Here is a 115343-nt window from a genome sequence, read left to right on the forward strand (position 1 = left end):
CGCCGAGGATCGTGTCGAGGGTGTTGCTCATGGTGATACTCCTTCGTGAAGTGTGGTGATTCGCTCGGTGAGAAACTGCCAGGACTGCCAGAACTCCTCGAGGTAGCCGCGGCCTGCCGTGTTCACGGAGTAGACCTTGCGGGGCGGCCCTTTCTCGGAGGGGGTCTTGACGACGTCAACGAGGCCGCGTTGTTCGACGCGCACCAGCAGCGCGTAGATGGTGCCCTCAGCGATGTCGGCGAAGCCTAGTTCTTGGAGCCGCGACCGGATTTCGTAGCCGTAGCTGGGATGCTCGGCGATGATGGCGAGCACCATGCCTTCCAAGACTCCCTTGAGCATCTCGGTCATGTGTTTTGCCATCGCATCGCTCCTTGCTACCTAGTGTTACACGGTACTGCTACAACGTAACACTAAGTAGCTCGCTGCACCACCCCTCAATCCGAGCGCCAGCTAAGATCGACGAGTGCGCGCAACCACCAGGCCCCGCCTCCCCTTCGAGGTCTGGGCCCTTGTCGCCGGCGGCTTCACAGTCGCGCTCGGCTATGGAGTGGTGGCACCAGCGATCCCCCAGTTCGCCCTCGAATTCGGCGTGTCGGCCTTTGCAGCCTCTGCGATCGTCAGCGCCTTCGCGCTCATGCGACTGCTCTCAGCACCCCTGGCCGGTTGGGTGGTGGGGCGATTCGGCGAACGGCGCAGCTACACCACAGGCATCCTCATCGTCGCACTCTCCACTGGCGCCGCCGCATTCGCAGCCGACTACACCCAGTTCGTCGTGCTGCGCGGCCTGGGCGGCATCGGCTCGACAATGTTCACGGTCGCCGCAACGGCGCTGCTCGTCAAAGTTAGCCCGCCCGCTGCCCGCGGCCGCGTCGCAAGCCTCAACGCCGCCGGATTCCTGCTGGGCGGCCTACTCGGCCCCGTCTTCGGCGGCATCGTCGCAACGTTCGGTCTGCGCGCCCCCTTCGTGTTCTACTTCGTGACCCTCGTCGCCGCGGCCACAGTCGTGGCCATCGCGCTGCGACGGTCGCAGGCCGCGGGCGCCCCCGCACCGCTCAGCGGCACCAATGCCGAGCCCCCGGCAACGGTGCGACTGCGCGAAGCCCTGCGCGTGCCGCAGTATCGCGCACTGCTGCTGTCGGTGTTCACCTTCGGCTGGGCCTCATACGGTGTGCGCGTCTCGGTGCTGCCGATCTTCGTCGCGGTCGCATTCAGCGGCGACGCCACGGTCGCCGCCTGGGTGCTCGCCGCTTACGCCGCCGGCAACGCCATCCTCATCTTCCCCTCGGGCCGCTGGAACGACTCCCTCGGCCGCAAACCGGTGCTCATCGCGGGCATGGCGGTGCTCGCCATCACCTACGCGGCCGTGCCGGCAAGCCCCGGCATCTGGACCACCGCGGCCGTGATGTTTGTCGCCGGAGCGGGATCCGCACTCGTCAACCCCGGCCAACAGGCGGTGCTCGCCGATGTGCTCTCGCAGCGTCGTGGCGGCCAGGTTGTGGCAGGCTATTCGATGATGAGCGACCTCGGCGGCGTGCTCGGCCCCGCTATCGCCGGGGCCGTTGTCGACTTCGCAGGCTTCGGCTGGGCGTTCGGAATCACGGCCGCGCTGCTCGCAGCGGCTTCCATCATCTGGTCGCTGATCCCTGACTCACGCGGCCTGAGCTTGGCGGATCCGGCCCGCTGACGCGGCCCGCAGGGCGCACCCATCAGGAGCCTGTTGCGGCTCTGCGCCCCCAGCTGCGGGGCTCAGCCCTCGAGATCGTCAACGCCGGGCAACCAGCTCAGCCCTGGCCTACCCCAGCCGTTCTTGCGCTGCGCCTTCTGCGCGCCACGGTTCTCGGGGTGCACCAAGCGGTCCACGTAGAGCAAGCCATTCAGGTGGTCGAACTCGTGCTGCAGAATACGCGCAAACCAGCCGCTCGCCTGCACTTCGAAGGGCTTCCCGTCGATGTCTTGAGCGCGCAGCAGCGCGCGGGGCGAGCGGCGCAGTGCGAAGCGCTCACCGGGGAAAGAAAGGCAGCCTTCAACCTCGTCCTCATCGGGAAGGCCGGGCTCGAGCGGCGCAATCCACAGCTCAGGATTGATGGCGACACCCTCTGCCGGAGCTTCATCCTGATCCTCATACATCCATACGAACACCCGCTGACCCACACCCACCTGGGGGGCCGCAAGACCCACACCGGGAGCGGCAACCGTCGTCTCGAACATGTCGTCGACGAGGGTGCGCAGCGCGGAATCGAATTCAGTCACGGGCGCCGCCGGACGGTGGAGAACCGGCTCGCCGGAGATCACAATAGGAAGAACTGCCATGCGCACCAGTGTAGAGGCGAGCCTTCAGCACCGGCGCTAGACTGAGGCGGTTCGAGGTGCGGGATCCGCGATCCCGACCATACAGAGCAGCAAGCAACGGGAACGAGGAACGACAGTGTCGAACGCCCCAGCAGATCAGATCGTCTGGATCGATTGCGAGATGACGGGTCTCGACGTAGACCGCGACGGCCTCTGCGAGATCGCCGTCATCGTCACCGACTTCGACCTCACTCCCCTCGACCCCGGCTTCGAGATCGTCATCAATCCGGGCGCGGAGGCACTCGCGCAGATGAATGACTTCGTGCGCAAGATGCACACCGAGTCGGGCCTGCTCCCCCGCATCGAACACGGTGCCTCCCTAGAAGAGGCCGAACAGCAGGTGCTCGACTACCTCAGCAAGCTCGTCACCCCCGGGCGCCGCCCCCTCGTCGCAGGCAACACGATCGGCATGGATCGCCGCTTCATCTCAAAGTACCTCCCGAAGCTCGACGCGCGACTGCACTACCGCAGCATCGACGTCTCCACCATCAAAGAACTGAGCCGCCGCTGGTATCCGGCCGCCTACTTCGGCGCGCCCGAGAAACGTGGCGGGCACCGCGCACTCGCCGACATCGCCGAGTCCATCCAAGAGCTCGCCTACTTCCGTAGCGCCGTCATGACACCCGCTCCCGGCCCTGACAAGGCAGCGTCCGAAGCACTCGCCCAAACCGCGAGCGCCACCTACTCGACACTCATCGACGGGCTCGTGCAATCCGCCGAGAACAGCGCTGACTGACACTCAGTTCCAGACGCGGCGCGCCGAAACAACGGCGTGCCCACCCACAGCAGCAACCGTCGATTCGCCCGCGATCACAGGCAGCAGCGGGGACACACCTCGCGCACCTCGCAGAAAGCCACCGGTGCGGGCCTGACACATGCCATGATTGACCTTGCGAAACCGCAACGCACCGCGCCTCGATGACTGCGCACAATCAGCGGAGACTCAGAGGAGGGACCGTGCTCAGGCCTTTGGACACGACGAAGCGGGGCACCCTCTTCGCAGCACCATTCGCCCTGCTGGCTCTCGGTGTCATCGGGTTCGGCCTGGCCGAGCTGACGCGCTCCACGCCGGAATCCTGGACGCTCGTCATCACTGTCATCGTAGGAGTGATGATCTGCGGCTCACTGCAGCTGCAGGTGGGGCGCCGCCCCGGCTTCCCGCTCGTTGGCATCGCGATCGTGATGATCGCCATTCCCCCAATGCCGGGCTTCCCGCTGTTCAACGTCGCCGTCTGGGCGCTCGGGCTGCTGATCTCGCAGACCTTCCTGCACCGCAACGTGAGGCATGCCCTCTACCTGACAGGGCTGGGTGCGGTGAGCGCGCTGGCATTTGTGCTCACCCAGAGCTGGCTTGCGAACCTCGGTGTCTGGGTGCCACTGAGCTACCTGGCAGCGACCTCGGCCTACTACGCACTCTTTTTGATGGGCGAGTTCTTGCGGCAGTGGAGCAACACCGAGTCCGACCGCGACCTCGGCCTGTCGGCCATCGACCCTCTCAAGCTCACCCTTGTCGTTCTCATCGTCGGGGCCACCTCAACGGCGATGAACTACGCCGACACCCAACTGATCCCCTGGCTCGAACAAGACCCGCGAGCAGATCTCACCCCGCTCGTGGTGCTGCTCGCAGCATCGCTCTTCTACATGTTCGCGCAGCACAGTCGCTTCTCGCACATCGAACGCCGTCTCAGCGCCCTCGTCAACGCCGCCGTCGAGCTGCCGCGCATCACCGCGCAGGGCGGCCTGGCTCCCGCATTGCTCAGCCGCACCCAAACCATCGTGCAGGCGAAGCACGTCGAACTACGAGAGGCACCACCCGAGCGTCACGAGATCGGCGCCCCGGTGCGACTCGACGCCGCACGCAACGAATACCTCGTCGCCTCCCGCAAGACCGGCGGGGTGCCCTTCGAACGCGAAGACGAGCGCGCACTCACCACGCTCGCCCACGTTGCCAGCGAGACGACACGCGCGCAGCACGAAGTCGAAGATCTCGAGCGCCGCGCGAACACTGACGATCTGACAGGCCTACCCAACTACGGCGCCTTCCAGAAAGCGCTCATCGAAGCCAACGAAAACCGCTCGTACCACGCGGGCATCGCTCTGCTCTTCGTCGATCTCGACAACTTCAAGAAACTCAATGACGCCCACGGCCACCGCATCGGCGACGAGTTGTTGAAGACCGTCGCCCAGCGCCTGCTCGAGGCGTCCGGCGGCGGAGACTTCGTCTCCCGTGTCGGCGGCGACGAGTTCGTGATCATCTTCTCCGATCTCGACTCACTCGACCAGGCGAAGGCCTCAGCCGACCGCATTGTCGAGATTGCCAGCCAGGCGGTCTTCATCGAGGGCCACCAGCTTCGCCCCACCCTCAGCGCAGGCCTCGCGTTTTCTGGGCATCGCGAACTCGACCCCCAGGCCCTCGTCGAAGACGCCGATCGCGCCATGCTGCACGTCAAACGTTCGCGGCGGCGCGGCGGCGCGGCCACCGGTAGCGGGGTCAGCGTCTCCTCCCATCGTGCTTCCCGCACCAACGACATCGTCGCGCGGGCGATCCGCGAAGACCGGCTGCTCGTCGCTTTCCAACCGATCGTCAGCCTGGAGCGGGGCGAGATCTGGGCCTTCGAAGCTCTCGTGCGCTACGTTGATCCCGAGCTCGGCCCCATCTCCCCGCCCTCGCTCGTGGCCCGCGCGAAAAGCCTGGGCCTCATGAATGAGCTCACCAAGCAGGTCATCAGCAAAGCGCTCGACGCGGCCGACGAGTTCCATCGGCTCGAGCCCGGAATCGAGTGCATGACGGTCAACCTCGAGGTCGGTCAGATCACCGACTCGGAGCTCGGCTCGTTCGTGCGCGAGGCGGCCCGCACGCACCCCGACGTCTCCCTCTGCATCGAACTCAACGAGCGCTCGCTGCACGGTGTCACCGACGAGCTGCGCCGCGACGCGGAGGCACTGCAGCAGGACGGCGTGTTGCTCGCCCTCGACGATTACGGCTCCGATGCCTCGTCTGTGGGCGCGCTCGTGCACTTTCCGATGAACATCCTCAAGGTCGATAAGAGCCTCATCGACGATCTGGGAGATGCGCGTCAGCGCGAGGTTGTGAAGGCGCTGCAGGGGTTCGGCGACCGCCTTGGCTATACGGTCATCGTCGAGGGCGTGGAGACGAGCGAGATGGCCGATGTGCTCACGAGCCTCGGCGTGCGCAGTGTGCAGGGGTATTACTTCGGCAGGCCGCTCTCGTTTGCGCAGACGATGAGCCGCCTACGCGGCTCAGGCACACGCGCACTGTTCGAGCGCTGAGCAGACGGTCGGTCACCGCGGCTCCCTGAGCCGCAGCACTCCGGTTCGACGAGCCGCAACACTGCGCTTCCGGCCCGCAGAGCAGGCAGCCGGAAGATTCAGTATCCGTCGTCGGAATCAGAGCCGGCCGCGAGGTCGACTCCGCCGCTGAGCCGGGCGATTGCTTCGTCTGCCTGAAAATCAGGATCGGGTTCGATGAAGGCATCGACCACGCCCACGAAGGCGAGCGATGCAACCGACCATACCTCGGGTTCTGATTCGCCGTCGACGGGGAAGTCGAAGTGGGCTTCAACAAGGGCAGGCACGGTGGCGCGCACGATCCCGAGCCCCTCGATGACGGAGGCCGCCGCCACAACGAACGGCTGCAGATCGCCGTGGAACTCGGGTTTCAGCCGGTAGCCGACAGTCGGCAGCACGTTGCGGTAGAAGCTCTCCATCGTCTCCACGAAGGCGAGCTCGCTCGCTCGCAGCGCGTCGGTGATCCGGGCTCCGGCCGCGGGGTCGGCCCACGATTCGATCGTTGTGGAGAGCGCAGCGTAGGTGCGCCACTTGTTCGAGGCTGTCACCACCTCGAAGTTGTACTGTGCGGCAGTGCGGATGATGTCGATGAGCACCCGCCGCCTCCCGATGCTCGACCGCAGCTCGTCGACGCGCATGCTGAGGTACTGCCAGGTGGAGAGCAGGGTTTGGCTGTCGGCGCGGTCGATCCGCGCCTGATTAGCCAGATCGCAGAAGAGATCCGCGAGGAAAGCGTCGTGGCTGGGCCACACTCGCGAGAACTGCTTGGGAGTGATGCCGGCATTCGCCGCGATCCGCTCGATGAGCGGCCCGCTGACTCCTAACGACAGACCGACGGTATCGACGTACTGGGTTGCGCTCAGCAACATGCGGGCTCGTACATCGTCGTTTCCCGACGGGTCGTACAGGCCACCCGTCGAATGCGTTTCGTCCTCGGACACGGCAGCGTCCTCTCCTTGGCTGTCAATTTCCCTCATCGTACCAATGCGGGCGACGATCTCGGGTTTTTCGGAGTGGCAGTTCTCCGGTGAGAGGCCTTCCTGGTGCAGAATAGAGGTTCGACCGAGCCGTGCGCGCTCGGAGTGCGGGGGAAGCGTGGACGGTATGTTGCAGGGGATTTACAGCACGCAGGGGGTCAGCTCAGTTGTCTCGCATTGATCGCGACATTACGAATCATGAGGTGATTCCCGTCGTCGCGTCGGGCTTGTTCGCCGCTGACTCCGCTGCGCGGCTCGCGTGTGGCATCATTGCCGTCGATGGTGTGGCGGTGCCGGGGCTCGAAGCGGAATATCGCGCGCACTTCGATCTGCGCAGGCGCGTCTACGTCGACCAGACCGGCCAGCTCGATGTCAGCGATCTGCACGAGGATGGCACTGATCGCGATGCTGACGACGCCCGCTCGGTGACGTTCGGCGTGTTCGAGAATCACCGTTCCGGGGTGCGCGTGCTGGGCGTCTCGCGGCTCATTGTGCGGGGCGATGTCCTGGCACTTCCCGTCGAGGAGTTCTGTCCGGATTCCTTCGCCGACGAGGCGCTCGCCGCGCACAGTGTCGAGGTGTCTCGCGTGATCGCGCGCCACGAGTCTGCAGCAATGCAAGACCTGGTGCAGTGGCATCTGTTCACGATGATGCTCGCCTACGTGGCGAACCACGAGCTCGGTCGCACCTTCGCGATTATCGAGCCGTGGCTTGAGCGTCATCTGCGGGGCATCATCTCCATCGAGTCCATCGGTGAGGCGAGGTATGTCGAGCACTACCTCGACTACAACATGCCCATCGAGATCGATATTGCCGCATCCACTGTGTTGGCGAATGCCCGCAATGGCGATTTTGTCGATCGCTATCGGCAGGCGGAACCAGACATGACCTTCTTCGGTCGCGTCGCCGGCGCTTCCCGAGATCGGGCAGCCTGATGGCGCGTCGTATCTCGTCACCCGAGTTCTCGCGCAACTACGGGTTCTGGAGCGAGCCGGAACAGCAGGCGCTCATGTCGGCGAGCGTTGCGATCGCGGGGGTCGGTGGCGACGGTTTCCAGTTGGGTTTGAAGCTTGCGCGCATGGGGGTTTCGCGGTTCAGCATTGCGGATCCCGAGGTGTTCGAGCCCGAGAACGTCAACCGGGTGGAGGGTGCGAGCACGTCGACGTTCGGGCGGCGCAAGGCGGAGGTGTTCCGTGATCGGGTGCTCGACATCAACCCGGACGCCGAGGTTGAGGTGTTCTTCGACGGCGTCACCCCTGACAACGTCGAGGCGTTCATGCGCGGCGCCTCGCTGGTGCTTGATGAATCGGAGCTCACGAAGCCCGAGATCGGATCTCTCATTGCTCGGCGGGCGCGGTCGCAGGGCATTCCCGATCTGCTGGTGATGAACGTGGGCTTCGCCGCGCAGGTGACCTCGTTCGCACCGCGTTCGTCGTGGACCTTCGAGCGTTTCATGGGTTTCAGCTCTGACGCTCCGCTCGATGAGATCGCTGAGGCCGGTGTCGATCTCAGTCGTTGCCTGCCTTACATTCCGGGCTACACCGATCTGCGATCGTTGCAGGCTGTGATGGGATCTGACGACGCGGCACCGGCCCCGCTGCCGTCAATCTCGATCGGCGTCGATGCGGCTTCCGCTATCGGCACCGCGCAGGCGTTTCTGCACCTGACGGCGGGGATCTCCAACCGTCGCCGTTCCCCCATCTGGGCGCCGCGCGTGGCCTACACCGACGCGTATCTGCTGCGCACCCGCGTGCTGCGGGCGGGGCGGGCCTCGCACCTGCGGCATTTGATGTTCGCGGCGGCACGGCAGCAGCTGGGCTTCAATCCGCGCGCGGAGTACACGCCAGCGGATATCGCCCGCCGCTCTGAGGAGTGCAGGGTGCCGGGCACCGGGTCTCGCGGGCTCGGGTTTGGTTCCCCCGAAGCATCCCGTCCTTGAGCACACCAAAGCCTCCCGCCCCCTTCGACAACCTCAGGGGGCGGGAGGCTTCTGCGTGCTGCCGGGGTTAGGCGGCTGCGGGGGTGTGCTCGGTGTCGCGCTTGCGGCGGCCGAAGACGGCGAAGAGCAGGCCACCGGCGATGAGGATCGCGCCCCCGATACCGATGGCGGTCATCCCGGCCCCGCCGAGCACGGGGAGGGCGCCGGCCTGGCGCATCTGGTTGGGCACGTGCACCGCGGCAGCACCCGTAGGGGTAGCACTCGGGGTGACAGTGAACTCGGTCGGGGTGGTCGAAGCGACATAGCCCGCAGGAGCCTTCGTCTCGACAGCCCAATACTTGATACCGGCCTGCGAGGCCTTGAGGCCAGGAACGGTGACAATGCCGTTCGCGTCGGAGGTGAGGGTTTGGGTTCGAGTCGGAATCCAGGAGTAAGCGTCGGGGTTGAACGTCGATGTCTCGAATGTGAGGCCGGTGGTCACCGGCTGGCCCGCAGCAACCCGTGCTGCTGCAGCGTCGGCTGCGGCCTTGTCGGCGAAGATCTGGAACTCGGCACCCGCAAGCACCTTCGAGGTGTCACCTACAGCGTGCTTCGTGAACTGCGCTTTGCCCCACAGCGTTTGCGACTCAGACGTCATGTTCGTTTCATTCACTCCGACTTCCGCTTGATTGCGCACGACACCATTTGCTGGAAGCTCGTTCACTTTCGTCTCGTACACGAGCTCGATCAATGTGCCCGGCTTGATCCCCTCACCAGAGCAAAAGAACGCAGGACCGCCCGGAGAGCCACACTGCGAAGAACCGTCGGTGCGGACCCCACCGGGCTCAGTAAAATAGATGAGATCTGGCTTGGCCTCTGGACCGCTCCAGGCCTTCCCGACACCGGTCCGCAGCAGGTACGGCCGATTGTATTCTCCCCAGGTCCACCCCTCCGGCCTATCCAAAAAATCAACCGAGTCGACCACATACCCCTGGCTGTTCGGAATCTGAATGGATACTGTCCAGGTCACCGTGTCGCCCACCGCATGCGCGGAGCGATCGTCAACGGTTTTCACCATGTACGGCTGATCACCGAGGGTGTTCTTCGGATACGCGTGCACGTCGTAGCGGAACACACCGGGGTCCTTGGTGGGCATCGGCAACGTCACGAGGAACGGCTGCGCGGGTGCCTTGATCGAGTTCGGCCCCGGGTTCGTCTCGGTCACGTAGAACAACCCCACCGGCAGCGTGTTGAACACTGCCAGGCCACCGTTCGCGGTCACCTGCTTCACCGGCGCACCCAGGGTCGCATTGCCCGGCACGAAGGGAGTGGTGCCGTTGAGGTACGGCTGGATCGTGGCCCACCCTGCGTCAGTGTTCAGATCGACAGACTTGCCACCCACAGCGGTCACTTGCTGCACCGTGAACTCAACCCCGTTCAGAGGAAGCGCATCAGCCGGCAGGCTCTCCGGCGCGAGCTCCGAACCATCACCAGCAACGCCAGCCGTGGCGGGCTGTGACAGCTTGTGAATGGTGAGCGACCGCGGCGTGCTCGGGTCGATATTCGACGGCGCAGCCGAAGCAGCCGATACCGCCACCCCCATTAGCGCGGTCGCACCCAACGCGACAGCAGCTACCGCGGCGCTCAGCCGCCGGCCATACCTGGGCGCACGCATCCGCGCACCCCGAACTTCTTCATGCATAGCAGCACCCCCAAGGTCGATCTAACTCCCCCGTTGCCGCGTCGTTCCCCTCAACGCACCGATCGACCCGGGTTTCCCGTCAACGCTACAGGCACCCCAAACGCACAAGCCCCAAACGCATCAACATTTCACCCTCACTTTCACCCCCACCCGAACTGCGATCCCCACCCTGAACCGCGGCACAGGGTCGCAGTGGTGCAGGCTCGGAGAGGGGCAGGGCAGAGCAGAGCAGAGCAGAGCAGAGCAGAGCAGAGCAGAGCAGAGCACCCCGAGAGTGCGTGACCCCGCACAGCGCAGGCGATCCGCACCACACAAAAAATCGGCCCCGACGCGAACGTCGGGGCCGATTTATCAGGGTGGCTAACGGGACTTGAACCCGCGACCACCGGCACCACAAGCCGGTGCTCTACCAACTGAGCTATAGCCACCATGCTGACCACACTCGCCGGGGGCGAACGAGGCAACCCCACGATCATAGCCCACAACTCCCCCGCTTCGCCAAACCGACACACACGCCGGGGGCGGCGCACCCGCACCACCCCTCGCCCGGGCAACTTTCACCCCGAAACTCCCACGCGCACGTCAGCGCATCTGTGTAGGGTGAAAACATGCTCGAGATGTCGCACGAGGAGTTCGAATCGCTGGTCGCTGAAGGCCTCGATTCGCTGCACGACGACATGCTCGCCCAGCTCGACAACGTGATCTTCCTGGTCGAAGATCGCCCCGCCGATGGCAGCGACATCCTCGGCGTCTACGAGGGCTTCTCCCTCGCCGAGCGAGACGTGTACGGCTACGGCGAAGAACCCGACCGCATCATCCTGTTCCGCGAGACACTGCTTGAGCACTGCGGCGACCGCGAAGAGCTGGTGCGTGAGATCCGTGTCACCCTCGTGCACGAAATCGCGCACTTCTACGGCATTTCCGAGGAGCGCATCCACGAACTCGGGTGGGGGTAATGCGGTGGTCACTATAAGCGCAACGAGAACGGGCACTCAACGACACGAGACACCCCAGGCCACCACCGACCCAGTGTGGCAGACGGTCGTATGGGACGATCCCGTGAATCTGATGTCGTACGTCGCATACGTGTTTCAAACCCACTTCGGTTTTGCGCGGGATCAGGCAGAGGAGCTGATGCTGCGGGTGCACCATCGCGGCAGCGCGGTCGTGGCCGAGGGTGGCCGCGAGGCGATGGAGATGCACGTTGAGGCGATGCACGGATACGGTTTGTGGGCCACGGTGCGGCAGGCGGGCGAGGCATGAGACTGCTGCCGCTGCAGAACGGCGGGCTGCGACTGCTCTTGGAGCATGACGAGGCCGCGATGCTGGATCAATTGGTGACGCAACTGATCCAGTTGCTGCAGAGCCACAGCAGCACCGCACTCGACCCGGATCCGCTGTTCGCGAGCCTTGAGGTCGGGGGCTCCGATGAGGCACCGCATGATCCCGCGCTCGCGAGGCTCTTCCCCGACGCGTACGCGGGTGACGAAGAGGCCGGTGCGTTCCGGCGCGTCACCGAGCAGGGGCTACTCAACCGCAAGATGCAAGACGCGATGCAGCTCACCTCAGCGCTCGGCTTGGGCGGTGGCATGCCGAACGAGGAGCGCACGGTCGAGGTCGACATCGTGGCCACCGAACTACCCGCCTGGGCACGCACGCTGACGGCGCTGCGACTCGCGATAGCGGCTCGCATCGGCCTGGACGCCGCCGAAGATCACGCCGCACTGCTCGACGACGATGAGACGCGCGGCACGGTGATGGTGTTCGATTGGCTCGCCGCGATCCTCGAATCGGTGCTCGCAATCATGGCGGCGGATCGCGGCGACGAGAGCGACGACTCGTTCGGGCCGGGCAGTTTCAGCGTTTAGGCAGGCGGCTGCAGAGAGCGGGGATCGACAATCTCGTCGCGCTCCCGCAGCAAACTCGCGGGGCGCACACCGGAGGCGCCAAATCGGTCGCGCACCTCATCGACGGCCTGGTCAACGGCACGCCAGTCTTCGTCATCGCTCCAGAGCGCGGCGGCTTCGCTGCCAGCCGCTAGCAGTTGCTCTGCACGCACGCCGATGAGTCGCACTGGGCGCCCTGCGGCACCCAGAGCTTCGAAGAGTTCGACGGCGGTGCGATAGATGCGCTGAGACGAGTTCGTGGCCTCGGGCAGCGTGCGCGAACGTGTGACGGTGTCGAAGTTCTCCCATCGCACCTTGATCGACACGGTGCGGGCTTCGACGTCGGCTGCGCGCAGCCGCTCCCCTGTGCGGGTGGCGAGGCGCAGCAGTTCACGGTGCAGCACGCGGGCGTCGCGTTCGTCGTTGGCGAAGGTTTCTTCGTGGCCGATGCTCTTCTCGACGCGCGAGGTTTCGATGCGTCTCGCGTCGCGTCCGTTCGCGAGCTCGTGCAGCCTGCGTGCGTTCGCGGGCCCCACGATCCGTTCGAGCGATGGCAGCGGCTCGCGTGCAAGATCTGCAACGGTGCGGATCGCGCGGGCCTGCAGCGCTCCTGCTGTGGCGCGCCCCACACCCCACATCGCCTCGACGGGCAGCGGGTGCAAGAATTCGAGTGTGCGGGCCGGCGGGATTTCGAGCACACCGTCGGGCTTGGCGCGCTGCGACGCAAGCTTGGCCACGAACTTCGTGCCGGCGAGCCCCACCGAGGCCGGCAGCCCGGTGCGTTCGCGTATCCGCTCGCGCAGGCGCCTGGCGATCTCGCCAGGCTCGCCGAAAAGGCGCACAGAGCCGGCAACATCGAGGAACGCTTCGTCGATGCTGAGCGGCTCGACGAGCGGGGTGAACTCCTCGAAGATCGCCATCACCTCGCGGGAGGCGCGCCTGTATTTTTCGAAGGTGGGCGGCACGAGCACCAGTTGGGGGCAGAGCTGTTTGGCGCGGGCCACGGGCATGGCGGATCGCACCCCGAAGCGGCGGGCTTCGTAGCTCGCGCTCGACACCACTGAGCGCACGGTGTCGTGGGCTGCGGCGACGGGAAGCCCCCGCAGCTCTGGGCGGTCGAGCAGTTCGACAGACACGAAGAAGGAATCCATGTCGACGTGCAGGATCGAGGCCGAGGTGCGAACGCCAGCGGAAACTCCCGCAGCGGTGTCGCCCGGGCCGTCGCTCATACCCGTCATTCTCTCACGGGGTTCACGTGGCAGGGCTGTCGACTGCGAGCACCTGCCTGGCGAGGCTTTCGTCGACGACGAGGTCGGTGATGATGCCGGCAGCGAGCGCACCGCGCAGGCTGTCGCGCTTCGCGGCGCCCGAGACCACGCAGAGTCGCTGCGGGATGCGCCTCACCACGTCGAAGCGGGGCCCGCTCGAACGTTCGTTCATCGCGATTCCCTCAGTGCTGCCATCGGCCTTGTAAAAAACTGTGGCGCAGTCGCCCACGACGCTCTGCTCGACCAGGGAGCGCAGATCTTCTGCGCCGAGGTAGCCGCCAGAGTAGATGTGGGAGCGCGGATCGCCGATGCGGGATCCGAGGCCGAAGACGAACAGGTTGACCGAGGCTTGCAGGTCGATCACGCGGCTTACGGCCCGCTCTCGCCAGAGCGCGGTGCGGGTAGCGGGGTCGTCGAAGATGGCGGGCACCGGAAACTCGTAGATCTCGGCTGAGAATGCGCCGGCGAAGCCTCCGAGCAGGCCTGTGGCGTAGGAGACTCCCGTCGTGCGCCCGTTCGCGGCACCGTTCATCTGCACGACTCGGGTTTCGGCTGTCGGTTTTCGTGGCAGGCTGCGGGCGACGGCGCTCACCGTCGACCCCCATGCCACGCCAATCGTGGTGCGCGGCGCCACGGCACCGGCGATGAGTTGGGCCGCGGCCTGCGCCGTGCGCTCCAGCCGTTCGTGCTCGGACTGTCTGTCGGATCCTGGCACAACATGCGCGGTGACGCCGAAGCGCTCTGAAAAGCGCTGTTCAATGCGGGAGCGCGCCTCCTGCGGCGAGTGGATGCGGATCTCGACGAGCCCCGTGGAACGGGCGTGGGTGAGCAGGCGAGAGACGGATGAGCGCGATACCCGCAGGTCTTCGGCGATCGCCTCCATGGTGAGGTTCTGCTGGTAGTAGAGCTGGGCTGCGCGCAGTGCGTCGCGCGTTTTCGCAGGACTCTGCCGTTCGGCCATGGTGTGAAGCCTCCGATCACGCACCATTCTGCACATATGTGCAACAACTTTGCAATTCGGTTCAGATGTGGAGCATTCTGGCCGAAACAGTCTCGAAAGGTTCTGGAAATGAACGAGCGCCCAGCAGCAGCATCACGCCCATCGGTCGAGCAGCTTCGCGCGCGCCCCCACGCGGACGTGCTCATCATCGGCGGCGGCATCAACGGCATCGCCACCTTCCGCGATCTCGCCCTGCAGGGCATCGACGTTGCGCTCGTCGAGCGCGCCGATTTTGTCTCGGGTGCATCATCTGCGTCGAGCCACATGGTGCACGGCGGCATTCGCTACCTCGAGAACGGCGAGTTCCGGCTCGTCAAAGAGTCGGTTACCGAGCGCAACAGGCTCGTACGCAACGCACCCCACTACGTGCGCCCGTTGAAGACCACGATCCCGATCTACTCCACATTCTCGGGCATTCTCTCGGCACCCTTCCGGCTGCTCGTCACCCACGGTCGGGGTAAGCCGAACGAACGCGGCGCTGCACTCATCAAAATCGGCCTCATGATCTACGACACCTTCTCGCGCGCAGGCGGCCAGGTGCCCCGCCACCGCTTCCTGGGCAAAGCGCAGTCGCTGAAGGAGCTGCCGCAGCTCAACTCCAATCTCAAGTACACGGCCACTTACTTCGACGCCTCAATGCACGACCCCGAGCGCCTCGCGCTCGACGTGCTCAACGACGGCCTCCTCGCGGGCGGCGACCGCGCCCGCGCCGCGAACTACCTCCCGGCAGTAGGCAGCTCCGAGCACGGCGTACGCCTGCGCGACGAGGTCACCGGCGAGGAGTTCGACTTCTCAGCACGCCTCATTCTCAACACCAGCGGCCCCTGGACCGACATCACCAACGAGGCCCTCGGCGACACCACCCGCTACATGGGAGGCACGAAGGGCTCGCACATCGTGCTCGACCACCCCGAGCTCCTCGCCGCAACCGGTGGCAGGGAGATCTTCTTCGAGCACTCCGACGGGCGCATCGTGCTGATCTACCCGCTCAAGAACCGCGTACTCGTCGGCACCACCGACATCGACGCCGACCCCGCAAAGCCCGTCGTCTGCACCGACGACGAGGTCGACTACTTCTTCGATCTCGTGCACCATGTCTTCCCCAAGATCGCCGTCGACCGCTCGCACATCGTCTACTCCTTCTCCGGCATCCGGCCGCTCCCCCGCCACGACGACACCGCACCCGGCTTCGTCTCCCGCGACTACCGCATCGTTGCCACCGAGCACCGCTCCACTCCCGTGCTCAGCCTCGTCGGCGGCAAGTGGACCACCTTCCGCGCGCTCGCAGAACACCTCGCCGATGAGGCGATGGGTCAGCTCGGCAAGCAGCGCCGGGTGAGCACCGAGAAACTCGCCGTCGGTGGTGGCGACGGCTACCCCGTCGATGCTGCCTCCCGGCTGCGCTGGCTCGCCGCCCACGCAGACGGGCGCGACCGCGGTCGTGTTTCAGTGCTGCTCGACCGCTACGGTACCCGCGCCACTGAGGTGATGGCAGCAACGCCCGAGCAAGACCCCGAACTGCCAGAGCTGCCCGGCTACACCGCCGCCGAGCTCGCTCACCTCGCAGCCACCGAGCAGGTGGTGCACCTCGACGACCTTCTGCTGCGCCGCACCTCCATCGCGTTCGTTGGCGGGCTCACCGAGCCGCGCATCCGAGCCGCCGCGGCAGCGATCGCTCCCGCACTCGGCTGGGATGAGGGTACGATCACGGCAGAGGTAGACCGCACCATCGAGCTGCTGCGCAACGCGCACCGCATCGATCCCTCGAAGGGAGGCTCATTCACCGCAGGGTGAGCGATCAGCTCCCCTCCGAGCCGCATCCGGCTCGCGAATCCACCGCTTCTTATGCACCCTGACCCGCCACGGTGGCGCGTCAGGAGTCACCCGAAAGGTCAATGGAGACAACTATGGACATCAATCTGGGACTCTACTTCCTCTCCGAAATGGTCGGCACCGCCATGCTGGTGCTGCTCGGCTGCGGCGTCGTCGCCAACGTGGCCCTCGCAAAGACGAAGGGCAACGCGGGAGGCTTCCTGATGGTCAACTGGGGCTGGGGGCTCGCGGTCTTCGCCGGCGTTCTCGCCTCCGCCTACTCCGGCGCGATCCTGAACCCCGCGGTCGGCATCGGCCTGCTCATCGCAGGCACCATCACCGCCCCCATGTTCTTCGTCGCATTCGCCGCTGAGCTGGTCGGCGCGATCATCGGCGCGATCCTCTGCTGGGCCGCCTACAAGCAGCACTTCGATGATGAGCCCGAGGCCGCGAACAAGCTCGGCGTATTCTCGACCGGCCCGGCGATCCGCTCCTACGGCGCCAACTTCATCACCGAGGTCATCGGCACCTTCGTGCTCGTCTTCGTGATCCTTGCCTTCGCTGACTACGGCGACGTCAACGTCGGCGTTCCCGGCGGCCTCGGACCGCTCACCGCTCTGCCCGTCGCCCTGCTCGTCGTGGGCATCGGCGCCTCGCTCGGTGGCCCCACGGGCTACGCCATCAACCCTGCCCGCGACCTCGGCCCCCGCATCGCGCACGCAATCCTCCCGATCAAGGGCAAGGGCGGCAGCGACTGGGGCTACGCGTGGGTGCCGGTCTTCGGCCCGCTCGTGGGCGGCGCGATTGCAGCATTCGCCGCTCCCGCACTGCTCTCCCTGGCATAACTCGTCACGCGGGATACCCCCGCCGCACCGATCATCTGCGGAGGGGGCCGGCCCCAAAGGCCGCCCCCTCCCCACACCCCGGCGAAGCACCGCCGCCTCGCCGCATCGAAAGGAATCCCATGTCCAAGTACGTCATCGCCATCGACCAGGGCACCACCTCGAGCCGCGCCATCATCTTCGACCGCTCGGGATCCATCATCTCCGTCGGCCAGAAGGAGCACGAGCAGATCATGCCGCAGGCCGGCTGGGTCGAGCACGACGCCGCGGAGATCTGGCAGAACGTGCAAGAGGTGATCGGCATCGCGCTCGGCCGCGCCGACCTCACCCGCCACGACATCGCCGCGATCGGTATCACCAACCAGCGCGAGACCGCCGTGGTCTGGAACAAGAAAACCGGCCAGCCCGTCTACAACGCGATCGTCTGGCAGGACACCCGCACCCAGGACATCGTAGACCGCCTCGCAGCCGACGGCGGCACCGACAGGTTCAAGCAGATCGTGGGCTTGCCGCTCGCGACCTACTTCTCCGGCACGAAGATCGCGTGGATCCTCGAGAACGTCGAGGGCGCCCGCGAAGCCGCCGAAGCCGGCGATCTGCTCTTCGGCACCACCGACTGCTGGGTGCTCTGGAACCTGACCGGCGGTGCCGAGGGCGGCGTGCACGCCACCGATGTCACCAACGCCTCGCGCACCCTCTTCATGGACCTCGAAACGCTTGAGTGGCGCGACGACATCCTCGAAGCCTTCGGTGTGCCGCGCTCAATGCTGCCCGAGATCCGCTCCTCCTCCGAGGTCTATGGCCACGCCGAAGACTCGTCGCTGCTGCGCGAAACCCCCATCGCCGGCATTCTCGGCGATCAGCAGGCAGCCACCTTCGGCCAGGCCGCATTCGAGGCCGGCGAGTCGAAGAACACCTATGGCACCGGCTGTTTCCTCATCTTCAACACCGGCGAAGAGATCGTCCACTCGAAGAACGGCCTGCTCACTACCGTCGGCTACAAGCTGGGCGACGCCCCCACCCACTACGCACTCGAAGGCTCGATCGCAGTGACGGGCTCGCTCATCCAGTGGCTGCGCGACCAGCTCGGCATCATCGAGTCGGCGCCGCAGGTCGAAGAGCTGTCGGCGAGCGTGCCCGACAACGGCGGCGTGTACATCGTTCCCGCGTTCTCCGGCCTGTTCGCCCCCTACTGGCGCCCGGACGCCCGCGGCGCGATCGTGGGCCTCACCCGCTACGCCAACAAGGGCCACATCGCACGGGCAGCGCTCGAGGCCGTCGCGTTCCAGACGCGCGATGTGCTCGACGCCGTCAACGCGGATGCAGGCGTCGACCTCACCGAGCTCAAGGTCGACGGTGGCATGGTGGCGAACAACGCGCTCATGCAGTTCCAAGCCGATGTGCTCGGGGTTCCGGTGGTGCGCCCGGTCGTCGCTGAGACCACCGCCCTCGGCGCGGCCTACGCGGCCGGCCTCGCGGTCGGGTTCTGGAACGGCCTCGACGATCTCTCGGCCAACTGGCAGGAGGATCGCCGTTGGGAGCCCGAGATGGACGAAGCCGAGCGCGACCGTCAGCTGCGCAACTGGCGCAAGGCCGTCACCAAGTCGATGGACTGGGTCGACGAAGACGTGAAGTAAGCGTATCGCAGCAGTGAGGCCGGGGCGGCGGGAGGAGATCCCACCGCCCCGGCCTCACTGCTGCGCGTGGTCGCCGCTGCTGCGCCGGGTCGTTCCGGCCGACCGTCGCCGCTGCCGCCGATCGCTACTCCGCTTCGAGCGGATACAGGGGGTTGTGTCCGGCAGCGATCCGCTCCCCCTCGGGCACCGGCCCGGGTGGGGTGCCGTCACCGAACGGCTCACCACCGAGCCGCGCACGATCGTGAGGTTCAAGCCAGCCGGCGAGATCTGGCCCCACCGGCACGATGCCCGTGGGGTTCACGTCTTCGTGCGTGATGTAGTAGTGCTGCTTGATCTGCACGAAGTCGATCGTGTCGCCAAAGCCGGGCGTCTGAAACAGATCCCGGGCATACCCCCACAGGTGATCCATCTCGGCGAGCTTACTGCGGTTCGTCTTGAAGTGCCCGTGATAGACGGGGTCGAAGCGGGCGAGCGTGGTGAAGAGGCGAACATCTGCCTCCGTGATCGTGCCGCCCATCAGATAGCGCCGCGTCGAAAGCCGCTCCTCAAGCCAATCCATCGCCTCCCAGAGGCGCACGTAGGCCGCCTCGTACGCCTCCTGGCTGCCCGCGAAGCCGCAGCGGTAGACGCCATTGTTCACCTCGGTGAACACCCGCTCGATCACGGGCCACATCTCGTGCCGCAGCGCATCGGGCAGCAGATCGGGTGCGCCCTCGCGGTGATATTCGCGCCACTGGGTTGAGAAGTCGAGTGTGATCTGAGGGTAGTCGTTCGTGACGACCCCGCCTGAGGGGATATCGACGATGGCAGGCACCGTGATGCCCCGCGGATAGCCCGGAAAGCGGGCGAAGTAGTTCTGCTGCAGACGCTCGGTGCCAAGCACCGGGTCACGTCCCCCGGGATCGAGATCGAAGGTCCAGGATCGCGCATCGTGCGTGGGGCCGGGCCGGGCGAGCGAGATCGCTTCTTCGAGCCCCAGCAGCCGCCGCACGATCACGGTGCGATTCGCCCACGGGCAGGCGTTGGCCGCGACGAGCCTGTAGCGGCTCGGTTCGACCGGCCACGCCTCGGCCCCCTCGCTCAGCCCGAAGCCGAGCGAGCCGATCTTGGAGGGCGGCGGTGCGGGCAGCCCCCGGATCGCCGCCGGATCCGCCACGATCCGATCCTCGATGTAGTGCGTGTCGCGCGTGAACTCGGCACCGCTGGTGACGTAGGCACCTCGTGTCGAGTGCTCGTTCTCGGGCGCAGCGCTGACTGGGTGGGCTGCAGGTGCGTCGTTCGACATGCGGGGCCTCCTCGGTGCGGCCGGCGAAAACCGGATGCGGGCGATTCTAGAGCGGAATTCTTCACGGCCTCCCAGCCGACTCCCGTTCCGGTGCATCGGCACCACGGTTCTGCGCGGTCAGGGGTGCCCACGCAGCAGAATACCCCGGGAGCGGCGAACGCTCCCGGGGCATCCTGTCGAACACACGCGCGGTGCTACTCCTGGCCGGCGCGCTCCAACACCAGCTCACGCACACGGGCCGCGTCGGCCTGCCCGCGCATCGCCTTCATGACGGCGCCAATGATCGCGCCGGCGGCTTGCACCTTGCCGTCGCGAATCTTTGCGAGCACATCCGGCTGCTCGGCGAGCGCCGCATCGACTGCCGCGATGAGCGCGCCATCGTCGGAGACGATCGCGAGCCCACGTGCCTCAACGATCTCAGCGGCGGTGCCCTCACCGTCGATGATGCCGGCGATGACCTGACGCGCCAGCTTGTCATTGAGGGTGCCGGCATCGACGAGCTCGACGACGGAAACGATCTGCTGCGGAGTGATGAGATCGGCGGGCGCAACCGAGCGCTCGTTCGCGATGCGCGCGACCTCGCCGGTCCACCACTTGCGCGCCGTCTGCGGCGGCACGCCGGCCGCAACAGTGGCCTCGATGGTCGAGAGCAGGCCGGCGTTCACCACGTCCTGGAACTCGAGCGCGCTGTACTGCCACTCCTGCTTCAAACGGCGGGTGCGCAGAGTCGGGTGCTCGGGCAGCTGGGCCCGCAGCCCCTCGACAAGCTCACGCGACGGGGTGAGCGGCGCGAGATCGGGCTCAGGGAAGTAGCGGTAGTCGTCGGCGTCGCTCTTCGGGCGGCCGGGCGACGTCTCTCCCGTGTCTTCATGCCAGTGGCGGGTCTCCTGCGTGATGGAGCCGCCGTCGGCGAGAATCTGAGCCTGCCGCTGAATCTCGAAGCGCACCGCGCGCTCGATCGAACGCAGCGAGTTCACGTTCTTCGTCTCGGTGCGGGTGCCAAGCACGGACATGCCGGCACCCTCGTTGCCGCGGGGGCGCAGCGACACATTCGCGTCGCAACGCAGGTTGCCACGCTCCATGCGGGCGTCCGAGATGCCGAGCGCGATCACGATCTCGCGGATGGTCGCCACGTAGGCGGCCGCGATCTCAGGGGTGTCGGCCTCGCCGCCGAAAACGGGGCGGGTCACGATCTCCACGAGCGGCACGCCGGCGCGGTTGTAGTCGACAAGAGAGTACTCAGCGCCCTGGATACGGCCCGTCGAACCGCCAACGTGGTTGAGTTTACCTGCGTCTTCCTCCATGTGGGCGCGCTCGATGGGCACGTGCACAACACGCCCCGATGCGAGCTCGATCTCCACGGAGCCGTCGTACGCGATGGGGTCGTCGTACTGGGAGATCTGGTAGTTCTTCGCCATGTCGGGGTAGAAGTAGTTCTTCCGAGCGAAGCCCGAAACCTCGGCGATCTCGCATCCGAGCGCGAGGCCGAGGCTGATCGATCCGCGCACCGCCTGCTCGTTGACCACGGGCAGCGAACCGGGCAGGCCGAGGCACACCGGGGTGAGGTTCGTGTTCGGTTCAGCACCGAAGGTGTTGGGTGCCGAAGAGAACATCTTGGTCTTCGTGTTGAGCTCGACGTGCACTTCGAGGCCGATCACCGGCTCGAACAGTTCGAGGGCCCGCTCGAAGTCCATCAGCTTGGTCTTGGCCATCAGTTCGCCGCCTCTCCAGTCGAAGCACCTGCAAGGGAGGGCGCCTGCGCCCAGAACGGAGATCCGTCGCGCTCGGTGATGAGGCTTTCGATGGCGGATCCCGCGCGGTACAGGCGGGCATCCTCGAAAGCGGGAGCCATGAGCTGCAGGCCCACGGGCAGGCCGTCCTCGCTCGCAGTGCCGATCGGCAGGCTGAGTCCGGGGATTCCCGCGAGGTTCGCGGGGATCGTGGTGGCGTCGTTGAGGTAATCCTGCAGCGGATCGCCGCCGTGGGCACCGAGCTGCCACGCTGTCGTGGGCGCGGTGGGCGAGGCGATCACGTCAACCTTGTCGAAGGCGCTGGCGAAGTCGCGCTGAATGAGGGTGCGCACCTTCTGCGCACTGCCGTAGTAGGCATCGTAGTAGCCGGCCGAGAGGGCATAGGTGCCGAGAATGATGCGTCGCTTCACCTCGGTGCCGAACCCTGCGGCGCGGGTCTCGCTCATCACGCTCTCGACGGTGCCGCCGCCCTTGGGGGTGACGCGCAGGCCGAAACGCACGGAGTCGTACTTGGCCAGGTTGCTGGAAGCCTCGGCGGGCAGGATCAGGTAGTACGCTGCGACGGCGTACTCGAAGTGAGGGGCGTCGATCTCCACGATCTCGGCGCCCTGCGCTGCGAGCAGTGCCAGTGCCTCATCGAAGCGGGCCTTCACACCCGGCTGCAGGCCGTCAACCATGAGCTGCTTCACCACGCCGACGCGCAGCCCCTTGAGGCTTGCCGGATCGGCACCGCCTCTGGCGGCCTCCGCCATCGACGGCCAAGCGAAATCGAGCGAGGTCGAATCGTGGTGGTCGTGACCTGCGATGACGTCGTGCAGCAGCGCCGTGTCGAGCACGGTGCGGGCGCACGGGCCGATCTGGTCGAGCGATGAGGCGAGCGCGATGGCCCCGTAGCGGCTGACACCGCCGTAGGTGGGCTTGACGCCAACAGTGCCGGTGAGCGCGGCGGGCTGGCGGATCGAGCCGCCCGTGTCAGAACCCAGCGCAAGCGGCGCCTCGAATGCGCCAACAGCCACGGCCGAACCGCCGCCGGAGCCGCCGGGCACCCGGTCGGCCGCCCACTGGTTGCGGGTGGGGCCGTAGGCGGAGTTCTCGGTGGAGGAGCCCATCGCGAACTCGTCCATATTGGTCTTGCCGATGCTGATGAGCCCGGCCGCGCGGGCCTTGGCAACGGCGGTCGCATCGTAGGGTGAGCGGTAGCCCTCGAGAATCTTGGAGCCCGAGGTGGAGGGCATGTCGGTGGTGACGAGCACATCTTTCACGGCGAGAGGCACGCCGGCGAGCTCGCCAAGGGCCTCACCGGCAGCGCGGCGGGCGTCGATGTCGCGGGCCGCCGCGAGCGATGCCTCGGCATCGGTCGCGAGGAAGGCGTTCAGGGCACCATCAACGGCCGCAATGCGGTCGAGGTGGGCGCGCGTGGCCTCCTCGGAGGAGACCTCGCCAGAGGAGAGCTTCGCGGCGAGCTCCGCCGCGGTCAGTCTGATCAGTTCACTCATGCCGTTCGCCTTACTGCTCTTCACCGAGGATCGAGGAAACGCGGAACATGCCGTCGCTCGTCTCGGGTGCGTTTGCCAGCGCCTGCTCGCGTGTGAGCACGTCGGCTACCTCATCGGCCCGGGTGACGTTGCTCAGCGGAATCGGGTGGCTCGTGGCCGGCACGTCGGCGCGTGCGACCTCGCTCACCTTGGCGATGTTGGCGAGGATCGAGTCGAGCTCAGTGGTGAGCGAATCGATCTCCGCGTCGGTGAGGGCGATCCGGGCGAGTCCGGCGAGATGCTGCACGGTCTGCGCCGTGATCTCGCCGCTCGCCCCAGCGCGTTCTGCCGCAGGGGTGTCAGGCATGCTGCTCCATCGTGACGTTATGAAAAGTTCGGTGAACCACACCATCCTACCGAGGAGAGGGTGGGGCGAAGCTCTGCATGCCGCGCCCGCGTGAGCGCAGGCCACCGACCGCCTCAGCGTTCAGACGACCTCGCTGCTGAAGAGCTGAGCGCTGATGCTGGTGAGGGCTGCTTCTCTGCCGATCTCGCGCCCGAGCAGCCACCGACCTCCGCCGAAGCGCTCGGCGGTGCGATGCGGGTCGAAACTCTCGAAGTACTGCAGCGTTCCCCTGGGCGGGATCTGCATACCGCCGAACGAGCCGATGGCCCAGAAATTCGCGGTTCCCACAAGCATCTGCGGGTCTCTCGCCGTGACGAATGACGTCGGCAGGCAATCGGTCGTGGCTCGCTGCCACATGGTGACGCCGGCGCGTCCCCGGCGGTGCTCGATCACGAGCCACATCGCCGATCCGGTGCCCCGAAGGTACGCTTCAAGCCACCCATCTTTCGCGTCCTGGCAAGAAACCAGGCCCGCAACGCGCATTTCCTGATCCTGGAGTCGCAGTGGCGCACCAGGCAGCAGGCGCGAAGCCAGCACCTCAAGGCTGGACGGAGAATCAAGACTGAGCCGATTCACGATGCGCCACGCCACCCTTTCATGGGCTTCGAACGCCCCCTCGTTCCAGCGATCCGATCCGCTGAACCGACATGCCCAGCCCGCGTTTCGAAACGTACCAGCGACCCGCACCAACAAATAACTGGAACGATCGCTTTACTTATCGTATCGTGGCCTGAGCCCAAAACATCACCAGACCCGAGCACACTCGGGCCGACCGCCACAGAATCGATCACGACTAAGCTGGGGCGGGGGCAGTCGCGACGGGAGAGGGTGCAGGGTGACGCAGCGCAGAACGGCAGCGCAGGATCGTGGGCGGGATACGCAGATTCGCATTCTCGATGGTGCCGCTTCCGAGTTCATGAAACACGGCTACGGCACCGTGAGCATTCGCAGCATCGCAGAAGAGTCGGGGATCTCCATCGGATCCATCTACTTCCACTTCCGCACGAAGGAGAGCATCGCCAAGGCGATCACCGAAGAGCAGCACCATCGCTCATTGCGGCTCATCGAAGAGATCACCAAGCCACTCGACGGCACCCTGCAGAAACTCGTGCACGTGTCTCGCGCACTTGCCGAGCAAATCGCATCCGACCCGATCGTGCGCGCAGGCATGGCCCTCTCCTTCGAAAAAGAAGAGTTCACCGGAGACGTCTCCGGGTTCTACGCCGACTGGATCCAGGCCGTCACCGAAGATCTCCGCGCCTCCTTTGCAACTGGCGAACTCGAAAGCCGCCTCACCCCGAGCCAGCACGCCGAATACCTCGTCGCGCACTTCGCAGGCATCCTGTCACTCGCGATGGCCCGACAGAACATCGACCGACTCGGCGAATCACTCGCAACGATGTGGCTCGGCTCGGTCGACGGGCTCGTACCCGCCAAGCTCCGCGAAGATGCCGTCACCATGATCCGCAGCGTCTACGCCGACGCCCACGCTCCGACAGGCGACGCAGACACCACCTCCTAGCCAACGGCGGCACCGCCGCCCCAATCCGCCAACGTGTCGTTTTGAAGCAAGACGAACGTACGAGTTAAGCTAAGCCCGCGAGACCGGGGATCCACCCCTCGTGCTCCCCCACCACTCACCCCGCTCAGTGCTGAGCACAGCAAGATCTCGAGGAGACCGCGTGCCCGCAGATGTTCAAGAACTGTCGCTCGAGCATTGGCTCGGCGCTGCCGGGGAACGCTACTTCGGTGCTGGCTACAAAGACGTCACCTACCAGATGCGCGCAGCCCGCCCCGGCCTCGCAGACTTCGCCGTGCACTACCCCGAGGCCTGGTCGCTCGACGCTGCAGGGCAACCACGAGAAACCCACCTCAGCTCGGTCGATGCCGTGGTGCTCACACTGATGGCGACCCAAGCCCAAGTCACGGTCGGCCGCACAAACGAGACCGCCCGCGTCTCAAGCGTCGAACTGAGATCCGGCCGAACACCCTGGCTCGACCTCACCCGGGTGCCACTCGCGTTTTCCACACAAGCCGGCAACGGCAACGGCGAAGACGTTGTCATCGAGGCGACCGCCGGCAACATCCGCACGCGCATCGGCCTGCGCGAAGGTGGGCGACACGGAGACACCCCGTCCCTTCGCATTCCACCCGGATCCGCCCCCACGTACCCGGCAGCGCTGCGTGCAGTGAGCTCCCAAACCCGCATCTCCCAGGTGGACAGGGCCGCTTCGAGCATCAGCGCAGAACACGAGTTCACAGAGAACGAGTCGTCGATCGGCTGCTACGGCGGCATCGAAGGGGCACGGTGGCCATCGATCACCGTCATCGACTACCTCGTCACCATGGGGCAGATGAGCCAGGCAGTGGTCTGCCTTGCGAAAGGCATTACCCGCGCAGGAATGGGCAACCTCTGGATGCGCACCATGAACATTCGCGCCACCGGCCGTTCAACGCCGCTCGGCGCTCGGATCACCACTGAGACGCGCCTCGTCCACGACCGCGCCTGGGTGCGCGACGGCACGAAGGTGCACGACCTGCAGGTGGAATCGCGCTCCAGCGACGGCATTGTCGCAAGCGCGAAACTCGCATTCTTCGACGAGCAGACGCCAGCTTCGACTGGGCGGTAGGGGGCAACCGATATGACCAGGATTGACGACACCATGCTGCTTGCGGCAGCAGAAGAGTTCGCGCTGCGCGGGTACCACAGCGCTCAGCTCAACTGGATGCTCGCGGGTGACGTCGACGCGCTCGCGGGCCGACCGCCCACCAGGCACGAGTTGGGCGTCGCCGTGCTCAACGCCGAGGGCACCGCAATGCGCGGTGCTCAGGCAGCCGCAGCCCGACGCGCTTCAAGCCCCCTCGAACGCCTCTATTGCGCCTTCGACGAGGTGGGCGAGTTGATGGCAGGCAATGTGCTGGTGCGCGCCGGCATGCGCCTCGCTGCAGAATCACGCACGGAGTTTCCTGAGCGGCGGATCGACCCCTACGCGACCTGGCACACCTTTTTGACGGGTGCGCTCACAGAAGCCGCCGCAGCCGGAGAACTCCGCCCCGACACGAACATCGATGAGGTCGCCTGGACCCTGGTAGCCGTGGGCTTCGGCACGAAAGATCTCGTCGGCTTTCACGGCCGCTGGGAAGAGGTCGGGCCGCGCCTGCACGCCGCCCTCCACTACGTGCTCGGGAGCGTCGTCCCGCAGCGTTGAGCAACGGGCGGGCTCGCCTGTCGAGCCGAGAAACCGGTGAGTCAGCCTTCCGGGCCGAGCTCGAAGCTCAGCCCCTCGTTGGCGAAGCGCTCACGGGTGCTGGGCGAGGACCCGATCAGCACCAGGCGCTTCGCGAGCCGCGCCGTGGGAAGGTCTGCGGCAGAATCGGTGGCGAACTCCGCCGCAGCCATCGGCACCGCATGCTCAATCAAGGCATCGGCCTTGCGCTGCCCCATCCGATGATCCACGAACCGCATACCATCAGGGGCCGCCGCGAGCAATGAAGCACAGAGCATGTCGTAGGGCACCCCGGCCGCCCGCAGCAGCGATTCCGCGAGCCGCTGCTCCGTCGCGGTCGCAATCACTATCTGCGCGCCAGATTCGTGCTGTGCCCTGATGCGCTGCACCGTGCTCTGCCTGATCCACGCAGGATCCACGCCGACGCGGGCACCGAAGCCTTGGGCAAGCTGCGCGTACGCCTCCTCCGACAGCCCTCGCAGCGCCACCCGTGTGATGCGCTGGGCGAAGGCCGATCGACTCGCAGTGGTGCGGCTCGCAGCCCACCCCGCGATCAGCGGAAGCGCTCGCGCATATCGAAGCCGAGAGGCGCGCAGACGCCCGAGCAGCAGTGCGACGAAGGTGTCACGCGTGGTGATCACCCCGTCGAGGTCGTAAACGTACAGCTCTGAGGGAGCCTCGGCGTCACTGTGCATGATGCGATCATCGTAGCGCGGCCGGGGTGCCGTGCTGCTGCGTCCGACTGCGAAACCCTGCCAAACGGTGAGCCGTCACTCCCCGCGGCTCACTTCAGTGCTATCTGAACCTGTTTCAGGCCTCAGATGCTTCGGTCTCGCCCGCTGCCAGCGCCAGGGCCGCAGGGCCCTCGGTGACAAGCACCGCGAACTGCGCGGCGTCGAGCACCGGAATATTCAACTCCTCAGCTTTGGCGAGTTTCGAGCCTGCCCCGGGGCCGGCGGCCACGAAGTCGGTCTTCTTCGAAACGCTTGACGCCGCCTTGCCGCCGGCCTGGATGATCGCCTCCTTGGCGCCGTCTCGCGTGAACCCTTCGAGGCTGCCTGTAGCGACCACCGTAAGCCCAGCGAGCACCCCGCCCTCGGCAACCGCGGCACCGGGTCCAGGGTGGCCTGGCGTCGCCCACTGCACCCCTGCAGCGGCCCAGCGATCGACGATCTCACGATGCCAGTCGACTTCGAACCACTCCTTGAGCGACTCGGCGATGATGCTGCCCACGCCATCTACCTCGGAGAGTTCTTCGACGGAGGCCTGGCGGATCGCATCGAGCGAACCGAACCACTCCGCGAGCGCTCGTGCCGCAACCGGCCCGACGTGGCGGATGTTCAGGGAGACCAGCAGACGCCACAGCGGCTTCGTCTTCGCCTTCTCAAGCTCGGTGAGGAAGGTCTCGGCGTCTTTCGAGGGGAGCACCACACGGTGGTTTTTGCGGAAACCTGCCTTGCGCCGTGCCGCGGCATCGAGCCCGGCAGCGGCGGGCGGATACTCGAGCACGACGCGCTGGAACGGTGAGCGTCGCCGCGGCTCACCGGTCTCTTCATCGATCACAGGCTCGCCTGTTTCGCTGTCGCGCACGACGACAGTGATCGGAACGAGCTCATCGAGGCTCAGGTCGAAAAGCCCTGCCTCGGTTTCGAGTGGTGGAACGGCGGGAATCTCGGGTTGGGTGAGAGCGGCCGCGGTGATCTCGCCGAGCACCTCGATATCGAGTGCGCCCCGTGATCCGATGTGTTCGACACGGCCGCGCACCTGTGCAGGGCAGGCACGTGCGTTCGGGCAGCGCAGGTCGATGTCGCCCTCCTTCATGGGGCGCAGGGGTGTGCCGCACTCGGGGCAGTGCTCGGGCATGCGCCACTCGACCTCGCTGCCGTCTCGCAGTTCGATCACGGCTCCGAGCACCTCGGGGATCACGTCTCCGGCTTTGCGGAGCACCACGGTGTCGCCGATAAGCACGCCCTTTGCCTGCACCACTTGCTGGTTGTGCAGCGTGGCCTGACGCACCGTCGATCCCGCAACTTTCACAGGTTCCATTACCGCGTAGGGGGTGGCCCGGCCAGTGCGACCCACGCCGACGCGGATGTCGAGGAGGCGGGTGTGCACCTCTTCTGGCGGGTATTTGTAGGCGATGGCCCAGCGCGGGGCTCGGCTGGTCTCGCCGAGCTCAGCGTGCAGCTCGAGTTCGTCGATCTTCACCACGATGCCATCGATCTCATGTTCGACGTCGTGGCGGTGCTCGCCGCGGTCGGCGATGAACTCGACAACCTCGTCGACAGTGTCGAAGACCCGCGAGTGGGGTGAAACCGGCAGCCCCCACTCGGCGAGCAGCCCGTAGACCTCTGATTGGTTCTCGATGCCGGGCTGCTGCCAGGCACCGATGCCGTGCACGTAGAGCGACAGCCGCCCGAGCCTGTCGCGCATGAGCGCCAGATCGGTCTCGTTCTTCTTCTCGGCTCGCTGGCGCAGGGTGCCGGCTGCAGTGTTGCGGGCGTTCGCGAACTCTGGGTAGCGGATCGCGATCCGCTCCTCTGGGATTCCTTTTGCCCGCTGCTCTGCGGCCGATTGAGCCTGGAGTTCGTGCTGGCGGCGGTTGAGAGCTTCGAAATCTTCGCTGCTCAAGAACACCTCGCCGCGCGCCTCGAAGAACTCGGGGATGCCCTCACCGTGCAGCTCGCGGGGGATGACAGGGATGAGATCGATATTTTCGGTGATGTCTTCGCCCACACGCCCATCGCCGCGAGTGGTTGCGGTTTCGAGCACTCCATCGCGGTAGGCGAGGCTGATCGCGAGTCCGTCGATTTTGAGCTCGGTGAGCCAGCGCACCTTGCGGCCGGCGGCCGCCTGGGTTTTCTCGGCCCATTCGCGGAACTCGTCGAGCGAGAAGACGTTGTCGAGGCTGAGCATGCGTTCCGCGTGCTCGTGCTCGGGGAAGCCTGCGGAGACAACGGCGGCGCCCACCTCACGGGTGGGACTGTCTTGGCCCGCGAGTTCGGGGAAGGCGCGTTCGAGAGCTTCGAGCCTGTGGAACATCTCGTCGTACTCGGCGTCTGAGACCAGGCTCGTCGCCTCGGAGTAGTAGGCGCGGCGCAGACGCTCGATCTCGACGGTCAGCTGCTCGGCTTCAGCACGAGCCTCATCGAAGGTTTCGGGGATCGGCGGGTTCTCGTTCACCTCTTCAGTCTAGAAGCGACCGCTGACATTCGCGCCCCTCAGCCCGCCACGCACTGTGAGGTCACCTGCGTGGTCGTTTCGCCGGGGCTCAAACTGCCCACCGACGACCTCAGTGAGCAGTGACGACGGTGGGCGCAGCGGGCGCAGCAGCAGGCGTAGCAGCAGCCACGGCCCTGTCGATCGTGAACTGGCCGAGCACCCGCGTGCCGATGTAGACCACCGCGGTCTGGCCAGGCGCCACCCCCAGCAGAGGCTCTGCGCGCGCGAGATCGATGTCGACCACGATCTCGTGCGTCGCATCGGCCCGATGCTGCTCGGTGCGCTCTGACTCGAGGATCGGCTCGAGCCTGGCCCGTGCCGGCACAGGGTCGGCGTGCGCCCGAATCTGCACCTCGCAGTCGAAAGTCTCGCTCACATCGAAGCCGGGCTCGCCGGCCCAGCTGAAGCGCCCGCCCGCAATGCGTCCGATGGCAAGGCTCTGCTTCGGGCCGACCACCACCTGGTTCGAAACCGGGCGGATCGAGAGCACGTAGCGCGGCTGACCGTCGGGTGCCGGCCGACCCAGCTGCAGGCCGCGCCGCTGCCCCACGGTGTAGCCGTGGGCGCCGTCGTGGCGCCCGACGACCTCACCTGACTCATCCAGGATCTCCCCCGGTTCGCGCGCCAGGTGATCCGAGAGCCACCCGCGCGTGTCGCCGTCGGGGATGAAGCAGATGTCGTGGCTGTCGGGCTTCTGGGCTACCTGCAGCCCGCGATCCTCGGCCTCTGCCCGGATCAGCTCTTTCGAAGGGGTGTCACCGAGCGGAAAGTAACAGTGCGCGAGCTGCCGCTCGGTAAGCACGCCGAGTACGTACGACTGGTCTTTCGCCCAGGCACTTGCGCGGTGCAGTTCACGGCCGTTCGGGCCGTCTTCGAGCGTCGCGTAGTGCCCGGTGGCCACGGCGTCGAAGCCGAGGGCGATCGCCTTGTCGAGCAGCGCGGCAAACTTGATCTTCTCGTTGCAGCGCATGCACGGGTTGGGTGTGCGACCTGCCGCGTACTCCGCGATGAAGTCGTCAACAACGTCTTCTTTGAAGCGCTCGCTGAGATCCCATACATAGAAAGGAATCCCCAGCATCCCGGCGGCACGGCGCGCATCCATTGCGTCTTCAATGGTGCAGCAGCCACGGGAACCGGTGCGCAGTGTGCCGGGCATCCGGCTGAGCGCCAAATGCACACCCACGACATCGTGCCCCGCCTCGACAGCGCGTGCTGCCGCCACGGCGGAGTCCACTCCCCCACTCATCGCCGCCAGAATCTTCATCCGAAACAGTTTACGCGTTCATCGCAGAACACCCCAGTAGGAGAAATCCTTCGCGAGCGACGAGCGCTCAGGAGAGGCCCGCTGCTCTCGCTCGTTCGAGTGCGGCCGGCAGGGCTTGGAGCAGCGCGTCAACCTCATCGTCTCGGGTGTCGGGGCCGAGGGTGAAGCGCAGGGCTCCCGCCGCTTCGGCCGCAGGCACCCCCATTGCGAGAAGCACATGTGAGATCTCGGCGACGCCGGCACGACATGCTGAGCCGACCGAGACCGAAACTCCGACGGTATCGAGCAGGAACACGAGCGAGTCACCCTGGCAACCAGGAAAAGTGAAGTGAGCATTGCCCGGCAGTCGCGGCGCAACAGCGGGCTCAGCAGCGGGCTCCGGCCCGCGCAGCACAGCGCCCGGGTCAACCGCGCGCACCCCTGCGACCAGCCGGTCACGCAGCGCCGCGAGGCGCGCCGTGCGTTCAGGATCGGGGCGCGCCTCGGCGTCGAGCGCGATGTCGAGGGCAGCAGCGAAAGCGACGGCCCCGGCAACATCCTGGGTGCCCGAGCGTGCACGCTGCTGCGTGCCGCCGTGCATCAGCGCATCCGCGGAGGTGCGCCGCCCCAGCACGAGGGCCCCCACGCCCACTGGCCCGCCGATCTTGTGCGCCGAAACTGACACGGCAGCGGCACCAGACGCAGCGAAGTCGATCGGGATCTGGCCCAAAGCCGATACGGCATCGACGTGGGCGGGAACGCCGACCTCCGCCGCGATCCGGCACAGTTCCGCAACCGGCTGCACCGTACCCACCTCGTTGTTCGCCCACAAGAAGGAGACGAGCGCGACCCGTTCAGCGCCCTCCTCGGCGAGCGCGGCCGCAAGCACGTGTGGCTGCAGCACCCCTTCGGCATCGACGGGCAACCACCGCAGCCGAGCGCCCTGGGCGTCGCGCAGCCACTCAGCGGCTTCCACAGTGGCGTGGTGCTCGCCCTCGGCCACAAGGATCACCGGATCCGACCCCAGCACGGCACGGCGCGCCCAATAGATGCCTTTGATCGCCAGATTGATCGATTCGGTGCCGCCGCTGGTGAGGATCAGCTCGGCCGCATCGCAGCCGAGACCCCGCGCGATGCGTTCGCGGGCCTGCTCAAGCACCTCGCTGGCGCGCTGACCGTGCCCGTGGGTGGATGCGGGATTGCCGACCACGCGCAGCGCGTCGCTGTAGGCGGCGAGCACCGCCTCGGGCATCGGAGAGGTCGCCGCGTGGTCGAGATAGGCGCGCACGTTACTCAGGACAGGTCATGCCTGCTCAGTAGAGCAGGCTCGCGAGACGGCCGCGGGCGGCGGCGACCCGCGGATCCGCAATCCCCACGACCTCGAAGAGTTCGAGCAGGCGTTCGCGGATCGCGGCGCGATCATCGCTCTCAGCGCTTTCGGCGAAGAGTTCGAGCAGACGCAGGAAGGCGTCCTCAACATGCCCACCCGAGACGTCGAGGTCGGCGACCCGCATCTGCGCCGCAACATCGCGCGGAGCCGCCGCAGCCGCGCTTCGGATCTCATCGACGGTGAGCCCCTGCAGCCGCTGCAGCAAGCGCATCTGCACGAGCGCGGCACGGGCTTCGGCGTCGGCTGGGGCCTTCGCAAGCACCGCTTCCCACTCCGCTACCGCCGCGGCGTAGTCGCCCCGCTCGGCAGCCTCTACCGCAGCACGGTGCGCCTCAGGAATCTCGGGTTCCACAGGACCAGCGGGCGTCTGCTCGCCTTCAACGCCGCCTTGATCCGGCGCACTCACGCGACCGACCACCCCATGCTGCTCGGCCAGCTGCACCAGCTGCACGAAGAACTCGCGCACCTGCGCCTCGGGCACGGCTCCCTGGAACAGGGGCACCGGGCGGCCCGCAACGAGCGCCACCACAGTGGGAATCGACTGCGCCTGGAAGGCCTGCGCCAGGCCGGGATTCGCGTCGACATCAACCTTCGCGAGCAGCACCCGACCTTCGAGTTCGCGCGTGATCTTCTCGATCACGGGGCTCAGCGTCTTGCAGGGCTGGCACCATTCGGCCCACAGGTCGAACACCACAGGTACCACCGACGACAGCTGCGCGATCTGCTCGAACGTGGCGTCGGTGACGTCGAGCACGAGCGAAGGCACGTCGACGGTCTGGGCCGCCGCCTGAGGCTGGCCCGCTGCCGCCGCGCCTGGCTGACCACCGGGCGCAGCCTGGCCGCGAGCTGCGAGATGGCTCAGGTCGACTCCGCCACCGGGAATGCGGGCGGGCATCTGCTGGGTCATGTCTAGTTCCTTACTCCTACGAGTTCGCTGGTCACACCGAGCAGCTGGATTTTGCTTCCATCGGTTTTGCTGGGTACGAAGAAGAGCAGCTGGTGGGCGACCTCTTGCACCAGGCGCCCCTGCTCACCCGACAGGCCGGAGAGGGCGGTGACCGCCCCGTTGGCCTGCGGCTTGTAACGGCCACCCGCAGCGTCGACGATCTGCTCTTCGATTACCGTGGTCGCGACGAGGGCCCCGCCCACGCCTGTCGAAAGCGCGACAGGCTCTTCGTCGCCCTGACGGGCCGCAACCGAATAGGCCATGGTCTGGCCCTTCGCGTCCGACTGCGCCTGAGCCTGCTCGGCGAGGGTCTTGCCATAGTGCTGCAGCAGGGGGTCATCGGCAATGTCGAAGGCCTCCGCCTCTGGCACATCGGGGCCTCCCTGCAACACGGCCGCGAACTGCGCGCCGACCTCGCCCGGAGGCAGCACCAGCGACTCGATATCGTTCGCGAGCAGCGCGGTGCCCTCCTCAGCCGGGGCGGCCTGCGGCATCGAGATGCCGCCGCGCAACGCAATCACACGCGAAACCTGGTAGTTCTGCTGCGGAGTCTCCTGCGTGAGCACGAGGGCAAGCGAGGGTGACGCCGCCGGGGTCTCACCGTCGGCATTCTCAGCGCCCTGCTTGTTTGCGTCTTCGCGCGAGGAGGCCACGGTAACGAACAGGGTGCGGGGCCACGACTCAGTGCTCTGCACGAGCTCGTAGTCGAGCTCTTGGTCGGTGATGCGCGGGGGCACCACGCTGTAGTCGGGCATGCTGGCCCTGATCTTGTAGTTCGCAGTGCGCTGGGCCAGGGCGTCTCCGGTGAAGCGTTCACTGAGGATGTCGGCGCTGAGAGCGTCGTCGGCTTCGTTCGCCACGGCCGACACACGCTCCACGATACGGTCGAGCTGACCGTCTGTGACAGGAACAGGCGCAGCCGAAGACGGCGTGGGAGCCACCGTTTCTTGCTCACTCGAGTTCGAGCCGGGCTGCGGCCAGTAGCTGGGCGAGCAGCCGGTGAGACCCACCAATGCCGCGAGCCCGAGAGCCGGAATCGCGAAGCCACGCCGCAGCCGCGAGCGGCGCAAGGAGCGCATCGACGCGGTGCCGCTTTCGGGCTTTGCTGGATCAGAGGAGGCGGATCCGCCACCCTCATGAAGCTGCGCCTCACCGCTGTCACGACCATCCGGGGCAGCGGCAGCGCCGCGAGCGGGCCTGCCGAATGCATTGCGAATGCCCTGCAGCGGCCCACGACGGCCACGCCGCGGGCCGAGACCGCGACGGTTGTGATCAATCGCGAGCAGGTAGAGCACGCCTCCGAGCACCGCAAACAGCGCACCGCCCACGAGCAACGGGCCAGCCCAGGGAGTGTTGCGATCCTGCACCCACACGAGCGAAACGTCAGAAGGCACAGGATCCTCCCCATTCGAGGCGATCAGCACAGAATGGTCGGCGTCGAGCGCGACCGGCACCCGCAGCGTGCTGGCATCGGCGCTCTGCCCGTCATCGTCGATGGAGCGCTCTTCGAGCCACAGATCGCTGCCGCGCGGATCGATCGGCTCGGGTGCAACAGCCTCGCCACCCTCTTCCGGAGCGTCAACCACGGCCGGCGCGATGAGCGCACTCAGCAGGCGCTTCTGCTTCGTATCGACGCTGAGTTCGGCGTGCAGGTAGGGTTCGACCCAGCCCTCGACGTCGCGAGTCTGACCGGTGGCAACAAATCCCTGCCCACCCTTCAACACGATATTCGCTTGCCCCGGCACCTTCGCAAGCTCGGAACCGTCGACAAAGGCATAACCGGCCTCGGAATTGGTCTCGATTGGAAAGCTGATCTCGGACGGGCCTGCAAGAAACGTGCGCTGGCCGATGCCCAGCAGCAGCAGAACACCGGAGATCACCAGCGCTGCGATCGCGAGCACATATCGCACGGGGGCTCCTATCCACGGATGACGGCGCTCGACCACCCACCGCAGACGGCGACGGGCGTATCGAGCGCGACTCTTCACCACAACGCTACCGGAGCTTCCTCGAAGCGGCATGGGTGCGACCCGAGCAGCTCAGAAGTTGGGGGGCTGCGACCGCGGGCAGCAAGCGAAACCGATCGGCCGGTTTCTCAATTCGACTCAATGTTCATCCGACTCCACCCGAGGGTGATTTTTCCCGGTTCTCGGTTCACCCTGCCGGTGGGTGCGATAATCTGGACCTCATTCTCCGTGCCGACCCAGCCGCCCCGTCGGGCCCGCACGATCTCGTACGATTCCCGGAGGCCACGTGTCCGAATCAGCTCAGCAGTTCTCCCCTGCCTTCCGCGGTTACAACCGCGAAGAGGTAGACGAGCGCATCGGCTCACTCACCGGCCACATCACCACGCTGCAGTCGCACCTCGAATCGCTGCAGTCGGCGCACCAGCAGGCCACGCATGTCGGCCAGGAGCAGCGACAGCTGATCGCCGAGCTGCAAGACCAGGTCGCCGAACTCGGCGCCACCGGCTACTCCGGGCTCGGGCTGCGCGTCGAGAAGAGCCTCAAGATCGCCGAGGATCACGCCCAACGCCTCATGGCACAGGCCGACCTCGACGCCGAGAAACTGCGTCGCTCCTCAGAAGAAGAAGCCAAGCGGGTGCTCACCCAAGCGCAGAGCCGGGCCGACGAGCTGCTCGCCTCCGCCTCCGAGCAGGCCGAGATCATCATCACAGGTGCGCGCACCGACCTCGCCGAGCAGACCGCCGCTGCCAATGCTGAGCGTGAACGCCTCGTGGCAGAGGCGCGCCGCGACTCAGAGCTCACCCTCAGCTCAGCCGCTCGCGAAGCCGAAACCCAACGAGAAACCGCTCACCGTGACGCGCAAGCCGAACTCGCGGCAGCCCGCGCAGAAGCGGAGCGGCTCACCGCAGACGCGCGAGCCGCAGCGAATGAGCTGCGCGCCGAGACGGAGCGCCACGCTGAGGCATTCGACAGGCAGAAGGCCGAGAGCGAGCGCGAGGCAGAACTCGAGCGCGCCAGGCTCGTGCAGGAAGCCGAGCGCGCCCGCGCCGAGTTCGAAGCCAAGCGCCAGCGCGAAGAGGCAGAACTCGAAGAGCGCTACACCGAGCGTCAGCGCGAGCTGGAAGGCCGCCTCGACGCTGAACGACGCGCCCTCACCACCGAGATGGAGACGCTGCGGGGTCGCATCGCCCAGGAGCGCGCGGAGCACGACGAAGCCATCGCAGCTGAGCGCGAAGCGCACGAGCGCCGCATCGCCTCAGAGCAGCAGACCCACGCCGAGCGCATCACGCAAGAGCGCGCCCAGCACGACGCCGCCATCGCGCGCGGCCTCGAAGCACAGCAGGCTGAGCTGACAACGCTCGCCGAACAGGGCGCACGCGAGCGCGCCCGCGCCGATGAGAGCGCTGCTCTCGACCGCGCAGAGGCCCAGCAGCGCCTCGAAGCGGAACTTGCAGCGGCGAGCGAGCGGCAGGAACAGCAACTGCGGCAAGATCTTGAAGCCCACCAGGCACGGATCACCGCCGAGCGCGAGGCTCACGAGCAGTCGGTGCGCGAGGAGCGCGACGCTCACGACGAGTCGATGCGTGCCGAGATCGTCTCGCATGAGGCCCGACTGAAGAACGAGCGCGATGCCCAGGAGGAGCGTCTGTCGGCAGAGCTCTCGGCTCACGTTTCCCGTCTCGCTCGGGAACGCGAGACGCACGAGCAGGCCATCACGCAGGAACGTGAGACCCACGATCGTGAGCTCGCCGGTGAGCGCGAAGAGCACGAGACCCGCATCAACCGCGAGTCGGACGCCCACGCGAACCGCATCGCCCAGGAGCGCGCCGAGCACGAGGCCCGCATCGCCCAGGAGCGCGCCGAGCACGAGGCCCGCATCGCCCAGGAGCGCGAAGAGCACGACGCCGCCATCGCGCAGGAGCGTGAAGAGCACGAAAGCCGCATCGCCCGCGAGCGTGAAGAGCACGAGGCCCGCATCAACCGCGAGTCGGAGGCTCAGGCAGGCCGCCTCGCCGATGAGCGGGAGCTGCAGGACCGCGAGCTCGCGGCTCAGCGCACCTCGCAGCAGAACCTTCTCGCGACCGAGCTCGAAGCGCATCAGGCCCGGATCACCCGCGAGCGTGAAGCCCACGAGAACCGCATCGGCAGCGAACTCGCCGGCCATCAGGACCGCCTGATCGCCGAGTGGGAAGATCACCGCGGCCGCATCGATGCTGAACGTCAGGCGCACGAGACCGAACTCGCAGACGAGCGCGCGCAGCAGGAGAAGCAGCTGGCTCGCCAGCACGAGGAGCACCGTGCACAACTGGCCGATGAGGCCACCGTGCACGCTGAACGGCTTGCCTCGCAGCTGCGCGAGCACGAGCAGCGCATCGCCGATGAGACCACCGCGGCAGAGGAACGGCTGCGGATCCAGCGCGAAGAAGCTGCCGAAAGCCTGGGGCTGCAGCGCGAGGAGCTTGAGCTGCAGGTGGAGCGCGAGCGGGCGAAGCTTGCGGCCGACATTGCGCGCGAACGCGAGGAGCTCGATCGAGCACTGGCGGCGGCCCGCGCTCAGCACGAGGACGACCTGCGCCGCGAGCGCGAGGCTCAGGCTGCCGCGATCGAGCGCGAGATCGCGGCGAAGCGGGCCGAGGTCACCGAGGAGACCGACCTGCTGCGCACCGACACCGTCGCTGAGCTCGCTGAGCACCGCGCCACGGAGGAGGCGCGTCTCGCGCAGCTGCGCAGCGAAACCGAGGACGCGGTGCGCGCCCTGCGCGAGCAGATCGACGCAGACACCCTCGAATTCAGCACATCTGCGACACAGCAGCGCGAAGCTCTCGAACAGGATCTCGCTGCACGCCAGCAGGAGGCCGCCGAGGCGTCTCGCCGAGAGATCGAGGCCACCCGCGCCGAGCTGTCGGCACTGCGCGAGCAGCTTGAGGTGGGACGCGCCGAGTACGAGCGCATCACCACTGAAGCCGCCCAGGACGCGCGCAACGTGCGTGCCGAGGCAGAGCGTCACGCCGCTGAGATCATCGTCGAGGCCGAGCAGCGCGCTCAGACCACCTTCGCAGCCGCCGAAGACCGCGCGACGAAGGTGCTCGCCGCTGCCGAGGACCGCATGACCCAGCTGAAGGTCGAGCGCGGCGCCGTGGCCCGCTACTTCGAGAGCCTGGGTGAGGTGCTCACCAACGCGCAGAAGATGAGCAGCGTCGCGGGCCGCGTGGTTGAGCAGCCGCTCACGCCCGCCACCGATGAGGCTCCCCAGCAGGGCGCAACCGGGGGCGAGCAGGCGTGACGCTCACCGCTGCGGCTGACGGTTCAGCCCTCGGCAATCCGGGACCTGCCGGCTGGGCTTGGGTGATCGACGGTGAGCAGTGGCGGGCTGGCGGATGGCCGCGCGCCACAAACAATCAGGGCGAGCTCATGGCCGTGCTCGATCTGCTGCACGCCACCGCTGAACGCGCCGACGAGCCGCTCCTGGTGCTCTGCGACAGCCAGTACGTCATCAATTCGCTGACGCAGTGGATGGCGGGCTGGAAGCGGCGCGGCTGGCGCAAGGCCGATGGCAAGCCGGTGCTCAATCGTGAACTGCTCGAACAGCTCGACGCTGCGCTCACGGGGCGTGACGTGCGCTTCGAGTGGGTGAAGGGCCACGCCGGTCACCCACTCAATGAGGCGGCGGATCAGCGCGCTCGTGCTGCGGCGCTCGCGTTCCAGGCGGGCAGGCAACCCGACCACGGGCCGGGCCTCGGCGGTGCGTCGAAGCCGACGCCTGAGGTCGATGTGGAGGCGCCGCCCGCTCCCCCGACACTGTTCTGAGCGGGGCTTACGAGGGCTCGCTCAGGCCGACTGCCAGCAGTAGCTGTGGTAGTGGCGTCTGTCGCGCACGGCTGCTTCGTCGCCGAAGAAGTGTTCGGCGTTCCAGGCGACGATGTGCGCCTGCCCCGGGGGCACCTCATTGGCGCAGATCGGGCAACGGTAGCTTTTCTCCGCACGGTGCGCCGGAATCTCCCGCACGAACCATTCCTCGCCGCGGCGAGTTTCTCGTCGAGCGCCGCCGTACGCGAGGCGGGTGACATCGCGGGGCGGAGTTGCGGCTGCGCGAGCGTACTTGTTGACGCGCCTGCTACGCGCCACGCTGCGATCCTGCTCGCCGCCCCAGCTTCACCGGTGACTCACCACCAGTGGTTGGAGGTCCAGAAGGCGTAGGCCCCAGCCCAGCTGCCGTACCGCCCCACCGCGTACCCGTTCGCCCATCGCAGGTTGTCGACGGGGTTGTAGCCGCTGCCGGGCACCTTGCTGCACGGGTTGGCCTGGATCAGACCGCAGGCACCCGAGCTGGCGTTGGTGGCGTTGGGGTTCCAGCCACTCTCCTTGGAGGCGATGTAGTCGACGTAGCCCCAGTCGCTCTCGGCGATCCCGGCGGCCGCCATCCACTCGGCCGGCGAGCCGCCGCCGGTGTACCGGGGTGGGGCTCCCGCTGCCGTCTTTGCAGGCGACGATGCTTCTGCGGCCTTCTTCGCAGCGGCGGCTGCTTCTTCAGCTTTCACACGCTGCTGCTCATCCTGGGAGAGCTCGGCCGGCACCTCGGCGTAGACGAGATCGGCTTCAGGAGCATCGCTCGGCACAAACTCCTGGTGGATCCGCTGTTGGAAGGCCATAGATTCTGCATCGGCGGGGGCACTCGGCATTGCCAGCGGAGCCACGACGGCTCCCCCGAAGATGCCGGCAACCGCGATCACCGCGACGGGAACCTTCAGACGGGACCAGCGGGACACAGAGGCGGAGGCGGAGTTCACGGCAGACACAATGTAACGATTCTATCTCAGACTGTCGGGTCGTTCAATGAAAATGGCGGATCCGGTGGCACAGACCGTGCATCACCGCGTGGCGAGAATCAGTTCGACAACCGCATCGAGCAGGGCGTCTACCTGATCTTCGTCATAGCCGCGCCACTGAGAATGAAAGACGACATCCCGCACTTCAGCGGGAGACAGACCGAGCTCACGCCGCTCAAACATGTCGAAGACCCTGTCGAGAAACGCATCGACCTGTGAGCGCCGATATCCCGTGGCGAACAGGCCGCGCCGGCGGAATCGCTTGCCGCGGGGCCGCTGCATGCGGCCCCGCACCTCGGAGAGCAGCTGGCGGGTCTCATCCCACCAGGCCTCCTCACCATCGGCGCGCACCCGAGCCCGGCGTTCACGCTCGAAGAAGACCTCTTCAAGGCGATCCATGGCTGCGTCGACGTAGCGCGAGGCGTAGCCGCCGCGTTTCACAGCGAAGGCGGTACGACGCACCTCGTCAGCCGTCAGAGGCTCTTCGCCTGCGCCCTCGTAGGTTGCGCGAGCCCTGTCGAGAAATGCGTCGACCTGCTCAGGCTGATAGCCGAGCTGGGATCCGGTGGCAGTGGGGAATGACGCGTGCACCGCACCATTCTTGCGGACCGAGCGCGCGGGCTGCTGTGAAGGCTCTGTCATCACACCACCCCCAGCGCCAGTGCCACGCCGTAGACTCCGACAGCCGATGGCAGCAGGGAGTCGAGACGATCGAGGAAGCCTCCGTGCCCCGGAATCCACGAACTCATATCTTTCACTCCCAGGTTGCGTTTGATGAGCGACTCCGTCAGATCACCCATCGTCGCGGTAAGCAGCACCACCACGCCGAGAATGATTCCGACCCACCAGGGCTGCTGCAGCGCGAACACGGACACCCCGACACCCGCGGCCGCAGCGACGATCGCTGCGCCGGCGAAACCTTCCCAGGTCTTGTTCGGGCTGATCCTCGGCGTCATCTTGTGCTTGCCAAGGGTCACACCGGCGGCATACGCACCGACGTCGACCGAGACGACCACGAGCACGAGCGCGAACACCCACCACTCTCCCCCGTCGGCGGCCACGAGCAGCACCGCAAAGGACGCGAGAAAGCCGACATAGACCAGGGTGAACAGGCCAGAGAAGACATCGCGCACCAGCGTTCGCGGCGGAGTCTCCCAGGCGGGCACCAGACCTTCGATCAGGCGCCACACGGTAAGCAGGGCCGAGCCGGCGAACAGCCCCAGCAGCATGCCCTCGGCACCCCAGAAGAAGGCACCGCCCACCACTACGAGCCCGCCGAGCACCACGCCGATCCGCGGCACTCTACGACCAGAAATTCGGAAGGCCGCAGCAAGCTCAACGAGAGCCACAGCCACAATCGCCGCGACGAGGAGCACGAACACCTGCTTCACCAGCAGCAGGCTCGCAAGGAAAATCCCAGCGAACACAAGGCCGGAAAGCACCGCGAAGAACAGGTTGCGGCCGGCCCGCGCCTCGATTCTGGCATTCGTCGCTTCGAGCTGCGCGCGCTTGCTCTCGAGCGCGCTGCGCAGCTCGTCGCGTCGGTCAGAGCCGGTCATGGAGACTAGACCTCGAGCAGTTCGGCTTCTTTGCGCTTGAGCGCCTCATCGACCTGATCGATGAACTGCTTCGTCACCGATTCGAGCTCCTTCTCAGCGCGAGCCACCTCGTCTTCACCGATCTCGCTCTTCAGCGCATCGAGATCGTCTTTGCCGCTGCGGCGCACGTTGCGGATCGCCACACGCGCATCCTCGGCACGCCCCTTGACGATCTTGACGAACTCCTTGCGGCGCTCCTCGGTCAGCTCGGGCAGCGACACACGGATCACGGTGCCGTCGTTGTTCGGGTTCGCGCCAAGGTTCGGCATGTCGCGGATCGCCTGCTCGATATCCTTCATTGCACCCTTGTCATAGGGGGTGATGATCAGACTGCGGGCGTCCTGATTCTGCACCGACGCGAGCTGCGACAGCGGGGTGGGCGTGCCGTAGTAATCGACCTGCACGTTCTGCAGCAGCGAGGGATTGGCGCGGCCGGTGCGCACCGTGGCGAAGCCCTCCTTCGCGGCCTCGACAGCCCGGGTCATGCGGTCCTTGACATCGACGAAGACCTCTTCGATCACGGTGCTCTCCTTCTGAAACCTTCTGAAAACGCTCTGATACCAGCTTAGCGGTGCACCAGGGTGCCGAGCTGCTTGCCGCGGATCGCCTCGGTCACATTGCCAGCCGGCTCCATACCGAACACGCGCATCGGCATCCCGTTGTCCATGCACAGGCTGAACGACGTCGAATCGACCACCTTGAGACCGCGCACGAGCGCGTCGTTGTAGCTGATCTCCTCGATGAGCGTCGCGTTGGGATCCTTGTTCGGATCTGCGGTGTACACACCGTCAACGCCGTTCTTCGCCACCAGCACCTCATCGGCGTGGATTTCGAGGGCACGCTGCGCAGCAACGGTATCCGTTGAGAAGTAGGGCAGGCCGGCACCCGCACCAAAGATCACCACGCGCCCCTTCTCAAGGTGGCGGATCGCGCGCAGCGGGATGTACGTTTCGGCAACCTGCGTCATGGTGATGGCCGACTGCACCCGGCTCGACACGCCGGCCTGTTCGAGGAAGTCCTGCAGAGCGAGCGCGTTCATCACCGTGCCGAGCATGCCCATATAGTCTGCGCGGGCGCGGTCCATGCCGCGCTGCGAGAGCTCTGCCCCGCGGAAGAAGTTGCCACCGCCGACAACGACAGCCACCTCGGCGTCGTCCATCGCAGCAGCGATCTCGCGGGCGATCTGACTGACTACATCGGGGTTCACCCCGAGCGTGCCACCACCGAAGGCCTCCCCCGACAGCTTCAGCAGCACTCGGCGCTTGCGTGCGGTCTCAGTCATAGGGGTTCTCCTTCGCTCGGTGGTCTGGTAGGTAGCTTATGGGGTGGCTGCTGGACGCAGCATAAGGGCCCGGGTCGCAATTGCGACCCGGGCCCAGGAAGACGCTTAGGCGCCGACCTTGCTGCGGGCGAAGCCGGTGACGGTGATGCCGGCGGCGTCAGCCACCTTCTTGACCTCGCGCTTGTCGGCGTCGAGAGCGTGCACCTGCTCGTTGAGCGCAACCTGCTTGAAGAACGCGGTGAGGCGACCCTCAACGATCTTCGGCAGAGCAGCCTCGGGCTTGCCCTCGTTCTTCGAGATCTCGGTGACGATCTCGCGCTCCTTCTCTACGTCGGCCTCGGGCACGTCTTCACGGCTGAGGTAGACGGGATCGGCGAACGAGATGTGACGCGCGATGCTGAGAGCGGTCTCTGCGTCGTCGCCCTCGTACCCTACGACCACGCCGATCTGCGGGGGCAGATCCTTCGAGGTCTGGTGCAGGTAGATGGAGGTGGCGGGTGCCTCGACACGCGAGACCTTGCGCAGCTCGATGCGCTCACCGATAACGGCAGCCTCATCGGTGATCAGCTCGGCAACAGTCTGGTCGCCGGCGGGAGCCGCAAGGGCTTCCTCGGCGTTCTTCGCACCGGCGGCGACCACGGCGTCGAGCACGCGGTCGGCAAGCGCGAGGAACTTCTCGTTCTTCGCAACGAAGTCGGTCTCGCAGACGAGCTCGATCATCGTGGCAGCGCCTTCGCTCTGCTTGGCAGCGACGAGGCCCTCGCTCGCTTCGCGGTCGCCGCGCTTGGCGACGCCCTTGAGGCCCTTGAGACGCAGGATCTCGATCGCCTTCTCGATGTCGCCTTCAGCTTCGACGAGCGCGTTCTTGCTGTCGACCATGCCGGCGCCGAGACGGTCGCGCAGTTCCTTCACAGCGGCCATGCTCACTGCAGCCATGTGTGACTCCTTCTTCTGTCATCCTGCGCCCCGCGAGAGAACGCGGGGCGCAGGAACATCAAACGTTGTGGTGTGGGCTTACTCGGCGGCGGGGGCCTCGGCGGCGGGAGCCTCCTCGGCGGGCGCCTCAGCAGCGGGAGCCTCCTCGGCAGCAGCCTCGGTGGTCTCGGCGGCAGCGTCGGTGTTCAGCAGCGCGACCTCCCACTCAGCGAGGGGCTCAGCAGCAGCCTCAGCGCCCTCGGCGGGCTTCTGGTGGCGCTCCATGAGGCCCTCGGCCACGGCGTCGGCAATCACGCGGGTGAGCAGAGCCACCGAGCGGATCGCGTCGTCGTTGCCCGGGATCGGGTAGGTGACCTCGTCGGGATCGCAGTTGGTGTCGAGGATCGCGATGACGGGGATGCCAAGCTTCTGCGCCTCGTCGATGGCGAGGTGCTCCTTCTTGGTGTCGACGACCCACAGAGCGGAGGGGGTCTTGCCCATGTTGCGGATGCCGCCGAGCGACTTCTGCAGCTTCTCGAGCTCGCGCTTCTTGAGCAGCAGCTCCTTCTTGGTGAAGCCGCTGGTGGTGCCCTCGAAGTCGAGCTGCTCGAGCTCCTTCATGCGCTCGAGGCGACCGGTGACGGTCTGGAAGTTGGTAAGGAGGCCGCCGAGCCAGCGCTGGTTCACGTAGGGCTGGTTCACGCGGGTCGCCTGCTCGGCGATCGCTTCCTGTGCCTGCTTCTTGGTGCCGACGAAGAGCACGTTGCCGCCGCGGGCGACGGTGTTCTTCACGAAGTCGTAGGCGGCATCGATGTAGCCGAGCGACTGCTGCAGGTCGATGATGTAGATGCCCGAGCGCTCGGTGAAGATGAAGCGCTTCATCTTCGGGTTCCAGCGGCGGGTCTGGTGCCCGAAGTGGACACCGCTGTCGAGCAGCTGACGCATGGTAACGACGGCCATTGCCGTTCTCCTGTTCTGCGCACCCTAGGGGCACGCGCTTGCGGTTGTTATCGGTCGCGGATGCGACCAGATCCTGGTGCCCCGGGCTCAGCCGCCCCGTGACGTGTGAAACACACGAACGGAGACCGTCGGCTTCGCTCCGCTGTGCGGGCACGCGAAGTCACCTCTTCCGAGATGCATCGTCAAGTGTAGCATCCGCGCTCCGGCATACTCCGCTCACAGCCCGCCGAATACATCGAATTTTCGGCTTCTATCCACAATCTGCCCATTCCGCCTCCGTCGCCCCGCGCTCTCCCGCAGGCTGAGGGCAGGAGGCACCCCATGAACACTTCGACACACAACCAAACACTCGGCGCTCACGGCGAAGCGATCGCCGCCGCGTTCCTCGAAGAGCGCGGCTTCGTGATCCTCGACCGCAACTGGCGCAACCGCTACGGTGAGCTCGATCTGATCGCGCAGGAGGGGCGCGCACTCGTCGCCGTGGAGGTCAAAACACGCAGCGGCGACGGCTTCGGCAGCCCGCTCTCGGCGATCACCGCCCGCAAAGCAAGCCGGCTCAGACGACTCCTGCTCGACTGGGCTCGGGCCCACGACAGCCGCGCACCGGAAATGCGCATCGACGCCGTCAGCATCACCCTCTGCGGCGACAGCACGCCGCGTATCGACCACCTCAGGGGCATCCAGTGAACCGCGCGGTCTGCAGGGCAGCGGCGATCACCCTCACAGGGCTCCAGGGCACCGCGGTAATGGTCGAGGCCGCGGTCTCCCAGCAGATCCCCGGAATGGCGATCATCGGCCTTCCCGATGCCTCACTCGCCGAGGCGAAGCTGCGCGTGCGCTCGGCCACCGCACAACTCGGCATGCCCATTTCGGAGCGTTTCGTCACCGTGAACCTCAGCCCTGCCTCGCTGCCGAAGCAGGGATCCGGATTCGACCTCGCAATCGCGCTCGCAGCGCTCGCGGCGCTCGGGCACCTCCCCGCCGCCGAGCTGTCGCAGATCGCCCACCTCGGTGAACTCGGGCTCGACGGCGAACTGCGCAGGCCCGCCGGGCTTCTGCCCGCGGCCGTTGCGGCACGCGCCCTCGGCTTCCGCAGCGTCATGGTGCCTGAAACGTGCAGCGCCGAGGCCGCGCTCGTGCCCGACCTCGAAGTGATCGCCGTGCCCAACCTGGCCGCCGCGGTGGCCTGGTACCGAGGCGACCGCAGCAGCAGGCGCATCGCGGGCCGGCGCGGCGGCGAGCGCGACCCCGAATCGCTGGATATCGACGATTCCGCCCTCGACATCGCGGATGTCATCGGACAGCCCGAGGCGGTGGAGGCGCTCACCGTGGCCGCCGCCGGCCGACATCATCTCTCGTTGCTCGGGCCTCCCGGGGCGGGAAAGACGCTGCTCGCCTCACGTCTGCCCACGATCCTGCCCGATCTCACCGCGGCAGAATCGCTCACCGCCAGCAGCATCGCCGCCCTGGGTGGTGTGTCGCTGACCACCCTCGTGCGGCGGCCCCCGATGGAGTCGCCGCATCACACCGCGTCGAAGGTGGCGGTGATCGGAGGCGGTGACAGCGGCGGGGTGCGCCCCGGTGCCATCACACGGGCCTGCCATGGGGTGCTATTTCTCGATGAGGCATGCAATGGAAAGTACACCTAACCCTGAGGATAGCTCACGAGCTAATCTTCCGACACAGGATTCTGACTTGGTTCCTCCGAATGCGCCTGAGTGCCCTCATTGTGAGAGCCCGGTGATGATTCACTGGGCAGGGTGGTGGGAGTGCCCACGATGCGACGGTGTGCGACTTCCAGATGTAGAGCATCAGATACCTCTCGACGAGTAATCAGCTCACACCATCGAGGCGTTTAGAGGCTTCGAGCAGGGCAACGCCGGTCCTTCCTCAAGTTTGATTACTCGATGCGGGAGTGGTCCGGGTTTGAAGCTGAGGCATTCTTGAACACAGGCGTTCCGTCGAATTCCCAATCCGAGAAAATATCCGCCTTCATGCTGGTGAGTTCTGGTTCTGGAAGCTCGTCCGGTACGAAGGCTTCATCGTCAGGATGGAAGTAGATGTACTCGCGAGCGTTGTAGATGATGTTGTGGTTAAAGAACCGCTCTAATACGGCTGAACCTGCTTGGATGCGATCAGCTTTACCCTCAATGATCCCTTGTCGCAGCCGATCGACATACTCTTCATCGAAGTCTCTGATCATCGGCATGGGATCTGACATCAGGAGCCCGCAACGGCGCGAGAGCGGGAAGGTGATTCCCCATGCGGTTTGGAACCCTACTCCCATCCAAGGTTCTTCGTCTTCATGCGGTACTAGCGTTACTGGAGCGTCGCTCGTGAGAAGAGCCCGTCTCTTGAACTGCACAACCGACCATGGACGCATGAAGATGTACTGCGTGATCTCCTGCGCAGTGTTCACCATGTGTTCGATTTGCTGCCTGTTCGAGAGCTTGATCGGTGGGCCGCCTGGCTGGGTGGCTTCCTCCCATATACGTTCCGCTTGTTCCTCGGTTGGTTCGAAGCCCAGATGTTTCTTGACCCATCTGGGCACGTTCGCCCGCCCGCCCATATCGACTTCGGCGCGCACCATATGAGCCTGTAACTGGTCAATAGTTCGTCTGGTTTCAGGGCCTCGGACAGACTGCAGCGCAATGAAGTACGACAGCGCGTAACGGTCTTCTTCGGAAATCGGAAGCTCGCCATTGATCAGACGCCGGATGATGCCGATGGCCTGCCCTTCAAGTTCGCTCAGGTTCTTCTCGAACCCGTCCGGTTCAAGCGCATCGTTCAAAGTGTGGAAATGCGATTGAGCTGCGATGTTCCGGGTATTTGAGATGAACGACTTGCGGTTCTGGTCAAGCGGACGCACACCGATCCGATTCTGATCAGTCGCGAAACCACGAAGATAGCCCTGCGGAACGTAATGATGCAGCTTCGCCGTGTTGCCTTTAGCCATACCATTGATCCTCCCAGGCACCTCAGACACTGAGAAGTTGCCGGGTTCCGCCGACATACATTTGCAGGGCTTCAGCGTTTCGGTTCGACGACTAGTCGTTCAGCTACCGGGGCTCGGCCTGGAACAACCTCAATGCGGTGAACCACGCGTCGTAAGAAGGTGCGCCGCTCCATAAGCGACAGGCTCGGCCGCGAGGCACGGTTGCGGGGTGGGCCGCATCTTCAAGCGTAGAGCTGACCTCGGACGTTGAGATCGGTAACACCCTGTCCATGTCTGGCTCAGCCGCCGAGAGACCCTGCGCCTTACGGTCTCCTACCCGACGCTCGCGTTCTCAGAAATGTGCAAACTTATCTCAGACCTTAATACCGACCGGCACGGTAGGAGGCAGGTCAGAAAGGTATTCACGCAGATGGGTGGCATACTCCACCAAGTGCATGGTCAGGTTGCCTTTCTTGCAAGCGCTCTCAACCTTGCCACTCACATCATGACCGACTTTCCCCCAAAGGCAGATAACAACAGCATTTTTCGGAAGACCGCCAATTTTGGCGTCGATGTTTCTTGCCTTTTTGTTGCGTTCACTAGGCAGCCATTCTAAGTGTCCACGGTCAACCCCGACCTCGTCGACGAGACAGTCGATAACGCGGCTTTCAATCTGGCCTCCTATTATGAGCATCCGCTTGTTTCGGTACCACCTGCGTCTTTGCTCCAAGAGTTCGGCTTGGCTAGGGAGAGAGGGATTCAGGTGAACAACGACCTTGCTAGGAGGAGGAGGAGTCAGCCCGACGCTCTCGAGCTTGTTAGGCCAGAAAGCTTCGTCTGTTCCTAAGAAGTAGCCTGCTTCATCCCCGACTGCAAACAGAGAGTTAATCAAATGAGCCTTGGCTTGCTCCGAACCACCATAGATCTCTGACGTCTGCACTCCAATAGGGACAGGCGTATCTCCATTCACCACTTCACGCGTCAGCAGACTTCCAATCTGCTCACCTATCTCCTTCTGAAGCAAGTTAGGTATGCCGAGATCTCTCTGGTAGAACTTCTGGCTGATCAGTTGCCAGGTTGAGGCTTCGAGCGCCGTTCTGCGATCTTCTAGCCATCGCATGAGTCGCGTCCACTCTTCCATTGTGGTTAGGTCCAGAAGTAACGATGGGTCAAGTATTACCTTGGCGTTCATTTTGACTTCGCAAGGGCCTTAGCGATGGCTTCTACGATGTATCTTGAATCTCGCTCTTGTTCGTCAAAAAACCCAGTCGGCCACTCCTCAAAGTCTCCTAGTTCCGACAAGCCGAGAGACCTAACATTGGTTACGCCCGCCTCTCGCTCTGCGAACTGAACTTCGAGCTGGCCAGGTTCGACCTTACCTTCAGCAATCCTCCTGCGTATGCGTGTCACGAGATACTCGCTGTGAGTCTCAATCACATACTGCACATCAGGCCTAGAGAAGAGAAAAAAGTCCGCTAGCTTCGATTGCACACTCGGGTGCAAATGCAGTTCCGGTTGCTCGATAAGAACCAGAGATTCGGGTGGAACAGAGAGACCCGCGACCACAATGGGAAGAAGCTGGCTTGCTCCGACCCCGATCATGGTCAGGTCACGTGGCTTGCCTTCGACTGTGAGAGTCACGCCACGACCGAGCTTGCCTTGATCAATGACCTCAATGGCTTCGCCGATACCAAGATAGTTGCACCAGGAAGACACCGCGTCCGGCAAAGTGTCCCGAGCATCGCGTCCAGCTGGTGTCCGATACTGAACTCTTGTGTCTTTCTCACGAGTGAGCACGTCGGCAGTAAGCTCCCCGCGTCTCCCAACAGGAAGTGAGTTCACGCGCTCATCCCAAACCCCATGCACCACCTTCGGTTCATCGCGGAGTGGCCCCAGGTACCTAAGATCATTCCCAAATCTACTGATCGCCGTGGCGATCTCGCCAAGGGTATGAAGCTGAGTTTCTGTTCTTTGTTCTATCGCCCGCTCTACAAGACCATCGCGACCGATCCGTCTCCTGCGCATTTGCGACGGGCGGAGATAGTTGTGACTAACACCGATAATGGCCCAACCATGCTGTGCTCTATGCTCCGTTAAAAGTTCCTTCAATACGTCAGCTTGATGTCCCGTAAGTTTCTCAAAGTCATTTGGTCCCCAGTTATCAAGATGACTGGACGAAGCGTTTCCCGAATTGGGTTCAGCGTGTTTTCCAATCGCCTTGAGGAAATCCTTCTTAGTCACGAAGTTGACCACGTCGTAGTAAAACTCGTATGTCAATGCTTCAGAAGGGTTGATCCCCCGAAGCACACGCTTCAGTTCTGACTTAATGCGTGACTCGTGCAAGTGAACAGCCAAAGCAACCGGACGAAGGCCTACACATCCCAGGTACATTCTGTTGGGAGCACGTTTCCCTCCGAGGTGGGTGATCCTCAAGAAAGTGATATCATCATTTCCCCAACTGTCAGAGAGATACGTTGCATCGCTTTGACTCACGTTTGACGACGTGGCGACGAGAGAGAAATCGACATTCTCTCCTGTGATTTCAAAGTTTGATGGGATGAGCGTCGAACCTGACGCCTCTGGTCGCAAGGACACAGACACCTGGACCGTGGTCTGAGAAATCTCCGCAGTCGGGTTGATGCTACTTTCAGCATCTATTTCGACGCCAAACCCGATCTCAATGGTCTTCTGGCCATCGCGCAGCACATCTTTTGGTTCCCCCAGGCGAACTAGCTGACCGTTGAGAACAATGGCTCCACCCCTGCTAGCCGACTGGCCGGTCATGAGAATCGATTGAAGGACAGACGATTTGCCTGAGCTGTTTGCCCCAGCTAGCACAGTTAGATCCGGAAAGCTCAACCGTGCGGCCCCCAGTGATTTGAAATCAGCAACAGACCAGGAAATCACAGAGGTCAAGAAAAACTCGTTTCAGATTCGAAATGGAATCCCACTGGTAGGACGGATTGCTTCTGAGTGTACTTTCGGTCCTTGCTGTGAGGCAACAGAACCAGTGTTCGGTTCACGTGCGGGGATGCGTCGAGTTGTGGGAGCGTCGTCATCAAGCCTCAGATTTGCACGGCACATAGGAGCAGTGCAGTTCAACTACGTGGGATCTCTCGCGCACCTCGGTGAAGCAGCAACCGCTTCCGCCTGGTCTACTCACTCTCTGGAGCAGTGCATCGTGGTGTAACAGTCATCTCTGGTGACGAGGCTCCTGAGTTTCCGAGTTCGGTGCTCGATGCGCTGCGGCAGCCGCTCGAATCCGGGTGCATCGAGATTCACCGTGCCCGCGTGCACACGGTGCTGCCTGCGCGCACCCAGCTGGTGCTCGCATCGAATCCCTGCCCATGCGGCAACGCGGGGGCGCGTGACACCGCCTCGGAGTGTCGGTGCTCCCCCAGCCGGCGCGTGAAGTATCTGCAGCGCATCTCCGGCCCGCTCAACGACCGCATCGATCTGCGGCTGACGGTGCAGCGCGTTCCGAGCGCGCTGCTCGCCGACACCGGTGCAACTCGTCCGTCAAGCACTGTTGTGCGGCAGCGGGTGACCTTGGCGCGCGAGGCCGCCGCCGCCCGTTTGAACGGCACACCGTGGCACACGAATGCCGAGGTGCCGGGCAGCTGGCTGCGTGGGCCGGCTGTGCGATTGCCCCGGGCAGACACCGCGGTGCTCGATCAGGCCTATGCCCGGGGCGCATTGACGCTGCGGGGCTACGATCGCGTGCTGCGCGTGGCCTGGAGCGTCGCCGATCTCTCGGGCCGTCAGCGCCCGGGGCGCGAGGAGATCGCTCAGGCTCTCGCGATGCGGGGCGGTGATCCCCGGTGAGCCCCGGCGATTCAGAGGCCCGTGGGCTGCTCGGGGTCGACGGCGAGGTGCGCGAACGCTTGGCCCGGCTGGTGCCCGCAACAGCTGCAGTGATCCGCACCCCCAACAGCAATAGCGGCGGCGGATCGGGCGCGGCCAGCGACGGGATCGGTGCTGACGCCGACGCCGCGCTGTTCGCCCGCGTGGTCTGGGCTCGGTTGGTGGAGCCAGGCGATGCTATTGCGGGCAGTCTCGTATCGGCACTCGGCGCAGTGGGTGCGCTCGGGCTGCTGCTCAGCGGTGCTGCGGCGAGCCAAGCCCGCGATGCGGCGATCGCGGAGGGCGGGGTCGAGCTTGAGCGAGAAGCGGTGGCACAGGCGTTCGCGCGGTGGCGGTTGCGCCTCGACCGCGCTGCGAGCCTCGGTGATCTCGACCGCGCCATTGCCGCGGGAATACGGCTCGTGGCACCGGGGTCGGCGCATTGGCCGAGCGCGCTCGACGACCTGGGCGCGCACGCCCCGCTGCTGCTCTGGGTGCGGGGTGAGGTCACTGCACTCTCGGCGTTCTCGGTCGCTGTCGTGGGCGCTCGGGCTTGCACGGGCTACGGGGCCGGTGTCACCGCAGAGCTCACCGAGGCGCTGTGCTCGGCGGGCGCGGCGATCGTCTCCGGGGCCGCCTACGGCATCGATGCCGTCGCGCACCGCACCGCGTTCGCTCTCGGCTCCCCCACTATCGCGGTGCTCGCGGGCGGAGCGGATCGGGTCTACCCGAGCTCGCATGGCCCGCTGCTCGCCAGCATTACCGAAGCGGGAGCTGTCTGCTCCGAAATGGTGCCGGGTGCTGCGCCCACGCGATGGCGCTTTTTGCAGCGCAATCGCACAATCGCCGCGCTCGCCAGTGCCACGCTCGTCACCGAGGCCGGAGTGCGGTCAGGCTCGCTCAACACCGCCGGGCACGCAGCCGCACTGGGGCGCCCGCTCGGAGCGGTGCCCGGCCCCGTCACGAGCTCGGCCTCGGCGGGGTGCCATCGACTGATCCGTGACTACGACGCCGCGCTCGTGACCAGCGGTGCGGATGCCAGAGAGTTCGCGGGGCTGGACTGGGAGCCTGCACTGTTCGCAGCAGCAGTGGGGCCGCCGCACGTCTCGAAAGCGGCGGGGCCGCCGCACGGCTCGACAGCAGGGATGCCAGAGATGCCGATGTCACCGGGGGCATCAGAGGCATCAGCACCGTCGCAGTCACCGGAGCCGTCGCGTCCGAGCAGCGGCTCACCACTTTCATCTGGCTCCGCCACGCAGCGGCCATTCGATGCCTCTCGCCAGCCTTCTCTGCATCGGCGAGTCCTCGACGCCCTTCCTTTGCGAGGAGCACGCGGACTCCTGGAGATCGCTCGTCTGGCAGGCATCGACGCGCGGGAGGCTCGCGGTGCACTCGCTGAACTGGAACTGCTCAGAACAGTGGAGCGCCGCGAAACGCCGGACGGGTCGGCTCCGCAGTGGGCGCTGCAGCGGCGAGAATGAGCGTATGGAGTTGGCGGCAGCGATCGAACAGTTCATCGCAGCAGTGCGCCTCGAATATGGCTACTCCGAGCACACAGTGCGCGCCTACCAGCGCGATCTGCGCAGCTTCTGCGATTTCGCGGAAGAGTCCGGCGCCCACACGCTCGCCGCGTGCGACCTCGAACTCATGCGCGGGTGGCTCTGGCAACGCCAGCAGCACGGGCTCGCCGCGAGCACGCTCGCCCGCAACGTGGCAACGCTCAAGTCGTTCGGATCCTGGCTGGAACGCCGCCGCCTCGCCCCCGGCAGCCCCGCCTCGCGTCTGCGCGCGCCGAAGAGCCGTCGTGAACTCCCCCGGGTGCTCGCCGATGAGCAGATCACCCGCATCCTCGACCGTGCCGCCAGACTCGCCGAGAGCGGCGACCCCGATCAGCTGCGCGACCACGCCGTGCTCGAACTGCTCTACGCGTCAGCACTGCGGGTTTCAGAGCTCTGCGCGCTCGATCTCGTCGGCGTCGACAGACGTGAACGCACCGTGCGGGTGCTGGGCAAAGGCGGCAAGGAGCGCGTGGTGCCGCTCGGCGCCCCGGCGGCGAGCGCGCTTGGCAGCTATCTCGAAACCGGGCGCCCAGCGCTCGCAGCGCGCGCCGAACAGCCCGACACCACCGCCTGCTTTCTCAGCCGGAGAGGCGCACGGCTGGGGAGCAACGCCGTCTACCGTCTGGTCGCGCGCGAGCTCGAACGTGAACCGGGAGGCGGGCCCCGCGGCCCTCACACTCTGCGGCACACCGCCGCTACGCACCTGCTGAACGGAGGTGCCGATCTGCGTGTGGTGCAAGAACTGCTCGGCCATTCCAGTCTCGCCAGCACGCAGGTCTACACCCACGTCTCCACGGAACGGCTCGCGGAGAGCTACCGCCAGGCCCACCCCCGCGCCTGAAAGACATGGTGAGCGAAGCATCTCCGCTCCGCCCGCAGGGGTAGCCTGCGGGTGCCACTTGCAGGGGCTGCCTGCAGGTGCCTCAGCAGAGGTCGAAAGCGAGATCGAAAGCGAGATCGAAAGCGAGGTCGCAGGCGAGGATGCACGATCACCAGGGCAACAGCTCCGGCCGACTGCGGAAGTAGCGCAACGGATTCACGTACTCGCCTCCCACCCGCACCCCCAGGTGCACGCACTCCTGCTGGCAATGACCGCCGCCCGACACCTCGCCGAGCAGGGCACCGGCGGCCACCCTCTCTCCCGCCACAAACCCGCTGCGCACGGGCTCCAAAGAGTAGACGATCCCGTCACCCGCCCGCACCGAGACCACTGGCCGATCCACTACTGTGCCCGAGAAGATCACCGTTCCTGAGGTCGGCGCCACCACAGTCATTCCCACGGCAGCGGCGAGATCGATGCCCCGATGGCCAGAGCCGTAGCGGTGTGGCGGGGGCCGGTACGGGCCCGTCACCTCCAGGGACCCGAATGGTGGAATCCAGAGCGTCGGTGCACGCGCATTCCAGACTGCGGGCGCACCGCCACTGTGCACGACCGATGTTTCGAGTGTCGGCCCGCCCGCGCCCGCGCTCATGGAAAGCAGGGGAAGCGCGAGAAGCACTGCGAGTGAACGAGCGAGGAGAATCATGCTCCGACTCTCGCACTCCGCTCGGGCCAGCGAGACCGTGCGCCGAGATCTGTGGATAACCAGGCCATCTGGCACGCGCCTGCGTGGTTGTGAGCGGAGTCTCCGCCACACCAACGGTTGTTACTCGTCGAGCGACAGCTCCTGCGGCAGTTTGAACTCGCGAGCTGAGAGTTCTTCGACATTCACGTCTTTGAAGGTGAGCACTCGCACCGACTTCACGAAGCGGTCGGAACGGTAGACATCCCACACCCAGACATCGCTCATCGACAGCTCGAAGTAGAAATCACTGCCGGCGTCTTGCCGCTTCAGGTCGACCTCGTTGGCAAGGTAGAAACGGCGCTCGGTCTCGACGACATAGCGGAACTGGCTGGCGATGTCGCGGTACTCGCGGAACAGCGACAGCTCGGCCTCGCGCTCGTAATCGTCTAGCTCGTCCTCGTTCATCCCTCCCATCCTACGCGGTCTTGGCGGGTGCCCTGATCCAGCTTCCCGATGGGCGCGCCAGGGTTGACTTATTCGAACATATGTTCGAATATTGCTGCATGAATCCCGCCGCGACCGTTCGCTCGCTGCAGCAGCGCATCACCGAGATGCAGCCCCTGCGGCTCGACGATCGCGCCCTCCCCACTACCCCGGGCTTGCGTCCCCTCCTGCCGGGCGGGGCTCTGAGCAAAGGGGCCAGCTATGCGGTGCACGGGTCGATGCAACTCGCGCTCTCACTGTTGGCCGAGGCCTCTTCAGCAGGATCATGGTGCGGGGTGATCGGCTGCCCTGGGTTCGGCGCCGAGGCGGCAGCCTCGTTAGGTGTTGCGCTCGACCGTTGCGTACTCGTCCCTGATCCGGGAGCTGACACCATGGGGATCGTCGGAGCACTGAGCGAGGTGCTCACCGTGGTGCTGCTGCGCCCGCCGTCGCGCGTGCGGCCTGGCGAGGTCGAGCGCATCTCGGCCAAGCTGCGCGAGCACGGTTCCGCACTGGTCGCGATGGGCGACTGGCCTCGGCCCGAGAGCACACTCAGGGTGACCGAGTCGCGGTGGGGCGGGCTCGGCGAGGGTCACGGTCTGCTCAATGAGCGCGAGCTCACCGTGCAGACGCTCGATCGACGGGGCCCGGCTCGCCACACCGTACGGTTCGCGGGCGGCGCCGTAGCTGATCCTGCCCTTCCCGAGATCCGCAGGCTGGTGCCGCGATGAACGCCGCTGTCGATCGGGCGGCGCCTGGCACCGCAGAGCGAATCATCGTCTTCTGGGTTCCCGACTGGCCGGTGCACGCCTACCTGCGCGAACTGCAGGGCACCGCGCAGGAACCACCACCCTCCCCCGCCATCGCACTGATCGCGAACCGGCGGGTGGCCGCATGCTCGGAGGCCGCTCGCGCGGAGGGTGTGCGGATCGGCCTGCGGGAGACCGAAGCCCAGTCACGCTGCCCGTCACTCGTGGTCACGCCGCATGATGCCGAGGTCGATGAGCGCCGCTTCGCCCCCGTGCTCGCCGCAATCGAACAGCTCATCCCTGGGGTCGAGCCCATTCGAGCGGGCCTCTGCACGATGCGCGCCCGTGGTGCGGCGAGATACTACGGGGGCGAGCAGCCTGCGGCCGAAGCCGTGCTGAAGCTCGCCGCGCAGCTGGGGCTGCCGGGGGCGCGCATCGGAATCGCCGATGGCCGCTTCGCTGCAGAGCAAGCAGCGCGCGCGGCCGCCACCGAGCCGGGCCTCTTGGCACCCTCCGAGGGGGTCCGCATCGTGCCGGCTGCAGCCGCAGCAGCATTCCTCAGCGGGCTTCCCGTGGCCCGCGCCGCCGACCCTGCCTTCACCGAGGTGCTGCACGGCCTCGGCATCCGCACGCTCGGGGCACTGGCGGCACTGCCAGAGGACGCGGTGCGGCAGCGCTTCGGGCCGCAGGGCGTCGCCGCCCACAGGCGGGCTTCAGCCGCAGGCCCACAGCACGGCTCAGAGCTGCGGCCACGCACACCGGTGCGCGAGCTCTCCGTGGAGCTCGCGCTGGAACCTCCCGTCGCACACGCGGAGCAGCTGGCCTTCGCGTGCATGACCCTCGCCGAACGCTTCATATCGGGGCTCGCCGAGGAACGCCTCGTCTGCACCGCGCTGCGCGTCGAGCTCACCGACGACATCGGTGTCAGACACGAACGGGTGTGGGCCCACCCGCATCGCTTCACCCCGGCCGACGCCGTCAATCGGGTGCGGTGGCAGCTGGCCGCGATGCCCACCGCACCTGAGGGCGCCGAGCACGGCCGAGAGGGTGCCGGGATCGGCCATGTGCGTCTGTCACCGGTACACACCGACCGCGCCGCCGCGCACGAACCCGGGCTCTGGAGCACTGAGCCAGACACCCGCGTGCACCATCACCTCAGCAGAGTGCAGAGTCGGCTCGGACACACGAGCGTGGGCACGATCGCCCTCACCGGCGGCCGCCTGCTCACCGACAGGCAGAGCTTCATCCCGTGGAGCACCGACAGGCCAGGGCGGCGTGGGGCGCGCGGATCCGCTGCCGATCCCTGGCCAGGCTCGATCCCGGGGCCTGCGCCGACCCTCGTCTTCCCCGCGCCGCTTCCCGCAGAGCTTGTCGACGACACCGGCAGTGCCGTGGGTGTCGACGATGAAGATCTGCTCACCGCCAGACCGACTCAATTGCGGGTGAACAGCACTGCCCTCTCAGCGCTCGTCTGCGGCTGGTCGCCGCTCTGGCCTCTACGAGAACAGTGGTGGCGAGGGTCGCCCCCACGATTCCGGCTGCAACTGCAGCTCAGCGACGGAGACGCCTGGCTGCTGCTGCACGAGGGTGGGCGCTGGCACGCGGAGGGAAGGTACGACTGATGAAGTGGCAGAACTCACCCCTGCCCTGGCAGGAGTTCGAGCGGCGACTCTCGGGCCGAACCCCAGCCCAGCCCTCGGCTGGGGCGACGCCGACAGCCACCGCAGACAGCGCACCAGCGGCCGGTGCACCAGCCCCGCCAGGGCAGCCAAGGCATGCACCGCAGCAGCGCAGCTCACCGGCTGTGCCGCAGCAGCGCAGCTCGCCGGCTGTGCCGTACGTCGAACTGCACGCACACTCCCACTACAGCTTCCTCGACGGCGCGTCGTCGCCGGAACAGCTCATCGAAGAAGCCGCACGGCTCGAACTCACGGGTCTCGCGATCACCGACCACGACGGCCTCTACGGCGCGGCGCGCTTCGCGGAGGCCGCCGAAGCGCAGGCCAGACAAGACGCTGCGGCCCGCGAGGAACAGCCAGAACAAGCTCAACAAGCTCAACAAGCTCAACATGCTCAACATGCTCAACAAGCTGCACGATCCCCGCTCCTCACCGTCTACGGCGCCGAGCTCTCCCTGGGGCTCGACGTGCCCCAACTTGGGGCTGCCGACCCCGCGGGCACCCACCTGCTGGTGCTCGCCCGCGGCCCAGAGGGATATCACCGGCTTGCCGGAGCGATCACCGAAGCCCAGCTCGCCGGCGGCGAGAAGGGCCGCCCGGTCTACGATCTGGAGGCACTCGCTGAGGCTGGGCGGGGCTACTGGGCGATCCTCACAGGCTGCCGCAAGGGTGCCGTGCGTCGCGCGCTCGGCTCCGCGCCCGCCGCGATCCCGCCGCACCGGGTCGACGACACCGCCGCCCTGGCAGAACTCGATCGTCTCACTGCACTCTTCGGCTCCGACAGCGTGTATGTCGAGCTGACGCACCACGGGCACCCCGGCGACGACCCCCTGAACGACAGACTCGCAGCGCTTGCCGCGCAGCGCGGCCTCCCCACTGTCGTCACCGGCAATGTGCACTACGCCTCCCGCACCCACGCTCCCCTCGCCGAAGCGATGGCCGCGGTGCGTGCCAGGCGCAGCCTCGACGAACTCGATCCGCACCTGCCGGCCACCGGGGCCGCCCATCTGCGCAGCGGCGCCGCGATGATGCGCCGCTTCGCCAAGCACGCCGACGCCGTTGCACGCACGGTGCCGCTCGCACAAGAACTCGCGTTCCCACTCAGGGCCGCACGACCCCGGCTCCCGCAGCTCAACCTTCCCGCTGGCAGCACGCAGATGAGCTGGCTGCGCAGCCTCGTGTGGGCGGGCGCCGAACGCCGCTACGGCCTGCCCTTGCCCGAGAGCCATCGCAGCAGAATCGAGCAAGAGCTCGCCGTCATCGAGCAGAAAGACTTCCCCGGCTATTTCCTCATCGTGCACGACCTCGTGCGTGAGGCGCGCGAGCGGGGCATCCTGTGCCAGGGGCGCGGATCGGCCGCGGGTTCTGCCGTCTGCTATGTCCTGGGCATCACCGCGGTCGACGCCATACGCTACAACCTGCCGTTCGAGCGATTCCTGTCGAGCCTGCGCGACGAAGAGCCAGACATCGACGTCGACTTCGACTCCGAGCGGCGCGAAGAGATCATCCAGTACGTCTACGAGAAGTACGGCAGACGCAATGCGGCGCAGGTCGCGAACGTGATCAGCTACCGTCCCAAGGCCGCGATCCGCGACGCCGCCAAAGCGCTCGGCTACAGCGCGGGCCAGCAGCGAGCCTGGACCAAAGCCCTGGAGCGCTGGAGCGGTATCGATGACGATCCCGCGAGCCCGATCCCGCCACCCGTGCAGCAGCTGGCCAGGCAGTTCATGCGCGCACCGCGCCACCTCGGCATCCACTCGGGCGGCATGGTGCTGACCGAGCGCCCCGTGGGCGAGGTCTGCCCCATCGAGCACGCACGCATGCCGGGCCGCACGGTGCTGCAGTGGGACAAAGACAGCTGCGAGACGATGGGCCTCGTCAAGTTCGATCTCCTCGGTCTCGGCATGCTGAGCGCGCTACAGAAGACCATGGACATCATCGCAGCGCACACGGGCGAAGAGTGGACCTTCGACACCATCCCCAAGGAAGAGCCAGGCGTCTACGACATGCTGTGCCGCGCCGACGCGGTCGGCGTGTTCCAGGTGGAGAGCCGCGCACAGCTGAACACCCTGCCGCGGCTTCTGCCCCGCCGGTTCTACGACCTCGTGATCGAAATCGCGCTCATCCGCCCCGGGCCGATCCAGGGCGGAGCCGTGCACCCTTACCTGCGACGCAGGAGCGGTGAAGAGGCCGTGAGCTACCCTCATCCCAAACTCAAACCGGTGCTCGAACGCACCCTGGGCGTGCCGATCTTCCAAGAACAGCTCATGCAGATGGCCGTCGCCGTCGGCAACTGCTCAGGCGAAGACGCCGACCTGCTGCGCCGCTCCATGGGGTCGAAGCGCGGACAGGAGCGCATGGACAGCCTGAAGGCGAAACTCTTCGCCGGAATGCGCGAGAACGGCATCGGCGATGACGATGCGCAGCGCCTCTACGAGCAGATCGAAGCCTTCGCCAGTTTCGGCTTCGCCGAAAGCCACTCGCTCAGCTTCGCGCTGCTCGTCTACATCAGTTCGTGGTGCAAACTGCACTACCCCGCAGCATTCCTCGCCGGGCTGCTGCGCTCGCAACCGATGGGGTTCTACTCCCCCCGCGAACTCGTGCAGGATGCACGGCGTCACGGCGTCACCGTGCTGCCTCCCGATGTGCAGTATTCGGAGGCACAGGCCGATCTCGAAGCCCTCACGCGCCCCGATCAGGCCCGCGGCTCCGGCTCCGGCTCCGGTTCCGGTTCCGGCTCCGGCTCCGGCTCCGGCTCCGGCTCCGGCTCCGGCTCCGAAGCCTGTCTTGCGCATATCCAGCCGCCTGTGGGAGATTTCGTCGCGGGATCCCCCGACACGAGCGGCACCCACCGCCGCGACGGCCCCTTCGCGGTGCGTTTGGGTCTCACCGGAATTCGGGGTATCGAAGCCGAAACCGCCGAGCGCATCGCCCGAGCACGCAAGCAGGCGCCCTTCGTCGACCTGGCCGATCTCGCCAGGCGGGCAGACCTCGACCACAGCAGAATCGAAGCCTTGGCCTCAGCGGGCGCGTGCGAGAGCCTCGGCATCGGCCGTCGAGAAGCGCTCTGGGCGGCCGCACCGGCCGCTGATAACCGGGAACGATTCCTGCCAGGCATCGCCGTGCACGTGCAGCCGCCGTTGCTGCCCGTACTGGCACCCGCCGAACAGACCGCACTCGACATGTGGAGCACCGGCATTCCGCTCGCGATGCACCCACTCGCCCTACTGCGCGACTCGCTCGATGCGCGCGGCGTGGTGCGTTCGGATCGGCTGCGGCTCACCCGTCCAGGATCGATCGTCGAGGTGGCAGGCCTGGTGACGCACCGACAGCGCCCGGGCACCGCCGGCGGCATCGTCTTCGTGACGCTTGAAGACGAAGCCGGCAGCGTCAACGTGGTGACCTGGCGCGACGTCTGGCTGCGCAACAGACTCGTAGCGCGCTCTGCTCCTGCGCTCGTGATCCGCGGCGCGGTCGAACGTTCGCCCGAGGGGGTGATCAATGTCATCGCAGAGTCCTTCGAACCACTGGCGGCACCCGCAGGAATCACGTCCCGAGATTTCCGTTAGCGGCGTACACGGTGCCCGCAGAGGTGGCGCGTCACCGGCTATGCTGACGGCGTGCACACGTCAACGGCTCTCCTCACCGATCACTACGAGCTCACGATGGTCGACGCCGCACTGCAGGCCGGCACGGCCCACCGCGGCAGCGTCTTCGAGCTCTTCGCACGGCGCCTCTCGGGTGCGCGCCGCTACGGCGTGGTCGCGGGCACCGGCCGCCTGCTCGACGCCATCGAACGTTTCCGCTTCGGCGACGCCGAACTCGAGTTCCTGCGCGAGCGGGGCATCGTGAGCCCCGCCACCCTCGACTGGCTGAGCAACTTCCGCTTCTCGGGCGATATCTGGGGCTACCCCGAGGGCGAGGTCTTCTTCCCAGGATCCCCCGTCATCACCGTCGAATCGAGCTTCGCCGAGGGTGTCCTGCTCGAAACCCTCGCACTCAGCATCCTCAACGCGGATTCCGCGGTCGCCACCGCGGCGTCCCGCATGAGCCACGCATCGGCAGGCAAACCGCTCGCCGAAATGGGATCGCGGCGCACCGGCGAGTACAGCGCTGTTGCCGCTGCCCGATCCGCCTATCTCGCAGGGTTCAGCGCGACCTCCAACCTCGAAGCCGGGCGCAGCTACGGCATCCCCACAATGGGCACCGCAGCCCACAGCTTCACCCTGCTGCACGACAGCGAACGGCAGGCCTTCGAAGCGCAGATCGCCGCTCTCGGCACTGACACGACACTGCTCGTCGACACCTACGACATCGAGCAGGGCGTGCGCACCGCCATCGAGGTCGCAGGCCCAGAGCTCGGCGCTGTGCGCATCGACTCCGGCGACCTGCCCATCGTCGTCGCGCAGGTGCGTCGACTGCTCGACGAACTGGGCGCTACGCGCACCCGCATCACGGTCACGAACGACCTCGACGAGCACACTGTCGCCACGCTCGCCGCATCACCCGTCGACAGCTTCGGGGTGGGCACCTCGGTCGTCGTCGGATCGGGCACCCCCACGATGGGCATGGTGTACAAGCTTGTGGCGCACGAGAACGAGTCTGGCGAGTGGATCGCGGTCGCCAAGAAGTCGGCGGAGAAAGCCTCCGTCGGCGGGCGCAAGAGCGTGCGCCGATGCTACGACGCGCGCGGCACCGCCACTGCCGAACTCATTCTGCTCGGCGACGGCCCCGGCGGCGAGCCTGAGGGCGAAGACCTCGCGGGCGCGACTCGCGAGGTGCTCGCACCGCTCGTGCGCTCGGGCGAGATTCTGCCCGAGCACGTAGGCGCCGAGGGGCTTGCTGCCGCCCGCGAGCGGCACCGCATCCGCGTCGCAGAGCTGCCGCCTGTTGCCCTGAGCCTCACGCGGGGCGACCCCGCGATCCCCACTGAATACCGCTGATCCACACGCATCACGCGAGCCGCACCACCAGCACGGTCAGCGCACATCCACACACACGAACAGGCCGCCGGTATCGATGACACCGGCGGCCTGTTCGCGTGTGGGCCGACTGAACTCCATCACCGGCGCGACGTCGGTGCCGCGGCATCAGCCGCGGCACCGACCACGCAAGCGCTACTTCTTCATGCGCTCGTAGACCTTCTTGCAGTCGGGGCACACCGGAAACTTCTCGGGGTCGCGGGAGGGAGTCCACTTCTTGCCGCAGAGCGCGCGCACCGGCTTCCCGGTCACGGCAGATTCGAGGATCTTGTCTTTAGGCACGTAGTGGGAGAAGCGCTCGTGGTCGCCGTCTTCGATCTGCGAGTCTTCCAGCAGCTTTTCAAGCTCGCGATCGAGCACATCGGTGCCGCCGCCAACGGTTTCGGGATCACGACGCGAGAACATACCCATGCTCTGATTGTACCTCGGGGCACCGCCGCGCGTTAGTCGAAGATCTGGGTGACGGCGATGAGTTCGGGGCCGCTGCGATCGAAAAGTCGACCACCGATGGCCACGCCGAGCAACAGCACGATCACCCCGTAGCCGATGCCGAAGCCGAGCGCCCACATGTTGCTCCCGAACTCGACGTTCACGATCGCGATGATCGCGTACCAGACGGGTGCCACGACGAGCAGCAGTGCAAGGATCATCGACAGCGTCTGCGCGAGGCCGGATCCCGAGCCCGACCACTGCGGCTGCGAGAAGGGGCTGTCACCGGGCCGGGTCGCCGGGTACGGCATCAGCACAGAGAAGACGCTCGACACCGCACAGGCCACGAGCAGCACGGAGATGTTCATACCGATCACAGCGGGCAGCACTCGCCACTCGCCGAGGATCGTCACGGTAATGCTGGATCCGATGAGAGCGAGCGGCAGACCGATCATGAGTACCGGGGCAAGACGCCCGGCTCGATCCGCCCAGCCTCGAATGCCGCTGGCAACATGCTCCCAGATCGCCGTCGAGTCCATGGAGACGTCGTTGTGCTGCGACCAGCCCAGCAGGAACAGGATCACGGGCAGCGGTACGAGCGCGAGGGGGCGCAGGTCTGCTCCGGCGACGGCGAAGGCGATGAGCATCACGACCGGCGCGACCGGGATCGCGAACAGCGCAACGCGGTAGCGGGGGTCGCGCGCCCAGTAGGTGAGCTGGCGCGCAGCGATCACCTGTGCGGGTCGCGCCGAGAAGCGTTCGAACCAGCCGAGGCCTGCGCGTGCCGTATCGGGGGCTAGCGGGCGATCAATGCGCTCGTTGGAGAGGCGCACGAGCGGGAACCACGCCAGCAGCAGCAGGAGGATCGCGGCCACCACGACAGCCAGGTGCAAAAGGGCCCCGCTGTGGTCGCCTGTCGCTGCAAGAGCCATCGCCCCGAACGGCGCGCCGAACGGTGTCCAGGCCACAGCTGCAGCGGTGCTCGCTGCAGCTGCTGTGCCGTCGGCCCCGAATGCGGTTGCGGCGGCGAACACGGCAACGGGCAAGAAGGCGACGAAGAGCACGACGCCCACGGTGCGGATCGTACCGGCGTTACGGGCTCCGGCAAGGAGTTTGGAGAGCGCCGACACCACGCGCACGGCGCAGAGGGCGAGCAGCGCTGCGAGCACTAGGGCGGCGGGCGCAATCCACCCGGCCTGCAGCCATTCGGGCCGCACCACGGTGAGTGCGGTCAGCCAGCTCAGCAGCAGCAGGAAGGGCCAGGTCGCGATCGAGGTCACGAGCAGTGCCACGCCGATCGCTCCGTTCCCGACGGGGAACTGCGCGAACTGACGGGGTTCGAGGTTGCGCCGGTTCTCGAAGAACGGCACCACGAACGCGGCGCCCAGCACGATGGCACCAATGATGGTGTCGACGGTCGCGCGCTCCTGCCCCGAGGGCAGCAGACGCGCGGGTGCCACGGCGAGCAGCACAGCGGCGGCACCAAGCAGAGCGTAGAGCAGCCCGGTTCGCAAGCCCTTCGCGGCCGAGCCTCGGAATGCGCCGCCGAGCAGCGCTACTCGGAGTCGGAAGAGCCGTGCAACCATTCGAGCCCCTTCCTGGCGTCGCTCATGCCTGTGAGTTTGGTGAAGCGTTCTTCGAGGCTGAGGCCGTCGCGCACGGCGTCGACGGTGCCCTGCGCGATGACGCTGCCGTCGACAATGATCGAGACGTGGTCGCACACGCGCTGGATGAGATCGAGGCTGTGGCTCGACATTACGACGCTGCCGCCGCCTGCGACGAACTTCTCGAGAATGTCGGTGACGTTCGATGCCGAGACGGGGTCGATCGCTTCGAAGGGTTCGTCGAGCACGAGCACCTCGGGTGCGTGAATCATGGAGCATGCCAGTGCGATCTTCTTCTGCATGCCTGCCGAGTAGTCGGAGACAAGGCGCCCCAGGGCTGATTCAAGACCGAAGGCCTCGGCAAGCTCAGCCGAACGCTGCGCGACCACGCCCTCTGCAACCCCGTGCAGCACCCCGCAGTAGTAGAGCAGCTGCGCTCCGGTGAGGCGATCGAACAGACGCAGCCGATCCGGAAGCGTGCCGATGAGGCGTTTCGCCGCGGGACCATCGCTCCACACATCCACATCGCGCACGCTCACTCGACCGGAGGTGGGGCGCAGCAGGCCACTGATCATTGACAGCGTGGTGGTCTTGCCCGCACCATTGGGGCCGACGACCCCGGTGAAGGAGCCCGCGTGCACCTCGATGGACACCTCGTTAGCGGCGACGAGCGAGCCGTAAGTTTTCGTGAGCATCTCGGTGCGCAGCACGATGGGATTCTGCTCGGCCAGCCGGCCGCGCTCCCTGGCGCGCACCACCGAGGGCACTGGCACTTGAATACGGCCGGTGCGTGGGGCCGCAGCGGCCGCGGCCGGTGTGTGATTTTCAGCTGCCCGAGGGGGTGCGGATCCACCTTCGGCGTCGCTATTCGCCCGGCTCGATCGCACCCGCGGGGCACCCCCGGCGAGTGCCGATTCGGTGCTGAGCTCTTCGCCCTGCCCGCCAACCTCGCGAGTTTCCCTCAAAACCGGTTCACCCGACCTCGAGCTCTCTTCAGGCTCGGAAACAGGCTCGGTCGAAGGCGATACGGGCGGCACCTGTCCAATTTATCAAATCCTCGCCGCGCCGGTGGCCGCCCCGCCGGGCTGCCAAAGGGGCATGATTCGGCGAGCGCAGCAGACCTCAGAAGCCGCGGCTGCCGAAGGCTCAGGGAAAACCGGGCAGAATGGCTGTGTGACATTTTCCTCCGAGTCCCGAACGGCGCGCAAGCGTGCGTGGTCGTCGCTGTGGCTGCTGACCAGGCGCGACCTCAAAGTGCGCTACTCCACGTCCCTGCTGGGGTATCTGTGGTCAGTGCTCGATCCGCTGCTGATGAGCCTCATCTACTGGTTCATCTTCACGCAGGTGTTCAGCCGTTCGGTCGGCGAGGCCCCCTACATCGTCTTCCTACTCACGGCCTTGCTGCCCTGGGTGTGGTTCAACGGTGCGGTATCTGATTCGACGCGCGCATTCCTGCGCGATGTGAAGCTGGTGCGTTCGGTGGCGCTCCCCCGTTGGATCTGGGTGGGGCGAATCGTCTGCTCGAAGGGTGTCGAGTTTCTGCTGAGCCTGCCGGTGCTGATCGTGTTCGCGATCGCCTCGGGGGCCACTGTGGGCTGGCAGATCGCGCTGTTCCCTCTGGCCGTGCTGATGCTCGCAACGCTCACGCTCGGGATCGGCCTGCTGGTGTCGCCGCTGGTGGTGTTCTTCCGCGATTTCGAGCGGGCCACGAAGCTGATCCTGCGCGTGCTCTTCTATGCTTCGCCGATCATCTACGGCGCGGCAGACCTCCCCGATTTCGCCCGCCCGCTGGCGTGGCTCAACCCGCTTTCGGGTATCTTCGCGCTATTCCGTGCCGGGTTCTTCCCCGACCAGCTCGATTGGGGTCTCGTCGGCGCCTCGGCTGTGGGCACCGTAGTCTTCCTCGTGGTCGGCGCGCTCGTGTTCCGACGCTCCGTCGGCGGCGTCTTGAAGGAGCTGTAATCGATGTACGAATTCGACAAGACCACCGAGCGCGACAGTTCCGCAGACGCTTCCCCCATCATCTCCGTGCAGGGGCTCGGCGTGCGCTTCCGCCGCAACAAGGGATCCCGCCGCAGCTTCAAGGATCTCTTCTCGGGGAGTTCGCGTCGCAGCCGTCCCGGTGAGTTCTGGGCGCTGCGAAACGTGTCGTTCGAGGTGCGCCCTGGTGAGGCGATCGGAGTCGTCGGTCGCAACGGCCAGGGCAAGTCAACGCTGCTCAAGCTCGTCGCAGGCGTGCTGCTGCCCGACGAGGGTTCGGTCACGGTGCACGGCGGCGTGGCCCCCCTCATCGAGATCACCGGCGGCTTCGTCGGCGACCTCACCGTGCGCGACAATGTCACACTCGCGGCGGGTCTGCACGGGCTCAGCCGGCAGGAGATCGCGGCACGCTTCGACAACATCATCGATTTCGCCGGTGCCGAAGATGTGATCGACACCCCTTTCAAGCATCTGTCGAGCGGCATGAAGGTGCGCGTCGCGTTCTCCGTGGTGTCGCAGCTCGATGAGCCGGTGCTGCTCGTCGACGAGGTGCTCGCAGTGGGCGACCGTGCGTTCCGGGCGAAATGCTACCGACGCATCGAAGAGTTGCTCGCCCAGGGCAAGACGCTCTTCCTGGTCTCGCACAAGGAGGGCGATCTGCGGCGCTTCTGCACCCGCGGCCTCTACCTCGACCGCGGCCGGCTGGCGCTCGACGCGCCCATCGCGGAGGTGCTGGATCGCTACAACAGCGACCACCCCGTGAACGACTAGGGCCGGAGCTAAGTTCAGCCCCGGCCCCGGATCGTATGCGCAGGCGCGCTATGCCGCGTGCTGCCGTTCACGCCACGCATCTGCCTCGGCCAGCAGCGCCGCGATCGCCTCATGGAAGCGGCGCGTGGGAGCCCCGGGCGAAGTGTCGCCGAAGTAGTGCGCTGACCAGGTGCCCAGCCGCTCACGCGCGGCCGCGTCTCCGATCACCCTGTCGAGCACCGTCGCAATGTCGCCGGTTTCGCCCGCATCGAGCCACTCGCAGACGCTCAGGTAGCCGCCCTCGTCGATCTCGGCCTCTGGCGCGACCGGGCGCGTCACCATGAGCGGCTTGCCCGTTGCGAGCCTGTCGTAGACCATCGCGGAGATGTCGCAGATCGCCACATCGGGCAGGCTGAGCTGCCAGCCCAGGGCCGGTGCGGTGTCGTAGACGTGCTGGGCTTGGGGATCCTGCTGGTTCGCCTCGCGCAGCATTTCGATAATGCGCTGGTTCGCGGCACCGAACGCGGCGTCGACGACACCGCTGCGGGGATGGGGACGGTACACGACGCGGTGTCGACCGGTTGCGATCAGCTGACGCACGAGGGTTTCGCCGTGGGTTGCAACGGATCCGTAGCACGCGGCGGGGCGGTCACCCTCCCAGGTGGGGGCGTAGAGCACGACGGTGCGACCATCAGGCGAGAAGGGCGGATCGCCTCCCAGATGGTCGGCTTGCGGCCGCCCGATGGGAATGGTGCGGCGCTCGACGTCATAATCCCAGAGCGCCTTCGACAGTCTGGCCCTGGCAGCGTCACCCGCGACAAGCGCACGATCGTACGCCTTGTGCTGGTTGCTGGTCATGTACATCTTGTCGCTCTCACCGTGGTTGATGAACACGTGCCAGCGTCGGCCGTAGCGCATCATCTGGAAATTGCGGGTGTTCTGATTCACATACAGGATCACGTCGAGCGGCTGCTCCTCGATGAGGGCTTCGATGTCGGTGACTTTCTGCACGAATGCGACATCGAGGCCGCTCTCCTGCATGAGCTGCCGCGCACCGGCCGCGTTGCGGGCGAGTACCAGCACTGGCCACTGCTTCGACAACTCATGCAGTGGCGCATACCACTGCCGCATCTGATAGATGTTGACGTCGCTGTCGGCGAAGTAGACACCGATACGGAAACGCTGCTCAGGCAGGGGGCCTCGCTGCTCGATCAGCTCTTTGAGGTCGAAGTAGGCCCGTCGTCCCTTCATCACGCGCTTCGCCAGTCGCACCGCACGTTTCGCATCGTTCGCCAATTGCATCCCCCCAGAATATCGGCGGTCCCCGTGAAGCCCCTGCTCGTGAGCCTGTGGGAGGATCGTGGAGTGCATCTTCCTCCCCTTCCCGAACAGCCGGCCGTCAGCTACGTCATGCCGGTGCTGAACGAGGAGCACTACCTCGAAACGGCAGTGCGCACGATCCTCGACCAGGATTACGCGGGAGAAAAGGAGATCGTGCTCGCGCTCGGCCCGTCACGCGACCGCACTGCGGCGATCGCAGCTGCCCTCGCAGCTTCTGATTCGCGTGTGCGCCTGGTAGAAAACCCGCAGACGCACATTCCCGCGGGCCTCAACCTTGCAATCGCGGCGAGTCGCCACCCCGTCGTGGTGCGCGTCGACGCCCACTCCGAACTCACCCCCGACTACACGCGACGCGGCATCGAAGCGCTACGCCGTGAAGGTGCCGTCAACGTCGGCGGGGTAATGCGCGCAGCCGGGCGTGGCGCCGTGCAGCAGGCGATCGCCCGTGGCTACAACAGCCCCTTCGGTCTCGGCGGCGGCGCTTATCACGGCGACGGGGTCGCAGGGCCTGCCGAGTCGGCGTATCTCGGCATTTTCAGACGAGAGGCCCTCGACGCGGTCGGCGGCTACGATCCGTCGATTCTGCGCGGTGAGGACTGGGAGCTGAACCTGCGCATCCGTCGCGCGGGCGGGCTGGTCTGGTTCGAGCCGGAGCTCGGGGTTACTTACTGGCCGCGCGCCTCGCTTCGCGACCTTGCCAGGCAGTTCTTCGCAACGGGCACCTGGCGGGCAGTGCTCGTGCGGCGGTACGGCCGCGCGAACCCGTGGCGGTTCTTCGCGCCCGGGGCGCTGGTGCTCGGGGTCGCGGCGAGTGTTCTCGCGTTCGTGCTGCTTGTCTGCGGTGTGCTCCCCTGGGGGTCGGCGTGGACGCTGCTGCTCGCCCCCGCGGCACTGTATCTGCTGGGGATCGCATACGCGACGGTGCGGATCCCGGATCAGCCCAACTTGCGCGACAGGCTCCTCACCGCAGCCACCCTCATGACCATGCATCTCAGCTGGGGGTCAGGCTTTCTGCGCGGGATCATCTTCGGCGGGGGCCGAGTAGTGGACCGCTCACGGGTGTAGCCGGGGCGCGCCCCGGGATCCGCCCCTCGCCGAGCCGGTGCGGGATCTTCAGCCGAGCGCACCACGCTCCGCAAGCGCGGTAACCACGCGCGCTGAGGCTCCGCCGTCGTCGTGCGGGTTGAAGCGCGCGCGCCAGGCAGCGGCAGCGGGCTCCGCCGAACGCACCCACGCGGCGTCCGAAGCGAACTCGGCGAGTTGCTGGGCGCACGCGACGACCTCTGCGCGCCGCGACAGCAGCGGCCCAGGTGCAGCCCGCTCGAAGTCGAAGGTGAAGCCGCGCTCGCTGTCGCGGTAGGCGGCGAGATCGGGCACGAAAAAGAGCATTGGAAGCTGCGCGATCGAGGCGTCGAACATGATCGACGAGTAATCGGTGACGAGCAGATCGGCGGCAAGAATCACATCGTTCACATCAGGGTGCTGCGAGGCATCGATTACTCGCGCCGAAGCGCCGCCGTAGCGTCCGAAGGCGTGGGTGCGGGTGTGGCCTCGCGCCACGATGGTCCAGTCGTCGCCGAGTTCTTCAGCGAGGGCGCGCACGTCGAGCTCGTCGACGAGGGTGAGGCCGCCGTCGCGCCAGGTCGGGGCGTAGGCGAGCACGCGGGCATTCGGGGCGATGCCGAGCGCGGCCCGGGCGCTGCGGACCGCGATGGGGTTGCGTTCGCTGCCGAGCATAGCCTTCGCGAGACGATCGTCTCGCGGGTAGCCGGTCTCGAGAATCTCACCGCGGAAGGCATAGCTTGCCCGGAACTGCTCGGTCGAGTGGGGGTTCTGCGAGAGCATCAGGCTCCAGCGACTGCTTTCGCGGCGGATCGCGAGGCGTGTGCGCAAACTCACTCGGGGCCGCCCGAGCGCGAGGTGCTTGAGCATGGTGCCGTGCCAGGTCTGCAGCACGGTCTGCCCGCGGCGTCTGCGGAAGCGGTTGCCGCCGAGACCGCCGTGCAGCCAGTCGTTCACCACGAGCAGTCGGGCTGTACGACGCGCGGCGAGCCACTCACGGCCGCCGACGAGCAGCGCCACACCGCCCTCCGGCACCTGCTGACGTTCGCTGGTGACGCTCCAGTAGCGGGTGAGCGCTGGGAACCGTGCGGCGATCTCACGATCGAGCGCGAGCGGGTTGCAGCTCACCTGACGCCCGTAGAAGCTCTCGAAGAACACCGACTCCCCGTTGACGAGCTCACGCAGTGGCGTGCGCAGCGCGGTGATCTCGGCGAGCACTCGCTGCGCAGCTCCCCCTTCCGGGTGGGCGTGAAAGCGGGCGGCGAGGGCGCGCGCCTCGGACTGGGCGGCGCGGTGCGCCAGCGGGTTGCCGCGCAGTTCGCTCAGGCGCCGCGTCACATCGGCCCAGCTGCGTTCGACACGGCCCGCGCTTGTCACCTCGAGCGGCTCGTAGAGACCGCGACTGGCGGTGTAACGCTCAAGATCGGGGGCGAACCACACGATCGGCCGCCCCATCAGCGAGAAGTCGATGGCGAGCGAGGAATAGTCGGTGACGACGATGTCGACTCCGCCGAGCAGGGGGGTGATGTCGCGCACCCTGTCGGCACCGAGCAGGTGCACGCGCTCCCCCGTGAGCGGTTCATAGGCACCGCTGCCGAGGGGGTGAGAGCGGATGACGAGGTGCGCGCCGATGTCAGCGAGAGTGCGCCTGATCATCGCGATCTCGGCTGCCTCCGGCACGGCGGGGTCTGGCTCGCCGTCTCGCCAGGTGGGCGCGTACAGCACGATCGTTTCGTTGTCGCCGACAGCGGATCCGGCATCGCCGAGCGCTGTGACGAGCCGGGCGCGGGCGTCGGCCGCGGCCTTCGGGTCGCGCGCTTGCCGCGCGAGTTCGTCGTCTCGCGGGTCGCCGAGCACACGAACCTTGCCGGGGTCGACGCGGAAGGCCGAACGGAGGCGCTCGGCGGCAAGCACTGAGCCGGCGACGAAGAGGTCAACCTCACGCGCGCCTGCCAAGTACATGCGGCGCAGCAGCGCTCGCACGATTGCGGGGCCGCGCACGGCCGTGGTGACGGGAGAATCGAGGTGGAGACGTTTGAGGGGGGCGCCGTGCCACAGCTGCACAACGGTGGCTCCGGTGACGCCGAAGCGATTGGCGTCGCCGAGGCCGTGGGTCACGACGATGGTGCCGGCCCGTAAGGTGTGCCAGTACCCGGCCCAGCCGATCCGCGGCACGGCCAGGAACCCTTCGGCCCTCGCGAGATCTGCTTCGGCTTCGTCGGCGACGAGCCACACGATGCGTGCTGCTGGGTCGCTGTCGCGCAGGGCTCTGGCGAGGGGCAGTGCCCCTTCGCCGACGCCGATGCCGCTGCCGAACACCCATCGCTGCCGGCCACGTGGAACAACCCACGAGACCAGCAGCGACAGCAGATATTTGGGAAGCGCGAGCAGCTTTGCGAGGTTGCCGCTCGCGAAGCTGAATCCGGCAGTACTCATCTGACTCAGCTTAGCGTTGACGAGCAGCCGTGCGGGTCGATGCCTTGAACGGACATCGACCCGCACCGATTACCACTCGAGCGTGCCGAGCGTGGCTTCCGTCTGCTTCGCTTCGCCACCGCGCGTGTAATCGATCGAGACCTTGCTGCCACCGGGGTGCATGCGCACCAGGGCCGAGACCGAGGTGCCGTCAACTGCCGGCACTCCGTCGACGGCGGTGATGACGTCACCGGCGCGCAGCCCCGCGGCGTCTGCGGGCCCGCCGCGCACAACATCCACGAGCAGACCGCCGGCGTGGTTCGCATCCTCATCGGTGTCCTGCGAGGAGTCGGCCACGGAAGCACCCAGCAGACCGTGCGAGGGCTGCTCCCCTGCGATGATCTCGTCGGCGACGCGAGTGGCGAGATTGACGGGGATCGCAAAACCGAGACCGTCGCTGCCGGCCACGCCCTGCGAACTTGTCGGCGATGCGATCGCCACATTGATGCCGATCAGTTCGCCCTTGCCGTTGAGCAGCGCACCGCCCGAATTGCCGGGGTTGATGGAAGCGTCGGTCTGGATCACGGGGAGCGTCACAGTGCCGCCAGAAGACTGCTGCTGTTGCTGCTCCTGCTGCGGCTGCCCGGGGAGCCCGAATCGGAAATCCCAGGGGCTGCCGCTGTTGCCCTCGCCCTCCTGCGGCGTCTGATCCTGCGGCACGAGTGCGCTGCCGACCGAAATGCCGCGGTTGACCGCGCTGACGACGCCGCTCGTCACGGTGTTCGCCAGGTTCAGAGGAGCACCGATCGCGACGGTGAGATCTCCGACGTTGAGCTTGTCAGAGTTCGCCACCTTGATGGCCGGCAGTCCCTCGGCGTCGACCTTCACCACGGCGAGGTCGGAGTACGGCGCGGTGCCGACAACCTTGCCATCGAGAATGCGACCGTCACTCAACTTGACGCGCACCTGGGGGTCGAATGTGGCCCCGTCGAGCGTGACCACGTGGGCGTTCGTAATGATGTAGCCGTCTTCGCGGTAGATCACACCGGAGCCGGAACCCGAGGCGTTCTCACCCGAGACCTGCAGGGTGACCACGCTGGGAGTTGCGACAGCTGCCACCCCGGAGATCTGGGTCGCATTTTCGGCGTTGTTGAGCGTGAGCGTTCCGGTGCCCCCGCTTTCGGCGACGGTCTGCGGGGCCACATTGGAGGCGACGATCGCTGCGACTCCGCCGCCCACGACACCGCCGAGCAGTGCGCCGATGGCGAGCCCCGCGAGCAGCGCACCGCTGCGGTTCTTGGGCTGCCCCGGGGCAGTTGCCACCGCCGGCTGACCTTGGTGGCTGCCGGACTGTCCGAAGCTCGCGCCCGCCGTCGCGCCCTGAGTGGTGTGCGGGGTCTGCCCCGCTGCACCGAGACCGTCCCGCTGCTGGCCAGGAATCTCGGTCGTAGCAGCCTGCTGGGCATAGGGCTGGGCATGGTGCTGAACCGAGGGCTGGTGCAGCTGCTGCGCAGCCGGCGCATGGGGTGCTGCGGCGGTCTGTGGCGCTGCAGGGGCCTGAGGCGCAGGCACCTGAGCTGCCGGGGCCTGCGGTGCCGCCGTGCCATGCCATGCGCCCTGCTGCTCTGCGGGACTCTCAGGCAGCGGAGTGGTGGGCTGCGTCTGGTGGGGTGCGGGCTGCTGCGGTGCGGCTGCACCGGCTCCCGGGGCTTCCGGCGCGGGCTGCTGCGGCGCGGCACCCTCACCGGCCCCTGCGGGGGTGCCAGGAGTGCCGGGGGTGTGCTGGGCGCCCGGGTGATCGTGCTCGGGGGTGGTGGTCATGGGTGCTCCTTTCTCGTATATCCCACCTTGGCGCGTGAACTTATGAATTGCATTTATGCACGCTGCGTGTCAGCTGCGGATCGCGCGCCGCCCCGGAGCACTCTGCCACCGGATTTTGCGTTTTCGCAGGTTCAGGCCACGGAGCGCCAACCCTGCGACACCTCGGCACGGCCGCGCTTGCGCGTGTGCATGCTGCTGCCGAGTAGGCCGTTTCTTCGCCTGTGCGCACGCACGGTCGCCGCGCCAGCTGTCGCCGCACCTCCCACAAGCAGCACGCCCCCGACGGCTGCGATCATCAGCAGGCTGCGATCGCCACCTGTCACCGCGAGGCGCACCTGCGCCGGAACATCCGGCGCTTGCGGAGCCGGAGGTGGCGCGACGTTTTCTGTGGCCGGCGGAGGATCCGCCACTGTGGTCACTTCATCGCACTGGTCATCATCGGCGTCGAGCGTGTCGTTTGCAACGCAAACGGCATCCACCGCGCGTGCCGCGAGGCCCCCGGCCTCGACAGTGGCGCGATTGACATGCCGAAGCGGCTCGCCCGCCTCAGGCACCGGCAGCACCGCTGAGTATTCCATCGCGGCGGCGGCTCCTCCGTTCAAGGAGAAACCATCCCACACGCCGGTCCGGGGATCGAATGTCCCAGCCGGAGCATCGGCCGGTGTGGCGTGAGGCCCTGACTCCGGCACACCACCTGCGAGCAGTGTCGGCGGGGTCACCAGCGTCACTTCTCGTGCGCCCTCAGGAAAGGTGTCGCGCACTACTGCTGCGTCTGCCCATGCATCGACACCTCCGGTGTTGCGCACCTTGATGCGATAGCTCACCGTCATTGCGGTGCCGTCTTCGGCGAGCACGGGCTCTCCCAGTTGAGCCTTGTCGATCTGCAGCTTCGCAGTCTGACGCGGCGGTGCCCCGCCCTCGACCTTCGAACACTCCGTTCCCTGTTCCAACAGGACGGGGCCGGTCACGCACTCGCCCATTCCTTCCAAACCAAAGGAGTTGACGGAGGTGACGATCCGTGGCCCGCCCGCCTGCAACCAGGCTGCGGCATTGAAGGGCACCGATGCGGTGATACTCTCCCCCGGTTGCAGCATGGGATAGGTCCAAGTGTTCCCCGTAACCGTTCCGCGGGAGGGGTCGACGATGGCCACTCCGGGGTTAGCCGTGTCGCCGTTGACTACGAAGCGGTCCACTGCAGTTCCTGGACGCACCACATAGCCGTCGTCACCCTCGGAGGGGTTGCTGATCCGCAGCAGATATCCTCGGTCGCCATCGAGAGTTTTCTCGAACATGGGCGGTCCTACCGGCCGCGCTTTCCCTCCAACCGACCCGTAACCCGCCTCCGGCGACACCAGGGCCGCCGCTCCACCGTCCACCCTGAAGCTGCCGGTGATCTGGCGATGGTGCGGGTCGAGATGCTGTCCTACGAGAGCAGAACTCCCGGACACATGCACAACGAAGCGTCGATGGTCACCCAGCCGCGGGGCCACGAAACTGAGGCCCACATCGCCGTTCGGCAGTTCGGTAATGTTCAGGCCGTTCTGCACGTCGAATTGCTGCTCCGTTCCGATGATCGGACGCAACCGGGTGTCATTCACCGCGTAGCTCGCCGCCTTCAGCGCTCGTGGATTCAGCCGATACTCATGGGGGTTCGACAGCACCACCTCGATGCGACGACCCTGTGCCCCCGCCGGGCCGGCGTCAGCATGGTGCGAGAGCTGCCAATTCATCCCTGCTCCAGGCACCGACGCGTAGGAACTGGTCACTCCCATCGGAATAGCGGTCTCGAGCACGACCCCCAGGTCGGCGTTCAACACGGGCATGCAGCTCGATACACGGCCGGTGAGCTGCGTGCCGAGGGCGGGCAAATCGCCGAGCCCATAGAACTCGTAGAACGATGAGAACGAGATACGTCGATCGACCAGGCTGTCGATCGACGGCAGGAACTCATATTCCACCCAGGTCGAGGCCCGTTTGTTGGCACCGTAGGGAGATTCGCTGCCGACGGCCCGCGCCACCTGCACACCGTTAATCTCGAGCGTGTCGGGCCACGACGCAAAGGCGTTTTCGAAGGTGATCCGCGCTCGGCTCCCGGCCGTAACCGACGGCGCGAGATCCAATTCGAGGGTGTAGTTGCCACTCCCGGCGAACCAGCGAAATTGCCGCAGTTGGTAGTCGTAGAGCACAGACCCCGAGGTGCCCGTCACGGTGTTGCGTGTGATCGCGGCCTTCGCGATCGGGCACTCGACGGCACCCGGTTCGCTGCCTCTGGCGAGGGGATTCAAGGCTGCAGAAAACGACAGCGGCACGAAGGAATGCTGCGCGGTGGCGGCCCGCGCCTCGGCGGGCGGTGCCGCGTGCGCTGCAGCGGCTGTGGTGCAGGCGGCGCCGGCGAGAACGGCGGCGGTGACCCCGAGCCCTGCAGCTCGGAGCAGGGCTCGCGGCACGGGCTGCACGCCAAAATCTGCGCCACAAGCGCCGCGGTTCTTCCTCGGGTGGCGCTGGCTTCGGTTTTGCGGCGGATCGAGATGTTGCATGGGGTTTCCCTTCTCAGGATCGATGGATGTTGAGGTGTGCCCCGCCGCACCGGCGCGCATCTCCCCCTGATGCTCTCCCCAGCAACAGCAGCGCTGCAGACCTTGTCCACAGGCACCAGCCGAGCCTGATTTGCATCGACCAGATTCCCCATGTATAGTTAATTCTTGTGCCGCGGGGTGGAGCAGTTCGGTAGCTCGCCGGGCTCATAACCCGGAGGTCGTAGGTTCAAATCCTGCCCCCGCAACGATGAGATTGGCCCTTGATCAGGTGTTTACCACCAGATCAGGGGCCTTTCGCTTGCCTGGAAGCTGCCCGGCGGCCATCACCACAGGCCCATCAGGAAACACCTGTAGCGCAACGGTAGGCTACACCCATGACTACCGCCGTACAGCTCATCCGCGCTCCTCACCTCTCCAACGTCGCCGAATACGCCTACGCAGCCACGGCACCCGCCGAGGCCCGATTGATCTTCCTCGCGGGCAGCTGCCCACTCAACCACGATGGCACCACCGCAGCCATTGGGAGCTTCTCCGGACAGGCCGCAGCCTGCATCGAGACCATGCAGGGTGCGCTCGCCGCAGCAGGGGCCACTCTCACCGACGTGATCAGCACACGAGTGCTCGTCGCCTCGTCAAAACAGCACGATCTCGTGGAGGCCTGGGAAGTGGTCCGTGAAGCCTTTGGCGAGCACGACGTTCCCAGCACCCTCATTGGTGTTGCAGCGCTCGGATACGACCATCAACTCGTCGAGATCGAGGCAGTCGCCGCCGTCATCGACTGAGCATTCTGGGCGTTCCAACACCCAAACCACCTCGCTGCGCACTCACCACTATGCTTTCTCAACCAAGCCTTCTGCGTCTCATGTGAGCGAAGTGCGGGCGCGCGACAACGGCCGGGGCGGGGATCACTCCCCGCCCCGGCCGCGCTTCGATGCGCAGGGGCGTTACTCCGCAGCGAGAGCCGCTTCCAGCGCCGCACGCAGTCGCGCATCGGCCTCACCGAAGGCCGTCCAGTCGCCCGCCTGCATCGCCTGGTCGCGGTCGCGGATGGCCTGCTTCATATCGCCCAGCGCAGCGTCGAGCGCAGCGTTGCTGCCACCGGTCGGCCCACTACCGGTATCGCCGCCCGAGGTGCCAGCGTCGGGCGCAGCGGTTCCACCGTCGGCAGGCTTCTCGGTTGTGGGTGCTGTGTCGCCGTCACCCGCGCTCGCTCCCGAGTTGCCACCGAAGAGGGCGTCGAGGGCCGCGTCGAGGGTGTCTTCGAACGCGATCTGGTCGCCGAAGGAGACGAGCACCTTCTGCAGAATCGGGAAGCTGGTTCCCGAGGAGGCCTTCACGTAGACGGGCTGCACGTACAGCAGGCCGCCACCGACAGGCAGGGTCAGCAGATTGCCGCTGATGACCTGGCTCTCACCCTGGCGGAGGATGTTGAGCAGGCGTGACACCTCGGAGTCGGTGGTGAAGCTGTTCTGCACCTGGCCCGGACCCGGAATCGGGTCGCCCTTCGGCAGCGTCAGCAGCTTCAGCGTGCCGTAGTCGTCCGAGACCTTGCCGGCTTCGGAGCCCGCGTTGGAGTTCGCGGCAAGGTATCCCGTGAGGATATCGCGCGAGCCCTCGCCCTTCTGATCCGGGATGTAGGTCGAATAGATCGAGTAGTTCGGCTCGGCATCAGCGCCCGCGGCGAGCGTGAGGTAGTAGGGCGGTTGCGCGAGTGCCTGCGCGCCTGCCCCGGCGCTCGATACGGGATCGTTCGGTGTGCGCCACCGATCCTCGGCCGAGTAGAAGGCGTCGGCGTCGGTGACGTGGTATTCGCCGAGCATCGCGCGCTGCACCTTGAAGAGGTCGCTCGGGTAACGAACGTGAGCGAGCAGGTCTCCGCTCATCTCGGAGACGCTCTCCAGCGTGCCCGGGAAGATGCTGCCCCACGCCTTGAGCAGCGGATCTTCGCTGTCCCAGGCGTACAGCTTCACCGATCCGTCGTAGGCGTCAACAGTCGCCTTCACGGAGTTGCGGATGTAGTTGACGGGCTTGGGCAGCGGATCGGTGCGCTCGCTGTCGGCATCAACCGTCAGCGCGTTCATATCGGTGACCTGCGAGTAGGGGTAGTCGTCTGAGGTGGTGTAGCCGTCGACGATCCAGACGATACGCCCGTCGACAACCGAGGCGTACGGGGCTTTGTCCATCGTGAGGTAGGGCGCAACCTTCTGCACACGCTCGACGGGGTTGCGGTCGTAGAGAATCTGCGATCCGTCGACAACAGCACCCGACAGCAGCACCTCCATGTCCTGGAACTTCAGGGCGTAGATGAGCTTCGTGAAGAGGTTGCTGAGCTCGGGGCCGCCGTTGCCCGAGAAGGTGGTCATGTTCTGACGGCCGTTGCTGCCGTCTTCTTTGACAGTCTCAGACTTCGTCGACTGGTCTTCGGCAGGAGCCGCTTCACCTGAGGCATCGGCCGAGGCTTCTGCCTCGCTCTCGGCGTCAGCCGGGTAGTCGAGCTCGATGGCACGCTTCCGCTCACCGCCCACGATGGAGTACTCGGGCGAGTTGATGCCGAAGTAGACGCGCGGTTCGAAGGTGCCGAGCTTGCCGCTGGTGGGGATCCCGTTCTCGAGGAACACGGGCTCACCGCCCGGTGAGCGCTGGTTGCCGTATGCGGCGACCAGGCCGTAGCCGTGCGTGTAGACGAGGGTGCGGTTGTACCAGCCCTCCTGATCGCTGATGTCGATGTCGCGAACCGCCGAGACGGTGTCTTCGACCTGCCCGTCGATCTCGTAGCGGTCGACGTTGAGCGAGCGCGGGAACTTGTAGTACTGACGAATCTGCTCGAGCTGCGCGAAGGTGGGCGACACGATCTCGGGATCAATGATGCGGATGTTCGCGGTGGTCACCGCATCGTTGCGCAGCGCGCCGGGTTCCGCGTTGGTAACAGCGTCGTAGCGTTCGACCTCGACATCGTTGATGCCGTAGGCGGCCCGGGTGGCCTCGATATTGCGCCCGATGTATTCGGCTTCGAGGCTCTTCTCATCTGGCCCCACCTGGAACTGCTGCACCGCCCAGGGGTAGCCGACGCCGAGCACGATGCTCGACACGAGGAACAGCGCGGTGCCGATCACCGGCAGACGCCATTTGCCGGTGAAGGCGGTGATGAGGAACAGCACGGCCACGATCACTGCGATACCGGCAAGAATCTGCTTGCCCGGGATCACGGCCTGCACGTCTTGGAACAGCGCGCCCGTCCAGCGGCCGGCACTGTCGTTGAGCGACGCGTACTGGTCGAGCCACAGGCTCGCAGCCTGGAGCACCAGGTAGATCGTGGCGATCACGGCGGCCTGGATACGGGTCGCCTTCGACACGCGCACGTCGCGGCCCGAGAACGAGATGCCGCCGTAGAGGTAGCTCGTGGCAACCCCGGCGATGAGCGCGATAAGGGTGACGGCAGATGCGAAGCCGACAATGGCCTGCATCATCGGCAGGTCGAAGAGGTAGAAGGAGACGTCGAATCCGAATTGCGGATCTTTCTCACCCGTGGGCTCGCTGTTGAGCCAGAGCAGTGCACGCTGCCACTGCGTCGCGGTGCTGATACCGGCGAACAGGCCGAAGGCGGAGGGCAGCGCCCACTTCACCAGGCGCCGCAGCGGTTCGAACAGTTCCTGGTAGCGATCGAGCTGTGCGGTGAGTCGCGCGTATACGGGGCGCTTGCGGTAAGCGATATCGATCGCGAAGAACAGCGGCACTGCCATGCCGAAGAACCCAATAAGGAACATCGCAGCAGCGGCGATCCACTGCGTGGTGAGCACCGGGAGGTACCCGATCTGGCGATACCACAGCACCTCGGCCGTCACAGCGGCAACCGCGAGGAAGCCGAGGATCAGCAGCACCACCAGCACAACGGTGATGGCGAGCGGGGAGATTTTGCGTGGAGTGGCGGCCGGAGCGCCTGCGTTCTGGTCGGTCACGTCGTCGGGGTTCTTCCTGTCCTGAGTGCGCGCCTCAGGCGCGCCGGGCGGGGGCTGCGCTCCACCCTATCGGGCGCCGCTGACAATGCGCCGAGGCATCAGCCAGTGAGCTCGCAACGATCGATGCCCGCGGGCTCCTTCCCATCCGCGGCTGTCTCGACGGCGGCGATCGCCTCGTCGAGCGTCGCAACGGGTGCGATCCTGAGCCCCTCCGGGCGTTTGTCTGGCAGATCACCGCAATTGGCCATCGGCATCAGGAAGAGATCGCTCTCTGCCCGATCCGCCGCCCACATCTTCTGCGTGAGACCGCCGATCGCCCCCACATTTCCGGCCCCATCGATGGTGCCCGTCGCACTCACCGTCTGCCCGCCCAGCATCTCGCCTGGTGTGAGCTTGTCGACAATCGCGAGGGCGAAGACGAGACCTGCGCTCGGGCCCCCGATGCGCGACAGGCTGATATCGACCTCGCTCGGCAGCTCGTATTGCGAAGCGATCGACGCCCCGATGAGCGGCTCTTCGCCGCCCTGGCGCAGCTGCGGCACGAGCGTGACCTGCTGCTCGCTGCCGTCGCGCTCGATACCGAGCACCAGTGTGCCGCCGGCTCCGGCAGCGATGACGTGCTTCCGCAGCGCTGTGAAGTCACCGACGGGCTCCCCGTTTGCGGTGCGCAGCACGTCGCCTTCCTGCAGCACACCAACTGCGGGGCCGCCCTCCATCACCGCTGCGACGCTCAGTTCGACAGGCACTGGCTCCCCCAACCAACGGAATGCCGCTGCCGCAGCTTGCATCTGCGACGAATCCATGTATGCGGCGTTCTGGGAAGTCCGCTGCTCAACGGTCAGCCCCTCCGGGTAGAACTCGCTCACCGGCGCGATGCGTTGCGCGGGGTCGAGCAGCGCTGGCAGCAGCGACAGCCAGCTTTTCGGGTGCTCGGGATCGCCGAGGATCGAGACGGTGAGCAGGTTCAACTCACCACCGGTCTTGAACAGCTCGGCGTCGTCGATGGTGATCACAGGGCCGGTCTCGCCGTCGTCGAGCTGCACCTCGCCGAGCACGTTCACGACGGGCCCTGGTCGCTCGATCGCGAAGGGCGACGGGATCAGCGCGGCCAGCAGCACCGCACAGGCGGCGAGTCCGATTGCGAGCATGATGCGCAGGCGGCGTCGCTCGATCCTGTCGTTGTTCACTGGTCTCCTCCGGCGGGCGGATCCGCACCGCACCTGTTCGCAGTCGGCGCAATGGGATTCGCCGAGCGACGGCCAATCTAGCAGGCGGATCTGACGGCGGTGCCGTAGCGTGGATGGCGACGCACGAGCGGAGGAACGGGCAATGAGCGAGAGCGACCACGACAACCCCGGCAACCGGGGCCCGGAAGATTTCGAGGAGCTGCAGCGCATCCTCAGGGAGATGCTCCAGGGCGGTGGCGGGGCGAGCGGCCTTGACGCTGAGCAGTTCGCGAAGGCCGCGGGAATCCCCGTCGACCCGAAGACCCTGCAGGGTCTGTTCAGTACACTGCAGGGCGCAATGCAGCACCCCAGTGACGAGATCGACTGGTCGACGGCGCGCCGCACCGCGATCGAGGTGGCGAGCACGGGTGCGCCGACAGGCGATCCTGCCCCGGCAATGCGGGCCTTCCCGGTCGCCTCGCTGTGGCTCGATGAGGCGACGGAGCTGGGGGCGACGCCGGATGCGCCGCGCACGCTCACCCGCATCGAGTGGGTGCAGCAGTCGGTTGATACGTGGATCAGCCTCGCCGAGCCCGTTGCGGAGTCGATTACGCGCGCGCTCGTCGAGGCGTTGCAGAGCCAGATGCCGGAGGAACTGAACGGCGCGCTGCAGGGCGCGAAGCCGATGCTGCGCAGCGTGGGCGGCGCACTGTTCGCAGTGCAGCTGGGCACGATTGTGGGGCAGATTTCCGGGGAGGTCGTGTCAGCAGGCGACATCGGGATCCCGCTGCTGTCCGGGCCGGGCCGTGAGGGCGGTGCCCTGCTGCCGAGCGGGGTCGCGGCGTTCGCCGAGGGGCTCGATCAGGACGCCGAAGCAGTCACCCTCTATCTCGCTGTGCGTGAGCTTGCGCACGCACGCTTGTTCCGACACACGAAGTGGCTGCGGCTGCACCTCCTCACCGCGATCACCGACTACGCGCGCGGCATCAGAATCGACACCGACCGCATTGAGGAGATGGCGCGGGAGATCGACCCGCAGCACCCGGAACAGATTCAGGAGCTGCTGTCGAACGGTGCGCTGATCCCGCCGAAGACCGAGGCTCAGGAAGCCGCGCATGCGCGGCTTGAGACGATGCTCGCCCTCATCGAGGGCTGGGTCGATGTGGTCACCGCGGATGCTGCGAAGCGGATCCCGGGTGCAGAGGCGATCGCCGAGATGGTGCGGCGGCGGCGGGCGACCGGCGGACCAGCGGAGCACGCCTTCTCAGCGCTCGCAGGTCTCGAACTGCGCCCCCGACGACTGCGGGATGCTGCAGCCGTGTGGCGACTGGTCGCTGAGCGCAGCGACGCCGCTACTCGCGACGGGTTGTGGGCCCACCCCGATCTGCTGCCCACCGCGGAGGAGCTCGATCATCCGGCACGGCTGCTCGAACGTCTCGGCCTTGCCGGAGCGGCACCCGATACCGAAGCAGACGACTTCGATGCCGCGCTGGCGCAGTTGCTTGACGGAGAGCTTCCCCCGCACGAGGGCGGCGAAGACGGGCGCGATCGCGCCGTGTGACTGCGTCGCGGGATCGGGTGATCCCGCGACGCTTGGCACTCCGCTCACAGCGGGGCGAATCCAGGGGCCTCTCGCCGATCTCGACTGATCTCTGTGGATAACCGCTAGGGCGGATCGGGTATGCCGCAAACTCGTGGCATGAACGACACGATCACCCGCATCCGCTCCGATTTTCCGCTCTGCTGGGAAGACCCAGACACGCTGCGCGTGGGCTTCGAGCGCGCCGAGGCCCGCGTGCACCAGCCGAGCGCTGGCGTGCAACGCCTCATCGGCGCGCTCATCGCCGGTATCCCGCCCCGCCGCATGACGCGAGAAGCACGCCGGCTGGGCGCTACCCCGCAGGAGACGAGGGCAGTGCTCTCGGCGCTTTCGCCGGCACTCGAATCGGTGGCGGCACCGGCGCACACGGGTCGCGGGTCGGAGGCGACGCGGCACGCCCTGCGCACCCTGCTCTGCGATGACGGGCGCGAGGTGCCTGCGCTGCGCGATGCGCTGACAGCCACCGGTCTCTGCGCACTCGACGCGGTGCCCGACGCAGACGCCGCATACGAGCTGGTAGTGCATGTCGAGCGTTTTCTCGAACCGCTGGAACGGGCACAGCGCTGGCTCAGTCTCGCGGTGCCGCACCTGCTCATCAGGTTCACCGATCGAGCGATCCTGGTGGGCCCGCTCGTCTCAGAGCACGGAGCACCGTGCCACACCTGTTGCGCGCTGACGATGCTCGCAGCAGACCCCGCCTACCCGGTGCTCGCAGCGCAGCTCCACGGGGCGAATCCGCGCACCGAGACTGCCGCCGGGGCACATATGGCCGCAGCGTTCGCGGCGATGCTCATCGGTCGTTGGCGCGCCGATGACGCATCGGCTCACTCGACACGCGCGGTGATCCCGATGCGGCAGGGCCAGGTGAGCGCCGCGCCGCGCCTCACACGCGTCTCCGCGCATCCCGAATGCGCCTGCGGAGCACTCACGCCAGCAGACCGGCCTCAGCGATGAATCTCGACGGCTGCCGCGGCGCGCGCGCTCCCCCACCAACACCCGAGAGCCGCAGCACATCGCGCGCCCGGGTGAAGGCGACATATGCGAGCCGCCGTTCCTCATCGATCGCGGCTTCATCATCGGCGTGAGCGATCGGCAGCAGCCCCTCGCTCATTCCGACCACGTGCACCATCGACCATTCAAGACCCTTGGCCGCGTGGATGGCGCTGAGCGTGACGGCTTCGAGCGTGGGCTCGTGCTGCGTGCGCTGCCTGGCAAGCAGCTCCTCGCTGAACTCGCGAATCCCTGTGCCCGGCGGCATCTCATCGACGAGCGCAAGCAGCGCGCTGAGCGCCTCCCAGCGTTCACGCGCGGCGGCACCCTCGGGAGCTTTGCCCGTCCACCCGCCGGCTCGCAGCACATCGCTGACGATCTGGAACAGCGGTCGCGGATCGGCGACCTTCGCCTCCCCCCTGATGAGCATCACGGCCTGGCGCACGTCGGCGCGCTCGAAGAATCGCTGGGCGCCGTGCACGCGCACACTGATCCCGCGCTGCTGCAGGGCCTCCTCGAAGCGAGCGGACTGAGCATTCGTGCGATACAGAATCGCGATCTCGGAGGCCGGGGTGCCTCGCTTCATGGCGTCTGCGATCGAATCGGCTACGGCCGAAGCCTCGTCCTGCTCGCTACCGAACCACTCGAAAGTGGGCGAAGCCGCATCCGTGCGCTCACGAGTCGCGCGCAAGGTGAGCGCGCCGGGGCGATCCCGCATCAGCTTGTTCGCGAGCCGAACCACGGGCTCGGTCGAGCGGTAATTGCGTTCGAGCCTGATCTCGCGAGCGTGCGGATACTCGGTGCCGAAGCGCAGCAGATACGAACTCAACGCGCCCGCGAAGGAGTAAATCGTCTGGCTCGCATCGCCCACCACGCAGAGATCATCGCGATCCCCCAGCCACACCCGCAACAGCGCATGCTGCAGGGGCGACACGTCTTGAAACTCGTCGACGGTGAAGAAGCGATACCGCTCGCGCACCTGCAGCGCCGCTAGTGGCTCGGCTTCGAGCATGCCCGTGAGCAGCACCAGCACATCCTCGAAGTCGATCTGCCGCCGCTCTTCAAGCAACTCCCCGTACGCACGGTGCAGATCGACAAGCTGTTCGGCGGTGAGCCCAGTGGGCAGCGGCCGATTCTGCACCCGTTCGGCATAGGCGTCAATGCTCAGCATCGACGTTTTACGCCACTCGATCTCGGAGGCAGCGTCGCGGAGGGCTTCGCCCCCGATCCGCAATCCCATGCCCTCCACAGCCTGCGAGAGCGCAGCAACTTTGCCTGGCAGCACCTTCGGCGCAGTTCCCCCCACCAGCTGCGGCCAGAAATGCCCCAGCTGCGCGAGCGCCGCACCGTGGAAGGTCTGCGCTCGCACGCCATCAGCACCCAGCCCGCGTAGCCGCCCCTGCAACTCCCCCGCTGCCTTGCGGGTGAAGGTTACGGCGAGCACACGCTCGGGTGCGTATACACCGCTGCGCACGCCGTGGGCGATGCGGTGCGTGATCGCGCGCGTCTTGCCGGTGCCGGCACCCGCGAGCACCGCGACCGGGCCCCGCAAACTCTCTGCAATCTCCCGCTGCTCGGGGTCGAGCGCCGCAAGAATCGGGTCGGTGTCACTCGCCATGTGCACCCTCCGCGTGGGGAGTGACAGTCTTCGCGGCAGCACCACATTCTTGCGCAGGCGAGCCAGGCGAGCCAGGCGACAGTGCAGCCGCGGTTTCGCCCTCGGCGACCCAGCAATCGATCAGCCAGCGCGCAATCGACAGTGGCCGCGGCAGGGTGATGCCGGGCGCGGGACTGCGCAGCTCCTGCCTCGTGAACCACCGCAGCTCTGAGATCTCATCGGGATCCGGGTGCAGCTCGTGCGGATCCACCCCCGGCGCCAGCCGCGCACGGAACCCCAGCATGAGCGATCGAGGAAACGGCCACGGCTGCGAGGCCACATACTCGACCTCGCCCAGGCGCACCCCCGACTCCTCGAACACCTCGCGCACCACAGCCTGCTCAAGCGACTCCCCCGCCTCAACAAACCCGGCGAGCAACGAAAATCGACCGCTTTCCCACAGCGCATTCGACCCGAGCAACACCCGACCCTCATGCTCGATGAGCACGATCACCGCGGGGTCGGTGCGAGGAAAATGCTCACCGCCGTGAGCATCACGCCGCATCCAGCCCCCGAGCGCGGGCTCCGTGAGGCTGCCGTCACGCGCGGAGAAGCGCGCAGATTCATGCCAGCGCGCGAGGCCCGAGGCGACGGCGATCATCTCGCGCTCCGCCTCCGGCAGCCTGTCGGCCACCGAGAACGGATGGCACCAACGCTCACCGGGCAAGCCAGGCGCGTCGGCGGCACCGTCGTGCAGTACGAGCGCGAACACGGGAGCACCGTTCACACGGCCAAGAAAGAGATGACGGGCGTGCTGATCCTGATCCGCCGCCTCGAACTCACCCGCGGGAGGAATCAGCGCCAGCCGCGGCCCCGCACCCAGCTCACCGTCGCCCTCCACCACAGGAATCTCACTGCCGCGCAACCGCAGGAGGCGCGCCGCAGGATCATTCCAGGCATCGCGCAAACGCTCGGCATCGGTGCGTGTCTCGGCATCACGGTCAAGGGCACCGCCCGCAAGCGGCGGGTGATCCGCAATCATCGGGTCTCCTCTCGCGCGGTTCGCGTGCTGCAGGCCGAGGCCACCGCGGCCCCTCGAAGTTTCGCCCGGTGTGACGTACGATGCGCGTGGCGCAGCCGCTGAGCCTGCTCACGTGCATACCCTGAATACATGGCCACCATTCCCTTCACTCTAGCCGCGCTCGCGACTTCGGCTGTACCGGGCCTCGTGGTCTTCGGGGTGCGCGAGCACGAGGGCGATGAGAGCTTCGCCTCCGCCGTGATCGCGAGCGAGGATGCGGAGCTGCTGGTGCGGGTGCCGCGCACCCAGGCGGCCGAAGTGCAGCAGTCGGCAGAGCTGCTGGGGCTGGCCGCACTCACCGAGGGGCCTCGCAGCCGCCTGCCATTCGCGGTGCCGGAAACACTCGGCATGACACGCGCCGGCGACACCAGAGCAGTGGTGTCGACCATGCTCCCGGGCTCGCACTTCGAGGCCGAAGATCTCTCACATGATGCGCACCTGCTGCAGCCGATCGCCGAGGTGCTCGGCGCCGTGCACGACCTGCCGACGAGTGTGGCACAGCATGGCGGCCTGCCCATTCGTAGTGCGCAAGATCTCCGACTGCTCACCACGCGCCTCATCGACAAGGCAGAGGCAACACGACTGCTCCCCGAGACCGTACTGCGACGCTGGCGACTGACCGTGGAAACCGCGGAAATCTGGGATTTCACACCCACGGTGGTGCACGGCTCACTCGATGCTGAGCATCTGCTTGTCGAAGATGAGCGGATCACGGGCGTGCTGGGCTGGTCAGAGCTCTCCGTCGGCGACCCCGCTGGCGATCTCGCCTGGCTGCTGGCGGCAGGATCTGAGGTGCTCGACGCGGTGCTCGCGCGGTATGCGCAGCATCGCAACACCGGTTCGCTGTCGCATCTGCGGGTGCGGGCAGCGCTCTACCACGAGCTGGAGGTGGCACGTTGGCTGCTGCACGGTGTGGAGTCGCACGATCAGGCAGTGATCGACGATGCGGTCGCCATGCTCGATCGCATCGTGGGCACCTCTGGGCCCCTTGGGGCGGCGTTTTTCGCCGCCCAGCATCACACGCCGCTCGATGAGTCGGAGGTGTCGGCGCTGCTGGAGGAGACCCCGGAAGTTGTGGATCGTCTCTCCGATACCGCCGCCTACGAGGCCCTGGACGAAGACCGCATGTTCGGCGTTGACACCGATTTCATTGAACCGCTCGATGAGCGGGGCGAGCAGCGCGGGGACCGCGAGGCGGCTGAGCAGCACGGCGTGGCCGACCGCGAAGACGGCGATGACCGCTCAGAGCACGTCACCGAGTCGATCTCGGAGCAGCTGACCGAACCGATCTCGGAACAGCTGACCGAGCCCATCGACGCCGACGAGCTGCCGGAGCCCCCGAGCCGCTGAGGCCCGCTATTCCCCGGTGCGCAGTTTCGCAGCCGCTGAGTTCCAGATCTCTTCGAGTTCGTGCAGGCTTCGCGGTCGACTGCCGGTGAGTTCGACGCCCTCAGCGACGTAGAACAGGGAAACATCGATGCGCTCGGCATCGATGCCGGCCCACTGCGCGTAGGCGTGCCGGTAGAGGTCGAGTTGAAAGAACCGGCTTTCACGCTCGGCCTCCGTGCGGGGCGATTGCCCGGCTTTCCAGTCGACGATCTCGAAGCGGTCAAGCTCGGCAGTCGTTGCGGGGGCGTTGGCATCGCCGGGCACGCGGTACACGGCGTCGAGCTTGCAGACCAGCGTTCGGCCAGCGAAGGGCAGCGTCACCTCTTGCTCGACTGCAATGGGTTGGCGCTGGGCCCACCGCGACCGTTCGAACTGCTCGATGAGGGGCCGCAGCTCGGCTTCGCTCTCGAATTCAGTCAGCTCAGGATCGCCGCTCTCCAGGTCGAGGCCGGTGAGGGGCAGCGCAGTGCCTCTCGCCGTGGTGGCCCGCCGCTCGACCCACTCGTGGAAGCGGTTGCCGATGCGGGTGCGCCGGTAGGGTCGCTGAGGCACCGGCCGGAGCCGACGACGCTCGGCGAGCTGCGGGTTCTCGATGAACTCGTGGAACGTCGATGCGGTGATGCGTTCGGGGAGCGCGGTCGCTGCCTGGGCGAGCACCGATTCGGCGCGGGGGTTCGTCGGGGCAGGCGGGCTCGAAGCTGGGCTGGTGTCCGGCAGTGAGCCTGCATCCTCGGCATCCTCGGCGGCCTCAGCAGCCGCGACCGCGCTGAGGTTCGTGCCGGGGCCTGTTTCGGGGTCTGTGCCGGGAAGCGGCGCAGCAGCTGGGTGCACCCCGGCCCGAGATGCGCGTCGTTCGGCGATTAGCAGCCTCACGGTGGGGTGCAGCTCGGGGTCTTCGAGCGGATCAGGCTGCGCGTCTGCTGCGTTCAGGGCGAGGATGACGGCCTCGGCCGCGCGTCGCACCGCGGGCCCTCGGGAGCCGAGTGGGTCGAGCGGCCACTGCAGGGTGAGTTCGTCGAGTTCGCTGGGGTCGGTGTCGTGGGCGCTCTGCTCTGGCAGCCCAGAGATCAAGCCTGCCTGCTGCAGTTCGAGCAGGTATGGAGAGGGCGTACGAGGCCTGGTCTGGCCTCCCCAGAATGAGCCGCTGAGCAGCAGGCGGCTGGCGGAGCGTGTCACTGCGACGTAGGCGAGCCTGCGTTCTTCATCTTGGTGTCGTTCTTTCAGTTCTTCTCGATAGTCGGTGATGCGGTCACGCAGTTCTTGCTGCGTCGCTGCGATCCGCCAGTTGAGCTCGGGGCGCGCAGCGGCGTCGCCGCGGAGTTCGTCTGGCAGTTCGCCGGTGCGCAGCCAGCCGGCACCGCTGCGCGGGGCTCCGGGAAACTCGCCCGCGACGAGTCGGGGCACGGCGACGAGATCCCACTCAAGGCCTTTGGACCCGTGTGCGGTGATGAGCTGCACGGTTCCCGGGGCCGGCGCGGCGACATGCTCGGCTGTCTCGTCTGCTTCGACCGCTCGCTCGATCCATTCGAGCAGCGAGGCGAGTGTGCCTCGACTGTCGACGGCGAGATACCCTTCGACGAGCTCGGTGAAGATGTCAAGGTTGGCGTGGGCTGCCGAGCTGCCGGAGTGCTCGCGCGCTTCGTTGGCGTCGAGTTCGATGTCGAGGCGCAGCGCCTGTGCGGTCGCCCCGATGAGCTCGGGGATACTGCCACCGACGCCCTGCCGCAGCTTGGCGAGCATTCGTCCCGCATCGCGCAACCGTTCTCGGCCGTTTGGGGTGATCCCGCGCAGCGCCGAGTGGTCGAGGTTGCGCATGGTCGCGATCTGGTCGAGTGCGTCGATGAGCGTGAAGCGGCGGTCAGGGTCGGGGAGTACGCTGTCGTCGGCGCGATCCTCGGCGCTGAGCAGCTGCTGCGAGATGTCGCGCTGCGCGAACCATCTGGTCGCGTCGCGCAGCCCGGCGAGGTCGGCTACGCCCAGGCGGAAACGGGGGCCCGCGAGCAGCCGGATGAGGTCGTTCCCGGCGTCGGCGTACCAGACGCAGCGCAGGGTGCTCACGATGTCGGTGACTTCAGGGGTGGTGAGCAGCCCCCCGAGGCCGATGATGCGGTTGGGCACCCCGACATCGTCGAGCGCCGCCGAGAATGCGGCCATGGGGCTGCGCTTACGGAAGATGAGCGCGGCCGTGGGCGGTTCGCCGTGTTCAGCGAGGAGCGCATCGCGCGCATCGCGCATCCACTCGGCCACCGCGATGCGTTCTTCATGTACGGTCTCGGGGTATCGCCATTCGATGCTGCCGCTGGCGGCACCGGGGCGCGGTGCCAGTTGTGGCACATCGATCGCAGCGTCGGCCGACAGCGGGGCGGCGATGATGTTCGCAGCGTCGAGCACGCGATCGGGGTTGCGCCAGCTCGTCGACAGGGTGAGCGTGGCTGGGGGTGTGCTGCCGGCGGTGCCTCGACCGCGGAAGTCAGCGTGGAACGACTGCAGCCCCTCGGCCGAGGCGCCCCGCCAACCGTAGATCGACTGGTGCGGATCGCCCACTGCCATGACCGAACCGCCTGCGAAGATGCGGGAGAGGAATCGGGTCTGCCCCACGGAGGTGTCTTGCACTTCGTCGAGCAGCACGGCGCGATGCCTGCGCCGCAGCACTGCGACGGCATCGCCTGAGCGTTCCAGGGCGAGGGCGGCAAGGGCGAGCTGGTCTGAGAACTCGATCACACCTCGGCGCTGCTTCTCGGCCGCGTACTCCCGAGCGAGACGGGTGATGAGCGGGGTCTCGGCGAGGCTGGCCACCGCGTCGCGCACGGGCGCGTACATCTTGCCGCTGGGCTCGCCTCCGAGCTCTTTGTCGTTGTAGGGCAGGTGGATCACGCGCCCGAACTCTTCGACGACGCGGTCGACGCGATCGAGCGAGGTGAGGTGGTCGGAGACGGCGTGATCGAGGTTGAGCAGGTGTCGAACGAGCTGCGGCAGGCTGAGGTCGCTCCGGGCGAGTTCGGGATCCCGGCTCGCGATCACCGTTTCTCGGGCGATGCGCCAGGCGGTCGCCTCGTCGATGATCGCGGCACCGGGTGCGACACCGGCTGCGGCACCGAATTCTTGCAGCACGCCTGCTGCGAAGGAGTTATAGGTGTTGACGTCTGGGATGTCGAGACCGTCGGAGAGCTGCTCTGAGAGGGCGCCGGCCCGACGGGCTTCTTCTGCCGAGAGTGCACCGCGTTCTGCAGCGTCGCGAAGCCGTTCGACGAAGGCGTCGATCCTGCCCGAGATGCGTTCGCGGAGTTCTCCCGCGGCTTTGCGCGTGAAGGTGAGGCCGAGTACCTGGTCGGCTTCGAGGAGGCCGTTCGCGACGAGCCAGACCACGCGGTTGGCCATGGTCTCGGTTTTGCCGCTGCCCGCTCCTGCGACAACCAGTGTGCTGCCACCGAGCGGGTGCTCGATGACCGCGCGCTGCTCGTCGGTGGGAGTCAGCGGGGCCTTGGGCGGCACGGCCAGAATCTCGGTGATCCGGGAGGCCGAGAACACGGGAGCCTCGCGATGGGTGGATCTGGGCTGGCGGCTGCTCATGCGCGGCTCACCGCCGGGATAATGTGCAGCCGACAGTCGCCTGGCTGGTGCGGGTCAGAGCAGTGGTGCTCGATGCGGGCGGTGAACTCTCCGGCGGCCATAATCTGTGCAATGTCGGCGACGCGCCGCTGCAGGAGTTCACTCGCCTCTGGCGTGATCGGCTGCTGCACCCGCTCGATGTAGTCTGCGCTCTTGGTCGCATCGGGGTGCACGTATAGCAGGCGGGCGCCGCCGCTGTGCGCGTGCGCCGGCATTTGGGTGTTCTCGGGGAGTTCGAAGGCCCCGCGCGCCACCCCCAACTGGTACGCCTGCAGCTGGGCGTGGGCTTCGGCCGCGGCTTTGCTTGGCGGTGTACGGCCGGTTTTCAAGTCGAGCACTGTCACCTCGGTTTCGCCGTCTGGTCGTTCGACGGCTTCGAGTCTGTCGGCCATGCCGCGCAGCACGGCCCTGTCGATCGGAATCGAGAACGGTGTCTCGCGCCCGAGCAGGCGGCGGTCGGACGCTTCGAAAGATCTGAGGTAGGCGGCGAGACTTTCGGTCATAGCGCGGGCGAGCCGTTCGGCTCGTTCTGATTCCCACTCGGCGTCGAATGGCAGCTTGGCCCACTCGGCTTTCACTGCGTCGAGCATTGCCTCGGCGTCGGGGCTTTGGGCCGTCTCGAGTGCGTGGTGCACGAGCGTGCCCAGGCTGGCCTGCAGGTTACCGGTGCCGCCGCCGAGACTTGCAACGGCCCAGTCGAGCGGGCACGTCTCTGCGCGTTCGAGCTGCGAAGGGCTGACGGGCACGGTGGTTTCGGGGTCGTTCAGTTCGAAGAGGGGCGCTGTGGTGCTCGGGGGCAGCACTCCGTACCATTCTTCGGGCCGGGCACCGGGCGCCGATTCACGGGCGAGCGCGACGAGCGAGCGCAGCGCCTCGGTGTCAGCAGGGTTGAGCGTGATCCGCCGCCGCATCTCTGCCACGGATCCGCGCAGCGTGAGCCGACTGCTGGGCAGCCCCTCGCAGCGATGGTCACGACCCAGGCCGAAGAATGGGCTCGGATGCTGGTCGTCATCAGAGATCGCCACGACGAGTAGCTCATCGCGTGCGCGTGCACAGCTATGCACGAACAGGCGCAGCTCATCATGCATGGTGTCTTTGCGGGAGGGCGGGATCGCTTCTGCCCCGCGCAGCCAGCGTTCGAGCGAGGCTGTGCCGAGCAGCGAGCCCCGTGCGCGCAAATTCGGCCAGGCTCCGTCTTGCACACCGATCACGGCGACCACCGAGAACTCGCGTCCGATCGCACCCTGCGGCGTAGTGACGGTGACCGCGGCACGTTCGCTGCGTTGCGCGAGAGAGTCTTCTGGAACGGCGCTGAGGAGGAGTTCTTCGAGCAGATCGCCGATCGGCTGCTCGCTGTCCTGCTCTTCATGCCGCTGCAGCGCGAAGAACAGACCCATCACCGCGTCGAGCGAGCGGTGCGCCTCGTCTGCCCGCGCCCCACGCCCATCGAGGGCCTCAGTCTGCCAGCGCTCTGCCAGCCGCGTGCCCTCCCACAGCGCCCAGAGCGTCTCACGAGCGGTGCCCCCGGCCTCACGCACCCGCACGGCCGCGGCCGCGAGCAGGCCGATGCGACGCAGTGCTCGCCCGCCTGAGCTGTCGATCAGGGGGGTATCGCCCGGGTGGGCGAAGGCTTCGAGAACGATGTCGCCGATGTCACCGGTCGCACGCTGTTCAGTGCGGGCGTCTCTGCGCTCTTGCATGAGCAGCGCCCCGCGCAGTCGCCTGATCGCGACGGGGTCGAGGCCTCCGATCGTGCCGCCGGCGAGCTGCAGCACCTGTTCACCGGTGAGCGGTGCAAGCCCAAGCGCGTGTTGCAGCAGCCGTACGAGTTCACGCACGATCTGGTGCTCTCGCAGCACGATGCCACCGGCGGCGACCCCCGTGGGCACCTGATGGGTGGCGAGCGCCCTGGAGACGCGCAGCGCTTCGGAGCGGCTGCGACAAATGACTGCCATCTCGCTCCAGTCGATTCGAGTGCGAGCGTCGAGCCCCAGATGACGCGCGCGCAACCGATGCGCGATCACCCCCAGTTGCTCTGCGGGCGAGCCCACTACGGCGAACTCGACTGTGCCCGGGGTTTCCGCCGCTCCCCCGGCAGCCCGCTGCTCGCCCGCTCCGGCCGCACCGACACGCTCGGTGAGGTGCTGCATGAAGCCGCGCAGCGCAGCCCCCTGGCGATGCACCCTGCCGAGCACCGCGCGCTGTTCGGGGTCGCTGGGCGCGCCGCGCCGCCGCAGTTCGTCGCCAAGCCTGGCGAGCACCGCGGTGCGTTCGCCGTGGAAGGCCCCCGTCGCTGAGTCAGGGTCTCCGAACACCCACACCCGACTCCCCACGCTTGCGCAGGCTGCAAGCAGGGCGAGTTCACCCTCGCCGAGTTCTTGGGCGTCGTCGACGAGCAGCAGCCGCGGCACTGGGAAGGTGCCGGGCTCGACCGACCTGCCGTCGCTCGCCGCACCGCTCTCCTGCACGGCCGCCGCCGCAGCGCGCAGCAGCGCGCTCGAGCTGAGCTCTCCCGGCCGTTCGCGGGTCAGCTGTTCAGCGACGGCGGCGATAAGGTCAAGGCCGTCGCACCAGCGCTCGAGCGTTTCGGGCGCCGGCAGCCGCGTCAGTACCTCGCTGCCGGCGTCGCCCCGCAGCTCACGCAGCTGTGCTGCGAAATCCGCAGCGTGGAGATTGAAGTCGTCGACGATGCGCCACAGCTCACGCAGTTCGGCGCGGAACGCCGGACTCTGCAGCACCTCAGGTACGAGGCCCGATATCCTCGCAGCCCCGCTCAGGCCCCGCTCGATCGTCTCGGCAATCGCTTCGTCTTGGGCGGTGCCTGTGAGCAGCCGCGGAGCTGGTCGGCCTTCGACAGCCGCTGCACGGGCGAGCACGGCGAAGGCGAGCGAGGTTGCAGTGCGCACCGGGGTGCCGCCGATCGCGCGCCCCGCACGGCGCTCAACCCTGCCGCGCAATTCGCTCGCCACCAAACGGTTCGGGGCCATCACGAGCGCGTGATCTTCATCCCAGCCATCGCGGCTGATCGCGCGCGCGAACGCCTCGATCAGCACCGCGGTCTTGCCCGTTCCCGCCGCACCCAGAACGCGCGCGTGGCGGCCTGGATCGAGGGCCAGAACGGCCTGTTGAGACGGGTCGAATGAAAACATGGGATCACCCTATCGACCACCTCGGACATTCTTCGCCGAGCACCGCCTGCTCACCGCCGCAACTGCATCGAGGTCACCCGTATGGTCGTTATCCCACCACTGAAACGACCTCACGGGTGACCTCGATGCATCGCAGCACAGCGCCACAGCGCCCCCACCTCCGACTGCGCCGAGGGCGAACGCACCCTCGGTTCGACGCGCAACGCCTGCTCACCGCCATACACTCGAAGCAGTTGCAATCACACTCCGCGGCTCCGGCCGCGACATCCGAGGAGGCACCCGTGGAAGTTCGTATCGGCATCAAGCACTCGCCCCGTGAGCTGGCGTTCGAAACCGAGGCGAGCGCCGGCGAGGTGCGCGGCCTCATCGACGCCGCAATCGCGCAAGATTCCGCGCTCCTGGCCCTCACCGACACCAGGGGTCGCCAGTACCTCGTCGACACCGACTCGATCAGCTACGTCGAGCTGGGTGGCGAGGCCGGCCGCAAGGTCGGCTTCATCAGCTGAGCTGAGCTGGCCTGAGCTCAGCCCCGGCTCCCCCGCCTCACCCCGGGCTCAACGAGAGGCCCGCACCAATCCCCGCCCCCAGCACCACGCTGCGCCGCTTGATCTCTCGCGTGTCACGCCTTCAACGCTGTACATTCGATGCACGGTCGAACGGATTCGAGGGGAACCATGAGTGCAGGCGCGCATGAGAACCGCTGGCAGCAGTTCTGGAACAGCGGCGGCTGGTGGAAGGCGCTGCTCCTGGTGCTCGTGTACTGGGGGGTCTACCAGCTGATCGGCCTGGGCACCTCGACGCTGTTCCACTCCTTCATCGACGCCAAGAACCCGCTGTCTGGCCCGGGGACGATCTTCTTCGGTGTGGCGCTGCCGATCATGCTTGCGGGCGGCCTACTGTTGCTGTTCGGGTTCTCCCTCGGTTGGCTGCGCGAGCTATTCGCCCGGCAGCCGGTGCCCGGCCGGCCCTGGATGTGGATCGCGGTCGTGCTGGTACTCATCCCCGTTGTCATCCGTCTGGTTGCGACGCGCTGGGAGGCGTACGCGGTGTCGACCGTGCTGACGCTGCTGCTCCTGGGCCTGTGCATCGGCTTCGCCGAGGAGCTGCTCACCCGAGGCTTCGTCGTGAAGATGCTGCGCGATCGCGGCCACGGCGAGAAGCTGGTGCTGGTGCTGTCGTCGGCCTTTTTCGCGCTGCTGCACGCGGGCAACGCCCTCGGCGGGCAGCCGCTGCCGACGGTGCTGTTCACCGTGGCGTACACCTTCGGATTCGGCGCGATGATGTATCTTTCGCTGCGGATCACCGGGCGGCTGGTGTGGGCGATCCTGCTGCATGCGGCGACCGATCCGACCACAATGCTCGCCACCGGCGGCATCGACGCGCAGACCGCCACGGCGTCGACGTCGCAGGGGCTGCTCACCTTCGCGGGTCTGTTCGATTTCGTGTACATGGCGCTCGCGCTGCTCGCCATTCTGCTCGTGAAGAACCGAGCGGATCGCGGGGCAGCTGCCCCGCACCGCGCAAACGCGGCATCGCACGCAGCCCGCGTCGAGGGCTAACCGGCCGGGGCCGGCGGAGCGTTACCGCAGTTCGTCGCGCACGGCGTCGAGCAGGCGTTCGGCCACTTCTCGTTTCGTGCCGTGCACTTCACGGGCGAGGTGCCCATCGGCGTCGAGCACGAGCAGGCTGTTGTCGTCGGTCTCGAAGCCGGCGTGCCAGCCGACCGCGTTCACGGCGAGCAGGTCGACGCCCTTGCGCGCGAGCTTGCGCCGCCCGCGTTCGAGCAGCTCAGCCCGGGCCGACGGCGCTTCGCCTTCGGCGGCGTCAGCGACGGTTTCAGCGGCGAAGCCCACGATGATCTGCCCTTCGCGCCGGTCGCGCACCAGCCCCACGAGCACATCGGGGTTCTCGACGAGTTCGAGCACGGGGGCTTCGCCCGGAGAGTCTTCCTTGCGTAGCTTCTGATCCGCTACCTTCGCCACCCGGTAATCCGCGACGGCGGCCGCCATGATGATGGCTTCGGCACCCGATGATGCCGCATGGGCGGCGGCTTCCAGTTCGGCGGTCGTGCCGGCGGGCACCACGCGCACGGCGGCGCGATCCCGCACCTCCGCAAGCACAGACTCGTCAATGTTGGCTGCGAGCAGCACTACCTTCGCGCCGCGATCCGCTGCTGCTGCTGCGATCGCCACCCCCTGCCGGCCGCTCGACCGGTTGCCGAGGTATCGCACGGGGTCGATGGGTTCGCGGGTGCCGCCTGCGGTGACGAGCACCCTGATCCCGTCAAGGTCACCGGGCACTCCCGGCGCCGAGAATGCCTCTGGCTCGATGGCATCCGCCGGCTGTGCCTCAGTCGGCGGCACAACGTCAGCATCGGACGACGCGCCGGGATCCGCCTCGCCGACCAGCATGTTCTCAATGCACTCCGCGATCCGCTCAGGCTCGCTCATACGACCCGGGCCGCTGTCGTCACCGGTGAGGCGACCGCTTTCGGGGCCGATGAATCGCACCCCGCGTGCGCGCAGAATCGCAACATTGTCTTGCGTGGCGGGGTGCTGCCACATCTCGGTGTGCATGGCCGGCGCGACGAGCACTGGTGCTTTCGTGGCGAGCAGCGTTGTGCCGAGCAGGTCGTCGGCGAGCCCAGCGGTCATGCGGGCGAGCGTGTTCGCGGTGGCGGGTGCCACAACCACGAGGTCTGCACGCTGGCCGAGCGCGACGTGGCGCACCTCGGGCACGTCTTCGTGCACCGAGGTGGTCACGGGGTGCCTGCTGATGGCCTCCCAGGTGGGCTTGCCGACGAAGCGCAGCGCGTCATCGGTGGGCACCACGTGCACCTCGTGGCCGGCTTCGACGAGCAGCCGCGCGAGCGCAACGGCCTTGTAGGCGGCGATACCGCCGGTCACTCCGAGCACGATGTTCATAGGGACATCCTGCCATGCCCGTGTCTGCCCACACCCCGGGTGCCGGCGCAAGGTATGGGATCTGCCGAAGGTATGGCCGATTCGGGGCGGATCGGCCATACCTTCGGCAGATCCCATATCAACGGCGGTCAGACTTCAGCGGCGTTCGAGCAACACGGCGACCTCGAGGTGCCGCGTGTGGGGAAACATGTCGAACACTCGCGCCTCGCGCACCGCGAAAGCGGGCATCGCTGCAAGATCCGTGGCGAGGCTCTCAGGGTTGCAGCTTGAGTAGACGACGTGCGTGATGCCGTCAGCGGCTTCGAGCCAGGCAGCGAGTTGACCGCCGATGCCGCGCCGCGGCGGGTTCACGATCACAGCTTCGGGCACCTCGTCCGATCCCAGCGCGAAGGCTGTCGCATCGCCCGCTTCGAATCGGGCCGCGATCCCGGCCTCGCGGGCGCTGCGCCGTGCCGAGCGCACCGCTTCCTCGCTGATCTCGACACCCAGCACACTGGGCACGGCCCCGGCGCAGTGCAGGGCGAAGCCGCCAACACCGCAGTACAGATCCCAGAGCGAGCTCGGGCCGGCAAGGCCGATCCACTCGGCGGCTTGCGCGTACAGCGCTCGCGCCACCTCGGTGTTGGTTTGGAAGAAGCTCTGCGGCCGCAGGTGCAGCGCGAAGCCGGCGCCGGTGTCCATCGCGAGCGAGGAGCCGAGCAGCAGTTCCTCGTGTTCGCCTTCGAGCACGGCCTTGTGCTCGGGCAGCAGGTTGACTGAAACGACGGTCGCGGCTGGAACGGCGCGTCGCAGCCGCGGCAGGCTGTTGCGCAGCACTTCGAGTGCCTGCTCGCTGCGCACCACGAAGCGCAGCATCAGCTCATCTGCGGGCGACACCGTGACATGCACGAACTTGAGCTCGCCACGCCGCTTTGGCACGTCGTAGGGCGGCAGGCCGGTGTCTTCGATGAAGCGGGCCAGGTGCGGGATCGCTGTGCGGATAGCGGGCTGCTGGATCAGGCAGTCGCGCAGGTCGACCCCGGTGCCATCCGGCCCGAGGATGCCGAGCGTCACCCGCCCGGGGCGTCCTCCCACGACGAGCTTGGCCTTGTTGCGGAAGTCGCGCACGCCCCCGGGCACGCTGGGGAGCCAGGCCTGCTCGGGCACGCCGGGCAGCAGTGCGCGGCAGCGCTGCTCTTTATCGTGGAGCTGTTGCGCTGCGGGGGTTTCGATGAGCGTGCAGGAGCGGCAGCGACCGGCCTCGAAGTAGTGGCAGATCGGGGGGTCGCTCGCGAGCGGGAGGCGCGTGCGGTCCCCCGGCTCCGAGGCTGGCAGGCGCCGGGAGGGGCTCATGCCGTCAGACCGAGACCGTCCATACGGCGGATGTGGTCGGCGATAAGTTCAGTGAAGACAGGCTCGACTTCGCTTTCCACGAAGGGGCGCGACTCGCTGAGTGCCAGCACGGCACGCGAGACGAGCAGCGTGTCTCCCACGAGGCGGCGACCCCACAGGGCGAGCCAGCTCGACAGCCCTTCGTCTGCGGCGAGCGCGGCTTCGAGCAGCGCCTTCAGTTCGGCGCGGCCGGTGTCGTCGCGCAGGATCGCAATGGCTTCGCTGCGGTAGCCGTCGCGCAGCCCGCTTGCGAGGCTCGCGAAGAAGTCGTCGAAGAGCCCGCCTACGAGGTAGAGGGAGAGCACGTGCTGGTGCCAGTCTGCGGCGTCGATGCGGCGCACGTAGCGTTCGATGACGGGCGCGAACGGCGTCATGACGACGTGCGGTTCTTCGCCGCGCTTGCGAATCTCGGCGGTGAGCCGCTGATGCTTCGAGAGTGTCTGCCCGGCGACTCGGGCGAGCACGTCTTTTGCTTCGAGCGTGGCCGCACCCGATACGGCGCGCGTGGCGCCTTCGTAGAGTTCGAGCTGCAGGTACGAGGTCAGGCCCAGAAACGGCATGATGCCGGGGGCGAACTCGGAGAGTTCGACGCGCTCGGCGTCGCCGGCATCGCCGCGCGAACGCAACTTGCGCGCTGGGGCATTCTTCTTGCGCAGCCCACGGATCCACTCGAACACCCTGTCAGCTTACCGCCGACCCGCGATGTTGCTGGAATAGACTGTGCTCGATTGTATTCATCGCCGGTGACGCAGGAGCGCCGGCCGCTGCGCTTCGTGATTGCGCGCAGCATCGCACTCTCGAATAGGACGCAACGTGACGACATTCCTCGAACTCGGCGTCGACCAAGACATGGTCGATGCGCTCACCGATAAGGGCATCACCGAGGCCTTCCCCATCCAGGAGCAGACGATTCCGCTCGCGCTCACGGGGCAGGACATCATCGGTCAGGCCAAGACTGGCACGGGCAAGACCTTCGGTTTCGGCCTGCCGCTGCTGCAGCGCGTGGGCGCAGATCCCGCGCCTGGTGTGCAGGCTCTCGTGGTGGTGCCCACCCGCGAGCTGTGCGTGCAGGTGTACGAAGATCTCGAGCTGGCGGCGAAGAATCGCGGCGCGACGGTGGTGCCGATCTACGGCGGCAAGGCTTACGAGGGGCAGATCGAGCAGCTGAAGGCGGGCGCGCAGATCGTGGTCGGCACGCCTGGTCGTCTGCTCGACCTGGCTAGCCAGCGTCTGCTCGATCTCGGCAATGTGCGCGAGATGGTGCTCGATGAGGCTGACAAGATGCTCGACCTCGGCTTCCTCGCCGACATTGAGAAGTTGTTCGCGAAGACCCCTGCGACGCGCCACACCATGCTGTTCTCTGCGACGATGCCTGGCACGATCGTCACGCTGGCTCGCCGCTTCATGTCGAAGCCGATCCACATTCGTGCGAGCGATCCTGATGAGGGCGCGGCTCAGGCCAATATCGAGCACATCATCTACCGCGCGCACTCGCTCGACAAGGACGAGGTGATCGGCCGCATTCTGCAGGCCGAGGGTCGCGGGAAGACTGTGATCTTCATGCGCACGAAGCGTGCTGCGGCGAAGCTGCAGGAGGAGCTTGTGGATCGCGGCTTCAACGCCGCTTCGGTGCACGGCGACCTCAATCAGGATCAGCGTGAGCGGGCAATGGCCGCGTTCAAGTCCGGTAAGAAGGACATTCTCATCGCCACCGATGTCGCCGCGCGCGGTATCGATGTCGACGATGTGACGCACGTCATCAACCACACCGTGCCCGATGACGAGAAGACTTACCTGCACCGAGTGGGCCGCACGGGCCGCGCGGGCCGCACGGGCATCGCGGTCACGTTTGTGGATTGGGATGACCTGCACAAGTGGGCGCTCATCAACAAGGCCCTCGATTTCGGTGTGCCCGAGCCTGTCGAGACGTACTCGTCGTCGCCGCACCTGTTCGCCGACCTGAACATTCCTGAGGGCTCGAAGGGCCGCCTGAAGGCAACCCCCGTCAAGGAGCGTGCACCGCGCTCGGAGGGTTCGCGCTCGGGCGGTGACGGCGCTCGCGAGGATCGTGGCCGTTCGCGCAACCGCAGCCGCACTCGCAGCGCCAACCCGAAGGGTCCGGGCCGTCACGAGGCTCACGGTCATGAGCAGCACGGTCACGATCAGGAAGGCGGCGGTGAGCCCGGTGCCCCGCTGCTGCAGGACGGCAGCGAGGGGTCGACCACGCGCCGCCGGCGTCGGCGTCGTCGTGGTGGCTCGCAGGCCGCCGATGGCGCAGCGTCGGGCGGTGCCGCATCGGGTGATGGTGCGGCTGTGAGCGCGGCTTCGGCCGAGTAGCGCGGCGCTCTGCTTGTAGACGCGAGCCCCGTTCTTCTGCCTTCTCTCTTGAGGGGCGGCTGAGCGGGGCTCGGGTGTTTTTGGGGTGCCTTGCACGGGGGGCGGATCTCGATGCTCTGTGGCGGGGTCGCGTCAGCGCGGCGTGGCGACGTGCTCGCGCAAGAGGTGCACGAGGGCGGGGTCAGTTGTGCGCTCCCCTAGCAGGTTGGGTTTGCCTGCCCCGTGATAGTCGCTTGAGCCGGTGATGGCGAGGCCGGTTCGGGTTGCGGCTTCTGCGATGGGCGGCAGCCAGTCGTCGCGGTTCTCAGGGTGGGCGAGTTCGACGCCCCAGAGGCCGGCCGCTGCGAAGTCGCGCAGTTCTTGCGCCCCGGTGGGAGTGCGTTGCCTGAATGCGGCGGGGTGGGCGAGCACGGCGGCTCCCCCGGCGGCTCGCACGAGCCTGATCGCTTCGAGGGTGTCGATGGCGTGGGTGCCGAGGTAGTAGGGCGATCCGGGGTGCAGGATTTCGGCGAACGCGGTGCTGCGGTCTGCGAAGTACCCGGCGGCGACGAGCGCGTCGGCGATGTGGGGGCGGCCGACGGTGCGGGCGTCTTCTTCACCGACCACGGCTTCCCAGGTGATGGCGTAGTCGGTTGAGAGCCGTCGCACCATCTCTTGCGCTCGGGTGAGGCGGGAGCTTCGCACTTCGGCGAGCGCGGCGAAAAGCTCGCCTGCGGCTGGGTCGATGCCATAGCCGAGCAGGTGCCGGGAGCGCCCGGCGTGCTTGGTGGTGATCTCGATGCCGGGAAGAAACGCGATGCCTGCGGTATGCGCGGCGGATCGGGCTTCGTCCCAGCCGTCGATGGTGTCGTGGTCGGTGAGCGCGAAGCCTGCGAGGCCGAGTTCGGCGGCCTCATACGCGATGTCGGCGGGTCGCGTCGTTCCGTCGGAGAACACCGAGTGGGTGTGCAGGTCAAACCCCCGCTGCGTCCCAGATCGCACCATCCCCCCATCCTACGAGTTCCCGCCCTCCTCCCCACACCTATCTCCAGGGGGCGCCACGCAGGCAGCCGTAGCAGGGCGCACACGTCTCATCCGCCCAGGGCGGGGTGAGAGGATAGGGGTATGACCGAGAGCGCGCAGAACACCCACGAGGTGGAGATCGATAACAGCAACCGCAGCACCACCCCGCAGACCGCGGTGTTTCTCGAGTACATTTCTTCGCACTGGGCTGATCGCGCAGATACGATTCCGGATCCGCTGCCTGTTGCTACCTACGCGGCGAGCCGCCGTGCCGCGCTTGGCGCACTGTTCCCCGGCGAACGGCTGGTGCTGCACGCAGGTGCGATGAAGCAGCGTTCGAACGACACCTTCTACCAGTTCCGCGCACACAGTGCGTTTGCGCATCTCACGGGTTGGGGTGCTGAGAGTGAGCCCGGTTCGGTGCTCGTGCTCGACCCTGCGGGCGATGGGCACGAGGCGACGCTCTACTTCCGTGAGCGCGCGGGCCGTGACAGTGACGAGTTCTTCGCCAACCCTGAGATCGGCGAGTTCTGGATCGGCGCGCGCCCGTCGCTCGCGCAGGTTGCTGGTCTGCTCGGCATCCGCACCGCTCCGCTTGCCGAGTTCTCTGCTGCTGAGACAGACCGCACCATCGGGCGCGGCACTGTTGACGCTGACGGGGAGGTTGCGGGTGATGACGAGGAGCTTGCCCGCGCGGCATCCGAGCTGCGGCTGGTGAAGGATGCGTTTGAGCTTGCCGAGATGCAGGCAGCGGTAGATGCCACGGCGCGCGGTTTCGAGGAGGTGCTCGCTGCTCTGCCCCTGGCGAGCGCGCACCCCCGTGGCGAGCGCATTGTGGAGGGCGTGTTCAATCAGCGCGCCCGCCTTGACGGAAACACGGTCGGCTACGAGACGATTGCGGCTTCCGGCCCCCACGCCTGCACGCTGCACTGGATTCGCAATGATGGCCCAGTGCGCAGCGGAGATCTGCTGCTGCTCGATGCCGGTGTCGAGATGGACAGCCTGTATACGGCCGACATTACCCGCACGGTGCCGGTTTCTGGCACCTTTACTGCGGTGCAGCGTCGCGTGTATGAGGCGGTGCTTGAGGCTGCTGATGCTGCGCGCGCGATGGTGCGCCCTGGCATCCGTTTCAGTGAGGTGCACGATGCCGCGATGGCGGTCATCGAGCGTCGCACCCGCGAGTGGGGGTTGCTCCCCGCAGACGATGGCACCGCTTATCACCGCCGCTACATGGTGCATGGCACGAGCCACCATCTGGGGCTCGATGTGCATGATTGCGCGCAGGCCCGCCGCGAGATGTATCTTGACGGCGTGGTTGAGCCGGGCATGGTGTTCACGATCGAGCCGGGGCTGTACTTCCAGCCTGACGATTTGACGGTGCCTGAGGAGATGCGCGGGATCGGTGTGCGTATCGAGGATGACATCGTGGTCACCGAGGATGGCTGCGTGAACCTGTCGGCCGGGATTCCGCGCTCGGTTGACGAGGTTGAGGCGTGGATCCGTTCGGCGCAGGCGCGAGCTCAGGCCTAACCGCCAGCCCATGCCCCACCAGCTCTCCTCGCGCACGCAGCTTGCCGGGGTAGCATCGGTTTCCGATGTCACACATGTCTGTTCGCCCGGGGGTGTCCCGCTGGTCTCGCTTTCTCGGAGCGAGTGCTGCGGCGAGCGTGGTGGTGCTGATGGGTGCGGCGGTCCTCGCCCCGTATTCGATATCGACGGCGTTCGCGGCTGATGGCGGCACCATGCAGCAGCGGCAGCAGCAGCTCGAGGCGGCGCAGGCTTCGTCGGCGCCGATTGATATGAGCGTGGAGGCGTCGCAGCTTCCGGCGGCGGCTGGCTCGGGTGGGAAATCGGCTGCGGCGCTCTACACGCTTGAGCAGTTCATGTTCACGGGTGCTGTGAATTGGGGCGGGTATCGTTTCACCTTTTACAGTCAGCAGGTGCTGCCTGGTTCGGGGCTCAACATTCCTGGCCGCCATGTGAACGAGGCCGGCTATGTGAGCGATGCTGACGGCTTTATCGTGCTGGCGGGCTCGCATCCGAAGGGCACGGTGTTCGAGACGCCTTTCGGCTACCCCGGCAAGATTTACGACCGCGGCACCTTCGGCAATCACCTCGATGTGTACATTCGCTGAGGCGCACGGTTGTTGCGGCGGCGGTGCGCGGCTGTAGCGGATCGTGGGTGAGCCGGTTGCAGATGCGGCGGTCAGTGGCGGATCAGGCGGTGGCGGATCCCGGGTGTTCGTTGATGTCGCCGTCGACGTACACCCAGCGTCCGGCGTTGTCGCGGGCGAAGCGGCTCCGTTCGCTGAGTTCGATGCGGCCTTCGGGGCTGCGCCCTACCGCGGTGAAGGCGACCCTGCCGGTGGTGTCAGTAGCGCCGCCAGCTGTGGTGTCTCTGATGAGGAGCCGCCGCCACTCGATAGTGTCGTCGAGGTCGAGTTGCGCGGGTCGGGTGGACTGGTGCCAGCTTGCGAGCAGGTATGCGGCGTTGCCGAGCGCGAAGGCGCTGAATCGGGAGCGCATGAGGCGTTCGGCCGTGGGGGCTGGGGCGCCCTCGTGCAGCGGCCCGCAGCAGGCGGCGTAGGCGAGCTTGCTTCCGCAGGGGCAGGGGTGCTGGTCATTCACGCTTCCAGCCTAGGCCGCGCCGACGGCACCGGCGGCACCGGCGGCACCGGCGGCACCGGCATCGTCACCCCTTTGCCCACCCCGCGCACACTCCCCTCCCCGTCGGGATAGGATAGAAGCATTGCGGCGTGCTCTTGTGGCGCCGCTCCAGCACCACGACATTCGCGAGGAGACACCGTGAAGATCCGCACCCGCATCGCCACCGCCGTGACCGCGGCCATTGCCTCGGTTTTCGTGGCGGTTCCCGCTTTTGCTCACGATGGCCACGAGCACGAGTCGATGTTCTCGTCGGCCGGCCAGCCTGTCGATGTGGTGGCGATCTCGATCGTCGGCGTGGTGCTGCTCGCTGTGGTGCTGATCGGCTCGACCCTGATCGGCAACCTCTTCCAGAAGAAGTAGGCTTCCGGGCATAGCGAAAGAGGCGGCGGATCCTTCGGGACCCGCCGCCTCTTTCGGTGTTCGGGCCCGGCACACTGGCCGGGCCCGAATCACCGATGCTCAGACAACGACGCGAATCCCGGCGACCTCAGCGTCGACGGCGCCGCGCACATAGCCTGTGGGCGACGCGGCGACGGCCTGCAGAAAGTCGACGGTGTCGGCGGTGATTTCTTCGCCGGGCAGCAGGTTGGGGATGCCGGGCGGGTAGGCGGCGAGCGTGTCGGCTGAGATGCGGCCGACGGCCTGCTCAGCGGGCACGACCTCGCTGGCACCGAAGTAGGCGTCGCGGGGCAGCATGCGCAGGGCACCGGGCTCGGGCAGCTCCGGGAATGCGTGCGTCGCTTCTGCGCCGAGGCGCGCAGCTTCATGTGCGGTTTCGTCGAGTGCGGCCATGAAGCGGTCGACGTCGATCTCTCGGGTTGCGCCGATGACGGCGACGATGCTGGTAGCTGTCGACATCTCGATGTAGACGCCGTGGCGCTCTTTGAGGGTGCCGCGCACCCAGTGGCCGCTGCGGCCGAGGCGTGACACGTCGATGGGGATGCGCAGGGGGTCGGTGGCGGCGATGTCGGGGAAGGCTACGAAGCCGTCACCGATATCGGCAAATCGCGGATCCTGCCGCAGCCGGTCTCGGATCTCTGCTGCGGCCTGCACGGCACGTCCGATCCGCTCCTCCCCCGTTGCCATGGCGTGCCGCGCGACGTCAAGCGATCCCATGAGCACGCCGCTCATCGATGTCGATGAGGTCATGCTGTAGGCGCGGGCGACGAGCGGTTCGAGGCGGTCGGCGAAGGGTCCGTGGCCGAGGTGCAGCATGGCCGACTGGGTGAGGGAGCCGGCGAGCTTGTGGGTGCTCGATACGACGAGGTCGGCCCCGAGGCGCGCGGGCGACTCCGGCAGCTCGGGGTGGAAACCGAAGTGGGCGCCCCACGCGTTGTCGACGATGATGGCGGCACCGTGCTTGTGCGACACCTCAGCGAGCCCGGCGACGTCGGCGACGGAGCCGAAATAGCTGGGCGAGACCACGTAGACGCTCGACACGGCGCGGCCGGCGTTGGCTTCGCGGGTGAGGGCGGCGTCGAGGGCTGCAGGGGTGAGGCCGTGGGCAATGCCGTGGGTGGTGTCGACGGCGGGTGCCACGAAGGAGGGCACGAGGCCTGAGAGCAGCACGCCGTCGGTGAGGCTTGAGTGCATGGCGCGTTGGATCATGATGCGCTCGCCGAGGCCGCGCACCGCGATAGCGGCGGTGCGGTTGGCCTGCGAGGCACCGTTGGTGAGGAACCAGCTGCGGCGGGCACCCCAGGCGTCGGCGGCGAGCTCCTGCGACTGCTGGAGGGGGTTGTTCTCGCCGGCGTCGATGCCTTCGAGCAGCAGGGGCACGTCGAGTTGTGCGACACGAGCACCGAAGAGTTGCGCGATGTGTTCGGCGCCGCCTGCAGGGTCGTTGCCGTGCCCGGGCACCATGAGGGAGAGCGGGTGTGAGTCGCCGAACGCAGTGATGGCGTCGGCGTAGGGGGTGCGGTTCTGGTCATGGGCGTAGCGAGGGGCGGCGGGATGCCGTGCGGCATCGTTCGTCGCCTCGGGCGCGGGGAGGCCGGAGGTGCCGGTCGTGCCGGGGAGGCCTGAGGTGGAGGTTTCCTGATGCAGCATGAGCCCAGCTTTTCGCGCGCGCGGTACGCGGGGGAACCCCGCAAAGCCCTCACGGGAACCATATACTGTCTGGAGCGACGCCCGGAGATAGCCCGGTCTCGCTCCAGAAGGTGACGGGAGTACCGATGATCGATCTGCGCCAGCTGCAAGCACTCAGCGCTGTGGCAGCCGAAGGTTCGGTGGCACGCGCAGCCACGCGGCTGGGCTGGAGCCAACCCACTGTCGACTATCACCTCAAAAACCTCGACCGCCTAGTGGGTGCCGATCTCACGATCCGCAGCACCCGTGGCAGCCGCCTCACCACCGCGGGCGCGCTCATGCTCGAGCGCGGCGAGGAAATTCTGGGGCTTGCCGATCGCGCACTCACGGATGTGCGCGACCTGTCGCAGCTCGGGCGGATCCGCCTGCGTTTCGGCATCTTCCCCACGGCCGCTGCCCGACTGCTGCCGGGCATTGTGAGCCGCGTCTCCGAGTTCGGCATCGAACTCGATGCCACCCTCGAAGAGGTGTCCCCGCTGGTGGCGCGCGTGAATCAGCACACGCTCGACGCGGCACTGGTGTACGCGGCTGGCGGCTACGAACTGCCGTTTCGGTCTGAGGTGCACACTACGCGGCTGTTCACGGATCCGCTGCTGATTGCGCTCCCGGCAGCGCACCCGGCCGCGAGCCACACCCGCTTTGACCGAGCTGCACTGCTGTCGCTGGCATCGGATAGTTGGGTGGTGGGCTCCACCCCGGGCGACACGATCGATGATCTGGTGTGCGCACTGTTCGACGCGGAGGGGCACAAGATCGACGTTGCAATCCGCACCGATGACTATTCGGTGATGCTCGGTCTCATTGCGGCCGGGATGGCTGTGGGGGTGGTGCCGAGCCTGGTTGCGGCGAATCCGCCTGAGGGCGTGGTGCTGCGGCCCATCGACGATGCGCGTTTTGCGCGCGAGCTACTGCTCGCCGCACCCGCCGGCCCGGCCGGGCCGGTGACCGCGGTGCGCCAGCTCGCGGAGGCGGTGCGGCGCTCGATTTCTGCGACGGAGTGAGGCCCGTGCGGATCGGCCACCGGCCCGCGCCTCAGTGCCCGCCCGCAACTTCCTGATCGGCGGGCTTGCGCACAAAGTAGGCGAGCACGAGCGGCACGATAGAAATGCACGCCGCCACGAAGAAGGCCGCGTGGGTGCCTGGTTCGCCGGCATCGGCCGTCGACAGGCCACGGGCTTCGCCTGCGTGCAGGAAGGTGGAGTAGATGGAGATCAGCACAGCCGTGCCCGCAGCGCCGCCCACCTGCTGCAGCGTGTTCAGCACGGCCGATCCGTGCGAGTAGAGAGAGCGGTCGAGCGAGCCGAGCGAAGCCGAGAACAGGGGCGTGAACGAACTGGCGAGGCCCACCGACATGGCGATCTGCACCACGACGAGCAACCACACCGGCGTCTGCGTGCCCACCGTCGAATACATGAAAAGCGCTGCGGTGATGAGGGTGGTGCCCGGCACGAGCAGCGTTCTGGGGCCGCGGGCGTCGTAGATGCGGCCCATCACGGGGCCGAGGAGGCCCATCAGGATCGACCCTGGCAGCAGCACCAGGCCGGCGACGGTGGGGTCGAATCCGGCGACGTTCTGCAGGTAGAGCGGCAGCAGTGAGAAGGTGCCGAACATGGAGAGCGCGATCACCGCCATGATCACCACGGAGACCACGTAGTTGCGTGTGGTGAACACGCGCAGGTCGAGCAGTGCGTCGTCGCGCTTCTGCAGGGCGAGCTGACGCCACACGAACAGGCCGAGGAACACCGCACCACCCACGAGCACCGCCCACGGCGGCACGCCGGTGCCGTCTCCCGCTGCGCCGCCGTGGCCGCCGATCTGGCTCAGCCCGAAGACGATGCCACCGAAGGCGAACACCGACAGCACGATCGAGAGCACGTCGATGGGGGCCTCGCGCGTTTCGCCGAGGTTGGTCATCCATTTGGCGCCGAGCGCGAGCGCGACGACCGCGATGGGCAGGATGATGCCGAAGAGCCAGCGCCAGCCGAGGTTGTCGAGCACGACGCCGGAGAGCGTGGGGCCCAACGCCGGGGCGAGGCTGATGACGAGACCGACGCGGCCCATCATGCGGCCGCGCTGGTGAGGCGGCACGACATTCATCATGGTGGTCATGAGCAGCGGCATCATGATGCCGGTGCCCGCGGCCTGCACGATGCGGCCGAGGAGCAGCACGATGAAGCCGGGGGCGATCAGGCAGATCGCGGTGCCGAGCACGAAGGAGATCATCGCGGCCAGGAAGATCTGGCGGGTCGTGAAGCGCTGCAGCAGGAAGCCTGTGGTGGGAATCACCACGGCCATGGTGAGCATGAAGGCGCTGGTGAGCCACTGACCGAGCTCGGGCGGGATGCCGAGCGACACGTTGAGCGCGGGAATCGCGATCGCCATCGTAGTTTCGTTGAGGATGGCGACGAAGGCGGCGACGAGCAGCAGCCAGATCACTCGCATTCCTGCGGGGTCGATGCCGTCGCCCGGCACGGGTGTGGCCCGCTGCGGAGCAGGATCTGTGGTCACGGCAAGACTCCTTGAGATGGTCTGCCTCGGCCGCGGTCGCGCAGAAGACCATTCGGAGGCAGACGCACTAGCTTACGCGCTCGGGTGGCGTCTGTGCAAGGTCTCGTGGGGTGGCGGATCGGGCATTGCGGGTGCGGGGCATGCGGGAGCGGGGCATGCGGGAGCGGCGAAGCCTCCCGACCCTGGGGGTGCTCAGGGCCGGGAGGCTTCGGAGGGGGCAGCCTGGGTTAGGCAGCTGGGGTGGGGGTCTCCTGCTGCTTCTTGCGGCGGCCGAAGATCGCGAAGAGGATGCCGCCGGCGATGAGGATCGCTCCCCCGATACCGATCGCGGTCATGCCGGCACCACCGAGCACGGGCAGGGCGCCTGCGGTGCGCTGCGCGTTGGCGATGTTCACCGTCGCACCGGCGCCCGAGAGATCGGTGCCGGGGTAGACGGTGATCTCGGTCGGTGTGCTCGATGCGACGTAGCCTGCGGGGGCGGCGGTCTCAACCACCCAGTACTTCGTGCCCGCAGCCGACGCTTTCAGACCGCCGATAACCGCGAAGCCGTGATCGGCACCCTGATCCTTCGTGGTGAAGGTCTTGTTGTCGGCGTCAGCACCCGCACCCGGGCCGAAGGTGAGACCGCCCGTGACGGGCTGCCCCGCGGTGACCTGCGCGGCTGCTGCAGTGGCGGCGGCCTGAGTGGTGAACACCTGGAACTTCGCACCCGCGAGACGCTTCGCGGTGTCGCCCTGCACGTGCTTGTTCAGGCGAGCGGTGCCCCACAAGGTCTCGGCATTGGCAAACTTATTGATGCCGTTGACTGCAAACTCGGCTTCATTGCGAACCTTTCCGTTCGCAGGGATCGCCAGCACTCGCGTCTCGTACACGAACTCAATGATTGAGCCCGGACCTGCAGTGTTTACCTTCATGAGCCCACTACCCGAGAGTTCGGTAATTGGCCCCGGGCTCGAACTGGATGCCAGATCTTCAGGATGGAGCGGGACAGGTGCCCCGCCCTTCGGCGTCACGGTCGCGCTATCGGGGAACTGGGTTCCGTCGTCGGCGCTCCACACTTTGTTGGTGTCCCACCGCGCGAGCGAATCGAGATCCGGCATTTCGTACACCCCGTAGGTCGATACCTGGTATCCCGCACTGTCAGGCAGCTTGGTAGACACCCGCCATGTCACCTTGTCACCGATTGCGTGCGCGGACGCATCGTCCACGGTCTTCACCGTGTACGGGTCATCACCGAGGGTGTTCTTTGGGTAGGCGTGCACGTCGTAGCGGAAGGTGCCCGGCTCTGTCGTCGGCATCGGGAGCGTCACCAGGAACGGCTGCGCGGGGGTCTTGATCGAGTTCGACCCCGTATTGGTCTCGGTCACATAGAACAGGCCCACCGAGAGGGTGTTGAACACGGCAAGACCACCGTTCGCGGTCACCTGCTTCACCGGAGCACCCAGCGTTGCGCTGCCCGGAACGAACGGGGTAGTGCCGTTGAGGTACGGCTGGATGGTCGCCCACCCGGCATCGGTGGTGAGATCGACCGGCTTGCCACCAATCTGGGTGACCTGCTGCACGGTGAACTCGATCCCGTTGATCGGGAGCGCGTCGGCGGGCAGGCTGCCGGGGGCGAGTTCCGAGCCGTCACCGGCGACACCCGGGGTGGCGGGCTGCGACAGCTTATGGATGGTGAGGCTGCGCGGCTGGTTCGGGTCGATATTCGACGGCGCCGCGGAGGCCGCGCTGACCGCGACCCCCATCAGCGCGGTCGCACCCAACGCGACAGCCGCGACCGCGGCGCTCAGCCGCCTCGTGGTCCTGGACATAGTGTGTTTCCTTTCCTCCACCCCCGAGGGGGAATCCTTTGGTGTTACAAAAACTGCAATTCAAATCGCGCTTCAGGCACGGACGACCCGGCCGTCTGCGGCACCCGGCGGCGACGCCAGAACACGGCAGCGAGCAGGCCGGCCGCGACAATCAAGCCACCCCAGGTGAGAATCCCCTGCACGGTCGCACCGCCCAGCACCGGGAGCGGGAACGCAAACCACTGCGGCGTCGCAAGCGACACCTTGCACGCAGGCTGCGCACCGCCGCACCCGGTCGGCTTCACCACACCATCACCGGTGACGCTGTTGACGAGCGGCACCCCGTAGGCGTCGTTGTTCACGGTGACCGTGTAGGAGACCTGCTGCGACAAACCCGGCGCCACATTCGGCACCTGCCACGACAACTGCGACCCGGCACGCGTCACCCCCGCGGGCAGGTTGCCGGTGAGCTTCGCACTGTTCAGCACCTGCGACGCATTATCCTGCACCACCAGGCCAGACAGGGACATGTCCCCCGTGTTCGTGGCCGTCAGCGTGTACGTGACCTGCTCACCCGGCCGCACCGTCGCACCATCCGCAACGGGCACAGCCTTCCCGCCGCGCTCCACGGTCGCGGTCTTTGACAGTTCCCAGGCTCGCTTCCCGAGCGACGCTTCAAAATCATCGGACGCGGAGACGAGCATGCCGGAGTCTGTCACTTGACCCGAGAGTGTCGCGCGATCACGATGCAGCGGATTGCTCGCGTCAAGCGGGGGAAGCCACCAGCCACACTCAAGCGGCCAGCCAGGACGCAACATGTACTCGGAACCATCTGCCAAATACCGCATCGGCGACTCATTCGGCGTAACACCCGCCCCACCGTGTTCCCAACATATGAGATCCGTGATCGCAGGGCCAGCCAGAGTGACATCACTCAGCGCAAGATTGCGGATCGGACTCGTACCCGAATTCTTGAACTCCATCCTCACGACTTCCACCTGCGTCTGACCCGCAGCATCCGGCGGCAACACCACCGGATCACCCATTTCCCCAAACTTCCGAGCCGCAATCGGAGAACTACCCAGAACCAAAGCGGCATCCACATGCGTCCGAAACTTCCCGCTTTCTACCGTGATAGGAGCTGCAGCTCCGGTCAGAGGATCAAAGCAACCCACCGGATCCGGATTGGCAATCATGGGACAACCCGCCAGTGCAGGCGAAAACGGGGCAAACCCAAAACTATAGACAGACGGATTTTTCCCAGGACCAAACACCGCATCGACTACCGCCTGCGACGGTGCCACTCCCGCAATACTCGCAACAACGCGATATCCGTTTCCCGGTGGGACGTTAGGTATGCCATACGACATTCCTTCCTCCGTGACCACTTCACCGATCTTGGTTCCCTGCGCGTTGAAAAGCTGAAACAGTACTCCCCCAACTCGGATCATCTGCTTCGGCAAGTAGGCAACGCCCGCAACCGTGCCCGGAGCTACCTTCGCCACCGGAATCTTCACCGGCACCTGATCACAGGAATCCGGGGTCGTCGCATTCTGGCCGTTGGCCTTCGTGTCGCAGGACGCATTGCCGGGGATGCCCTGCGGGTCAGGGCTTGCACCGGGATCCTTCGGCAAGATCGGCTTCGCACGACCAGCAGCCTGGTTCTTCGCAATGCCCGCGAACGGGGTCGACGGCGACGTGAACCACGCCTGATTCAACACATTGCGCGCCGCGGCACCCTGGTTCGTCTTACCCCGCACCACCACCTCGACCTTGCCGCCAGCAGGGATGCGGTCGATACCGTACTGCCGCTCCACAAACCGCGCCGCACCATCTGCGACGGGAGTGATTGACTTCGGGGGGACGGCGTCGGCGAGGGTGCGGGCGAAAGCGCCCTGCACCGGCTGCGCCGTCACGTTGCTACTGTAGCCGCCGTTCCCGTTGACACCACTGCTGCCGTTCCCCCAGGAATACACGCGCCCATCACTAGCCCACGCGTATCCACCTTGATAGCTGCGGGCGATCACCTGCGTGCCCCCGGCAGGCAGACCCTGCACTGACTGCGCCGTCACATTGTCCCCGGTACCACCGTTCCCGTTCGAACCATTACTCCCGATCCCCCAGGAGTACACGCGCCCATCACCCGCCAACGCAAACCCACCGGCAGAGTGGCGGGCGATCACCTGCGTGATACCCGCAGGCAACCCCTGTACCACCTGCGCCGTCAGATTGTCCCCGGTACCACCGTTCCCGTTCGAACCATTACTCCCGGTCCCCCAGGAGTACACGCGCCCATCACCCGCCAACGCAAACCCACCGTAAGTGCCGCGGGCGATCACCTGCGAGACACCCGCAGGCAAACCCTGCACCATCTGCGCAGTCATATTGACTCCGGTGCCGCCGTTCCCGTTCGAACCAGTGCCGCCGTACCCCCAGGCGTACACGCGCTCATCACCAGCTAACGCGTACCCACCGAAATAGTCACGGGCAATCACCTGCGAGACGCCCGCAGGCAAACCCTTCACCAACTGCGCCGTCAGATTGTGACCGAAAACATTGTTCCCGTTCGCGCCAAGATCACCGATCCCCCAGGAGTACACGCGCCCATCACCCGCCAACGCACACCCACCGTAATTGCCGCGGGCGATCACCTGTGTCACCCCCGCAGGCAAACCTTGCACCAACTGTGCCGTCAGATTGTCACCGGTACCACCGTTCCCGTTCGCACCATAGGTGCCGTACCCCCATGAGTACACGCGCCCATCACCAGCCAACGCGAACCCACCGAGGTAGCTGCGGGCAGTCACCTGCGTCACCCCCGCAGGCAAACCTTGCACCAACTGCGCCGTCAGATTGTCCCCGGTGCCGCCGTTCCCGTTCGCACCATTGGCGCCTTGCCCCCAGGAGTACACGCGCCCATCACCAGCCAACGCATACCCACCACCGAGGCCGTGGGCGATCACCTGAGTCACACCCGCAGGCAGACCCTGCACCAACTGCGCCGTCAGATTGTCCCCGGTGCCGCCGTTCCCGTTCGCACCATTGGCACCTTGCCCCCAGGAGTACACGCGCCCATCACCAGCCAACGCATACCCACCAATGGAGCCGCGGACGATCACCTGCGTCACACCCACAGGCAGACCCTGCACCAACTGCGCCGTCAGATTGTTGGCGGTGCCACCGTTCCCGTTCGCACCGTTACCGCCGTGCCCCCAGGAATACACGCGCCCAGCCACGGTGAGCGCGTAG

General features: G+C 66.6%; 92 protein-coding genes and 2 tRNA genes (2 of these 94 cut by a window edge). 40 read left to right on the forward strand and 54 right to left on the reverse strand.

Going from position 1 to position 115343, the window contains the following annotated elements; all coding sequences use genetic code 11:
• Both WFI54_RS02385 and WFI54_RS02390 read right to left on the reverse strand, forming a co-directional pair.
• Positions 1–31: the 5' portion of a DUF1048 domain-containing protein gene (locus WFI54_RS02385; RefSeq protein ID WP_336651192.1), read on the reverse strand. Its footprint begins 338 nt before the window's first position; 31 of the gene's 369 nt are visible here — the first part of the coding sequence; its start codon is at positions 29–31; its stop codon lies off the left edge, out of view.
• Positions 28–360, reverse strand: coding sequence for a PadR family transcriptional regulator (locus tag WFI54_RS02390; protein WP_336651193.1), 333 nt, complete (start codon positions 358–360; stop codon positions 28–30). The genes WFI54_RS02385 and WFI54_RS02390 overlap by 4 nt, the downstream gene beginning before the upstream one ends.
• 103 nt (positions 361–463) lie before the next feature.
• Between WFI54_RS02390 and WFI54_RS02395 the strand changes: the two genes are divergently transcribed.
• Positions 464–1684, forward strand: a complete 1221-nt coding sequence (locus WFI54_RS02395; protein ID WP_336651194.1) for an MFS transporter — start codon at positions 464–466, stop codon at positions 1682–1684.
• A 62-nt stretch (positions 1685–1746) separates the two neighbouring features.
• Here the strand turns inward: WFI54_RS02395 and def are convergent, their stop codons facing one another.
• Positions 1747–2310: a peptide deformylase gene (def, locus tag WFI54_RS02400; protein ID WP_336651195.1), complete on the reverse strand. Its 564-nt coding sequence runs from the start codon at positions 2308–2310 to the stop codon at positions 1747–1749.
• Positions 2311–2425: 115 nt separating this feature from the next.
• On the opposite strand from def, the gene orn reads away from it, so the two are divergent.
• Both orn and WFI54_RS02410 read left to right on the forward strand, forming a co-directional pair.
• On the forward strand, positions 2426–3085 hold the full coding sequence (gene orn / locus WFI54_RS02405) for an oligoribonuclease (RefSeq protein WP_336651196.1): 660 nt from the start codon (positions 2426–2428) through the stop codon (positions 3083–3085).
• A gap of 221 nt (positions 3086–3306) precedes the next feature.
• Positions 3307–5640 carry a putative bifunctional diguanylate cyclase/phosphodiesterase gene (locus tag WFI54_RS02410; protein ID WP_336651197.1) on the forward strand — a complete coding sequence of 778 codons (2334 nt, stop codon included), beginning with the start codon at positions 3307–3309 and terminating at the stop codon, positions 5638–5640.
• Between the two features lie 98 nt (positions 5641–5738).
• Here the strand turns inward: WFI54_RS02410 and WFI54_RS02415 are convergent, their stop codons facing one another.
• A complete protein-coding gene (locus WFI54_RS02415; protein ID WP_336651198.1) occupies positions 5739–6599 on the reverse strand; it encodes a hypothetical protein in 861 nt (286 codons plus the stop codon).
• A 203-nt stretch (positions 6600–6802) separates the two neighbouring features.
• Between WFI54_RS02415 and WFI54_RS02420 the strand changes: the two genes are divergently transcribed.
• Both WFI54_RS02420 and WFI54_RS02425 read left to right on the forward strand, forming a co-directional pair.
• Positions 6803–7570 carry a hypothetical protein gene (locus WFI54_RS02420; protein ID WP_336651199.1) on the forward strand — a complete coding sequence of 256 codons (768 nt, stop codon included), beginning with the start codon at positions 6803–6805 and terminating at the stop codon, positions 7568–7570.
• Positions 7570–8574 carry a ThiF family adenylyltransferase gene (locus tag WFI54_RS02425; protein WP_336651200.1) on the forward strand — a complete coding sequence of 335 codons (1005 nt, stop codon included), beginning with the start codon at positions 7570–7572 and terminating at the stop codon, positions 8572–8574. The genes WFI54_RS02420 and WFI54_RS02425 overlap by 1 nt, the downstream gene beginning before the upstream one ends.
• Positions 8575–8641: 67 nt before the next feature.
• Here WFI54_RS02425 and WFI54_RS02430 read toward each other — a convergent pair whose 3' ends face one another.
• The gene (locus WFI54_RS02430) at positions 8642–10255 is read right to left on the reverse strand and encodes a SpaH/EbpB family LPXTG-anchored major pilin (protein WP_336651201.1); all 1614 of its coding nucleotides are present in this window, start codon (positions 10253–10255) and stop codon (positions 8642–8644) included.
• 355 nt (positions 10256–10610) lie between these two features.
• A tRNA-His gene (locus WFI54_RS02435) sits at positions 10611–10683 on the reverse strand.
• A gap of 180 nt (positions 10684–10863) precedes the next feature.
• On the opposite strand from WFI54_RS02435, the gene WFI54_RS02440 reads away from it, so the two are divergent.
• From WFI54_RS02440 to WFI54_RS02450, 3 genes are read left to right on the forward strand one after another with little or no spacing between them, the layout of a single operon-like run.
• Positions 10864–11211, forward strand: a complete 348-nt coding sequence (locus WFI54_RS02440) for a metallopeptidase family protein (RefSeq protein WP_336651202.1) — start codon at positions 10864–10866, stop codon at positions 11209–11211.
• Positions 11212–11224: 13 nt separating this feature from the next.
• Positions 11225–11518, forward strand: a complete 294-nt coding sequence (clpS, locus tag WFI54_RS02445; RefSeq protein WP_442918455.1) for an ATP-dependent Clp protease adapter ClpS — start codon at positions 11225–11227, stop codon at positions 11516–11518.
• A complete protein-coding gene (locus WFI54_RS02450; protein ID WP_336651203.1) occupies positions 11515–12123 on the forward strand; it encodes a DUF2017 family protein in 609 nt (202 codons plus the stop codon). The genes clpS and WFI54_RS02450 overlap by 4 nt, the downstream gene beginning before the upstream one ends.
• On the opposite strand, the gene dinB is transcribed toward WFI54_RS02450, so the two are convergent.
• Positions 12120–13370 (reverse strand): DNA polymerase IV, encoded by a 1251-nt coding sequence (dinB, locus tag WFI54_RS02455; RefSeq protein WP_336651204.1) that lies wholly within the window; start codon positions 13368–13370, stop codon positions 12120–12122. The genes WFI54_RS02450 and dinB overlap by 4 nt on opposite strands.
• 22 nt (positions 13371–13392) lie before the next feature.
• Positions 13393–14370 carry a sugar-binding transcriptional regulator gene (locus WFI54_RS02460; RefSeq protein WP_336651205.1) on the reverse strand — a complete coding sequence of 326 codons (978 nt, stop codon included), beginning with the start codon at positions 14368–14370 and terminating at the stop codon, positions 13393–13395.
• 108 nt (positions 14371–14478) lie between these two features.
• On the opposite strand from WFI54_RS02460, the gene WFI54_RS02465 reads away from it, so the two are divergent.
• The 3 genes from WFI54_RS02465 (at position 14479) to glpK (ending at position 18700) form a co-directional block, all read left to right on the forward strand.
• Positions 14479–16203: a glycerol-3-phosphate dehydrogenase/oxidase gene (locus tag WFI54_RS02465; protein WP_336651206.1), complete on the forward strand. Its 1725-nt coding sequence runs from the start codon at positions 14479–14481 to the stop codon at positions 16201–16203.
• A 113-nt stretch (positions 16204–16316) separates the two neighbouring features.
• Positions 16317–17066, forward strand: a complete 750-nt coding sequence (locus tag WFI54_RS02470; RefSeq protein ID WP_336651207.1) for an MIP/aquaporin family protein — start codon at positions 16317–16319, stop codon at positions 17064–17066.
• A gap of 119 nt (positions 17067–17185) precedes the next feature.
• Complete coding sequence (glpK, locus tag WFI54_RS02475; protein ID WP_336651208.1) at positions 17186–18700, forward strand: glycerol kinase GlpK; 1515 nt, start codon at positions 17186–17188, stop codon at positions 18698–18700.
• A gap of 124 nt (positions 18701–18824) precedes the next feature.
• Here glpK and WFI54_RS02480 read toward each other — a convergent pair whose 3' ends face one another.
• The 5 genes from WFI54_RS02480 to WFI54_RS02500 form a co-directional block, all read right to left on the reverse strand.
• A complete protein-coding gene (locus WFI54_RS02480) occupies positions 18825–19985 on the reverse strand; it encodes a glutathione S-transferase C-terminal domain-containing protein (protein ID WP_336651209.1) in 1161 nt (386 codons plus the stop codon).
• 194 nt (positions 19986–20179) lie between these two features.
• Positions 20180–21697 (reverse strand): Asp-tRNA(Asn)/Glu-tRNA(Gln) amidotransferase subunit GatB, encoded by a 1518-nt coding sequence (gene gatB / locus WFI54_RS02485; protein ID WP_336651210.1) that lies wholly within the window; start codon positions 21695–21697, stop codon positions 20180–20182.
• Positions 21697–23232 carry an Asp-tRNA(Asn)/Glu-tRNA(Gln) amidotransferase subunit GatA gene (gene gatA / locus WFI54_RS02490; RefSeq protein WP_336651211.1) on the reverse strand — a complete coding sequence of 512 codons (1536 nt, stop codon included), beginning with the start codon at positions 23230–23232 and terminating at the stop codon, positions 21697–21699. Before gatA ends, gatB begins: the two co-directional genes overlap by 1 nt.
• Positions 23233–23242: 10 nt before the next feature.
• Complete coding sequence (gene gatC / locus WFI54_RS02495; protein ID WP_336651212.1) at positions 23243–23578, reverse strand: Asp-tRNA(Asn)/Glu-tRNA(Gln) amidotransferase subunit GatC; 336 nt, start codon at positions 23576–23578, stop codon at positions 23243–23245.
• Positions 23579–23698: 120 nt separating this feature from the next.
• The gene (locus WFI54_RS02500) at positions 23699–24208 is read right to left on the reverse strand and encodes a hypothetical protein (RefSeq protein WP_336651213.1); all 510 of its coding nucleotides are present in this window, start codon (positions 24206–24208) and stop codon (positions 23699–23701) included.
• A gap of 244 nt (positions 24209–24452) precedes the next feature.
• Between WFI54_RS02500 and WFI54_RS02505 the strand changes: the two genes are divergently transcribed.
• The 3 genes from WFI54_RS02505 to WFI54_RS02515 all read left to right on the forward strand — a co-directional run bounded on the left by WFI54_RS02505 (position 24453) and on the right by WFI54_RS02515 (position 26826).
• Entirely contained in the window at positions 24453–25139 is a 687-nt protein-coding gene (locus WFI54_RS02505; RefSeq protein ID WP_336651214.1) for a ScbR family autoregulator-binding transcription factor, read from the forward strand.
• A gap of 160 nt (positions 25140–25299) precedes the next feature.
• The gene (locus WFI54_RS02510; protein ID WP_336651215.1) at positions 25300–26247 is read left to right on the forward strand and encodes an AvrD family protein; all 948 of its coding nucleotides are present in this window, start codon (positions 25300–25302) and stop codon (positions 26245–26247) included.
• A gap of 12 nt (positions 26248–26259) precedes the next feature.
• The gene (locus WFI54_RS02515; RefSeq protein ID WP_336651216.1) at positions 26260–26826 is read left to right on the forward strand and encodes a hypothetical protein; all 567 of its coding nucleotides are present in this window, start codon (positions 26260–26262) and stop codon (positions 26824–26826) included.
• A 41-nt stretch (positions 26827–26867) separates the two neighbouring features.
• On the opposite strand, the gene WFI54_RS02520 is transcribed toward WFI54_RS02515, so the two are convergent.
• From WFI54_RS02520 to WFI54_RS02545, 6 genes are all read right to left on the reverse strand, one after another.
• On the reverse strand, positions 26868–27539 hold the full coding sequence (locus tag WFI54_RS02520; RefSeq protein WP_336651217.1) for a haloacid dehalogenase-like hydrolase: 672 nt from the start codon (positions 27537–27539) through the stop codon (positions 26868–26870).
• Between the two features lie 115 nt (positions 27540–27654).
• A complete protein-coding gene (ligA, locus tag WFI54_RS02525; RefSeq protein WP_336651218.1) occupies positions 27655–30027 on the reverse strand; it encodes an NAD-dependent DNA ligase LigA in 2373 nt (790 codons plus the stop codon).
• A 109-nt stretch (positions 30028–30136) separates the two neighbouring features.
• On the reverse strand, positions 30137–31330 hold the full coding sequence (gene mnmA / locus WFI54_RS02530; protein WP_336651219.1) for a tRNA 2-thiouridine(34) synthase MnmA: 1194 nt from the start codon (positions 31328–31330) through the stop codon (positions 30137–30139).
• Between the two features lie 67 nt (positions 31331–31397).
• The gene (locus WFI54_RS02535) at positions 31398–32597 is read right to left on the reverse strand and encodes a cysteine desulfurase family protein (protein ID WP_336651220.1); all 1200 of its coding nucleotides are present in this window, start codon (positions 32595–32597) and stop codon (positions 31398–31400) included.
• A 25-nt stretch (positions 32598–32622) separates the two neighbouring features.
• On the reverse strand, positions 32623–33606 hold the full coding sequence (locus tag WFI54_RS02540) for a tetratricopeptide repeat protein (protein ID WP_336651221.1): 984 nt from the start codon (positions 33604–33606) through the stop codon (positions 32623–32625).
• 2 nt (positions 33607–33608) lie between these two features.
• Positions 33609–35555: a glycosyltransferase gene (locus WFI54_RS02545; RefSeq protein WP_336651222.1), complete on the reverse strand. Its 1947-nt coding sequence runs from the start codon at positions 35553–35555 to the stop codon at positions 33609–33611.
• Between the two features lie 343 nt (positions 35556–35898).
• Between WFI54_RS02545 and WFI54_RS02550 the strand changes: the two genes are divergently transcribed.
• Together WFI54_RS02550 and WFI54_RS02555 are read left to right on the forward strand one after the other, a co-directional pair.
• Positions 35899–38895 (forward strand): hypothetical protein, encoded by a 2997-nt coding sequence (locus WFI54_RS02550; protein ID WP_336651223.1) that lies wholly within the window; start codon positions 35899–35901, stop codon positions 38893–38895.
• A complete protein-coding gene (locus WFI54_RS02555; protein ID WP_336651224.1) occupies positions 38892–39419 on the forward strand; it encodes a ribonuclease H family protein in 528 nt (175 codons plus the stop codon). The genes WFI54_RS02550 and WFI54_RS02555 overlap by 4 nt, the downstream gene beginning before the upstream one ends.
• Positions 39420–39440: 21 nt before the next feature.
• Here WFI54_RS02555 and WFI54_RS02560 read toward each other — a convergent pair whose 3' ends face one another.
• The 8 genes from WFI54_RS02560 to rpsB all read right to left on the reverse strand — a co-directional run bounded on the left by WFI54_RS02560 (position 39441) and on the right by rpsB (position 45193).
• The gene (locus WFI54_RS02560) at positions 39441–39737 is read right to left on the reverse strand and encodes an ATP/GTP-binding protein (protein WP_336651225.1); all 297 of its coding nucleotides are present in this window, start codon (positions 39735–39737) and stop codon (positions 39441–39443) included.
• A gap of 38 nt (positions 39738–39775) precedes the next feature.
• Positions 39776–40378, reverse strand: a complete 603-nt coding sequence (locus WFI54_RS02565) for a transglycosylase SLT domain-containing protein (RefSeq protein ID WP_442918454.1) — start codon at positions 40376–40378, stop codon at positions 39776–39778.
• A gap of 102 nt (positions 40379–40480) precedes the next feature.
• Positions 40481–41029 carry a DivIVA domain-containing protein gene (locus tag WFI54_RS02570; protein WP_336651227.1) on the reverse strand — a complete coding sequence of 183 codons (549 nt, stop codon included), beginning with the start codon at positions 41027–41029 and terminating at the stop codon, positions 40481–40483.
• Between the two features lie 50 nt (positions 41030–41079).
• A complete protein-coding gene (locus tag WFI54_RS02575; RefSeq protein ID WP_336651228.1) occupies positions 41080–41997 on the reverse strand; it encodes a phosphatidate cytidylyltransferase in 918 nt (305 codons plus the stop codon).
• A gap of 5 nt (positions 41998–42002) precedes the next feature.
• On the reverse strand, positions 42003–42521 hold the full coding sequence (gene frr, locus WFI54_RS02580; RefSeq protein ID WP_442918453.1) for a ribosome recycling factor: 519 nt from the start codon (positions 42519–42521) through the stop codon (positions 42003–42005).
• Between the two features lie 80 nt (positions 42522–42601).
• Positions 42602–43318, reverse strand: a complete 717-nt coding sequence (gene pyrH, locus WFI54_RS02585) for a UMP kinase (protein ID WP_336651230.1) — start codon at positions 43316–43318, stop codon at positions 42602–42604.
• Positions 43319–43423: 105 nt separating this feature from the next.
• Complete coding sequence (gene tsf, locus WFI54_RS02590) at positions 43424–44254, reverse strand: translation elongation factor Ts (protein ID WP_336651231.1); 831 nt, start codon at positions 44252–44254, stop codon at positions 43424–43426.
• A 78-nt stretch (positions 44255–44332) separates the two neighbouring features.
• Entirely contained in the window at positions 44333–45193 is an 861-nt protein-coding gene (gene rpsB, locus WFI54_RS02595) for a 30S ribosomal protein S2 (protein ID WP_336651232.1), read from the reverse strand.
• 321 nt (positions 45194–45514) lie between these two features.
• Here rpsB and WFI54_RS02600 point away from each other — a divergent pair, with 321 nt between their 5' ends.
• Positions 45515–45880 (forward strand): YraN family protein, encoded by a 366-nt coding sequence (locus tag WFI54_RS02600; RefSeq protein ID WP_336651233.1) that lies wholly within the window; start codon positions 45515–45517, stop codon positions 45878–45880.
• Positions 45877–46842, forward strand: coding sequence for an ATP-binding protein (locus tag WFI54_RS02605; RefSeq protein WP_336651234.1), 966 nt, complete (start codon positions 45877–45879; stop codon positions 46840–46842). The genes WFI54_RS02600 and WFI54_RS02605 overlap by 4 nt, the downstream gene beginning before the upstream one ends.
• Positions 46843–47093: 251 nt before the next feature.
• Here the strand turns inward: WFI54_RS02605 and WFI54_RS02610 are convergent, their stop codons facing one another.
• The 3 genes from WFI54_RS02610 to WFI54_RS02620 all read right to left on the reverse strand — a co-directional run bounded on the left by WFI54_RS02610 (position 47094) and on the right by WFI54_RS02620 (position 51035).
• On the reverse strand, positions 47094–48149 hold the full coding sequence (locus WFI54_RS02610) for a DUF4238 domain-containing protein (protein ID WP_336651235.1): 1056 nt from the start codon (positions 48147–48149) through the stop codon (positions 47094–47096).
• A gap of 352 nt (positions 48150–48501) precedes the next feature.
• Entirely contained in the window at positions 48502–49320 is an 819-nt protein-coding gene (locus WFI54_RS02615; RefSeq protein WP_336651236.1) for a hypothetical protein, read from the reverse strand.
• Entirely contained in the window at positions 49317–51035 is a 1719-nt protein-coding gene (locus WFI54_RS02620) for an AAA family ATPase (RefSeq protein ID WP_336651646.1), read from the reverse strand. The genes WFI54_RS02615 and WFI54_RS02620 overlap by 4 nt, the downstream gene beginning before the upstream one ends.
• Before the next feature lie 267 nt (positions 51036–51302).
• Between WFI54_RS02620 and WFI54_RS02625 the strand changes: the two genes are divergently transcribed.
• From WFI54_RS02625 to WFI54_RS02635, 3 genes are read left to right on the forward strand one after another with little or no spacing between them, the layout of a single operon-like run.
• Positions 51303–51953 (forward strand): ATP-binding protein, encoded by a 651-nt coding sequence (locus WFI54_RS02625; protein ID WP_336651237.1) that lies wholly within the window; start codon positions 51303–51305, stop codon positions 51951–51953.
• On the forward strand, positions 51950–53452 hold the full coding sequence (dprA, locus tag WFI54_RS02630) for a DNA-processing protein DprA (RefSeq protein WP_336651238.1): 1503 nt from the start codon (positions 51950–51952) through the stop codon (positions 53450–53452). The genes WFI54_RS02625 and dprA overlap by 4 nt, the downstream gene beginning before the upstream one ends.
• A gap of 4 nt (positions 53453–53456) precedes the next feature.
• Positions 53457–54371, forward strand: a complete 915-nt coding sequence (locus WFI54_RS02635; RefSeq protein ID WP_336651239.1) for a tyrosine recombinase — start codon at positions 53457–53459, stop codon at positions 54369–54371.
• Positions 54372–54519: 148 nt separating this feature from the next.
• Here WFI54_RS02635 and WFI54_RS02640 read toward each other — a convergent pair whose 3' ends face one another.
• Positions 54520–55056: a murein hydrolase activator EnvC family protein gene (locus WFI54_RS02640; protein ID WP_336651240.1), complete on the reverse strand. Its 537-nt coding sequence runs from the start codon at positions 55054–55056 to the stop codon at positions 54520–54522.
• A gap of 120 nt (positions 55057–55176) precedes the next feature.
• Entirely contained in the window at positions 55177–55500 is a 324-nt protein-coding gene (locus WFI54_RS02645) for a DUF2469 domain-containing protein (RefSeq protein ID WP_017884881.1), read from the reverse strand.
• A gap of 98 nt (positions 55501–55598) precedes the next feature.
• Here WFI54_RS02645 and WFI54_RS02650 point away from each other — a divergent pair, with 98 nt between their 5' ends.
• From WFI54_RS02650 to WFI54_RS02665, 4 genes are read left to right on the forward strand one after another with little or no spacing between them, the layout of a single operon-like run.
• Complete coding sequence (locus WFI54_RS02650; RefSeq protein ID WP_336651241.1) at positions 55599–56249, forward strand: hypothetical protein; 651 nt, start codon at positions 55599–55601, stop codon at positions 56247–56249.
• The gene (locus WFI54_RS02655) at positions 56246–57889 is read left to right on the forward strand and encodes a DNA polymerase Y family protein (RefSeq protein WP_336651242.1); all 1644 of its coding nucleotides are present in this window, start codon (positions 56246–56248) and stop codon (positions 57887–57889) included. The genes WFI54_RS02650 and WFI54_RS02655 overlap by 4 nt, the downstream gene beginning before the upstream one ends.
• Positions 57889–61515 (forward strand): error-prone DNA polymerase, encoded by a 3627-nt coding sequence (locus WFI54_RS02660; protein ID WP_336651243.1) that lies wholly within the window; start codon positions 57889–57891, stop codon positions 61513–61515. The genes WFI54_RS02655 and WFI54_RS02660 overlap by 1 nt, the downstream gene beginning before the upstream one ends.
• Positions 61516–61566: 51 nt before the next feature.
• On the forward strand, positions 61567–62889 hold the full coding sequence (locus tag WFI54_RS02665; protein WP_336651244.1) for a nicotinate phosphoribosyltransferase: 1323 nt from the start codon (positions 61567–61569) through the stop codon (positions 62887–62889).
• Positions 62890–63063: 174 nt separating this feature from the next.
• On the opposite strand, the gene WFI54_RS02670 is transcribed toward WFI54_RS02665, so the two are convergent.
• From WFI54_RS02670 to WFI54_RS02680, 3 genes are read right to left on the reverse strand one after another with little or no spacing between them, the layout of a single operon-like run.
• Positions 63064–63339, reverse strand: coding sequence for a DUF3039 domain-containing protein (locus WFI54_RS02670; RefSeq protein ID WP_336651245.1), 276 nt, complete (start codon positions 63337–63339; stop codon positions 63064–63066).
• A gap of 32 nt (positions 63340–63371) precedes the next feature.
• Positions 63372–64943 (reverse strand): hypothetical protein, encoded by a 1572-nt coding sequence (locus WFI54_RS02675; RefSeq protein WP_336651246.1) that lies wholly within the window; start codon positions 64941–64943, stop codon positions 63372–63374.
• Positions 64913–65671 carry an ABC transporter ATP-binding protein gene (locus WFI54_RS02680; RefSeq protein ID WP_336651247.1) on the reverse strand — a complete coding sequence of 253 codons (759 nt, stop codon included), beginning with the start codon at positions 65669–65671 and terminating at the stop codon, positions 64913–64915. Before WFI54_RS02680 ends, WFI54_RS02675 begins: the two co-directional genes overlap by 31 nt.
• Positions 65672–66134: 463 nt before the next feature.
• Here WFI54_RS02680 and WFI54_RS02685 point away from each other — a divergent pair, with 463 nt between their 5' ends.
• Positions 66135–66923, forward strand: a complete 789-nt coding sequence (locus tag WFI54_RS02685) for an ABC transporter permease (protein WP_336651248.1) — start codon at positions 66135–66137, stop codon at positions 66921–66923.
• A 3-nt stretch (positions 66924–66926) separates the two neighbouring features.
• Entirely contained in the window at positions 66927–67712 is a 786-nt protein-coding gene (locus WFI54_RS02690) for an ABC transporter ATP-binding protein (protein WP_336651249.1), read from the forward strand.
• A 48-nt stretch (positions 67713–67760) separates the two neighbouring features.
• Here the strand turns inward: WFI54_RS02690 and WFI54_RS02695 are convergent, their stop codons facing one another.
• Positions 67761–68993, reverse strand: coding sequence for a hypothetical protein (locus WFI54_RS02695; protein WP_336651250.1), 1233 nt, complete (start codon positions 68991–68993; stop codon positions 67761–67763).
• Between the two features lie 63 nt (positions 68994–69056).
• On the opposite strand from WFI54_RS02695, the gene WFI54_RS02700 reads away from it, so the two are divergent.
• The gene (locus WFI54_RS02700; RefSeq protein WP_336651251.1) at positions 69057–70097 is read left to right on the forward strand and encodes a glycosyltransferase family 2 protein; all 1041 of its coding nucleotides are present in this window, start codon (positions 69057–69059) and stop codon (positions 70095–70097) included.
• A 48-nt stretch (positions 70098–70145) separates the two neighbouring features.
• Here WFI54_RS02700 and WFI54_RS02705 read toward each other — a convergent pair whose 3' ends face one another.
• From WFI54_RS02705 to WFI54_RS02715, 3 genes are all read right to left on the reverse strand, one after another.
• Positions 70146–72530 (reverse strand): CDP-glycerol glycerophosphotransferase family protein, encoded by a 2385-nt coding sequence (locus WFI54_RS02705; protein ID WP_336651252.1) that lies wholly within the window; start codon positions 72528–72530, stop codon positions 70146–70148.
• A gap of 69 nt (positions 72531–72599) precedes the next feature.
• A complete protein-coding gene (locus WFI54_RS02710) occupies positions 72600–74330 on the reverse strand; it encodes a S1C family serine protease (RefSeq protein ID WP_336651253.1) in 1731 nt (576 codons plus the stop codon).
• A gap of 131 nt (positions 74331–74461) precedes the next feature.
• Positions 74462–76777, reverse strand: coding sequence for a hypothetical protein (locus WFI54_RS02715; RefSeq protein ID WP_336651254.1), 2316 nt, complete (start codon positions 76775–76777; stop codon positions 74462–74464).
• Between the two features lie 261 nt (positions 76778–77038).
• Between WFI54_RS02715 and WFI54_RS02720 the strand changes: the two genes are divergently transcribed.
• Both WFI54_RS02720 and WFI54_RS02725 read left to right on the forward strand, forming a co-directional pair.
• Positions 77039–77112 (forward strand) — tRNA-Met (locus WFI54_RS02720).
• A gap of 129 nt (positions 77113–77241) precedes the next feature.
• Positions 77242–77649, forward strand: a complete 408-nt coding sequence (locus WFI54_RS02725) for a RidA family protein (protein WP_336651255.1) — start codon at positions 77242–77244, stop codon at positions 77647–77649.
• A gap of 162 nt (positions 77650–77811) precedes the next feature.
• Here WFI54_RS02725 and WFI54_RS02730 read toward each other — a convergent pair whose 3' ends face one another.
• A complete protein-coding gene (locus tag WFI54_RS02730; RefSeq protein ID WP_336651256.1) occupies positions 77812–80823 on the reverse strand; it encodes a UPF0182 family membrane protein in 3012 nt (1003 codons plus the stop codon).
• A gap of 98 nt (positions 80824–80921) precedes the next feature.
• Entirely contained in the window at positions 80922–82010 is a 1089-nt protein-coding gene (locus tag WFI54_RS02735; protein ID WP_336651257.1) for a YlbL family protein, read from the reverse strand.
• A 142-nt stretch (positions 82011–82152) separates the two neighbouring features.
• On the opposite strand from WFI54_RS02735, the gene WFI54_RS02740 reads away from it, so the two are divergent.
• Both WFI54_RS02740 and WFI54_RS02745 read left to right on the forward strand, forming a co-directional pair.
• Positions 82153–83550, forward strand: coding sequence for a zinc-dependent metalloprotease (locus WFI54_RS02740; RefSeq protein ID WP_336651258.1), 1398 nt, complete (start codon positions 82153–82155; stop codon positions 83548–83550).
• 138 nt (positions 83551–83688) lie between these two features.
• Positions 83689–84543: a hypothetical protein gene (locus WFI54_RS02745; protein WP_336651259.1), complete on the forward strand. Its 855-nt coding sequence runs from the start codon at positions 83689–83691 to the stop codon at positions 84541–84543.
• Here WFI54_RS02745 and WFI54_RS02750 read toward each other — a convergent pair.
• Positions 84515–86197 (reverse strand): ATP-dependent helicase, encoded by a 1683-nt coding sequence (locus WFI54_RS02750; RefSeq protein WP_336651260.1) that lies wholly within the window; start codon positions 86195–86197, stop codon positions 84515–84517. The two genes, WFI54_RS02745 and WFI54_RS02750, sit on opposite strands and share 29 nt — an antisense overlap.
• Complete coding sequence (gene nudC / locus WFI54_RS02755) at positions 86187–87218, reverse strand: NAD(+) diphosphatase (RefSeq protein ID WP_336651261.1); 1032 nt, start codon at positions 87216–87218, stop codon at positions 86187–86189. Before nudC ends, WFI54_RS02750 begins: the two co-directional genes overlap by 11 nt.
• 129 nt (positions 87219–87347) lie before the next feature.
• Between nudC and WFI54_RS02760 the strand changes: the two genes are divergently transcribed.
• Positions 87348–88607: a phosphotransferase gene (locus WFI54_RS02760; RefSeq protein ID WP_336651262.1), complete on the forward strand. Its 1260-nt coding sequence runs from the start codon at positions 87348–87350 to the stop codon at positions 88605–88607.
• A 6-nt stretch (positions 88608–88613) separates the two neighbouring features.
• Here the strand turns inward: WFI54_RS02760 and WFI54_RS02765 are convergent, their stop codons facing one another.
• A complete protein-coding gene (locus tag WFI54_RS02765; RefSeq protein ID WP_336651263.1) occupies positions 88614–92216 on the reverse strand; it encodes an ATP-dependent DNA helicase in 3603 nt (1200 codons plus the stop codon).
• The gene (locus WFI54_RS02770) at positions 92213–95404 is read right to left on the reverse strand and encodes a PD-(D/E)XK nuclease family protein (RefSeq protein WP_336651264.1); all 3192 of its coding nucleotides are present in this window, start codon (positions 95402–95404) and stop codon (positions 92213–92215) included. Before WFI54_RS02770 ends, WFI54_RS02765 begins: the two co-directional genes overlap by 4 nt.
• Before the next feature lie 281 nt (positions 95405–95685).
• Here WFI54_RS02770 and WFI54_RS02775 point away from each other — a divergent pair, with 281 nt between their 5' ends.
• Both WFI54_RS02775 and WFI54_RS02780 read left to right on the forward strand, forming a co-directional pair.
• A complete protein-coding gene (locus WFI54_RS02775; RefSeq protein ID WP_336651265.1) occupies positions 95686–95910 on the forward strand; it encodes a DUF3107 domain-containing protein in 225 nt (74 codons plus the stop codon).
• Between the two features lie 168 nt (positions 95911–96078).
• Entirely contained in the window at positions 96079–96963 is an 885-nt protein-coding gene (locus WFI54_RS02780) for a CPBP family intramembrane glutamic endopeptidase (protein ID WP_336651266.1), read from the forward strand.
• Positions 96964–96984: 21 nt separating this feature from the next.
• Here WFI54_RS02780 and WFI54_RS02785 read toward each other — a convergent pair whose 3' ends face one another.
• From WFI54_RS02785 to WFI54_RS02795, 3 genes are all read right to left on the reverse strand, one after another.
• Positions 96985–98328 carry a bifunctional phosphopantothenoylcysteine decarboxylase/phosphopantothenate synthase gene (locus WFI54_RS02785; protein WP_336651267.1) on the reverse strand — a complete coding sequence of 448 codons (1344 nt, stop codon included), beginning with the start codon at positions 98326–98328 and terminating at the stop codon, positions 96985–96987.
• Between the two features lie 135 nt (positions 98329–98463).
• Positions 98464–99660 carry a methyltransferase domain-containing protein gene (locus tag WFI54_RS02790; RefSeq protein WP_336651268.1) on the reverse strand — a complete coding sequence of 399 codons (1197 nt, stop codon included), beginning with the start codon at positions 99658–99660 and terminating at the stop codon, positions 98464–98466.
• Positions 99657–100376, reverse strand: a complete 720-nt coding sequence (locus WFI54_RS02795; RefSeq protein ID WP_336651269.1) for a ferritin-like fold-containing protein — start codon at positions 100374–100376, stop codon at positions 99657–99659. The genes WFI54_RS02790 and WFI54_RS02795 overlap by 4 nt, the downstream gene beginning before the upstream one ends.
• Positions 100377–100548: 172 nt before the next feature.
• Between WFI54_RS02795 and WFI54_RS02800 the strand changes: the two genes are divergently transcribed.
• Positions 100549–102036 carry a DEAD/DEAH box helicase gene (locus WFI54_RS02800; protein WP_336651647.1) on the forward strand — a complete coding sequence of 496 codons (1488 nt, stop codon included), beginning with the start codon at positions 100549–100551 and terminating at the stop codon, positions 102034–102036.
• A gap of 132 nt (positions 102037–102168) precedes the next feature.
• Here WFI54_RS02800 and WFI54_RS02805 read toward each other — a convergent pair whose 3' ends face one another.
• Positions 102169–103020, reverse strand: a complete 852-nt coding sequence (locus WFI54_RS02805) for a PHP domain-containing protein (RefSeq protein WP_336651270.1) — start codon at positions 103018–103020, stop codon at positions 102169–102171.
• Between the two features lie 120 nt (positions 103021–103140).
• Here WFI54_RS02805 and WFI54_RS02810 point away from each other — a divergent pair, with 120 nt between their 5' ends.
• Together WFI54_RS02810 and WFI54_RS02815 are read left to right on the forward strand one after the other, a co-directional pair.
• On the forward strand, positions 103141–104571 hold the full coding sequence (locus WFI54_RS02810; RefSeq protein ID WP_336651271.1) for an aminopeptidase P family protein: 1431 nt from the start codon (positions 103141–103143) through the stop codon (positions 104569–104571).
• 74 nt (positions 104572–104645) lie between these two features.
• Entirely contained in the window at positions 104646–105176 is a 531-nt protein-coding gene (locus WFI54_RS02815; protein ID WP_336651272.1) for a hypothetical protein, read from the forward strand.
• 82 nt (positions 105177–105258) lie between these two features.
• Here the strand turns inward: WFI54_RS02815 and WFI54_RS02820 are convergent, their stop codons facing one another.
• Positions 105259–105669 (reverse strand): YchJ family protein, encoded by a 411-nt coding sequence (locus tag WFI54_RS02820; RefSeq protein WP_336651273.1) that lies wholly within the window; start codon positions 105667–105669, stop codon positions 105259–105261.
• Between the two features lie 177 nt (positions 105670–105846).
• Between WFI54_RS02820 and WFI54_RS02825 the strand changes: the two genes are divergently transcribed.
• On the forward strand, positions 105847–106068 hold the full coding sequence (locus tag WFI54_RS02825) for a hypothetical protein (RefSeq protein ID WP_336651274.1): 222 nt from the start codon (positions 105847–105849) through the stop codon (positions 106066–106068).
• 99 nt (positions 106069–106167) lie between these two features.
• On the opposite strand, the gene WFI54_RS02830 is transcribed toward WFI54_RS02825, so the two are convergent.
• A complete protein-coding gene (locus tag WFI54_RS02830; RefSeq protein WP_336651275.1) occupies positions 106168–107757 on the reverse strand; it encodes an aminotransferase class I/II-fold pyridoxal phosphate-dependent enzyme in 1590 nt (529 codons plus the stop codon).
• Positions 107758–107882: 125 nt separating this feature from the next.
• On the opposite strand from WFI54_RS02830, the gene WFI54_RS02835 reads away from it, so the two are divergent.
• Positions 107883–108797 carry a LysR family transcriptional regulator gene (locus WFI54_RS02835; RefSeq protein WP_336651276.1) on the forward strand — a complete coding sequence of 305 codons (915 nt, stop codon included), beginning with the start codon at positions 107883–107885 and terminating at the stop codon, positions 108795–108797.
• 31 nt (positions 108798–108828) lie between these two features.
• Here the strand turns inward: WFI54_RS02835 and WFI54_RS02840 are convergent, their stop codons facing one another.
• The 3 genes from WFI54_RS02840 to WFI54_RS02850 all read right to left on the reverse strand — a co-directional run.
• On the reverse strand, positions 108829–110304 hold the full coding sequence (locus WFI54_RS02840) for a DHA2 family efflux MFS transporter permease subunit (protein ID WP_442918366.1): 1476 nt from the start codon (positions 110302–110304) through the stop codon (positions 108829–108831).
• Between the two features lie 227 nt (positions 110305–110531).
• Complete coding sequence (locus tag WFI54_RS02845) at positions 110532–112115, reverse strand: SpaH/EbpB family LPXTG-anchored major pilin (protein ID WP_336651277.1); 1584 nt, start codon at positions 112113–112115, stop codon at positions 110532–110534.
• Positions 112116–112159: 44 nt separating this feature from the next.
• On the reverse strand, positions 112160–115343 hold the 3' end of the coding sequence (locus WFI54_RS02850; protein WP_336651278.1) for a DUF7927 domain-containing protein. It continues 3374 nt past the right edge of the window; the window shows 3184 of its 6558 coding nt (coding positions 3375–6558); its start codon lies beyond the right edge, outside the window; its stop codon occupies positions 112160–112162.

The sequence above is a fragment of the Leucobacter sp. MMO-125 genome, from assembly GCF_037148395.1.
Lineage (GTDB): Bacteria > Actinomycetota > Actinomycetes > Actinomycetales > Microbacteriaceae > Leucobacter.

Bases quoted from the DNA above. Each gene is read 5' to 3' on its own strand.
- WFI54_RS02390 (WP_336651193.1), bottom strand. From the start codon at position 360: ATGGCAAAACACATGACCGAGATGCTCAAGGGAGTCTTGGAAGGCATG.
- def (WP_336651195.1), bottom strand. From the start codon at position 2,310: ATGGCAGTTCTTCCTATTGTGATCTCCGGCGAGCCGGTTCTCCACCGT.
- WFI54_RS02425 (WP_336651200.1), top strand. From the start codon at position 7,570: ATGGCGCGTCGTATCTCGTCACCCGAGTTCTCGCGCAACTACGGGTTC.
- WFI54_RS02430 (WP_336651201.1), bottom strand. From the start codon at position 10,255: ATGCATGAAGAAGTTCGGGGTGCGCGGATGCGTGCGCCCAGGTATGGC.
- WFI54_RS02440 (WP_336651202.1), top strand. From the start codon at position 10,864: ATGCTCGAGATGTCGCACGAGGAGTTCGAATCGCTGGTCGCTGAAGGC.
- WFI54_RS02450 (WP_336651203.1), top strand. From the start codon at position 11,515: ATGAGACTGCTGCCGCTGCAGAACGGCGGGCTGCGACTGCTCTTGGAG.
- dinB (WP_336651204.1), bottom strand. From the start codon at position 13,370: ATGAGCGACGGCCCGGGCGACACCGCTGCGGGAGTTTCCGCTGGCGTT.
- WFI54_RS02460 (WP_336651205.1), bottom strand. From the start codon at position 14,370: ATGGCCGAACGGCAGAGTCCTGCGAAAACGCGCGACGCACTGCGCGCA.
- WFI54_RS02465 (WP_336651206.1), top strand. From the start codon at position 14,479: ATGAACGAGCGCCCAGCAGCAGCATCACGCCCATCGGTCGAGCAGCTT.
- WFI54_RS02470 (WP_336651207.1), top strand. From the start codon at position 16,317: ATGGACATCAATCTGGGACTCTACTTCCTCTCCGAAATGGTCGGCACC.
- glpK (WP_336651208.1), top strand. From the start codon at position 17,186: ATGTCCAAGTACGTCATCGCCATCGACCAGGGCACCACCTCGAGCCGC.
- WFI54_RS02480 (WP_336651209.1), bottom strand. From the start codon at position 19,985: ATGTCGAACGACGCACCTGCAGCCCACCCAGTCAGCGCTGCGCCCGAG.
- gatB (WP_336651210.1), bottom strand. From the start codon at position 21,697: ATGGCCAAGACCAAGCTGATGGACTTCGAGCGGGCCCTCGAACTGTTC.
- gatA (WP_336651211.1), bottom strand. From the start codon at position 23,232: ATGAGTGAACTGATCAGACTGACCGCGGCGGAGCTCGCCGCGAAGCTC.
- gatC (WP_336651212.1), bottom strand. From the start codon at position 23,578: ATGCCTGACACCCCTGCGGCAGAACGCGCTGGGGCGAGCGGCGAGATC.
- WFI54_RS02515 (WP_336651216.1), top strand. From the start codon at position 26,260: ATGACCAGGATTGACGACACCATGCTGCTTGCGGCAGCAGAAGAGTTC.
- WFI54_RS02520 (WP_336651217.1), bottom strand. From the start codon at position 27,539: ATGCACAGTGACGCCGAGGCTCCCTCAGAGCTGTACGTTTACGACCTC.
- mnmA (WP_336651219.1), bottom strand. From the start codon at position 31,330: ATGAAGATTCTGGCGGCGATGAGTGGGGGAGTGGACTCCGCCGTGGCG.
- WFI54_RS02540 (WP_336651221.1), bottom strand. From the start codon at position 33,606: ATGACCCAGCAGATGCCCGCCCGCATTCCCGGTGGCGGAGTCGACCTG.
- WFI54_RS02575 (WP_336651228.1), bottom strand. From the start codon at position 41,997: ATGACCGGCTCTGACCGACGCGACGAGCTGCGCAGCGCGCTCGAGAGC.
- frr (WP_442918453.1), bottom strand. From the start codon at position 42,521: ATGACCCGGGCTGTCGAGGCCGCGAAGGAGGGCTTCGCCACGGTGCGC.
- pyrH (WP_336651230.1), bottom strand. From the start codon at position 43,318: ATGACTGAGACCGCACGCAAGCGCCGAGTGCTGCTGAAGCTGTCGGGG.
- tsf (WP_336651231.1), bottom strand. From the start codon at position 44,254: ATGGCTGCAGTGAGCATGGCCGCTGTGAAGGAACTGCGCGACCGTCTC.
- rpsB (WP_336651232.1), bottom strand. From the start codon at position 45,193: ATGGCCGTCGTTACCATGCGTCAGCTGCTCGACAGCGGTGTCCACTTC.
- WFI54_RS02600 (WP_336651233.1), top strand. From the start codon at position 45,515: ATGAACACTTCGACACACAACCAAACACTCGGCGCTCACGGCGAAGCG.
- WFI54_RS02610 (WP_336651235.1), bottom strand. From the start codon at position 48,149: ATGGCTAAAGGCAACACGGCGAAGCTGCATCATTACGTTCCGCAGGGC.
- WFI54_RS02615 (WP_336651236.1), bottom strand. From the start codon at position 49,320: ATGAACGCCAAGGTAATACTTGACCCATCGTTACTTCTGGACCTAACC.
- WFI54_RS02635 (WP_336651239.1), top strand. From the start codon at position 53,457: ATGGAGTTGGCGGCAGCGATCGAACAGTTCATCGCAGCAGTGCGCCTC.
- WFI54_RS02640 (WP_336651240.1), bottom strand. From the start codon at position 55,056: ATGATTCTCCTCGCTCGTTCACTCGCAGTGCTTCTCGCGCTTCCCCTG.
- WFI54_RS02645 (WP_017884881.1), bottom strand. From the start codon at position 55,500: ATGAACGAGGACGAGCTAGACGATTACGAGCGCGAGGCCGAGCTGTCG.
- WFI54_RS02650 (WP_336651241.1), top strand. From the start codon at position 55,599: ATGAATCCCGCCGCGACCGTTCGCTCGCTGCAGCAGCGCATCACCGAG.
- WFI54_RS02655 (WP_336651242.1), top strand. From the start codon at position 56,246: ATGAACGCCGCTGTCGATCGGGCGGCGCCTGGCACCGCAGAGCGAATC.
- WFI54_RS02660 (WP_336651243.1), top strand. From the start codon at position 57,889: ATGAAGTGGCAGAACTCACCCCTGCCCTGGCAGGAGTTCGAGCGGCGA.
- WFI54_RS02670 (WP_336651245.1), bottom strand. From the start codon at position 63,339: ATGGGTATGTTCTCGCGTCGTGATCCCGAAACCGTTGGCGGCGGCACC.
- WFI54_RS02675 (WP_336651246.1), bottom strand. From the start codon at position 64,943: ATGGTTGCACGGCTCTTCCGACTCCGAGTAGCGCTGCTCGGCGGCGCA.
- WFI54_RS02690 (WP_336651249.1), top strand. From the start codon at position 66,927: ATGTACGAATTCGACAAGACCACCGAGCGCGACAGTTCCGCAGACGCT.
- WFI54_RS02695 (WP_336651250.1), bottom strand. From the start codon at position 68,993: ATGCAATTGGCGAACGATGCGAAACGTGCGGTGCGACTGGCGAAGCGC.
- WFI54_RS02705 (WP_336651252.1), bottom strand. From the start codon at position 72,530: ATGAGTACTGCCGGATTCAGCTTCGCGAGCGGCAACCTCGCAAAGCTG.
- WFI54_RS02710 (WP_336651253.1), bottom strand. From the start codon at position 74,330: ATGACCACCACCCCCGAGCACGATCACCCGGGCGCCCAGCACACCCCC.
- WFI54_RS02725 (WP_336651255.1), top strand. From the start codon at position 77,242: ATGACTACCGCCGTACAGCTCATCCGCGCTCCTCACCTCTCCAACGTC.
- WFI54_RS02740 (WP_336651258.1), top strand. From the start codon at position 82,153: ATGAGCGAGAGCGACCACGACAACCCCGGCAACCGGGGCCCGGAAGAT.
- WFI54_RS02745 (WP_336651259.1), top strand. From the start codon at position 83,689: ATGAACGACACGATCACCCGCATCCGCTCCGATTTTCCGCTCTGCTGG.
- WFI54_RS02750 (WP_336651260.1), bottom strand. From the start codon at position 86,197: ATGGCGAGTGACACCGACCCGATTCTTGCGGCGCTCGACCCCGAGCAG.
- nudC (WP_336651261.1), bottom strand. From the start codon at position 87,218: ATGATTGCGGATCACCCGCCGCTTGCGGGCGGTGCCCTTGACCGTGAT.
- WFI54_RS02760 (WP_336651262.1), top strand. From the start codon at position 87,348: ATGGCCACCATTCCCTTCACTCTAGCCGCGCTCGCGACTTCGGCTGTA.
- WFI54_RS02765 (WP_336651263.1), bottom strand. From the start codon at position 92,216: ATGAGCAGCCGCCAGCCCAGATCCACCCATCGCGAGGCTCCCGTGTTC.
- WFI54_RS02770 (WP_336651264.1), bottom strand. From the start codon at position 95,404: ATGTTTTCATTCGACCCGTCTCAACAGGCCGTTCTGGCCCTCGATCCA.
- WFI54_RS02780 (WP_336651266.1), top strand. From the start codon at position 96,079: ATGAGTGCAGGCGCGCATGAGAACCGCTGGCAGCAGTTCTGGAACAGC.
- WFI54_RS02785 (WP_336651267.1), bottom strand. From the start codon at position 98,328: ATGAACATCGTGCTCGGAGTGACCGGCGGTATCGCCGCCTACAAGGCC.
- WFI54_RS02790 (WP_336651268.1), bottom strand. From the start codon at position 99,660: ATGAGCCCCTCCCGGCGCCTGCCAGCCTCGGAGCCGGGGGACCGCACG.
- WFI54_RS02800 (WP_336651647.1), top strand. From the start codon at position 100,549: ATGGTCGATGCGCTCACCGATAAGGGCATCACCGAGGCCTTCCCCATC.
- WFI54_RS02805 (WP_336651270.1), bottom strand. From the start codon at position 103,020: ATGGTGCGATCTGGGACGCAGCGGGGGTTTGACCTGCACACCCACTCG.
- WFI54_RS02810 (WP_336651271.1), top strand. From the start codon at position 103,141: ATGACCGAGAGCGCGCAGAACACCCACGAGGTGGAGATCGATAACAGC.
- WFI54_RS02815 (WP_336651272.1), top strand. From the start codon at position 104,646: ATGTCTGTTCGCCCGGGGGTGTCCCGCTGGTCTCGCTTTCTCGGAGCG.
- WFI54_RS02830 (WP_336651275.1), bottom strand. From the start codon at position 107,757: ATGCTGCATCAGGAAACCTCCACCTCAGGCCTCCCCGGCACGACCGGC.
- WFI54_RS02835 (WP_336651276.1), top strand. From the start codon at position 107,883: ATGATCGATCTGCGCCAGCTGCAAGCACTCAGCGCTGTGGCAGCCGAA.
- WFI54_RS02845 (WP_336651277.1), bottom strand. From the start codon at position 112,115: ATGTCCAGGACCACGAGGCGGCTGAGCGCCGCGGTCGCGGCTGTCGCG.